The organism is Amycolatopsis sp. NPDC051373 (assembly GCF_040689465.1).
GTDB lineage: Bacteria > Actinomycetota > Actinomycetes > Mycobacteriales > Pseudonocardiaceae > Amycolatopsis.
This window is the reverse complement of sequence record NZ_JBFBAE010000004.1, coordinates 225,808-339,567: the sequence shown is the minus strand read 5'-3', so window position 1 is coordinate 339,567 and position 113,760 is coordinate 225,808. Positions and strand designations below refer to the sequence as shown.

Genomic DNA, 113,760 nt, shown 5'->3' with positions numbered 1-113,760 from the left:
CCGGCGAAGAGCATCACCTTCTCGCCGGAGTCGAGCAGGCGCGCCAGCTCCTCGATCGTCGCGGCCGGCGGCACGACGGGCGACGGCGTGACGAGCTGGACCTTTTCCGCACCCGGCTTCGCGGGCTTGCGGTCGGCGATGTCGCCCGGGATGGTCAGCACCGACACGCCGCTCTTGCCGACGGCCGTCTGCATCGCGATCCGCAACATCCGCGGCATCTGCTCCGGCTGGGACACGAGCTCGCTGTAGTAGCTGCACTCGGTGAACAACTGCTCCGGGTGCGTCTCCTGGAAGAACCCCGTGCCGATCTGCGCCGACGGGATGTGCGACGCGATCGCCAGCACCGGCGCGCCGCTGCGGTGGGCGTCGAAAAGCCCGTTGATCAGGTGCAGGTTGCCCGGGCCGCAACTGCCCGCGCACACGGCGAGCTTTCCCGTCACCTGGGCTTCGGCCGCGGCCGCGAACGCCGCCGCTTCTTCGTGGCGCACGTGGACCCACTCGATGCCGTCGGTGCGGCGCACCGCGTCGACGATCGGGTTCAGGCTGTCGCCGACGATGCCGTAGATCCGTTCAACACCGGCATCGCGCAGGGTCCGCACGAGCTGTTCGGCCACAGTGGCCATGAGCCACGCTCCTCTCTCGGAAAACCTGCCTCCAGCATGTGCTGCCTGCCGGTATGCGTCCAATGCCTCTTTCTCCTCGATTCCATGCCGTGGCAGTATGGATGGCATGGATCTGCACGTGCTGCGACTCTTCCGGGAGGTGGCCCGCGGGGCGACGGTGACCGACACGGCGGCCCGCGCGCGGCTCACCCAGCCCGCGCTTTCCCGTGCGCTGCACCGGATCGAGCGCGAGGCCGGCGCCGCCCTGTTCCAGCGTTCGGGCCGCGCGCTGCGGCTCACGCCCGCGGGCCACGCCTTCGCGACCCACGTCGACGCGATCCTGGAGCGCTACGACGAGGGTCTGCGCGCCGTCGCCGAAGCCGTCGATCCCGAGTCCGGCGTGATTCCGCTGGCGTTCCTGCACACGTTCGGCACCTGGCTCGTGCCGCCGGTGGTGAGCAGCTACCGCGCCGCGCACCCCAGGGCACGGTTCGAGCTGCGTCAGCACGGCGAGGAAGGCCTGGCGCGCGAACTGCTCGACGGCACGGCGGACCTCGTGCTCACCAGCGGCGACCCGGGTGACCCGCTGATCCACTGGGTCCGGCTGCTGGAGGAACCGCTGCTGCTGGCCGTGCCGCCGAAACACCGCCTCGCACGCCGCAAGCAGGCCCGCCTGGCCGACGTCGCCGAGGAGTCGTTCATCCTGCTGCGCCGGGGATACGCGCTGCGCGAGACCACCGAACAGCTGTGCGCGCAGGCCGGGTTCACGCCGCGCGTCGGGTTCGAGGGCGAGGAGGTGGAGACCCTGCGCGGGCTCGTCGCGGCGGGGCTCGGCGTGTCCCTGCTGCCGCTCCCCCACACCGCGACCTTCCCGCCCGCGGCGACCGCGCCGACGACCCCGCACCTGCGCGTCACGGACGTACCCGCGGCAAGAGACATCGGTCTGGCCCAGCTCGCCGGACGGGTGCTCCCGCCGGCGAGCGAGACGTTCCGCAAGCACGTGCTCGCCACGGCGCCACGCGCGTTGCCGACCTGAACGCGTTGCCGAGCAAGAAAAATCCCCGGCACCACGCGGGTGCCGGGGTTCTCCGGAAAGGTCAGCTCACGGCTTGCGGCCGACGACACCCGCGACGCACTTCGCCGAGTCGCTGAGCGGGGTGAGCCGCGGGCCGTCCGGCCACCACTCGTCGCAGACGGACATGCCGGGGCCGCTGGTCGCGTTGGGCGGCAGCAGTTCCAGGCCCGGCAGCATCCCTTCGATCTCCGCGCGTGTTCGGAAGCGGCCGGCGCCGAGCGGGCCGGACACGAGGATCTCCTCGATCCGCTTCGCGACGGCGGTCAGCTCCGGCACCTCGGGGTCGTAGAAGTGCGCGAGCGCCACGAACGAACCCGGTGCGAGGGCGTCGATGTACTGGCGCATCACCTCGACAGCGCCGTCGCCCTCGAAGTGGTGGATGGTGCCGATGTGCAGGAGGCCCAGCGGCTGCGAGAAGTCGATGTACTCGCGCACGGTCTTGTTCTCCAGCACCAGTTCCGGCCGGAAGATGTCGGCGTCGACCATGTGCGTGTACTCGTTCTCGGCCAGCAGCGCGCGGCCATGGGCGAGCACCACCGGGTCGTTGTCGACGTAGACCACGTGCGCGTCGCGGTGGGCGCGCTGCACGATCTGGTGGGTGTTCTCGGCGGTCGGCAGGCCGGAACCGCAGTCGAGGAACTGGCGGATGCCCGTCTGGTTGGCCAGCATCCGCAGCGCGCGGTTGTGGAAACCGCGGTTGCCGCGCGCGATGTGCACGGCCTCGGGGACGGCCTTGCTGATCTTATCCATGACCGCGCGGTCGACCTCATAGTAATGGTTGCCGCCGAGGAAGCCGTCGTAGATCCGCGCGATGCTCGGCCGGTTCGGGTCGACCCCCACGGGAACCTGGCTGGGCGACAGCGTGGACGGCGGAGCGCTGGGCATGGGCACCTCGCAAGGCGGCTCGGGGGCGGCTTTGACCCACTCAGAGTAGTACCTTGACCCCCTCCGGTTACGTGAGGTCGTCCGTTCAGCTGCACGTCGGGCGCGGAAATCGGTGCTACCTGCGCCTTCCGCGCCCGTCAGCCGCGGTGGCGGCTCGGTGGCTGCTGGTGGCGGCTGCTCCAGTCCTGGAGGTACGAGCTCACGGCCGAGCTCCAGAGGTCCCCCGACGTCGTGCCTGCCGACGTCCCGTGCGGCGCGCTCGGGTGCTCGCCGGCCGGCTGCCGCGAGGACTTCTGCCCCTCGGTGGTGCGCACGGTGGTGTGGTCCACCTGGTCGGTCGCCGTCGGCAGCGTCGGGCTCGCCGTCATGGTGGTGACCGCCGGCGGCGCCGACGAGGGCTTCGACGGCGCGACCGGCACTTCCGCGGGCCGACCGGCCGAGCCGCTTTCCGGCGCGGGCCACAGCGCCCACGTGCCGAGCCCGGCCAGCGCGACGACCACCGCGCCGGCGATCACCACGTACCGCGTATTGCGCCGGTTCGCCACGGGCGGCGAGGTCTGCGTCCGTTCGGCTTCGTGCTCGGGCCCCGCGGCGGAGAACATCGCGTCGAGCCCCAGCGGCAGCTCGCCGACGATCGACTGCGGTTTCGTGACCGGGCCCTCGCCCGAGGTGCGCGGCGCGGTGGCGGGCTCGGGGTACAGCCCGCTCGGATCGGGCTCGGGCTTCGGCCGCTTGACCAGCGGTGGCCGCTCGCCGTCGATGCGCGGCATCGGCGCCGTCTCCGACAGGCTCACCAGCTTCGCGACCGAGTCGAGCTCATCGCGACCTGCGCCGGGCCCCGTGCCTGCCATCCAGACCTCCAGACCGCCGGGGCCGCGAGCCCGCGGCACGACCGGCGGCAAGATCTTATGAACCTCCGCCCGATCGGGTAAACCCGCCCCCACTTGCTCACCCAGGGTGACGGAATTTCACGGGTGACCCACGGCCCCACGCACCGGCATGGGCCGGCTGAAGTACACCTCGACACCGTCCGTGCCCTGGATCTGGAAGCAGTACTTGCGCACCGGGTCCACCGGCACCTTCATCGTCAGCACGCGCTTCGCGAGCACCACGTGGTTCAGCTCGCCTTCACCCGACACGACCACCGCGAAGTCCAGCTCACGCGAGCTGGTCCAGGTCGGCGCGATCTCGTCGCCCAGGTCCTGCGGCGGCGCCAGGTCGACCCGCGCCCCGTCTTCACCGGCACCGCCGCCCGTGCTGCGCTGCGGCGACCTGGAGCTGGACCCGGCGCGGTTGGAAGCCCGGCGCGGCGGGGTGCGGCTGAGCCTCACCCGCACGCAGTTCGCGCTCCTGGAACTGCTGCTCTCGCGCCAGGGCACGCCGGTCAGCCACACCGACCTGCTCGACCACGGCTGGGACGCGATGGTCCACCCGGACTCCACCGTGCTGCCCGGGCAGATCAGCCGGCTGCGCGGCAAGCTGGGCGACCCGCCGCTGATCCACGCCGTGCCCGGGGTCGGCTACGTGCTGGCCCCCGGCTGATCCGGAACCGTCCACAGTGGAGTCCCCCGATCGTCGGGGACCCCTCCCGGAAGGGCCGGCCTAGTCTGCGCCCACCGGGGGAAGGGAGTCGGAGATGCGGGTTCGGTCGGCGGTCGTGCTGGGAGCGGTCGTGCTGGCCGCGGCCGGGTGCACCACGGGCGGGCACGCGCTGCCCGCGCCGTTGCCCCCGGTGCCCGCCGCCGCCCGGGCGCTCGTGGCGTGGTCGCAGACGGTGTGCACGAGCGTGCAGGCGCTGCAGGGCCTGCAGGCCGGGATCGACGAGGTGAACCACACCGCGGCCGACCCGTCGCAGGCCGACTTCCTCGCCTCGGAGATCAGCTCCTACGTCAGCGGCATCACGGGGCGGATCGGCCAGGCCGGGTCGGGACTGAAGTCCATGCCGCCGTCGGGCGTCAAGGCCGCGGACGCCTTCGTCACGCAGCTGCGCAAGTCACTCGACGACGTGACCAAGAAGGCGCCCCCGGAGACCACCGCGCAGCCGACGCTGGCGCAGGCCCGCGAGCTCGCCACCGCCGTCGCCGCGCTGAAGCCGGCGGCCGCCGACCTGACGACGGCAGTGCGCGGCGACGCGAAGCTCAACGCGTCGTACAACGTCGCGTCCGCCTGCGCGCCCCTGCGGCAGTTCGGTCCCGTGGACGACGCCGCGCCGACGCGCCCGCTCGTGGCGTGGGCGGACACGATGTGCGGCGCGGTCACCGCCACCGCGGCTCTGAAGGCGCAGAAAATCGAAGACCTCGTCATCACCGATCCGCGTTACGCCCGCCTCAGCGGCTTCGACCTGAGCAGCTTCATCTCTTCGGCCGGCTCCGGCGTCGCCCAGCTGGTCGAGACGCTGGGCACCGTCACACCCTCGGGCATCCCCGCGGCGGACAAGTACCACGACAGCCTGCTCGCCTCGCTGCGCGCGGTGGTACCGAAACTGCCGTCGAGCGATTCTCGGATGCCCGACCTGGACTTCCAGCCCGTCGAGCAGCTGAAACCACAGGCGCAGCAGATCATCGGGGTGCTGGCGACGATCGCCCTGCCCACGCCCGACCTGCCCACGATCGCGGCCGCGAACCCGGTGCTGGCCCACTCTCACGACGTCGCCCCGCAGTGCCGCCCGCTCGGCTCACCGCCCCCGACGCTGCCGCCCGCCGCCAACGGCACCGATCTGGGCGCGTGCGCCGGCGGCAAGTGCCAGGTCCTCGTGACCGGCCAGGCCGACATCACCGCGAGCGGCATGACGTTCACCGCGTCCGTCACCTCGAGCGGCGTCCGCATTCTCCAGGCCTCCGGCGAGATGAGCTTCGGTGTCGGTGGCAGCGGATCCTTCGGCACGGCGGGCCACATGGTGACCGTCCGCCTCTCCGGTGTCCTCGACGGCAAGGCAGTGCTGGACATCTCCACGGGGTGATCAGCGCCGGAGGGTGAGCTCGAACTCGCGGAAGCCGTGCCGGTGGTAGAACGCGAGGGCGTCGGTGTTGGCGGCATAGGCGGTTACCTCGAATCGGTCCGCACCGTTGTTTCTCGCCCATTCGTCGAATCGCTCGACGAGCGCGGTGCCCATCCCGGTTCGGCGTTTCTCAGCGGCGACTCGCATGCTTTCGAGAATCGCCGTGACGGCACCGGGGCGCAACGAGTCGTGCCGCCGGAGCCGGCCGACGAGGTGCCCGGCGACGCCGTGTTCTCCCTGTGCGACAAGGCAAAGCGCGTCCTCGTCGGTCAGCAGCGCGGTGTAGTAGGCGGAGCCTTCGCGCCGCGGCCAGGCGAGGTCCATCCGGTCGTCGTGGCGGCCGCCGTCCTCGCGGAACAACGCGTCCACCGAGGACACGAGCGCCGGAATCAGTTCCGCGGATACCGCGGTGACGATGTGGTCCATTCAGGAAACGGTAACGATGTCGATTAATCATGTAAATATCGAATGTGTAGTGACCTCAACCGGCGAGCTGGAAACGCACGCCGAGGCGACCGCCGAGACGTGCCGGCGGACCTGAGCGCTTCGCGGGCTCTTCCCGGGCCACCGACACCCTGGAGGATCCCGCCATGGCCCCGTTCCCGCCGCTCGAACCGTATGCGCACGGCCTGCTCGACGTCGGCGACGGCAACCGGATCTACTGGGAGACCAGCGGCAACCCCGACGGCAAACCGGTGGTGTGCGTGCACGGCGGCCCCGGCGCGGGCGGGACACGCAACAGCCGTAAGGGGTTCGACCCGGAGAAGTTCCGCATCATCCTGTTCGACCAGCGCGGCTGCGGCGAAAGCGTACCGAACATCGCGGACCCGGCGGTGAGCCTGGAGCACAACACCACCCATCACCTGATCGCCGACATGGAACGCCTGCGTGAGCACCTCGGCGTCGAGAAATGGATGCTGTACGGCGGCTCCTGGGGCGCGACGCTCATGCTCGCCTACGCCGAGCGCCACCCCGAACGCGTTTCGGATCTGGTTCTGATCGCCGCCTTCACCAGCACTCCCGACGAGGTCGACTGGCTCTACCGCGGCCTCGGGCGGCTGCTGCCCCGCGAGTGGGAGGCCTTTCGCGCCGGCGCACCCGAGGCCGAACGCGACGGTGATCTGCTCGCCGCGTACTCCCGTTTGCTCGCTTCGCCCGACCGAGCGGCGCAGCTGAAGGCCGCGCGCGACTGGTGCGCCTGGGAAGACGCCGTGATCGCGCACGAGATCAAGGGCAAACCCGGCCAGTACAGCGATCGCCCGGAGGAAGAGCTCATCACGCTCGCCCGCATGTGCGCGCACTACTACGGCCACCACGCGTGGCTGGAAGCCGGCGAGATCCTGGGGAACGTCCACCGCCTCCACGACATCCCCGCCGTGTTCGTCCAGGGCCGGCTCGACCTGAGTGTGCCGCTGCGGGCGGCGTGGAACCCTCGTGCAGGCCTGGCCGTCCGCCGACCTCGTGGTGATCGACGACTCCGGCCACACCGGCAGCCCCGCCATGGGGGAGGCGGTCACGAAGGCGATCGCCGGCTTCGAACCCGCGTGAGTCAGGCGCGGTCGAACGTCACGTCCAGCCGGTACGGACTACCCAGGCTGAGCCCGACCTGCCGCCGGATCTCCGCACCCGGGGCGAGGCTGAACCGTGTGGTCCGGGCCAGCAGCTCCTCGAACGCCACCGCCAGCTGAATACGCGCGAAGTGCAGGCCCAGGCAACGGTGGATGCCGAAGCCGAACGACACGTGCGGCACGTTCGGACGGTCGAATACCAGCTCGTCGGGCCGCTCGAACCGCGCCGGATCGCGGTTGGCCGCGGCGAAGAACACGGCGACGCGCTCCCCCGCCTTCACCGGCGTGTCCCCGATCTCGGTGTCCTGGGTGGCCGTGCGCGCCATGAACGCGACGGTGGTCTCGAGCCGCAGGAACTCCTCCAGCTCCCGCTGCCAGCCGCCGGGATCGCGCAGGATCGGCTCGACGTCGTCGCGGGTAGCCAGGTGATAGGCGATGTTCGCGATCACCCCGCGCGTGGTGTCGAGGCCGCCGAGGAACAGCGTGGTCACCATGCCGAGCCGTTCCTCGAGGGTGAGCGCCCGGCCGTCGATCGTCGCGGTGACGAGGGCGCGCAGCACGCCGGCCTCGCCGTCGTCCGGCTTCGCTTCGGCTTCGGCCAGGGCCTCCATCGCCAGGCCCGCGAGTGTCTGGAACGCCTCGGGACTGCTGGTCACCGCGGCCTCCTTGGCGGCCGCCACCCCGCGGTCCACGAGGTCGCGGTTGTCCGTCGCGAAGACGATCCGTGCGAGCGAGCCGGCGCTGAACGGGATCGCGAAGTCGCCCACGATATCGCACGCGCCGCGGTCCACAAAGGACTCGATCGCCGTGCGCGCGAGCTCACGCAGCTGCGGCTCGTACCGCGCGAGAACGGCGCGGGTGAAGAACGGGTTGAGGATCCGCCGGTACTCACGGTGGCCGGGCGGGTCCGTGTCGATCGGGATCACCCGCACCGGCACGCCGCGGATCGCGGGCTGCGCCGAGCTGAACAGCTCCGGCGCGGCGCAGACCGCCCGCACGTCCTCGTACCGGGTGAGCAGGTGGTAGCCGCCGTCGGCGTCGGTGTGCGGGACGGGACAACCACTTCTGGCGGCCGCGGCCGCCGCCAGCAGGTTCTCGCGCTGGTCTTCGGCGTACAGGTCGACGTTCGCCAGGATCTCCTCGACCGACTTGGCCACGTGTCCTCCCCACTCCGAGGACTCACCACCGTAGGGGCGCGCGGGGCACGCGGCATCGGCCGCACGGGCGGAAAACGTCGCGCGTTCGGGTCACCGGACCCGTCACGGACGCCGGTCGGGCCGATCGGCCAGCAGCGGCCGAGTGGGGTCCCACACCGTGCCCTCGGCGTGGTCGCGGCGCCGGCGCGCGATGCCCGACAACGCTTCCAGCACCACCCGGTTCGCGAGGAAGGACGTGATGTCCGCGTGGTCGTAGGGCGGCGACACCTCGACCACGTCGACGCCCACCACCGGCAGCTCGTACGCGATGCGCCGCACGGAATCCAGCAGCTGCCGGGCGGTGAGCCCACCCGGCTCGGGCGTGCCCGTGCCCGGCGCGTGGCCGGGGTCGCACACGTCGATGTCCACCGAGAGGAACACGCCGTCGCACTCGTCGGTGGCGATCCCGAACGCCTCGGTGAGGCACTGTTCGAGCCCCCGCGCGACGATCTCGGTCATCTCGTAGGACCGCATGCCCTGCGCGGCCATCCAGTCGAGCGTCTCCTGGCCGGGCCAGTAGCCGCGCAGGCCGAGCTGCAGGAACCGGTCGCCGCGCACCGCACCCGACTCGATCAGCCGGCGCATCGGCTGGCCGTGGCCCACGAGCGAGCCGAACGCGATGTCGCCGGTGTCGGCGTGCGCGTCGAAGTGCACCATCGACACCCGCCCCTGGCCGAGGTGCTGCGCCACCCCGGCCGCGTCCGGCCACGCGATCGTGTGGTCCCCGCCGAGCACCAGCGGGATCGCGCCCGTGGCAGTAACCGCGTACACCGCTTCCTGCAGCGAGCGCACCGAACGTTCGGCGTCGCCCGAGTACATCTCGACATCGCCGGCGTCGAAGACCTTCAGGTCCCGCAACGCGTCCACCCGCAGGGCGAGCGACGGGCGCGAACCGTCGGCCGGGAGATAACAGCTCTGCCGGATGTACTGCGGGCCGAACCGGGTGCCCGCGCGGTGCGAGGTGCCGCCGTCGAACGGCGCGCCGAGGATCACGACGTCGGCGCCCGCGTAGGTGGCGGGATCGGCCCAATCGCAGCGCGCTACGCCGAGGAAGGTGAGGTCCGGGCCGAACTGGGTGCCGTAACGAGCCATGACGTCCTCCTTGCGGGCCAACCTACCGCCGTGGTGTCCCGGTTTTGCCCCGATTCGCCTCCGCTCGAACCCCCGCGAAGCTCGGTTCGGCGCTGCTCAGCTCGCGAAGTCGACGGACCGGCCGAGCTCGGCCCAGCGCTCGTCCTCCGCCATCAGCTTCGTCATCCCGGCCCGCACCATGGTCACGGCGTCGCTGCCGAGCACCAGGTGCAGCGGCGGCTCGGCCATCTCCACGACCTGGAGAAACACCCGCGCGACCGCGGCCGGGTCGATCGGCTCGATGCCCCGCTTGCTCCGCAGGTGCTCGATCAGCGGGCCCATCGTGGGCTCGTACTCCGGCTTGTAGGGCCGGACCTCCATCGACGGTCCGGACCAGTCCGTGCGCATCAGGCCCGGCTCGGCCATGGTGACCTTGATCCCCAGGCCCGATACCTCGTCGTTGAGCACACCGGAGAAGCCCTCCGTCGCGAACTTCGCGCTCTGGTAAGCGGAAATGCCGGGCGCGGTCCCCCGGCCGCCGATCGACGTGACCTGGATGAAGTGCCCCGAGTGCTGCGCCAGGAACACCGGCAGCGCCGCCTTGGTCACGTGCACAGTCCCGAAGAACACCGCCTCGACCTGCGCGCGGAAGTCGGCCAGGTCGACCTCCTCGACCGAGGCCAGGTTGGCGTAGCCCGCGTTGTTCACCACCACGTCGAGCCGCCCGAACCGCTCCACGGCCGCCGCGACGGCCGCCTCGGCCTGCGCCGGGTCGGTCACGTCCAGGGGGTGACGCAGCAGGTGATCGCCGTAACGCTCGTCGAGGTCCTTCAGGGAGTCGACGTTGCGCGCCGTCGCCACGACGTCGTTGCCTGCCGCCAGCACCTCTTCCACCACCGCCCGGCCCAGACCGCGCGAACCACCCGTGACCAGCCACACCTTGCTCATCGTTCGATCCCTCTCGCCTCGAGCGGGGAGGCTCCCCGCATCTCCAAGTTAGCGCAACGTCGTTCTCTTAACAACACAACGGCGTTGCGGTAACCTGTGCGAGTGGTCACCTCCGACTTCCAGCGGGCGCGGCGCCCCGAGCACAAAGAGCAGCGGCGCGAGGCGATCCTCGCCGCGGCACGGCTGCTCGCGACCCGCGACGGCGTGCGGGCCGTGACACTCGGGGACATCGCCGGCGAAGTCGGCGTGCACAAGTCCGCACTGCTGCGCTACTTCGAGACCCGCGAAGAGATCTACCTGCACCTCACCGCTGAGGGCTGGCGTGATTGGGCAGCCGGGCTGCACGCGGCACTGGACGAGACCACCGGCGCGTCGCCGGCCGAGGTCGCCGGCGTCATCGCGCGCACGCTCGACGAACGACCGCTCTTCTGCGACCTCCTCGCCCACGCGGCGCTCACCCTCGAACGGCACGTGTCGCTCGAGTCGGTGCGCGCGTTCAAGCTCTCCGCACTGGACGCCGTCAAGGACATCGCCGCCCTCCTGACCCGGACACTTCCGGGGCTGGGTGCGGCGGGCGGACGCCACGTCGTCGGCGCCGTGACGTCACTGGCCGCCTCGTTCTGGCAGATCTCGCACCCGCCCGAGACGCTCGCGCAGCTCTACCGGGAGGACCCGCGGCTGGGCCACGGCGTCGTCGAGTTCACGCCGCGGCTGCGCCACCTCACCGAAGCCGTCCTCACCGGCCTGATCTCGTCAGCGCACGACGCGTAGCCACAGGTTCGTCGCGAGCGGTGCTTCGGTCTGCGACTTCCGTTCGAGGCGCACCGGATCGCCGCCGGGCCGGTCGAACAGCCGCACCCCGTCGCCCAGCAGCACGGGCAAAACCGACACGAGGACCTCGTCGAGCAGCCCCGCATCGAGGCACGCCCGCGCGACGGTGGCGCCGAGGACGTTCACGTACTTCTGCCCCGCGGCCGCCTTCGCCAGCTCGACACCGCGGCGCAGGTCGTCGACGAACGTCACGTCGGGCGCCGGCTCGGCGGGCCGGTGCGTCAGGACGAACTGCGGCCCTTCCCAGGCGCCGCCGAAGGCCTTGCCCTCGGCTTCAGTGTCGCGGTACGGATCGTCGCCGCCATACGTGCGGCGCCCGACGAGCAGCGCGCCGATGTCCGCCACCAGCCGGTCGATCTCGGGGTTGGGGCCGAAGAACTCCTTCACCCACTGCATGTCACCGCCCGGCCCCGCGATGAACCCGTCGAGCGACATCGCCGCCGAGTAGAGCAGCTTGCCCATTCCACACCTCCGTGGTCGTTTCCCGTACCGACCGGCGCGGGCACGGAAACTCATCGGTGCACTTTCCTATAGGATCGTGCACTGTCCCTGCCGAGTCAGCGAGGAGGACCGCGTGGCTGTGGTCGTGAAGGCCGAGGCGTTTCTCGTCGATCTCGAGGTGGAGCAGGAGCGCACCGACGCCGTGCAGGCGTTCCTCAAGCAGGAGACGGTGTTCGTCGAGCTGACCACCGCCGACGGCGGCACCGGGCTCGGCTACTCCTACACGATCGGCACCGGCGGCACGGCCGTGCTCGCGCTGCTTTGCGACCACCTGCTGCCCCGGCTGATCGGCCAGGACTCGCGCCGGATCGAGGCGGTCTGGCACGACCTGTTCGCCTCGACGCGGGCCACCACCGTCGGCGCGATCACGTCGCTGGCCCTCGCGGCGGTGGACACGGCGTTGTGGGACCTGAAGTGCCGGCGCGCGGACGAGCCGCTGTGGCGGGTCGCCGGCGGGTTCGCCCCACGCGTGCCGCTCTACGACACCGAAGGCGGCTGGCTGCACCTGAGCACCGACGAACTCGTCGCGGGCGCCCGGAAATCCGCGGCCGCGGGGTGGGGCGGGGTGAAGGTGAAGGTCGGCAAGCCCACCGCCCACGAGGACCTCGAGCGGCTCAGGGCCGTGCGCGAGGCCGTCGGGCCGCGGTTCGACCTGATGGTGGACGCCAACCAGTCCCTCACCGCGGCGGAGGCGATCCGGCGGACGAAGGCGTTCGAGGCGGTGGACCTGCTCTGGTTCGAGGAGCCCCTGCCCGCCGACGACGTCGCCGGTCACGCCCGGTTGGCCGCGGCCACGCCGATCCCCGTCGCCGTCGGGGAGTCCCTTTACTCCGTGGCGCAGTTCCGCGACTACCTCCACCGTGGTGCGGCCTCGATCGTGCAGGTCGACGTCGCGCGCGTCGGCGGGATCACGCCGTGGCTCAAGGTCGCGCACCTGGCGGAGGCGTTCAACGTCCAGGTGTGCCCGCACTTCCTGATGGAGCTGCACGTCAGCCTGACCGCCGCGATTCCCCACGGCCGCTACGTCGAGCACATCCCGCAGCTGCGCGCCATCACGACGGGCGAGATGACGATCTCCGACGGGCACGCCGTCGCCCCGGAGACGCCGGGCCTGGGCATCCCGTGGAACCGCGACGCGATGGACGATCGCCGGGTGGCCTGACCAACGCGAGGAGACCGGCCGCGGGGACCAGCGCCAGCGCCAGTGCGGCGGTGGCGCCCCCACCGTCCGCCACTCGTCCGGCGATGGAGGCCGCGAGAGCAGAACCGGCTGCGCCGGCGGAGTTGTTCCAGGTGAACGCCTGGGTGAGCGCTGCGGGGTGCACGGACTTCTCGGTCTCGACGTTCAGCAGGACGAGTGCGGGCGGGATCGCCGCCTCGGTGAGGGCGAGGGCGGCGGCGAGCCAGAGTGCGTTGGGGGCGAGGGGAAGCAACACCGATGCACCGGTGAGGTAGGCGCTGGTTCTGAGGAGCCGGCGCCGGGCGGGGGTGCGGTGGTGGCGCAGTCCGTAGATCCAGCCGGACAGCAGCCCACTGACGCCGGCCACGGCGACGATCGGTGCGGCCGGGGCGCCGTGATCGAGGGCGAAGGCGCTCACCGAGACCTGCGTGGTGCCGAAGTACATGCCGAGGGCCAGATTCATCAGGGCGATCCGGGCGAAGGCCGGGCGAAGCAGGGTTTGTCCTGTGTGGAGGGTCTTCGCGGGCTTGGGTGCCGTGCGGTGCCGGCCGGCCAGCACCGCTCCCCCGCCGAGAATCAGGCTCGCCGCGACGGCGGTGGCCAACGTCTCGTCACCGGCCGCGCCGAACGAGGTGACCAGCACCGGCCCGAGGAGGAACGCGGTGGCGTTGGCCAGCGACTCCAGTGAGAAGGCGGTGGGCAGCTCTTCGGTCCGCTCTCGCAACAGGTACGCCCACCGTGCCCCGGAGAGCGCACCGAGCTGCGGCACGACCGCACCGGCACAACTCGCGGCTACGACCTCCGCCGCCACGCTGGAGGACCCCAGCACCACGGCGATCGCGCCGCCGTGCACGACGAGACAGCACGGCAGCACGCGCGTCTGCCCGAGCGCGTCGACGAGCCGGGCGACCTGCGGCCCCCACAACGCCTCGGCAAGAGCGAACCCGCCCCCGGCGAGCCCGGCCGTGCCGTACGACCCGGTGCGCGCATGCACCAGCCGCACCAGGCCGAGCCCCGTCATGGCAATCCCCACGCGCCCCACCGCGGCTGCCACGAAGAACGCAGCCGCACCCCGCGTGCACAACAGCGACCGATAACGACCGGCGCCCGACATCGACATTCCTTCACGCCACCCGACGGGGCGAACCACGATCGCCACGCGACCCGAGGCCCTCGTCGCCGGGGGAAGGTAAGGCCCGAACCAATGCGGGCCCGGGCGACTCCCACGAACCTAGCAGCGCACGACCGGTCGCCGGCTACCGAAATCCGGTGCGGTCAGGCGGCTCCCCCTGCCGGGCCCGACGCGAAGCGCGCCATGAGCAATCTCGCGCCCGTCGCCTGAGGACCGGTCGCGCCGCCGGGCGCGAACGGTCGAGACGGCTGAGCACCACGACTGGGTCGCGGCGACCTCGCTTCAGGCGAACGCCAGCCGGCCGGCGACCCGGCCGGCGCGGTCAGACCCGGCCGCGCTGCTTGAGCAACCGCCGCCCCGCCGAGCGCGAGCGGCCGGTGCTCGTGGCGGTGGCCTGGGCCGCGCGGCCGTCGTGCGAAGCGAATCAGTGCCCGTGCACAACCCCGATCAGTCCTCTTCGGACCGGCCGGGCCCGCCGTCGTAGGCGCTGTGCAGCCGGACCCGCGAACGGTCCAGGTGCGTCCGCATCGCGGCCGCCGCGGAGGGGCCGTCGTGCAAGGCGATCGCCTCGACGATGGCAGCGTGTTCGCGCGTCGTCTCGGCGGCGATGCCCACTCGGAAGTACAGGCGGTAGCCGTGGGTGTGGGTGTGGAGGCGGGCGAGGGCGTCGGCGATGAGAGGGTTGCCCGAGGCCTCCGCGATGACGCGGTGGAGGCGCGCGTCGAGGACGGCGAAGTCGCGATAGGCGTGGTAGTCCTCGCCGGCGGGGTGGGCGGACATGGCCGCGCAGGCGGAGCGCAGGGAAGACACCTCGGCCTTCGAGGCGGCGCCCGCTGCGAGGCGGGCGGCCTCGGGCTCCAGGAGGACACGAACGTCGAAGAGGTGGTCCAGCTCGGTCTCGTCGAGGACGGGCGCGACGACGTAGCCGGCGTTGGGCCGGGTCGCGACGAGGCCGTCGGACTCGAGTTTGGTGAGGGCCTCGCGCACGGGGGTCGGCGAGACGTCGAGGCGGCGGGCGATGCCGTCGATCGACAGGCGGCTGCCGGGAGCGACGTCGAGATCCATGAGCATCGCCTTGAGTGCCTCGTACACGCTGTCGCGCAGGATGGTGCGCGGCGGCAGCGTCAGCCTCGGGTGCTCGGGCAGGTCCACCGCAGGGTTCTTCCGTCGCGCCACCCGGAAAGCGTAGTCCCCCGCGAAGCCTCAGCGGCGCGCCAGTCGGCGGTTCACGGCGGTGTGGCAGCCGAGGCACGCGGGCACGGCCCGCACGTCGGTGCCGGACACCAGCGCGACCGTGGCACCCGGCACGGCGAGCTCGTCGCACACCGAATGGTGGTGTCCCAGTACCGAACACACGCACCGGCACAGCTGGACGGTCTGCCTCGTTTCCGCGGCCATCGGAGCCCTCCTCCCGGAAATCCCCAGTAGGAGAGTGATAGCGCCTCCGCCGCCCGAAGGGCGCCAGCGGTCTCAGAGGAAGGTCGCGAAGGGCACGGTTCGTGCGCGGATGTCAGTTTTCCCGGGTCGGCACGGGGGCCGATACGGGGGCCGGCACCGGCGGCAACCCGGCCCGGATCTGCCGGTAGAGCCGCGGCCCCGGCGACGCGAGTGCCGGAGACGGACGCAGCTCCATCGGGCCGGTGGCCGTCAGATCGCGCAGCACCAGGTACAGGTGGCTCAACGCCAGCAGCACTGGATCCTTCGCCCGGTCCCCCGGAGCCGCCGGCGTGTACGCGAACAACGCCACGTCGGCGCTCGCCAGCGGACCGCGCACCGCCGTGGCAGGCTCGCCCACCGGCGTCGCGGCCAGTTCCTCGACGGCCGCCGCCAGCGCGGTGCACGCCGCGACCGGGCCTTCCGGGTGTGCGCTGTACGCGCCTTCCGGCCAGCGGACGGCGACGCTGAGCGCGCGGCCGTGCGTGGCCAGCGCCGCGTAGAGCGCGAGCCGGTGCCGCAGCTTCGGCGAGTCCGTGCCGCCCAGGATGGGCCGGGTCAGCGGCCGCGCGACGAGCGCGAGCTGGTAGCGGCGGTGGTCCAAGGCGCGCGCGAGGGCGTCGAAATCGGGCTGCGGGTCCACGGCCTTGCCGTGCTCCAGCCGCTCGGCCGCGGCCTTGAGGATGTCGCCCAGGGCCGTCAGCAGGTTGTTCCGTGCGTTGCGCACGGTGTCCCGGGTGGACAGTGGGATCACCAGCACCGCGACGACCAGCCCCGCCACAGCGCCGGCCGCGGTCTCCTCGAGTCTCAGTACGAGCAGCCCCGCGGAGAACTCGTTGAGCACGCTGTAGAGCTGCCCGACCATGATCGTGACGAAGAAGATCATGTACGCGTACGAGATCTGGATCAGGTAGAACCCGAAGAACATCGCGCCGCAGATCGTCACCAGCACGGCGGCGGTGTTGCCCGCGGTCAGCTCCGCGAACCCGACCGACGCGAGCAACCCCACCAGCGTGCCGAGCACACGGTTGAAGCCCTTGATGAACGTCTCGGTGCGCGTGGCCGTGCCGGTGAACATGAAGAACGCCGCCAGCACCGCCCAGTAGTACCGCGCGTCGGACAGTTCCTTGCCGATGAGGATCGCGAGCCCGCCCGCGACCGCGCTCTGCACCGCCTGCCGCGTGATGAAGTCCAACCGTGCCAAGGGGTTCCACTTCGACTGCCGAGCCGGCACGTCGCCCGCCGCGGCGGGCGAGCCGGGCAGGTTGCCGAACGCGAGCCCGACGGCCGGCGCGAAGTCGTCCTCCGGTTCGGCCTCGATCTCCTCGGGCTTCGGCGCGGCGTCGAACACCGCCACGACCTCCAGGGCTGCCGCCGCGAAGTGCCGTGCGGGCCACCAACCGCCCGCGGCACCGCCGGCGCCCTCGGCGTGGCCCGCGAGCCGGTAGGCGACCTCGCTCGCGCCGCGGTCGTCGCGGCGGGCCAGGCGGTCGGCCACCTCGGCGGCGAGCACGGTAAGGCCCGAACCGCTGCGCACCAACGAGTCGGCGGCCGTGGCGAGCTCGTCGAGCAAGTGGTGCGCGTCGACCATCTGACGTCGCAGCGAAGCCGCCGAACGCCCGCGCGGCACCGCGCCCGGCTGAGCCGACCAGCCCTCGACCATCAGCGCTGTGTCGGCGAGGCGCGCCTGCCGCCGTTGCAGGCGGCGGCGCAACCGCGCCTCCTCCTTGGGCTCGCGGTTGGCGAGCAGGTCGGCGCACGCGCGCGCCACCGCCCGGCCACGCGCGTCGAACGCGCGCAACACGCGGCGCAGCGTTTTCGTCGTGTTGGTGCGGAAGACGGTCAGGAAGAGCAGCAGCAGCCACACCGTCGCCACGACCACCGCGAGCAGCAGGCCCGGGAGCGTCGCGAACGTCGCGTGAAGGAACGCCGCGAAGAAGTAGCCCATCCAGCCCATGAAGCCGTAGAAGAAGAAGGGCCCGCCGAACTTGCGGACGTACACCGACGTGAACATCACGAGCACGAACACGACGAGCATCAGGGTGCCGTTGTCACCGACGAGCACGCCAAGCGTCATGCCCGTGCCGAGCGCGACCGGGAAAAACGCCGCCGTGCGGGTCTTGACCCACGCTCCGCCGTCGCCCAGCGCCATCGAGCCCATCATCCCGACGACCGCGCCGAGCAGCATCGAGGTGAGCGTGCCCATCGCGTCGGCACCCGTGAGCTTCGCCACGAGGTACTCGACTCCCAGGGCACTGGCCATGCCGATCGTCGCGGAACCGGCCGATCTCAACCGGTTGAGACCCGGATCCGAAGCGACGACCCTGTCCCGGAACTCCCTGGCCGTGGGCAGCACAAAACCCGCCTTCCCGTGCGTTCGGAGTGATCACCGGTATGATACCGATAAATACCGGTGTCATACAGGGGTTTGGAGTCCGAGTGATCGAACCGACTTTCGCAGCCTCGAAGCTCGCGGATCGGCTCGCCGAGACCGGCGACACACTCGACGTGCTCGAACTGGCCACGGCGGTGCTCGTGCGCAACTTCGAACTGCTGCGTCGGCGCACCGACGCCTACGCCGAACTGGACCAAGCGGAGTACCTGCTGCTGCGCACTTTGGACGAACTGGGCTCGGCGGACGTCGGAACGCTCGCCGGGGCACTCGGTCTAGACCCGTCCACCGTCGGCAGGCAAGGTTCGGTGCTGCTCGGCAAAGGGCTCGTCGAGCGCAGCCCGTCGGCGGCCGACCGCCGGCGCAGCATCCTCACGCCGACCGAGGAGGGCCGTCACCGCATGCGCGTGACGCAGTCGCGCCGCCGCAACGCGTCCGCGGAGCTGCTCGGGGACTGGAGCGAAGAGGATCTGCGCTCGTTCGGCTCGCTGCTGAGCCGCTACAACAAGGCCGTCGCCCAGCGCTACCTGACAGCACCAGGCGACTGAGTACCCGACAACTGAGTGCCTTGCTCCCCCGAGGCGAGGTCCGCGTGGGTGTCGCGCAGGGTGCGCTTCACGATCTTCCCGCTCGGGTTCTTCGGCAACGCGTCGGTGAAGACCACGTATTTCGGGCACTTGTAGCCGGCCAGGTGCTCGCGCGCGTGGGCGAGCACGGCCTCGGCGGTCAGCTCCACGCCCTCGCGCGGGACGACGGCCGCCGTCACCGCCTCGATCCAGCGCGGGTGCGCGACGCCGAACACGGCGACCTCGGCGACGCCGTCCAGGCGGTAGAGGGCTTCCTCCACCTCGCGGCTCGCGACGTTCTCACCGCCGGTCTTGATCATGTCCTTCTTGCGGTCCACCACGGACAGGTAGCCCTCGTCGTCGAGCACGCCGAGGTCGCCGGAGTGGAACCAGCCGCCGGCGAACGCGGCGGCCGTCTTCTCCTCGTCCTCGTAGTAGCCGAGCGTCGCGTGCGGGCTGCGGTGCACGATCTCGCCGATCTCCCCCGGCGGCAGCGCGCGGCCGTCCTCGTCGACGATGCGTGTCTCGACGTTGAGCGAAGCCCGGCCCGCCGAACCGGCCTTCGGCAGCTGCTCGTGCGGGCGCAGGATCGTGGCCAGCGGCGCCATCTCGGTCTGGCCGTAGAAGTTCCAGAACTCGACGTCGGGCAGCCGCCGGGCCAGCTCGCGCAGAACCTCGACCGGCATCGCCGAAGCGCCGTAGTAACCCTTGCGCAGGCTGGACAGATCGGTGGTGTCGAACGCCGGGTGGCGCAGCAGCGAGATCCACACCGTCGGCGGCGCGAACAGCTTCGTGGCGCGCTCGCGCTCGACGGCCGCCAGCAGCGCGGCCGGGTCCGGGCCGGGCAGGATCACGCTGGTGGCGCCGAGATAGACGTCCACGGAGAAGAAGCAGTCGAGCTGCGCGCAGTGGTAGAGCGGCAGGGAGTGGACCTCGACGTCGTCCGCGCTCATGCCGCCGTCGATCACGCACGACACGTACTGCGCGATCAGCGAACGGCTCGAGAGCAGCACGCCCTTCGGCCGCGACTCGGTCCCGGAGGTGTACATCAGCCGCAGCGGGTCGTCGTCGGTGACGGCCACGCCGGGGTCGGTCTCGTCGCCCGGGCCGTCGATCCAGGCGTCCGCATCCTCCCAGTCCTCCCAGTCCTCGGCAGTGCCGCCGATCCGGCCACGCACCCCGTCGCCAAGGCCGGCGCGCTCCAGCGCCGCGGCGCCGGTGGCCAGCAGCGCGTCTTCCGTGATCAGCCCGGACACCCCGGCGTGGCCGAGGATGTAGGCGATCTCGTCGGCGCCGAGCATGAAGTTGACGGGCACGAGCACCACGCCGAGCCGGGCTGTCGCGAACGCCAGCACGACGTACTGCAGGCAGTTGTGGCTCAACAGCGCAAGCCGGTCGCCTTTGACGAGACCGCGCTCGGCGAGGCGGTGGGCGCAGCGGTTCACGGCCGCGTCGAACTCCGCGAAGCTCAGCCGCCGCTCGCCGTCGACAACGGCGAGCTTGCCCGGGTACCGCGCGGCCGTGCGCCGCAGCAGGTCACCGACGGAGTGCTGACGCGCGTGCTGGATCGCTTCGCCGGTTTCGGCGCTGAACGGGCTCGGCATGGTCCGGAGTTTCATCCACCGCCGCGCGGCGCGCAACCCTGGCGCGCGGCCGCGACCTGCCAGGCCGAGCGGCACTCGCGCGCCACCGGTTAAGCTCCGTCGGCGCACCTCGGGGGACGAAGAAGTGGACGAGACGGAAGCACCGACGCTCGACCGGCCGGACATCACCGGCCGGCTGCCCCGTTACCGGCTGCTGCGCCAGCTCGCCAAAACGAACATGAGCGAGGTCTTCGAGGCCTACGACCTCGTGGCGCAGCGGCCGGTCGCGCTCAAGGTCGTCGGGCCGGAGTTCATGGCGGAGCCGGGGTTCCGCCGGCGCTTCGAGCGTGAGACGAGCATCGCGCTGGCCCTGGACCACCCGCACATCGTCGCGTCCTACGACGCCGGGTTCTCCGCCGACGGGCACCTCGGGTACCTCGCGATGCAGTTCGTGCTCGGCACGAACCTCGCGCGGCTGATCCACCGCCGCGGCGCGCTGTCGTTCGAGCAGACGGTGGCGATCGGGCGCGGGGTCGGCGCGGCGCTGGACGCCGCGCACGCCCGCAACCTGGTGCACCGCGACGTGAAGCCGGGCAACATCCTGCTCGAAGACGCGACCGGTGGCGTGTACCTGTGCGATTTCGGTATCGCACGCAACCTCGACCTGACGCGGCTCACCGCGACCGGCGGGTTCCTCGGCACGATGAACTACGCAGCCCCGGAGCAACGCGAGGGCCGGCCGGTCGGAGCGGCTGCCGACGTGTACGCGCTGGCGTGCGTGCTCTACGAATGCCTCTCCGGCAGTCCCCCGCACCACCACGCCGACTTCGCGCACCCCGGCGTCGCCGCGCTGCGCCGGGCCCTCGACCGCGATCCGGCCAAGCGGCACCGCACGTGCGCGGAACTCGTCGACGACCTCGTGGCCACCACCGAGGCGGCCGAACGGGCCGGGCGCCGCAAGCGCCGATGGCAGGTGGTGGGCATCCCGGCCGCCGCGCTCGTGGTGGTGGCGGCGCTCGTACTGTGGTTCACCACCGGCGGTTCGCCGGGCACCGCGGACTCGACGCTGGCCCGCGTACCCACCGCTCTGCGCGACGGCTGCGCCGCGGCGAACCAGCCCGCGGCGGGCGCGACCGCCACGGTGACGTGCCACGACGCGTCCGGGCAGGCGGCGACCACGGCGGTCTACGCCACCCCGCAGCAGGTGACCGCCGCGTACGCCGAGGCCGTCACGCGTGCGGGCGTCGACGCGAACCAAGGCGACTGCGCCACCGCGACGGGCGGCGAGCACCGGTACCCCGCGACCGGACCCGCGCGCGGCCGCGTGCTGTGCCAGGACCGCGACGGCACGGCCACTGTGGTCTGGACCGACGAGAAGGCCCGCACCGTCACGCGGGCCGAAGCACCCGACGACGCCGCGCTGCGCAAGGCGTGGGCCGGCTGGACGGGCTGGGCGCCGGCCGCGTTCCCCACCGCGGACGAAAAGGCCGTGCTCCACGTCGCGGCCGGCTCCGCGTGCCGGCGCGCGGCACCCGCGGACCTCGACGCGTATGCCGGTGCCGTCGCGGGGATCACCTGCACACCGCAGGGCACGGGCGCGCGTCAGGTTTCGTACTTCCGGTTCGCCGGCGTAGCGGCGCTGCGCTCGGCGTTCACCGGTCTCGTCGGCGCGGCCAAGGCGCCCAGCGGGAGCGGGTGCCCGGGCGGCGCTTTCCTCGGCACGACGCGGTTCGACTGGCTCAGCGTGGACCTCGGACAGGTGCTGTGCCACCCGGGTCCCGAGGGCACGGTCGCGATGGACTGGAGCCTCGAGGCGTTCTCGATGATCGGCCACGTCACGGGTTCCTCGCCCGACGCCGTCGGCGGGTGGTGGGCGCAGTGGCACCTCGCGCCGCTGAGCCGGATCGTGAGCGAGGTGAACTCCCACGCCACGCCGGCGTTCCCGACCGACGCCGAGCGCGCGCTGCTGCAGCACGTGCCGCAGCAGTCGCGGCTCAACTGCGTGCGCCCGTCCGCGGATCAGAAGTGGCAGGACCTCGGTGCGGTGACCGCGGTCGCCGCTGTCGCGTGTGGACGGACGAGCGGCGCCGGGCTGGTGGTCTACTACCAGCTGCCCGACGCCGCGACGATGCGGCAGGTGTTCAACAGCACCGGCGACAGCGACGCCGCGTGCACGAGCCTGCCGAAGGACTTCTCGGGCGACCGGCCGTACTCCCGCGGCGGGCGCACGGGCCGGCTCTCCTGCGCGACCGAGGACCCCGGCGGCGAGCGCGTGCTCAAGTGGACGGACGACGCGACGACCATCGAGACGATCGCCCACCGCGGCAACGATCCGTTCGCGCTGATCGACTGGTGGACCCACGACGCCGGACCGGTGTGAGCGCGGGTCCTCAGCCCTGCACGGTCCCGCCGACGGACGCGCTGCCACTGATGTGCGAACCGGGCGAACCCGCGCTGCCCGCACCCGTGTGGATGCTCTCCTTGCCGTCGACGATCGAGAACATGTCGACGGTGCCCTTGGTGCCGCCCGCGTAGGAGATCTCGAGCGTCCACTGGTGCGGTTTGCCGTCGGCCGGCACGGTGAGCGACTGGCGCCACGGCAGGGTCACCGCGCCGGTCTGCTTCGTCTCGCCGTCGAGCGTGTACTTGATCTGCGTCAGCTTGCCCTCGCCCGTCGCGTTGAGCACGAGGGTGTGCGGCTCGCGGTCGGGCACCGATGTCGAGGGCGGAGCGACCGAAGAGGAAGAGGTGGGCGCGGACGCCGACGGCGCCGGTGCCACGGGGGCGGGGTCGCTCCCGCACGCGGAGAGAGCGGCGAGCAGAGCCGCGGCGGCCACGGGGCCGGCGGCCACCCGGGCAGTGGTGCGAAGATCCATGCGCGCACCGTACCGGCCTGCCACGGGACCGGTCCCCGATTCGAGAGGACCCGAGGTGACCTCGTTCCCCGCTGACGACCCCGCATCCGAGACACCAGGCGCCGTCGTGGTCCGCGGCCTGGCGGGCACGGCCGTCGTGCTGCCCGCCGAGTACGCCCGGCTGCCGTTCGGGCGCCGGCCCGGGCCGGACGGTGTCAAGGTGGGCGAGGACGACCCGCGCGTGAGCCGGGAGCACGGCGCGCTGACGTACCGGCGGGGCTGGTGGCTGCTGAGCAACTCCGGCCACACGCCGATCGAGTTCTCTCCCACGCGGCTGCTGCACTCCGACGACGAGCCCGAGCCGCTGCCCGCGGGCTTCACCACGCTGCTCGTGGTCGGCTCGGGCGGGCGCAAGCACCCGCTCGAGGTCCGCGTGAACGCGCCCGACCACAACCGGCCGATGCCCGTCACCGGCCCGACGCTGCCCGGCCGGCAGTGGGACCTCACCGCCGCCCAGCGGCTCGTGCTCACGGTGCTCGGCCAGCAGTACCTTCGGCGGGAGGTCCAGCCGCAGCCCATGAGCCGCGGCCACGTCGCCGAGATCATGGGCGCGCTGGAGCCGGACGGCGAGTGGGACGTGCGGAAGGTCGACCGCGTGATCGCGGCCGTGCGCGAGCGGCTCTCGGGTCAGGGCGTGCGCGGCCTCAAGCGCACGGAGGTGCCGGAGCCGATCGGGAACTCGCTCAACCACAACCTGCTGACGGAGCTGGCAATCACCACGAACTCGCTGACCCGCGCCGATCTGGACGTCCTGGACCGGCTCGACTGAGGCAGCACGACCCGGGCTTCCGGCTAGGAGTCCTTGGCGAAGACCCGCACCGCGACCGCCGTCGCCACGCCGACCACAGCGAGCACGATCCCGGTGATCAGCAGGCCGGACGCCGCCAGCGCCACGGCCGCCGCCGCGAACAACGCGAACTCCAGGATGAACCGCGTCGGCTCCGGTGCCCGCCGTGGTGCCTTGGGGGCCACGACGAGCGCCCAGATCGCCCCGGCCAGCACCGGCCACAGCACCCCGCCGACGACGTCCAGCAGCACACCCCCACCCAGCCGCGCCCCGGCGACCGCCAGGCCCGCCAGCAGGGCCAGCTCCGTGCAGAACCGCATGACGAGCACGAACCCGGGCAACCCCCGCAAGGCCGGACGAGTGGTGGTCATGCCCGGCAGCGTAGCGACCGGCCCCGGTCACCCGGCCGAGCTCCCCCGCCGATCAGCCGGCCAGTTTCGCCTCCAGCCACGCCACCACGCGCGCCCACGACGGGTTCGCCGGGTCGATCACCTCGAAGTGGCCGCCGCCCGTGACGTTTACCGTCTCCTGGGCGTACGGGCTGCGCGCCTGGGCCGCAGGGATGATCTCGTCCGCGTCGCCGTGCACGACCAGCAGGGGGACGCCCGTGTCGGCCGGGGTGGCGAGGGCGTAGCGGTCCGGGACGGTGGCCGGGGTGCCGCCGAGGAGGGCCGGGACCAGGCCGTCGCCGGCGAGTGCGGCGACGGCCGGCACGTACGCGGGATCCGCTTCGACGGGGGCGCCGGCCGGGGCCGGCAGATCAGGGTCGGCCAGTTCGCGGCCGAGGCGGGCGTGGGCCGCCCCGCGCAGGTCCAGGACGCCGGCGAGCGACACGACAGCGCCGGCCGTGACCTTCGGGTCTGCGCCCGGTGCGCCGGCGGGCAGGGCCGAGCGCCCGGCGGCCCAGGCGGAGAGCTGGCCGCCGGCGGAATGGCCGACGAGGACGACACGCGAGACGTCGAGCGCGGGGTCGAGGGTGGCGACGGCGTCCACCGCCGCGGCGAAGTCGGTGAACGTGCCCGGCCAGCCGCCGCCCGGTTCGCCCAGGCGGCGGTACTCGACGTTCCACACCGCGTATCCGCGTGCGAGGAGGTCGTCGGCGAGACGGGTCATCTGGCGGCGGTCGTACAGCGCCGTCCAGAACCCGCCGTGGGCGAGCACCACCACCGGGAACGGCCCGGCTCCCTCGGGCAGGTACAGCTCCCCCACCTGCGACGGCGAAGGCCCATAGGCAATGGTCCGGACCCTCGCGCCCGCCGGGTCGTCATAGCGCACGCCCCGTTCGGAGCGCACCAAAGTATCGAGCGTCGCGAAGAACGCGGCGATCTCCGGCTGGTTCGCACCCTTCGCGCGCGAGGCGTCCCAGGCCGTGTCGTCGGTCCACTCGACGAAGTCCAGCCAGGTGTCCTCCGACACCCGCACCAGGCGTGCCGACACGAACCCGCGCCGGTCCCGGCGGAAGGCCTCCACCATGCCGGGGCGGGCGTCCAGCATCGCCCGCGTCCGGTCGGAACGGACCGTGAAGGTCGTCAGCTCGATCACCGACATCGTCAGCTCCTCGGGTCGAATTAGTCACTAAAACTGACTAACTTGAACCCTGGCCACCGCGTTCCCGGAGGGCAACCCGCGCCGCGGATCACAGGCGCGCGCCACACCGTCCACTGTGGTCCCGCACACGACGGCACCGCGGACCACTACGATGCAGGCGAGCCGACAGGAGAGTGATCCGATGCCCGACGACGCCACCCCCGCCGACGGCGGCGATTCGCTCACCGAGCGGATCACCGGCCGCCTCGCCGGGATGTCGCGGGCCGAGCGCGCCGTCGCCGAGTACCTGCGCCACCACGCACGCGAGGCGATCTTCGCCACCGCCGAGCAGATCGGCTCGGCCACGGGCACGAGCGACGCCACCGTGGTCCGCACCGCCAAGACGCTCGGCTACAGCGGCCTGGCCGACATGCGCCAGCACCTCGCCCGGCAGGTGGTCACCGAGACCAGCCCGTCGATCGAGCTGCGCCACCGCCAGATCGGCGAGCCCACCGGCGAGCCCACGACCGTGCTCGCGCGCGTGTTCACCGAGGCGACGGAGCGGCTGGCCGAGACCTGGCGCCTCATTTCGGAGGAGGACTTCGAGAAGGCCGTGGACCTGCTGGCCGGCGCGCGCGAGGTGCTGGCCTTCGGCATCGGCCCGTCGAGTTTCCTCGCCGGGTACGTCGCGCTGCGCCTGGGCCGGATGGGCCGCCGCGCCCGTGCCAGCGGCGCCACCGGCTTCCGCCTCGCCGACGACCTGCTCGGCCTCGGCGAGGGCGACGTCGTGGTGCTGTTCCTGCCGAGCCGGCTGCTCGGCGACATCGAGGTGCTCCTCGACCGCACGCGTGAGGTCGGCGCCCACACGCTGCTGATCACCGACTCGCTCGCACCCGTCTTCGGCGACCGCGTGGCCGTGGCTCTGCAGGCCACGCACTCCCCCAGCAACTTCACCGGCGAGATGCTCAGCGCCGAGGTGCTGGCGGACGCGCTGCTGCTCGGGCTGGCCTCGCGCGACGAGGACCACGCCAACCAGACCTCGGAGCTGCTCACCACGTTGCGCTCGCGGCTGATCCAGGGCGACAGCCGCGACTACGTGCCGCGGCGCAAGTCGGGCCACCCCCGCAAGGGCTGACCGCGCGCCCGGATTGTCCGGGGTTCACGGCCGTCGCGAACGCATTTGTACGGCGCGTGTATCGGCTCGGGCGAACCTGGTTCCCACACCCACCGGGGATCAGGAGGACCGAGGATGAGAATCGCGAAACGCACACTGGGCCTGGTCGCGTTCGCCGCGGCGCTGACGCTGTCGGGCATCGCGCCGGCACTGGCCGCCGACGCCAACGGCACCGTGCACACCGACTCCGGCGCGCCGCTCACCGTGCGTTCGGCGCCCGGCACCGGCGCGAGCTCCGTCGGCACCATCGCCGACGGCACCGCCGTGGTCATCGACTGCCAGACCACCGGCGACACCGTGACCGGCAAGTACGGCACCAGCAACATCTGGGACCATGTCGCCGCCAAGGGCGGCTACATCACCGACACCTACGTCTACACCGGTTCCGACGGCCGCATCGCCCCGGACTGCACCGGCGTCCCGACGCCGCCGCAGAGCACCTGCTCCACCACCGGGCTCGGTGACGCGAAGACCTGCGCGCAGGCCGTGGCCTACGCCAAGACCCGCGTGCACACCAACAACGTCGCCTCCTACGACGGCTGGTGCGACCGCATCAACGCCCAGAACTACGGGTTCTCCGCCAGCGGTTCCGAGACCGCGTACGTGCACTGGACCCAGATCCCCGCGCAGTACAAGCACGCCGGCGACCAGAACGTGCCGGCCGGCGGGCTCGCCTTCTTCTCCAACGGCGGCGCGGGCCACACCATGATCTCGATCGGCGGCGGCCAGTTCCTGTCGAACGACATCCACGGCGCGGGCAGCTACACCCAGACCACGATCTCGGAGATCAAGAGCTCGTGGGGCCAGACCTACCTCGGCTGGTCGCAGCCGTGGTTCAAGGTCAACCACTGACCGGTCCGGTACTCGACGATCCGGCACCGCACGATCCAGCACCGCTCGGTCAACGGCCGAACGGTCGACCCTGATCCGCTCGGGGAGCGCACCACGGCCCCGCCCGGCACTCGCCGGGCGGGGCCCTTTCGTGTGTCAACCCCTTGAGCAGCACTCGTTTTCGCGGTGTCCCGGACAACGGGACGCGCCCAGCCGGATCTCGATCGCGGGCTTCCGTACGCTCGCGTGGGCGATGTCCACACTCGAGGTTGTCCGAACCTCACCGATTTCGCGCCGTCCACCCTCCATGCGGACCAGCCCGTACCACTGGACCGGGTCGCGCCCCGTCTCGCGGACAGTTTCTGTCCGCGTCCCTCGCCCCGGCGAGGTCTTCACGAACAACCGCCACGGCGAGACAAACCCTGCCCGGTAAAGGTTTTCCGGTGCGCCACCTGCACTTTTGCGCCGCGCGCCAGTAACCGGCCTGACACGCAGCGTCAGACTCCCCGTCGCGTTTACAACGTCTTGGCAACCGGCTTGACACCAGCTGTGGTCCGGACCACTCTCTCAACATTGGTCTACACCATTTGTCACTCGACCGGCCTGGGGGCCGGACACCGAAAGGACAGACAAGTGAAGCGCTGGCTCAAACTGGCGGCGGGTGCCGCCGCCCTCACCCTCGCGACAGCCGGGTGTGCCGGTTCGGGCGGCGGTGACACCGCGTCCGGCTCGGGTGGTTCGGACGGTGGCACGCTCACGGTCTGGCTGATGGACGGCTCCGCGCCGGACAGCCTCACGGGCGCCCTCAACAAGGAGTTCGAGGCGGCCCACGCCGGGGTCAAGGTCAACTACCAGATCCAGCCGTGGAACGGCATCCAGCAGAAGCTGACCACCGCGCTCGCGAGTGACACCCCGCCCGACGTGATCGAGGTCGGCAACACCCAGACCCCGGCGTTCGCCTCCGACGAGGTGCTCACCGACCTCTCCGCCGACGTCAACAGCTTCAACGGCGCGCAGTGGCTGACCGGGCTCAAGGCCTCGGGCGAATTCGAGGGCAAGACCTACGGCGTGCCGTTCTACGCCGCCAACCGCGAGGTCCTCTACCGCAAGGACATGTTCGCCCAAGCCGGTATCACCGCACCGCCGACCTCGAACGCGGAGTGGCTCGACGACATCGCCAAGCTGAAGGCGAAGTTCGGCAGCGACAAGGACTTCCAGCCCCTCTACCTGCCGGGTCAGTACTGGTACACCCTGCTGTCGTTCATCTGGGACAACGGCGGCGACGTCGCCCAGGCCGACGGCAAGGGCTTCAAGTCGACGCTCGACTCGGCCGGCGCGAAGGCGGGTCTCGAGTTCTACAAGCAGCTCGTGGACGCCTCCGGCACCACCGCGCCGAAGGACAATGACGAGGCCACGCCGCAGCAGGCCGGCATCTACGGCGGCGGCAAGGTCGCGATGTTCATCGGCACGCCGGGCGAGGTCGCCACGGCCGCGAAGACCGACCCGAGCATCACCGACAAGACCGGCGCGTTCCCGATCCCGAGCAAGACCGCCGGCCAGACGGCCCCGGTGTTCCTCGGCGGCTCGAACCTGGTGATCCCGCTCAACAGCAAGCACGCGGACCTCGCCAAGGAGTACCTGAAGCTGCTCACCAGCACCAAGTACATGAGCCAGATGGCCGCCGCCGGCTACGTGCCGGGCACCTCGACCGACACCAGCGCGCTGGACAAGGACCCGCTCGGCGGCGTGATGGCGAAGGCCTCGAAGAACGGCCGCGCGGTGCCCACCAGCCCGAAGTGGGGCGAGGTCGAGTCGGGCCAGAATCCGCTGAAGGACATGCTGACGGCGTACCTGACCGGGAAGAAGTCGATCGACCAGGCCACGGCTGACGCCAACGCCGCCCTCGACAAGATCATCGGCGGATGACCGCCACCAAAGACGTGCCGATGCCGGCGGGGGCCACCCCGCCGGCATCGGCGCGCGTCACTCCCGCGAAACCGCGGCGCCGGGGTGGGTTCGGCGAGCGGGCCACGCCCTACCTGCTGCTCCTGCCCGCCCTCGTCGCCGTGCTGGTGCTGCTCGGCTGGCCGACGATCCAGATGCTCGGCATCAGCCTGCGCAAGCTCGACCTGCACGAGCTGGTGACCGGCAAGGCCGTATGGGTCGGGTTCGACAACTACACCGAGGAGCTGACCGACCCGGACTTCTGGGCGGTCGCCGTCCGGACCGTCGTGTTCACCGCCCTGCTGGTGGCCGCCACGCTGCTGGTCGCGCTGGTCATCGCGGTGCTCATGCGCCACCTCAACCCGGTAGTCCGGATCCTCCTGCAGATCTCGCTCGTGCTCGCCTGGGCCGTGCCGGTGATCGCGACGACCACGGTATTCCAGTGGATCTTCGACCAGCAGTACGGGATCCTGAACAAGACGCTGGACCGCCTGGGGTTCCACTCGTTCATCGGCTACTCGTGGTTCTCCACCGGGGTGAGCACGATGACCGTCGTCGGGCTGCTGGTGCTGTGGCAGGCCGCGCCGTTCGTGGCATTCACGCTCTACGCGGGCCTGATCGGCGTGCCGCGCGAGCAGTACGAAGCCGCCGGCATCGACGGCGCCGGGCCGTGGCAGACGTTCCGCGCGGTCAGCTGGCCCGCGATCCGCCCGATCCTGACGATGGTCACGTTCCTGTCGGTGCTGTGGGACTTCAACATGTTCGGTCAGATCTGGGCCATCCGCCAGGGCGGGCCCGACGGCGCGAGCACGACGCTCGCGATCCTGCAGTACCTCAAGGGCATCGCGGGCAGCCATTTCGGCTCGGCCGCGGCCATCGCCACGATCATGCTGGTGATCCTGCTGCTGGTCACCGCGCGCTACGTGCAGTTGCTGGTGCGCTCGAAGGACGGTGAGCTCGCGTGAAGAAGTCGCTGACCCAGCGGATCACACTGTCGGTGGTCGGCGTGCTCATCGCGCTGGCGTTCTTCTTCCCGACGTACTGGATGTTCACCACGTCGCTGAAGACCCCGGGCGAGGTGCTCTCGCCGAAGTACGACCTGTTCCCCTCGTCTGCGACGCTGCAGAACTTCGTCTCCGCGCTCACCAAGCCCGGGTTCGTGACGTACCTGAGCAACAGCCTCATCGTCACCCTCGGCGCCGTGATCGCGGCCCTGGTGGTCGGCGTGCTGGCGGCGATCCCGCTCGCGCGGTTCCGCTTTCGCGGGCGCAAGGGGTTCCTGTTGCTGATCCTCGTCGCGCAGCTGGCACCGCTCTCGGCGCTGTTCATCCCGATGTACCTGCTGATGCGTGACATCGGGCTGCTCGACACGTTGCCTTCGCTGCTGCTGGTGTACTTCGCGACGTCGCTGCCCTTCACCGTCTGGATGCTCTACGGCTTCATCAACGGCATTCCGTACGACCTCGAAGAGTCGGCGATGATCGACGGCTGCAGCCGCGCGGGCGCGTTCCGCCGCGTGACGCTGCCGCTGCTCGGGCCCGGGCTGGTGACCACGTCGGTGTTCAGCTTCATCACCGCGTGGAACGAGTTCCTGTTCGCGCTGGTGTTCATCCACGACCCGAACAAGCAGACGCTGCCGGTGTGGCTCTCGTCGTTCAGGACCGCGTTCTCGGTCGACTGGGGTGCGATCATGGCGGCGTCGGCGGTGTACGCGGTGCCGGCGCTGATCTTCTTCCTGATCGTGCAACGCAAGCTGGTGTCCGGCCTGACCGCCGGCGCGGTGAAGGGGTGAGCGATGACTGATCCTCGGGATTGGGCGGAAGCGGTGCTCCTGCCCGGTTTCGCGGGCACGACGGCGCCGGAATGGTTGCGGCGGCGCCTGGGCGAGGGCCTCGGCGGTGTGATCCTGTTCGGGCGCAACGTGGTCGACGACGAGCAGGTGGCGGCGTTGACCACGGCGCTGCGGGCCGAACGCGACGACGTGGTGGTCGGCATCGACGAGGAGGGCGGCGACGTCACCCGCCTCGACGTGAACACCGGCTCGTTCGTGCCCGGCCCGCTCGCGCTGGGCGCGGCCGACGACCCGGAGCTCACCACGGCGGTCGCGGCGGCGCTCGGCGAGCGGCTGGCCGCGTGCGGCGTGACGGTGAACCTGGCGCCGTGCGCGGACCTCACGCTCGCGGCGCAGGACCCGATCATCGGGGTGCGCGCGTTCGGGTCGGACCCGGCGAAGGCGTCGCCGCACGTCGCGGCATTCGTGACGGGACTGCAGAAGTACGGCGTGGCCGCGTGTGCGAAGCATTTCCCCGGCCACGGTGCGGCGACGGAGGATTCGCACGTTTCGCTGCCTGTGCTGCCGCGGACGCCTCAGGAACTGCGGGAGATCGAGCTCGTGCCGTTCGCCGCGGCGATCTCGGCGGGTGTGCGGTCGATCATGTCGGGCCACCTCGTGGTGCGAGCGTGGGGCGACGAACCGGCGACTTTGAACCGGGTCGCGCTCACCGAGGTGCTGCGTGGTGAACTGGGCTTCGACGGCGCGGTGATCACGGACGCGCTGGAGATGGGCGCGGTCTCCGGCTCCTACGGCCGGCATGACGGGCTCGGCAGCGCGGCCGTCCGCGCGCTGGCCGCGGGCGCGGACGCGTTGTGCATCGGCGGGGCCGCGTTCGAGGCGGACACGTTGGACGCCATCACCTCGGCGATCGTGGCCGCGGTTTCGGACGGGACGCTGTCCGCGGAACGGCTCGCGGACGCGGCCGCCCGGACGGCGGCGCTGGGCACCTCGCCGACGCCCGCCGAGCTGCAGCCGGTCGACTACGCGCTGGGCCTCGCGGCGGCTCGCGCGGCCCTGCGGATCCAGGGCTCGCCGCGGCCGGCGGGTGCACCGCTGGTCGTCGACGTGACCACCGACCCGACGATCGCCGCCGGGCCGATGCCGTGGGGCCTGGGCCCGCATCTGACCTCGCTGGTGCCAGGAACTGTCGCGATGACCGTGTCCCCTGCCGACGCAGCTGCCGTGCGGGCCCGGGCTCGGGAGTTCGCGAGCGTGGTCGTGGTGACGCGCGAGGCACACCGGCATCCGGCGGTGCTCGCGTTCCTCGCGGAACTGTCCGATGTGGGCTACATCCGCGTCGAGACGGGTGTGCCCGGGCCGTCGACCACGGGGCCGCGGATCGACACGTTCAGCGGCTCGTACGTCAGCCTGCGCGCGGCCGCGGAGTACCTCGCCTGACCCCGGTCCGTGGGCACGGCCCCCCGACCCTCGCCCACGGACCGGCCTTCACATCCGGTTCGGATCGACGAGGATCTTCGGTCCCGCTCCCGGCGGGCGGCGTCCGGCGAAGACGTCGGCGACCTCGTGGAGGCCGACCGTCGCCGCGACGATCGGGCGCGGGTCGACATCCCCGTCGGCGTAGCGGTCGATGGCTGCCTCGAGCCCGGGCGACGCACTGAGGATCCCGACGGCCGTCACGTCCTTGAGGGCCAGCTGCCGAGTGTCGATCCCGCTCGGTTCTCCGGCGAGTCCGATGTAGACGATCCGGCCCGACGGCTCCACCAGCTCCAGCGCGGCCGCCGGGACGGCCGGGTCGCTGGTGGCGTCCACGACCGCGTCCACCGGCGGCGCGGGCGGCTCCGCGGCCGCGGAGAACCCCAGCTCACGCGCGAAGGCGATCGAGCCGGCCGTGGCGCCGATCAAGTGGACCTCGGCGCCGGCCGCACGCAGAAACATCGCCGTGAGCAGCCCGATCGTGCCCGGCCCGTAGACCGCGACGCGCATCCCGTCCTTCTCGCCCAACGCGGCTTGCGCCGCCCGCAGCGCGTTCCCGCCCGGCTCGACCAGCGCGCCCGCCGTCGCGTCGAGGTGCGGGGGCAACTCGTGCAGCGACGTCACCGGCACCGCGATCTTCTCCGCCAGCGCCCCGGCCCGCCCGCCGCGGATCCCGACCTCTTGCCGGTCCGCGCACACGTGCTGGTGGCCGTTGCGGCACCGCCGGCAGTGCCCGCACCCGAGCATCGTGTCGCCGACGACCCGCCGTCCCACCCACGCGGGATGCACGCCCTCACCCGTCTCGACCACGGTGCCGCACCATTCGTGCCCGATTCGCATCGGGTAGCGCGCCTGGCCGTCGCCGAGGTAGTGCATCTCGCCGGTGAAGAACTCGAAGTCCGTGCCGCACACCCCGGCGCGCTCCACGGCCACCACGACCTCGCCCATCACCGCGACCGGCTCCGGCACCTCGGCCACCCCGGCCTCGCCGGGCCCGGTGACGACGAAGGCCCTCACCGGTTCGGCCCAGCACGTCGACTCATGCGACCGATGCTAGTGCTCCGCGCCGGCACCGCGGGGCCTTCGAAGGGACGGAATCACTCCCCCGGAGGGAAGTCCGCCGAGCCGCTCACGGCCTCGGCCGCGCGTTCCGGCGAAGAACGAGACCCAAGGCCGACGGCAGCCGGCGCGGCGGTCAGTGCAGTCACTCCTCCGGAGGGAAGGCCACCAGCGGCCGGCGGGTTCGGCGGAAGACCGCGCCGCCAGCTCCACCGCACCGGTACCCAGCAGGAGGCGCCGGGCGAGCCGAGCGCGGCGCGTTACGGCACAGCGGATCGGGGCCCCCTGTGTCACTCGCCCGGAGGGAAGTCCGCCGAGCGGCTCACGTCCGCCCACTTCTCGGCCTCAGCCGCGCGTTCCGCCGAAGACCGTGCGGCCAGTTCCACCGCGCCGGCGCCCAGCAGGAGGCGCCGGGGCGGGTCGGCGTGGTCGACGACGTCGACGATGATCTTGGCGGCCCGGGCGGGGTCGCCGGGCCAGGTGGCGGAGTCGGTGCGGCGGCGGTTCATCGCGCCGACCGTCTCGTCGTAATCGGGGGTCACCGGGTCGACGCGCATGGACGCGCCGGCCCAGTCGGTGCGGAACGGGCCGGGCTCGATGATGAGGACCTTGACGCCAAAGGGCGCGACCTCGTTGGCCAGCACCTCGGAGAAGCCCTCGACCGCGAACTTCGCGGCTTGGTAAGCGCCCATGCCGGGCGAGCCGCCGACGCGGCCGCCGACCGACGAGAACTGCACGAGGTGCCCCGAGCGCTGGGCGCGCAGGATCGGCAGGGCGGCCTTGGTGACGTTGACGACGCCGTAGAAGTTCGCGTCCACTTGGGCGCGGAAGTCGTCGTCGGGCATTTCTTCGATGGGTGCGGAGTTGGCGTAGCCGGCGTTGTTCACCACGACGTCGAGCGAGCCGAACGCGTCCACCGCCGCCTGCACGGCCGCGCGGGCGGCCGCCGGGTCGGTGACGTCGAGGGCGAGGGCGCGCACGCGGTCGCCGTACCGGGCGACGAGGTCGTCGAGCTGTTCGGGCTTGCGAGCGGTCGCGACGAGCCGGTCGCCGTGGTCGAGGACTGCTTTCGCCAGCTCCCGCCCGAAGCCGCGGGAGCTGCCGGTGATGAGCCAGGCCTTGGACATGAGTGCCTTCCGGGAGTTCGTGCCTACCTCTCCATCAGACACCGATCCCGCAGCTTCGTCAACCAACCAGTTGGTTAGTTAGACCACTTCGCACCGCCGCCGTGATCCGCTCCGCCCGCGAGACGAGTTCGTCCACCCCCAGCGCCGGCACCGGACCCGTGCGGCTCTCGATCGCCACCCGCGCGATCACCACGGCCGAACGCACCGCCTCCGCCGCGGCCGCCACGTCGAGCGGCGCCGCGCCCTCGGCCAGCCGCCGTTCGGCCACGGCCAGCAAGGAGGCCGCCGAGGTGATCACATCCGAGGAAGGCCGCCAAGCGTCGAGGTCCGACGTCCGCACCGCGAACGCGTCCTGCTCGGCCAGCCGCAGCCCGTGCATCCAGCCACCGTCCGCGCCGTCGCCGGTGCGCGCCAACAGCGCCGCGGCCTGAGCCAACGCGAGCGCCGCGACGGTCCCGCCGACCGGTACCGCGGACCCCACCGGCGGCGTCGCCAACGACTTCAGGAACTCGCTCATGATCTGATCCCGCATGAAAACCCCTCTCAGCGCCGAATGCGTTCCATTCCCGGGTCGACCAGGGGCTCCGCGGCCACCGTCGCCGCGACCCGCCGCCCGAAGTACTCGATCTCCACTGCGTCGCCGATGCCGACGGTCCCCGGCAGCCACGCGTAGGCGATCGGCCGCCCGACCGTGTAGCCGTAGGCCGCGCTGGTCACGTAACCCGAAGCAGCGCCGGCAACGAACACCGGTTCCTTGCCCAGCACCACCGTCCGCCCGTCGTCCACGGTCAGGCACCGCAACCGCCGCGCGGCCGTCTCCTCCGAACGGCCCTCGATCGCCTCCCGCCCCGCGAACGGACCTTTCGCCGGGCGAACGGCGAACCCGACCCCGGCCTCGTACGGATCGTGCTCGGTGGTCATGTCCGTGCCCCACAGCCGGTAGCCCTTCTCCAGCCGCAAGCTGTTGAACGCCGCCCGCCCGGCCGCGATCACGCCGAGTTTCCGTCCCGCCGCCCACAACGCGTCCCACAGCCGCAGGCCGTTGTCCGCCGACGTGTAGATCTCCCAGCCGAGCTCGCCCACATAGGACAGTCGCATCGCCGTCACCGGCACCCCCGCGATCCGCGCCGAGCGCGCCCGGAAGTACTTGAGCCCCGCGTGCGAGAAGTCCTCCGCCGACAACGGCTGCACCAGGTCACGCGCGAGCGGTCCCCACACGCCGATGCAGCAGGTACCCCCGGTGATGTCCCGGACCCGCACCCCGTCGGGCACCAGCGCGTTCAGGTACGCGACATCGATGTTCCCGTTGATCCCGACCTGGAACACAGAAGGCTCCAGCCGCGCCACCGTGACATCACTGCGCACGCCACCGGCATCGTCGAGCATGAGCGTATAGGTCACCGAACCCACGGACTTGTCGAGCTGGTTCGTCGTCAGCCCCTGCAGGAACTCCAGCGCACCCGGCCCGCTCACCTCCACGCGCTTGAGCGGCGTCATGTCGTAGAGCGCCACCCCGTTGCGCGTGTGCCACGCCTCCGCCGCCACGATCGACGAGTGGAACTGCCCCGCCCACGCGTCGCGCGCCGGCGGTAGGTACTCATGCGGCAGGCGTTTCACCAGCGGGGCGTTGGCCTCGAACCAGTGCGGCCGTTCCCAGCCGCCCGCCTCCAGGAACACCGCGCCCAGCTCGCGCTGCCGGACGTTGAACGGGCTCACCCGCAGGTCGCGCGGCGAAAGCTTGGGCTGTAACGGGTGCAGCACGTCGTAGATCTCCACGAAGTTCTGCTGCGACGTCTCGCTCACGTACTCCGGCGCGAGCTGCACCTCCTCGAACCGGTGCACGTCCACCTCGTGCAGATCGGTCTCCGAACGACCGTGCACGAGCAACTCCGCCACGGCCTTCGCGATGCCGGCCGAATGGGTCACCCACACCGCCTCGGCGATCCAGAACCCGCGCACGTGCTCCGACTCCCCGACCAGCGACCCACCGTCGGGAGTGAAGGAGAAGATGCCGTTGAACCCCTCCTCGACCTTCGTCCGGCCGAGCGCGGGCAGCAGCAGTTTGCTCTCCTCCCACGAAGGGGCGAAGTCCTCGTCGGTGAACGGCAGCATCGAGGGCATCGACGACTCCGTCACCTCGCCGTCCACGCCGGTGGGTTCGACGGGCATCGGCCGATGGGCGTACGAGCCGATGCCGAGGCGGTCCGTGTGCTCGCGGAAGTACAGGTCCTGGTCCTGGTGGCGCAGGATCGGCAGGCTCGCCTCGCTCGTCTCCGTGTTACGCCCCACCAGCTCCGCGACCTGACCCGTCTTCGCGTACTGGTGCGCGAGCGGCAGCAGCGGCACGGACATTCCCGCCAGCGCACCGAGTTCGCGCCCCCAGAACCCGGCGCACGAGACCACGAGGTCCGCACGGAACTCACCCTGGTCCGTCTCGACGCCGGTCACCCGGCCGCCGGCCTGCTTCAGCCCGGTCACCTTCGTCGAACCCACGAACCGCGCGCCCCGCGATTCGGCGCGGCGGGCCAGCGCGACGACCGCGCGCGACGCCTTCGCCAGCCCGTCGGTCGGCACGTACAGCGCGCCGTGGATCCGCGAGCCGTCGAGCAGTGGCCAGCGCCGCACGCACTCGTCGACGTCGATGAGATGCGCCTCGACGCCCCACGACGTGGCCCAGCCGTGCTTGCGGTGCAGGTCCTGCCACCGCGCGGGCGTGCTCGCCACCTCCATGCCGCCGACCTGGTTGAAGCACGGCAGTCCGTCGACCTCCAGGCCGCTGAACTTCTCGACGGTATAGCGCGCGAACTCGGTCATCGTCTTCGACGGGTTGGTCTGGAACACGAGACCGGGTGCGTGCGAGGTGGAGCCGCCGGTCAGTGGCAGCGGCCCCTGGTCCAGCACGGTGACGTCGGTCCAGCCGCGGGCGGTGAGCTCGTCGGCAAGGTTGGCGCCCACGATTCCGGCGCCGATGATCACGACTCGGGTCATGAGAAGAACACTCCTTACCGGAAGACGACGGTGCTGTTGCCGTTGAGCAGGACGCGGCGTTCGCTGTGCCAGCGGACCGCTCGCGACAGCGCGAGCGCCTCGGCGTCACGTCCGACGGTGACGAGTTCCCGCGGTGAGTACGTGTGGTCCACGCGCTGCACTTCCTGCTCGATGATCGGGCCCTCGTCGAGGTCGGGCGTCACGTAGTGCGCGGTCGCGCCCACGTACTTCACGCCCCGGTCGTAGGCCTGGTGGTAGGGCTTCGCGCCCTTGAACCCCGGCAGGAACGAGTGGTGGATGTTGATCGCGCGGCCCGCGAGCTTGCCGCACAGCTCGTCCGAGAGCACCTGCATGTACCGGGCGAGCACGACCAGGTCGATTTCGTGTTCCCACAGCAGGTCCAGCAGCCGCTGCTCGGCTCCGGCCTTCGTCGCGGGAGTCAGCGGCACGTGCTCGAACGGCACCCCGGCGGCCTCGACCATCGGGCGCAGATCCTCGTGGTTCGACACCACCAGCGCGATCTGGGCGCCCAGGCTGCCGGCGCGCCAGCGGAAGAGCAGGTCGTTGAGGCAGTGCCCGAACTTCGACACCATCACCAGCACCCGCGGCGCCGTACCGTCGGCGAACTCGAACTCCATGCCGAAGTCACCGGCCACCGGCACGAACGCCCTCCGGAGATCGTCCACAGTGGCCGGCACGGAACAGGTGAAGCAGGTGCGCAGGAACAGCGAGCCGCGCACGTCGTCGTCGAACTGCTGGTGCTCGACGATGTCGCACCCGCGCTCCATCAGGAACGTGGTGACGGCGTGGACGATGCCCGCGCGTTCGGGGCACTTGAGCGTCAGCGTGAAGGCCAAGGCCCCTCCTCGGTGTACTCGGTGGCGGCGTCGGCCAGCCACGCGGCGAAGTAGGGCGCGAAGGACTGGCGCACGAGCACGGTGAACTCGCCGGCCTCTCGGACCAGCAGCCCGATTCCGGTGCGGGCCAACAACGTCTGCACGCAGGTCCCGGGCGGCGACACGGCCGGGTCCAGGTCGATCGCGCAGCCGTGCGCGAGCACGTCGCGCACCGCCGGCCCGGCCAGCCGGACGGTGGTGCGCTGCGCCGACGTGTCGGTCACCGCGCCCACCGCGATCGCCGGCCGCAGATCCGTCTCGGTCACCGCGCCGGGTTCGGCGAGGACCAGGTACTCGTCCGGGCCCAGCCACAGCACGTCCACGGCACCGAACGGCCCGCGGCCGGAGGTGAAGGTGCACGGCTGGGCCGGCAACGGTACACCGAGCAGCTCCCCCACCTCATCATGGCCTTCGCGCACCCGCACGGTGAGCTGCGTCAGGAACGGCCGTTCCTCCGCGACCACGGCGGGCGCGAGGGCGGCCAGCGCGGCCGCGTGGGCCGCGAGCGGGGCGCGGCGCATCAGATCAACCGTCACGGCGGGTCCCCTCCTTGTCGAACAGCACGGATTCCGTCACGGTCACCGGCACCACGGCGTCGCCCACCGGCACGTACAGCGTCTGGCCGACGCGTTCCCGTCCGGACCGCACGAGCGCGAGGGCGAACGTGCGGCCCAGCGCGGCGCTGCGGTAGCTGGACGTGACGTGGCCGAGCATGCGCACCGGCGGCTCGGGCACGTGGTCGGTCTCGATCAGCTGCGAGCCCTCCGGCAACAGCACGGCCGGGTCCTGCGGCAGCAGGCCGACGAGCTGCTTGCGGTCGGGCCGCAGGTTCTCCGCACGCGTGAAGGATCGCTTGCCGAGGAAGTCGGGCTTCTTCTTCGACACGGCCCAGCTCATGCCGAGGTCCTGCGGGGTCACCGTCGCGTCGGTCTCCTGGCCGATGATCGGGTAGCCCTTCTCGGCGCGCAGCACGTGCATGGTTTCCGTGCCGTACGGCGTGATCCCGTCCTCGGCGCCGGCCGCCAGCAGCGCTTCCCACAGCGTGATCCCGTACCACGAGGGCACGTTGATCTCGTACGCCAGCTCACCGGAGAAGCTGATCCGGCAGACGCGGGCGTCGATCCCGGCGACCACCGCGTCCTGCCAGGTCATGAACCCGAAGGCGTCATTCGACACGTCGAGCCCGGGCGCCACCTTCGCGAGCACCGCGCGGGAGCGCGGGCCGACGAGCGGGATCGTGGCCCAGTGCTCGGTCACCGACGTGGCGAACACGCGCAGGTCCGGCCACTCCGTCTGCAGCCACTCCTCCATCCACTCCAGCACCATCGCCGCGTTGCCGGTCGTCGTGGTGACGAGGAACCGGTCCTCGGCCACGCGGATCACGGTGCCGTCGTCGATGACCATGCCGTCGACGCCGCACATCACGCCGTAGCGGATGCGGCCGACCTTGAGTGAGCTCATCAGGTTCGTGTAGAGCAGGTCGAGGAACGCCGCGGCGTCCGGGCCCTGCACGTCGATCTTGCCGAGCGTGGAGCCGTCCATCAGCGCGACGCCGGTACGAGCGGCGCGGCATTCACGCAGCACGGCCGTTTCCAGGTCCTCCCCGGCCCGCGGGTAGTACCACGGCCGCTTCCACTGGCCGACGTTCTCGAACTCCGCGCCGTGCTCGACATGCCACGGGTGCAGTGCCGTCACCCGCACCGGGTCGTGCAGGTCGCCGCGGTTGCGGCCGGCCAGCGCGGCGAACGACACGGAGGTGTAGGGCGGGCGGAACGTCGTCGGCCGCTGCCCGGCCAGATCTCGCCCGAGCGCCTCGGCGGTGATGCCCGCGGCGAGCAGCCCGGATGTCTTGCCCTGGTCGTGCGCGGTGCCGATGGTCGTGTAGCGCTTTACGTGCTCCAGCGACCGCAGACCGGCGCCGGTCGCGCGCAGGACGTCGGACACCGTGGCGTCGCGCTGCAGGTCGACGAACCGGGTGTCCACTTCGGACTCCGCCGCCGGCACCTGCCACAGCACCTTCGCCTCCGGCAGGCCTGCCCCCGCCGCGCTGCCGACCACAAGCACAGCCGGCAGGTCACCGTCCGGGACGTACGCGCCGAGCTCGGGTGCGTAGCGCAGAGTGCCGCGAGCCTGGCTGAACAGGTGCACGGCCGGGTTCCAGCCGCCGGACACGAGCAGCAGGTCGCAGGCGAAGCGATCCCCTTGCGTGGCCCCGAGTTCCGCGACGACCGCCGACGTGATGCGGTCACCCCCCGAGGTGCCGACGACCCCGTGCCCGGTCCGGATTTCGATCCCCCGCGCCGCGGCGTCTTCCCCCAAGTGAGCGGGCACGGTGTCCCGCGCGTCGGCGATCACCGCGATCTCCGCACCGGCGTCGGCGAGGTCGAAAGCCGCCGCGTAGGCGCTGTCGTTGGTGGTGAACACGACCGCGCGCCGCCCGGCGAGCACGCCGTAGCGGTTCAGGTACGTCCGCGCCGCGCCGGCGAGCATGATGCCGGGCCGGTCGTTGTCCGGGAACACCACGGGCCGCTCGTGCGCGCCGGTCGCGAGCACGATCCGCGTCGCGCGGATCCGCCACACACGTTGGCGCGAGATCCGCTCGGGGGCCGCGTTTTCACCGCGTCGTTCCAGCGCCAGCACGAACCCGTCGTCGTACACGCCGAACGCCGTGGTGCGGGAGAGGAACCGGACGCCGTCCGGGAGCTCGCCGCTCGGTTCGGGCTGGTCGTCGACCAGGAGCACTCGTCCGGAGGCGCCGGCCGCGGCGGCCAGCCCGGCCGGCCCGGCGCCGACGACCAGGACGTCGCAGTGGACGTGCTTGGCGTCGTAGCGCGCCGGGTCGGGCTCGGCGGCGAGCTTGCCCTGACCGGGCAGGCCGCGGGCGACCAGGCCGTCGTACAACTCGACTGTGGTCGCGCTGAGCATCGGCTCCGGGAACGGCGCTTCGATCTGCACGAGCGCGGTCGCGTCCTCGACGCCGGCCGCGAGGATGCCGCGCGGACGCCCGTACTTGATGCTTGTGGCCACCTGGTGCACGCCGTTCGCGAGCAGGGCCGACGCGAGGGTGTCGCCGCGGAAGCCGGTCAGCTCCCGGCCGTCGAAGGTGAACTTCAGCGGGGCGGCGCGGTCGACGACGCCGCGGTCGGGCAATCGGGTCACGGGATCACCGGCCTGGGCTCGTCGAGGCGGTAGACCGCCAGGAGGTCGTGGGTGCGGGTGTCGCGCACGGCGTTGAACCACCGGCGGCAGCCCGCGGAATGAGTCCATCGCTCGGGCAGCGGGCCGCTGGGGTTGGCGCGGAAGAACACGAACTTCGCCCAGTCCTCGTCGGACAGTGCGGCCGGGTCCTGTGGATAGGCGACGTGCGCCTGACCGCCGTAGTGGAACTCGGTCTCCTCGCGGGGACCGCACCACGGGCACGGGATGAGTTGCACGGGAGCTCCTAGTGGGCGACGGCGGCGGCGCCGTGCTCGTCGACGAGGGCGCCGGTGGTGAACCGGTCGAGGGTGAACGGCTCGGCGTACCGGTGCGGCTTGCCCTTCGCCACGGTGTGGGCGAAGCAGTCGCCGACGCCGGGTGTGGCCTTGAACCCGCCGGTGCCCCAGCCGCAGTTGACGAAGAGGTTCTCCACGGGGGTGAGACCGACGATCGGCGACGCGTCGGGCGTGACGTCCACGATCCCGGCCCACGTGCGCAGCAGGTGCGCCCGCGCGAACACCGGGAACAGCTCCAGCGCGGCGGCCATCTGGTCCTCGATGATGTGGAACGCGCCGCGCTGGCCGTAGCCCACGTAGGAGTCGATGCCGGCGCCCATCACGAGCTCGCCCTTGTGCGCCTGGGACACGTACACGTGCACGGCGTTCGACATGACCACGGTCGGATGCACCGGTTCGAGCAGCTCCGACACGAGCGCCTGCAACGGGTGCGACACCAGCGGCAGGTCGAACCCCGCCATCTTCGCGACCACCGACGAGTGCCCGGCGGCGCACAACGCGACCTTGCCGGCGGCGATCCGGCCCCTCGTCGTGTCGACCGCGGTCACGCGGCCGGCCGTGGTCTCGATGCCGGTGACCTCGCAGTCCTGGATGAGGTCGACGCCCAGCGCGGCGGCCGCGCGGGCGAAACCCCACGCCACGTAGTCGTGCTTCGCGATCCCCGCGCGCGGCTGGTAGGTGGCGCCCAGCACCGGGTACCGCACGTCGGGCGAGGTGTTGACGATCGGGCAGATCTCCTTGACCCCGGCCGCGTCGACCCACTCGGCGTCGATGCCGTTGAGCTTGTTGGCTTCGACGCGGCGGACGCTGTCGCGCACGTCCTGCAGGCTGTGCGCGAGGTTGAGCACGCCGCGCTGGCTGAACAGGATCGGGTAGCCGAGGTCCTCCTCCAGGCCTTCCCACAGCTTCAGCGAGTGCTCGTAGATGCCGGAGCTCTCGTCCCACAGGTAATTGGACCGGATGATGGTGGTGTTGCGGGCCATGTTGCCGCCCGCGAGCCAGCCTTTCTCCAGCACGGCGACGTTGGTGATGCCGTGGACCTTCGCGAGGTAGTAGGCGGTGGCGAGGCCGTGGCCCCCGCCGCCGACCACGACGACGTCGTAAGACCGCTTCGGTTCCGGGTTGTCCCAGAGGAAGTCCGGGTGTTCGGGCAGGTCGGCGCCGGGGGCCGTCGGGTTCACTGCGGGGCCTCCAAGTCCGGGTAGAGCGGGAATCTCGCGGTGAGAGCGGCCACGCGGGTGCGCAGCTTCTCCGCGACGGTTTCGTCGAAACCGGGCAGCAACGCCGCGGCCACGATGTCCGCGACCTCCCGGAACTCGTCGTCGCCGAAGCCGCGCGTCGCCAGCGCCGGGGTGCCGATGCGAATGCCCGAGGTGACCATCGGCGGACGCGGGTCGAACGGCACCGCGTTGCGGTTCACCGTGATCCCCACCGAGTGCAGGCGGTCCTCGGCCTGCTTTCCGTCCAACACGGAATCGCGCAGGTCGGCCAGCACCAGGTGCACGTCGGTGCCGCCGGTCAGCACGGAGATGCCGGCCGCCGTGGTGTCCTCGGCCAGCAGCCGTTCCGCGAGCAGCTTCGCGCCGCGCAACGTGCGGGCCTGGCGTTCGGCGAACTGCGGTTCGGCGGCCATCTTGAACGCCACCGCCTTCGCCGCGATCACGTGCTCCAGCGGGCCGCCCTGCTGGCCGGGGAACACCGCGGAGTTCACCTTCTTGGACAGCTCCGGGTCGTTCGTCAGCACCACACCGCCGCGCGGGCCACCGAGGGTCTTGTGCGTGGTGGTGGTCGTGACGTGCGCGTGAGGCACCGGCGACGGGTGCAGCCCGGCGGCCACGAGGCCGGCGAAGTGGGCCATGTCGACCATCAGGTACGCGCCCACCTCGTCGGCGATCTCGCGGAACCGCGCGAAGTCCAGCTGCCGCGGGTAGGCCGACCAGCCGGCGATGATCAGCTTCGGCCGGTGCTCCCGCGCGAGCCGCGCGACCTCGGCCAGGTCCACGCGGAAGTCCTTTTCGGACACCTCGTAGGCCGAGACTTCGTAGAGCAGGCCGGAGAAGTTGATCCGCATGCCGTGCGTGAGGTGCCCGCCGTGCGCGAGCGCGAGGCCGAGAATGCGGTCGCCGGGCTTGAGCAGCGCGGCCATGGCGGCGGCGTTGGCCTGCGCACCGGAATGCGGCTGGACGTTCGCGAAGCGGGCGCCGAAGAGCTCCTTGACGCGCTCGCGCGCCAGGTTCTCCAGCACGTCCACGTGCTCGCACCCGCCGTAGTAGCGCCGGCCGGGGTAGCCCTCGGCGTACTTGTTGGTGAGCACCGAGCCCTGGGCCTGCAGCACCGCCGTGGGCGCGAAGTTCTCGCTGGCGATCATCTCCAGCGTCGAGGCCTGGCGACGCAGCTCGGCGCCGATCGCGGCGGCCACGTCCGGGTCGAAGTCCTGCAGGGAGCGGCCGAGCACGGCGCCCGCTCCCCCGATCGTCGCGGTCATTCCTGCCTGCTTCCGTCCGCTGAACCCAGAACTGGCTGGTCGACTTCTGATATATCAATCTTCGATGTAGGGTAGGCGGGGTGAGCACCCAGGTCAACAGCCCGATCCCGGTCAGCGGCCCGTCACTCGCGGAACAGGCCTACCTGTTCATCCGCGACCGCCTCGTCATGCTCGACATCAAACCGGGCGACCCGATCAACGAAGACTGGCTCGGCAGCACGCTCGGCATGGGCCGCACGCCCGTGCGCGAGGCGCTCAAACGCCTCGAGACCGAGCACCTCGTGGTCGCCTACCCGCGCCGCGGCACGTTCGCCACCGACGTCAACATTTCCGACCTCGCGCACATCTCCGAGGTGCGCCGCACCCTGGAGCCGATGGCGACGGCGGCCGCGGCCGAGCGCGCGTCGGACGCCGACCGCGCCGGTCTCACGGTGCTGCGCGAGCAACTCGACGCGGCGAACCCGGCCGACAACACCGAGCTGCTGCGCACCGACCTCGAACTGCACCGCGCGATCTACGGCTGCGTGCACAATCCGTTCCTCGAGGACACCCTCATCCACTACGACAACCTCGCCACCCGCATCTGGTGTGTGTTCCTGCCGCGCCTGCGCGGCATGGCCGGACACGTGAACGAGCACCTGCCGCTGCTCACGGCGATCATCGAGGGCGACGCGAAGAAGGCCGCCGACCTCACGCTCGATCACGTGACCGGGTTCGAGCAGGCGATCCGCGCGCTGATCTAACCTTCGGTCCGCGCGCGGACCCAGTCGTGGAACGCGCCGATGTGGTGCTCGCTCGGCACGAGCACCCCGCCGCGGGCGTACGAGCGCGAGTCCATCGCGAGCTGGCACCGTTCGCACGCCTCGAAGTCCTGCAGGTTCACGCGGTGGAACAGCTCCACCGAGCGGTCGAGGTCCGCCCCGGACTCCACCACCTCGGGCAGGTAGAGCCAGTCGCACACCACGAGCGTGCGATCGGGGGCGAGCGGGAACATCCGGTGCAGGATCACGTGGTCCGGCACGAGGTTCACGAACACCTGCGGCCGGATGGTGATCGCGTAGTAGCGGCGGTCCTGGTGCTCCCCCACGCCCGGCAGCCGCGTGACGCCGGCGCTGCCGTCGACGGTGAACCCGGCGATCTGTTCGCCGAACTCCGCGCCGTGGCCCACGTAGTACTGCGCGGCGTACCCGCCGGCGAACTCCGGCAGCACCTCGGTCAGCTCCGGGTGGATCGTCGCGCAGTGGTAGCACTCCATGAAGTTCTCGATGATCTGCTTCCAGTTGGCCTGCACGTCGTACTCGATGCGCCGGCCGAGCGCAAGCCCGTCGAGCCCGTACGCCTCGATCTCCCCCGGCCCGCCGAGCCGGTCCGAGACGTCGGCCATCACCGTGGCCTCGAACGACGGCGGTTCCTCGGTCAGGCACACCCACGCGTAACCGAGCCACTCGCGCACGGCCAGTTTCGTGAGTCCGTACTCGGTGCGGTCGACGTCGGGCATGCCGGTGAGGTTCGGCGCGGCGATGAGCTTGCCGTCGAGGCCGTAGGTCCACGCGTGGTACATGCACTGGAACGCCCGCTTCACCTGCCCTCGCGCGTCGGTGCACAGGCGCGCGCCGCGGTGGCGGCACACGTTGAGGAACGCGTTCACCTTCCCGTCGCGGCCGCGGGCGACGAGCACGCTCTCGCGGCCGATCTGCACGGTCTCGAACGCCCCCGCGGTCGGCAGGTCGGCGGTGCGCACCGCGCAGAACCAGTCCGTCTCGAAGATCCGCTCCTGCTCACGGGCGAAGATCTCCGGGTCGGTGTAGTGGCGGCCGGACAGCGTCGGCAGGAGGCTCTGCGGGAGGTCGGTGGTGGTCACCGGCGGTGCTCCTCTCGGGGCGGGACGGTCGGTGCGGGCCGGAACGATGCGGGAGGTGCCGGGCGCGAAAACGGCAGAAGTCACGGGAGAGGCACCGCCGGCGTTGATGTTGCGCAGGACGCGCTGGGTTGCTCTCTCCGGAACACAATGCGGGCGCTCGACCGGCGCTGTCAAGGACGGGATTTTCGCATCACCCGATTACCGGACGCCGCCGCGAACCTGGTGCGCGGAAGCGGTTTCGGCTTCACCGCAACGAAAGCCCGTCAGGCCGACGGGCCCTCGATGGCACGACGGAAGAGCGCTTCGATCTCCGGCCGGGTCGGCGGCGGGTCGGCCAGCGCCGCCTGCATGAGCAGGCCGCAGAACAACCCGGCGAGCAGCCGGCCGGTGAGCGGGTCGGTGCGGGTGGAGAAGAACTTGATCAGGGCGTCGTCCCACGCGGCGCTCGCCGGACGCAGCCGCGGCCGGTGCAGGGCGGCGACGTAGAGGTCGTACTCGACGACCGTGTGCGGGTAGAGCTCGTGGATGTAGCCCATCACCAGATCGGCCAGCGCCGCGGCGAAATCGGCCTCCGGATCGAGCGCGCGCTCCCATTCCTGAAGCTCGCGCACGTTGTTCGCGGCGGCCTCGTGCAGCGCCACCTCGAGCAGGTCGTCGAGCGTCGCGAAGTGGTAGGTCGTGGAACCGAGCGGCACCCCGGCCGCCGCCGCGACCGCGCGGTGGGTCAGCCCGTCGATGCCGCGTTCGGCCACGACCTCGATCGCCGCCTTCGCGATCCGGGCCCGCCGCTCGGGGTCGTTGGGGCCGCGCAGCTTCCTGCGCCCGGCGGTGTCACGCGTCGTCATCGCCGCCAAGCTCCTTCACTCACCGGTCTCGTCGGGCACCGCTGATCGTCGCACGGCCTCGCGCGAACGTCCGGTGTCGGCGCTGAGAACTCGTTGTGGACATGTGTACACGCTTAGCGTACAAATGTACGCACTCGAAGTGCCGCGCGTCACACCCCGCGTGGCAAAAAGCTCCGCGAGCTGCTTGGGAAGGCCTGATGAAGGACCTCCACATCGACGGAATCTGGACCGAAGCCGCGGACGAGGCGCGCTCGGAAGTGCTCAACCCCGCCACCGGCGAAGTGCTGGCCACCGTGGCCGTGGCGGGTCCCGCCGAGGTCGGCGCCGCCGTGACCGCGGCCCGCCGGGCGTTCGACGCCGGGCCCTGGCGAAGAACGACCGCGGCCGACCGCGCGGACCTGCTCACCCGCATCGCCGCGCTGCTGCAGCGCGACCGCGAGGACCTGGCCCGAACCGAAACGCTCGACACCGGCAAGACACTGGCCGAGGGCCGCATCGACATCGACGACGTCACCGCGGTGTTCCGCTACTACGCCGCCCTGGCCGCGCACGACGCCGGGCGCGTGGTGGACACCGGCGACCCGCGCGCGATCAGCCGGATCACGCACGAACCGGTGGGTGCCTGCGCGCTCATCGCACCGTGGAACTACCCGCTGCTGCAGATGTCGTGGAAACTCGCCCCGGCGCTGGCCGCGGGCAACACCACCGTGCTCAAGCCGAGTGAGGTCACGCCGCTGTCCACGATCCGGCTCGTCGCGCTCGCCGAAGAAGCGGGCGTGCCGCCCGGGGTGGTGAACCTGCTGCTCGGCCCGGGTGCGGTCGGCGCGGCCCTGGCGGAGCACGCCGGCGTCGACCTCGTGTCCTTCACCGGCGGGCTCGCCACAGGCGAGAAGATCATGGCCGCGGCCGCGCGCGGCGTCCGGCGCGTGGCCCTCGAACTGGGCGGCAAGAACCCCAACGTGGTGTTCGACGACGCCGATTTCGAGACCGCGCTCGACTACGCACTGGCCGCCGCGTTCGTCCACTCCGGACAGGTCTGCTCGGCCGGCGCGCGGCTGATCGTGCAGGACGGCGTGCACGACCGCTTCGTCGCCGAGCTCGCCGCACGGGCCGACCGGATCCGCGTCGGCGACGGGCTCGACCCCGCCAGTGAGGCGGGCCCGCTCGTGTCCGAACCGCACCGCGCGAAGGTCGAGGGCTACATCGCCGGGGCGATCAAGGCGGGTGCGAAGCTGCGCGCGGGCGGCGGCCGGCCCGACGATCCCGCGTTGCAGCGGGGATTCTTCTTGCGCCCCACCGTGTTTTCGGACTGCACTCGCGACATGGCCGTGGTGCGGGAGGAGGTCTTCGGTCCGGTGGTCACCGTGGAGCGGTTCACCGACGAGGCCGAGGCGATCACGCTCGCGAACGACACCGACTACGGGCTCGCTGGTGCCGTGTGGACTTCGGACGCCGGGCGGGCGCAACGCGTGGCCGGGGCTCTGCGCCACGGCACCGTGTGGATCAACGACTACCACCCCTACCTCCCGCAGGCGGAGTGGGGCGGGTTCGGCCGGTCGGGCATCGGCCGTGAGCTCGGCCCTTCGGGGCTGGCGGAGTACCGCGAAGCCAAGCACGTCTACCACAACATCGACCCCGTACCGCAGCGCTGGTTCAAAGGCTGATCCGCTCGCCACCCCCTTGACCCCCTCCCCACCACCTCTGAGGACGACGAACCATGACCACACGATCCAAGCCGGCGGGCGGGGGGTCCGCCGGGGACCACTCCGACAGCTCCGAGCTCGCCAAGTTCGGGTACCGGCAGGAACTCGAGCGCTCGCTCGGCTCCTTCTCCAGCTTCGCCGCCGGCTTCAGCTACATCTCGATCATGACCGGCGTGTTCCAGCTGTTCTTCTTCGGCTTCGGCTCGGGCGGCCCAGCCTTCATCTGGACCTGGCCGCTCGTGTTCATCGGCCAGCTGGCCGTGGCGCTGTGCTTCGCCGAGTTGGCCGGGCAGTTCCCGCTCGCCGGTTCGGTGTATCAGTGGGCCAAGCAGATCGCGAAACCCGCGACGTCGTGGCTCGCGGGCTGGATCATGATCATCGGTGCGATCGTGACGGCCGCGGCCGTCGCCGTGGCCTACCAGATCATCCTGCCGCAGGTCTCCACCGCGTTCCAGATCGTCGGCAGCGATTCCGACGCCGGCCTCACCTCCACGCCCGGCGGCGCGCAGAACGCGATCATCCTCGCGCTCGTGCTCGTGGTGTTCGCGACGATCGTGAACATCATCGGCGTGAAGCTGATGGCGAAGATCAACAACTTCGGCGTGGCCGTGGAGCTCGGCGCGAGCGTCCTGCTGATCATCGCCCTGGCCGTGCACATCAAGCGCGGCCCGGGGCTGGTGTTCGACACCCACGGCACCGGCGACGGCCAGTCGCTCGGGTACCTCGGCGCGTTCCTGGTCGCGTCGCTGATGAGCGCGTATGTGTTCTACGGCTTCGACACCGCGGGCTCGCTCGCGGAGGAGACCACGCTGCCGCGCAAGCACGCGCCACGAGCGATCATCCGCGCGATCACGGCCGCGTTCATCGTGGGCGGGCTGATGATGCTGGTCGGCATGATGGCCGTCGGCGACCTGAACGCCGAGGAGCTCTCCACGTCCGGGATGCCGTACCTGCTCAAGAGCACGCTCGGCACCGGCCTCGGCGACGCGTTCCTGATCTGCTCGGCCATCGCGATCACGGTGTGCTGCCTGGCCGTGCAGACCGCCGCGATCCGCATGACCTTCGCGATGGCCCGCGACGGGCGGCTGCCGTTCAGCAAGGCGCTGGCGAAGGTGTCGCCGCGCTCGAAGACGCCGGTGCTGCCGGCGCTGATCACCGGCGGGCTCACCGTGGTGGTGCTGCTGATCAACCTCGGCAACCAGCGCGCGTTCTTCGTGCTCACCTCTACGGCGATCATCCTGTTCTACATCCCCTACCTGATGGTCACTGGCCCGATGCTGGTGCGCCGCCTGCGCGGGCAGTGGCCGCGCCCCGAGCACGGCCCGTACTTCAAGCTCGGCCGCTGGGGCACGCTCGTGAACTTCGTCGCGGTGCTCTACGGCGGGGGCATGACGATCAACCTGATCTGGCCGCGGGCCGAGGTCTACGGCGACGACCACTGGTACTTCCAGTGGGGTGCCGTGCTCATCACCGCGTTGATCGTGCTCGTCGGCGGGGTTCTGCTGTGGGTCCGCCGTCGGCACTGGGCCGCCGCGCACACGAGCCCCGAGCACCAGCCGGACACCCCGGCGCCCGGTTCCGTGACCGGCTGAGAGAAGGAGGAGACATGAGTACCGAGACCTACGACTTCGTCATCGTCGGCGGCGGGTCCGCGGGCTGCGCGCTCGCCAACCGCCTCTCCGCCGACCCCGCGACGAAGGTGCTGGTCCTCGAAGCCGGCCGTGAAGACGCGAAGTGGGACGTGTTCATCCACATGCCCGCCGCGCTGACGTTCCCCATCGGCAGCAAGTACTACGACTGGGGCTACCGCAGCGAACCCGAGCCGCACATGAACCGGCGGCGGATCTACCACGCGCGCGGCAAGGTGCTCGGCGGTTCCAGCAGCATCAACGGGATGATCTTCCAGCGCGGCAACCCGCTCGACTACGAGCGCTGGGCGGGCGACCCCGGCATGTCCGAGTGGGACTACGCCCACTGCCTGCCGTACTTCCGCCGCATGGAGAACTGCCTCGCCGACGCGCCCGACGGGCCGTGGCGCGGCCACGACGGCCCGCTCGAGCTGGAACGCGGCCCGGCGACCAACCCGTTGTTCGAGGCCTTCTTCGACGCCGCGGTGCAAGCGGGCTACCCGCGCACCGACGACGTGAACGGCTACCGGCAGGAGGGTTTCGCCGCCTTCGACCGCAACGTCCGCAAGGGACGGCGGCTCTCGGCCGCCCGCGCGTACCTGCACCCGGTGCTGCACCGGAAGAACCTCACCGTGAAGACCCACGCGTTCGTGTCGCAGATCCTCTTCGACGGCACCCGCGCGATCGGCGTCGAGTACGCGCAGGGCCGCGGCGCGCCCGGGGAGGTGTACGGCAAGGAGATCATCCTGTGCGGCGGCGCGATCAACACACCGCAATTGCTGCAGCTCTCCGGCGTCGGCAACGCGGCTGAGCTGGAGAAGCTGGGCATCGACGTGGTCCGCGACCTGCCGGGCGTCGGCGAGAACCTGCAGGACCACCTCGAGGTCTACATCCAGTACGCCTGCAAGCAGCCGGTGTCGATGCAGCCTTCGCTCGCGAAGTGGAAGCGGCCGTGGATCGGCGCGCAGTGGCTGTTCCTGCGCTCGGGACCCGCGGCCACCAACCACTTCGAGGGCGGCGGCTTCGTCCGCGGCAACGACGAGGTGGCCTACCCGAACCTGATGTTCCACTTCCTGCCCATCGCCATCCGCTACGACGGATCGGTGCCGGCGGGCGGGCACGGCTACCAGGTGCACGTCGGGCCGATGTACGCCGACACCCGCGGAACGGTGAAGATCACCTCCACCGATCCGCGCGAGCACCCGGCGCTGCGGTTCAACTACCTGTCCACGGAGAACGACCGCCGCGAGTGGGTGGAGGCCGTGCGGGTGGCGCGCAAGATCCTCAACCAAAGCGCGCTCGCCCCGTTCAACGGCGGCGAGATCTCGCCCGGGCCGGCCGTGGAGACCGACGAGGAGATCCTCGACTGGGTCGCCAAGGACGCCGAGACCGCGCTGCATCCTTCGTGCACCGCGAAGATGGGCGTGGACGAGCTGTCAGTGGTGGACCCGGGCAGCATGCGCGTGCACGGCACCGAGGGCCTGCGGGTGGTCGACGCGTCGGTGCTGCCCTACATCCCCAACGGCAACATCTACGCGCCGGTGATGATGACCGCCGAGAAATCCGCGGACCTGATCCTCGGCAACACTCCGCTCGCGCCGATCAAGCAGCCCTTCTACCGTCACAGTCCCGCCTGACCGTCGGCCTGCCGGACCCGTGCGCCCACGCGGCGCACGGGTCCGCGGCGTGCCCGGGAACGGGCCACAAAATCCGCCCCGATCGGACCCCGGACACCCCTTGACGGCGCCCCGCCCGCGCACTCAGACTTGTTGCGTATCGCGTTCTGCGTTCCCCCATACGCAACACGGTGCCATGACTAGCACGGCCCCTCACAAGCACACACCCCAGCTCCTCCCGGAGGCCCAGATGCTGCGCGCGTGCACAGTGGACGAACTGCCCCCCGGCGAATCCGTCCGGATCGCGGGGCCCGAGCCGATCGCGGTGTTCAACGCCGACGGCGAGCTCTACGCGATCGGCGACACGTGCAGCCACCAGGACGCGTCCCTGGCCGACGGCTGGCTCGAAGACTGCTTCGTCGAATGCCCGCTGCACGCGGCGCTGTTCGACCTGCGGACGGGGATGCCGTCGTGCCTGCCCGCGAAGGAGCCGGTGCGCACGTACGAGGTGCTCGTCGAAGGTGGCGTGATCTACGTGCAAGCGGAGCGCGCCGAGGATGCCGCGTGAAAAGCATCGCGATCGTCGGCGCTTCGCTCGCCGGGGCGCGAGCCGCGCAGGAGCTGCGCGCGCAGGGGTTCGACGGCCGAGTGGTGCTCGTCGGGGCCGAACCGCACCTGCCTTACGACCGGCCGCCGCTGTCGAAGGCCTTCCTCGCCGGCACCGCGGAGCGCGAGTCGCTGGACCTGCTCGACGCCGACGACACGGCATCGCTGGAGCTGCGGCTGGGCACCCGGGCGGAACGGCTCGACGCCTCCGTCGGGCGGCTCGTGCTCTCCGACGGCGGTGACCTGGCGGTGGACGGCGTCGTCCTCGCCACAGGCGGGCGCGCGCGGACACTGCCCGGCACGGAGGGCGTTGCCGGGCTCCACGTGCTGCGGACGCTGGACGACGCGCTGGCCCTGCGCGCGGAGCTGGTGCCGGGCGCGCGGGTGGTGATCGTGGGCGCCGGGTTCATCGGGGCAGAGGTCGCGTCGACCTGCCGCTCGCTCGGCCTCGACGTCACCGTGCTCGAGGCGCTGGCCACGCCGCTCGAACGCGTGCTGGGGCCACAGCTGGCCGAGGTGTGCTCGCGGCTGCATGATCGCCACGGCACGATCCTGCGCTGCGGCGCCGCCGTCGACGAGCTCGTGACCGCAGGCGGGCGGGTGACCGGCGTCCGGCTCGTGGGCGGTGAGGAACTGCCGGCCGACGTGGTCGTCGTCGGGATCGGCATGGTGCCCGCGACCGAGTGGCTGGCCGGTTCGGGCCTCGAGGTGGGCAACGGCGTGCACGTCTCGAGCGGGCTCGTCACCGCGCTGCCCAACGTGGTCGCGGCCGGCGACGTCGCGGCCTACCCGTCGGAGAAAAGCGGACGGCGACACCGCCACGAGCACTGGACCAACGCGAGCGAGCAAGCCGGTGTCGCCGTCGCGAACCTGCTCGCCGGCACCACCACCCGGCACTACGCGCCGAGCGGCTACGTCTGGTCGGACCAGTACGAAGGCACTCTGCAGCTGGCCGGGCACCCCGAGCCCGGCGACGAGGTCGTGTTCACCGACGGCGGCCCCGACGACCCCGCGTTCGTGGCGACCTACCAGCGCAACGGAGTGACGGTCGGGGTCTTCGCACTCAACAGTGCCAAGCAGTTCACCCGGTTGCGGCGCCAGGCCTTGCGGCGGCCCGCCCCCGTGGCCTGAACTGCGGGGATGGAACGCCGCCAGCTTCAGTACTTCCTCGCCATCGTCGACCACGGCGGCTTCACCAACGCGGCCCGGCGGCTGCACGTCGCGCAGCCGTCGCTCTCCCACGCCGTGCGCACGCTGGAAAAGGAGCTCGGCGGGCTGCTGTTCCACCGTCTGCCCCACGGCGCCACGCTGACGCCGGCCGGCACGGCGCTCGTCGCCCCGGCCCGGCAGATCCTGCGCGACCTGCGCACGGCCGACGCGTCCGTGCGCGAGGTCCTCGGTCTCGGCGGCGGGACGCTGGACCTCGCGTCGCAGACCACGCTCGCCGTCGACCCGCTCGCGAAGCTGCTCGGCCGGTTCCGCGCGGCGCACCCCCGGGTCCTCGTGCGCGTGCGGGCGCCGGAGACGGGCTCGGACGTCGTGAACCGCGTCCGAAATGGACAGAGCGAGGTCGGGCTCGTCGAGTCCGGTGCCGAAACGCCGGGGCTCGCCGGGCTCGACCTCGCCGAGCAGGAGGTGTTCGCCGTGCTGCCCGCGGACTCGCCGGTGCGCGACGTGCTGCCGGTGACCGAGCTCGCCGCGCTGGACCTGGTCACCACCCCGCCGGGCACGGCGACGCGGTGGATCGTCGAGGAAGCCCTGCGCGGCACGGCCGAGCCCCGCGTCGTCGTGGAGACCGAGCACCGCGCGATGATCGTGCCCCTCGTGCTGGCCGGGGCCGGTGCGGCGCTGCTGCCCCGCGCGATGGCCGAGGACGCCCGCCGCCAGGGCGCGATCACCGTGCCACTGGACCCGCCGTTGCTGCGACGTGGCCGGATGGTCTGGCGCGCCGGGCCGCTGTCCCCCGCGGCCGAACGGTTCCTGGTCCTGGCCGGCGGGACGCCATAAAGATCACCTCTGGGCCCGATCGGATTCTGGTCTGGGCCATCCCCGGCCGGAGCCTGGCCGCCGAGGGCGTGGCGCTGTGAAGCTCGTTGGCGTCCACTTCGGAAGGAGCCCTTCATGTCCGCGTTCCCCGCCGGGCGTCACGTCCTGCCGCGCCCGGACGTCCCTGTGCCCGCGCCGGCGGCACTCGACGTGCGCGAGCAGCGCGGCCAGGGAACGCCGATCGGGCCCGTGCCCCCGCCGGAGGGCGCACCGAACGTCGTGGTGGTGCTGGCCGATGATCTGGGCTTCGGCACGTCGAGCGCGTTCGGCGGCCCGTGCGCCATGCCGACAGCCGACCGGCTCGCGGCCGGCGGGCTGCGCTACACGCGCTTCCACGTCACCGCGCTGTGCTCACCGACCCGCCAGGCGCTGCTGACCGGGCGCAACCACCACTCCGTAGGCATGGGCGGCACCACGGAAATGGCGACCTCCGCGCCGGGTTATCACGGCTTTCGCCCGCGCAGTGCCGCCACGCTCGCGCAGATCCTGCACGGCAACGGGTACAGCACCGCCGCGTTCGGCAAGTGGCACCAGACGCCGCCGCGCGAGATCAGCGCGGTCGGCCCCTTCGACCGGTGGCCGACCGGCGAGGGGTTCGACACCTTCTACGGCTTCCTGGGCGCGGAGATGAACCACTGGTACCCGTTGCTGTACCAGGGAACCACGCCGGTCGAACCCGACCGGCGGCCGGAGGAGGGCTACCACCTGACCGAGGACCTCGTCGACCACGCCGTCGACTGGGTGCGCACGCAGCACACGCTCACGCCGGACCGCCCGTTCTTCACCTACCTCGCCCTCGGCGCCGCCCACGCGCCGCTGCACGTCGGCCGCGAATGGCGCGAGCGGAACCGCGGCCGGTTCGACCACGGCTGGGACCGGCAGCGGGAGCTGACGCTGGCGCGGCAGAAGGAGCTCGGCGTGGTGCCCGGGGACACCGAACTCGCGCCGTGGGCCGAAGGCGTGCCGCGCTGGGACGAGCTCGACGACACCCGCCGACGGCTGGCCGCGCGGTTCATGGAGACGTTCGCGGGGTTTGTCGAACACGCCGACACGCAGGTGGGCCGGTTCGTCTCCGCACTCGACGAGCTGGGCGAACTCGACAACACACTGTTCCTCTACCTGCTCGGCGACAACGGCGCGTCGGGCGAAGGCGGCGTCGAGGGCACCCTCGTGGAACACCGGCTGGGCCACGGACTCGTCGACGACCCGGAGGAGATGATCCGCCACCTCGACGAGATCGGGGACCCCAGCACCTACCCGATCGCGCCGGCCGGCTGGGCGCTCGCGCTGAACACGCCGTACCAGTGGACGAAACAGGTCGCCTCGCACCTCGGTGGCACCCGCGACGGGCTGATCCTGCACTGGCCCGCGGGCGGCGCCGAAGCCGGCGGGCTGCGCCACCAGTACGGCCACGTGATCGACGTGCTGCCCACGATCCTCGACTGCGCGGGCATTCCCGCGCCCCACAGCGTGGACGGCGTGCAGCAGCAGCCGATCGAAGGCGTGAGCCTGCGCGAGACGATCACCGACGCGGCCGCGCCCGAGCGCCACCACACGCAGTACTACGAGATGTGCGGCAACCGCGGGATCTACCACGAGGGCTGGACCGCGGTGACGCGCCACGGTGTGCCGTGGGAGATGGTGGCGACGAAGCGGCGGCCGTTCTCCGACGACGTCTGGGAGCTCTACGACCTCACCCGCGATCCGAGCCAGGCCCGCGACCTCGCCGCCGACCACCCCGCGAAACTGCGGGAGCTGCAGGACCTTTTCCTCGTGGAGGCGGCGAAACACCAGGTCTTCCCGCTCGACGACCGCGTCACCGAACGCGAGAACCCGGTGCTGGCGGGGCGGCTCGACCTGCTGGGCGCGCGGACGTCGGTGACCTACCGCGGCGGGATGCGGCGCTTCACCGAGGAGACCACGCCGAACGTCAAGAACCGCTCCCACGTTGTCACGGCGGACCTCGACCTGCCCGCCACGCCCGCGTCCGGCGTCGTCATCGCGCAGGGCGGCCGTTTCGGTGGCTGGACGCTGTACTTCGCCGACGGCCGCCCGGTCTACGTCTACAACTACTTCGGCCTCGAGCACTTCACCGCGGCGGCGACCGACCCGCTCGCCCCGGGCCGGCACGAGCTGCGCCTCGAATTCACCTACGACGGCGGCGGGCCCGGCCTCGGCGGCGAAGCCGTGCTCACCTCCGACGGCGAGAAGCTCGCGGCGGCCCGCGTCGAGCGGACGATCGCGTACTACTTCTCGTTCGACGAGACGCTCGACGTGGGCGTCGACCTCGGCACGCCGGTGTCCGACGCCTACGCCGCCGGGACCAATGCGTTCACAGGGCTCGTGCACACGGTCCGGATCGACCTCGGTCCGGCCGCCGAAGTGGCGGAATCCGACGGTGGCCTGCAGCGACGGATCATGGGCGCCCAGTGACCACCCCGGATGATCAGCACTCTGACCAGCCGTTAACCTAGCTGCCTAGTCAATTGGGGTAACGGATACAGGGGTAACGGACACGGTGTTCGAGTTCCGGTTCGAGAGTGGTTCGGGTGTGCCGCCGTACCTGCAGCTGGTGCGGCAGGTCGAGCACGCCGTGCGGCTCGGTGAGCTCAAGCGGGGCGACCGGCTGCCGACGGTCAAGGAGGTCGCGCGCCGGCTCGTGATCAACCCGAACACCGTGCAGAAGGCGTATCGCGAACTGGACCACCGCGACATCGTGCGCGGCCGGCCCGGGATGGGCACGTTCGTCGCGCGCGACGACCCGGCGGGCGTGTCGCCCGAACGGCAGGCACAGCTGCGCGCCGGGTTGGAGCGGTGGATCAACGAGGCCCGCGGGTCGGGCCTGACCGTCGCCGACGTCGAGGCCCTCGTTTCGTCCGTGCTCCTGCGCATCGGAAAACATTCCGGGAAGGAGAACGAGTGAGCACAGCGGCGATCGCGACCCATGCCCTGGGCCGGCGCTACGGTCGTGCCTGGGGGCTTCGGGATTGCACACTCGAAATCGGCGAGGGTCGCGTGGTCGGCCTCGTCGGACCCAATGGTGCGGGGAAGTCGACCCTGCTGAACCTCCTGGCCGGGCTCCTGCGGCCCTCGGCCGGGGATCTGGAGCTGTTCGGCCGCCTGGTGAAGCCGGGACAGCCGACCGACGGCGTCGCGTACCTCGACCAGCGGCATTCGCTCTATGAGTCGTTCCGAGTGCGCGAGATGCTCGAAGCCGCGCGCCGGCTCAACCGGCGCTGGGACCACCGCGTGGCGCTCGACCGCGTGCGTGAGCTGGGCATTCCGCTGCAACGCCGCGTCGGCGAGCTCTCCGGGGGCCAGCGGGCACAGGTGGCGCTGAGCGTCGCCCTCGCGCGGCGACCGGAGCTGTTGGTGCTCGACGAGCCCGTCGCGAGTCTCGACCCGCTCGCCCGCCGCGACCTCATGGGCAGCCTGATGGCGGCGAAGGCCGACCACGACTGCACGGTGGTGCTGTCCTCGCACGTCGTGTCCGAGCTGGAGCGGCTGTGCGACCACCTCGTGGTGCTCGACCACGGCCGGGTGGTGCTGTCCGGCGACGTCGACGACCTCATGGCGGAGCACGTGCGGCTCACCGGGCCGGCGTCCACTGTGGACGAGGTCCGAAGCCTCCCGCTGTCGTGCGAACGCCGGGGCGACGCGGCCACGATGCTCCTGCGCGGTCCACGGCCGGAGCTTCCGCCGGGCTGGCACGCCGAGCCGGTTTCACTGGAAGATCTCGTGCTGCACCACCTCGCAGCCGGGCGGCCGAAGGAGGTCGCAGCGTGATCTGGGTTTCCTGGCGGCAGGACCGGGCGCGGCTGCTGGGCCTCGCCGCCCTGTTCGTCGTACTGGCCGCGGGCTACGTGGCCATGGGTGCCGACATGCGAGGCTCGCTGTCCACAGTGGACCTGCCCGACTGCTTCGCCGGCGCACCGGACCCGCGGTGCGGTGACTGGCCGGCGCTGATCGCCTTCGTGCACAACTACGCGCAGCTGCTGCTGACGCTCCTGCCCGCCGCGCTCGGCATGTTCCTCGGCGCGCCCGTCGTGGCGGCGGAGTTGGAACACCACACGTTCCGGTTCACCTGGACGCAGTCGGTGACCCGCGGCCGGTGGCTGGGCTCGAAGGTGCTGCTCGGCGGCGCGTTCTCCGTGGCGTACGGGCTGGTGTTCGCCGCCGCGTACGCGTGGTGGTTCGCCCCCGCCATCCAGCGCGAAGGCCGGTTCCCGACCTTCGACTTCGGGCTCGTCTCGTTCCCCGCGACCTGCCTGTTCGGGTTCGCGCTCGGACTCGCTGGCGGCGCGGTACTCCGGCAGACGCTCGCCGGCGCGGCTGTGGCGCTCGTGGGCTTCCTGCCGGTGATCGTGGTCGTGAAGAACCTCGTGCGCCCGCGGTTGTTCTCCCCCGTGCTCACAGAACAGACCCACGTCGGTGACCTCACGGTCGGCACGCAGGTGTTCCGCGACGGCGCCGGCGTGATCCACGGCTACGACGAAACCCTGGCCCTGGCCGGGATCCCGCGGCCCCCGATCCCGGGGATGGAGCCGGTCGACCGGCTGGCCTCGGCCGGGTTCACCCGGCTGTACCCCGTGCAGCCGGCCGGGCGGTTCTGGACGTTGCAGTTGTGCGAGGCGGGTCTGTTCGTGCTGCTGGCCGCGCTGTGCGTGGCAGGGGCGTTCTGGTGGGTCCGCCGGCGCTTGGCCTGAGCACCACGTGCGGCGCGGCGGAGCGGGTCAGCACCTGGGCGTCGGCGAAGCCCGGGGGCACCCGCCCCGCGCGCAGTTCCTCCCGCACGACGCGGGCCCTGGCGACGTGGCGCGCGAACGAGCGGCTCCGCACGATCCGGGCCCGGCGCCGCTGGCCGGCCAGTGCCTCCTCGGCAGTCGCGTCCAGCCACAGCAACCGCGCCGGACGCCTGGTGCTCCGGGCCACCAGGCCGAGCCACCGCCGGGTCGAGGCGCGGGTCGCGGGCTCGTGCACGACCAGCGGCCCGCGACGCAGCGCCGCGAACAGCACGATCCGCGCGCGGTGGCACACGTGCACCACCGGCCGGTAGAGCCGGTACGGCACAGCGGTGGGCAACACGGCTCCGAGGCGGCCGCGGACCTGGTCCGAATCGAGCACGCGCAAGGAGCCGGCGGCTTGGCGCAGCAGGGTCGTCTTTCCCGCTCCGGGCAGTCCCGCCACCACGAGCAGGTCGCTGCTCCCGAGCTCGATCACCGTGCGCTCCATGCCCTGACAACGGGCGACAAAAGGTAATGGTTCCTTTACCTTTCCTCAGGTGCGAGTGACCCGGTGCGCGCCGCTCCCCTTCAGCCACCGCGCCACGGCCTTGCCGGCTTCCCAGAGGATCAACAGCGCAACCGCCGGCACCAGCGCCCAGAAGAACTGCGTCAGCGTGAGGTCCGTGGTGCCCAGCAGCTTGTGGAAGGCGTCCATCTTGATGACCAGCACCGCGAGCACGAACTCGCCCAGCATCGCCCAGTTCATCTGCTTGCTGTCGAACGTGGCGATCGTGAGTGCGGTCCCCGTCTCGCTGCGGCATTCGACCGCCGCCACGATCAGGCAGAGGGCGAAGGCCGTGAACGCAATCGTGGTGGCGACCTCGGCGCTGCCGTAGTACGCCTGGCCCAGCGAAAGCAGCAGGAGCAGTCCGACGGTCACGGCCAGCCCGGAGAGCCCGACGGTGATGAACACCGGGCGGGTGAGCACGGACTCGCCGCGCGGCCGCGGCTTCAGCCCCATGAGCCCCGGTGTTTCGCGGTCGAAGCCGAGGGCGAACCCGAAGGGCGCGTTAACCACGAAGTGGATCCACAGGACCTGCGCTGGCGTGAACGGCTCCCCGGCGGCGATGTTGAACAGACTGGCGCCCAGGAACGTCAGCACGAACACGACCAGCAGCACCAGGACGAAGCGGATGTACTTCGTGAGGTTGTCGTAGATCTTGCGGCCCTGCTCGACGGCGAACACGATCGTCGCGAAGTTGTCGTCCGACAGGATCATCCGGCTGGCGTTCTTCGCGACGTCGGTGCCGCTGCCCATCGCGATCCCGAGGTCCGCCGCCTTGATGGCCGGCGCGTCGTTCACACCGTCGCCGGTCATGGCGACGACGTCGCCCTTCTTCTTGAGCGTGTCGGCCAGGATCACCTTGTGTTCCGGGGAAACGCGCCCCACGATGCCGATGTCGTCGATGCGGGAAAGCCGTTCGGCCTCGGTCAGGTCCGCGAACTCCGAGCCCAGCACGGCGTCACCCGGGATGCCGAGCTGCTTCGCGATCGCCGCGCCCGTGGTGACGTCGTCGCCGGTCACCATGCGCACCCGGATGTGGGCCGCCTGTGCACTGGCCACCGCGGCTTTGGACTGCTCACGCGGCGGGTCGACCATCGCGACCAGGCTCATCACCTGCAGGCGGGTCACGTAGGACAGCAAGTCGCCTTCGGCGTCGAACGCCGCCGGGTCGAGGTCGCACTGGGCGGCGGCCATCACGCGTCGGCCCTGCGCTTCCATGCTCTTCATGCGGTCGCGAGCCCGCCGGTTCACTCCGTCGTCCCAGGGCACGGACTCGCCGCCCGACAAGGCGGTCGCGGCGCGGTCCAGCACCGCGGGCGCGGCGCCTTTCACGAAGCAGCGCACCACCTCCCGGCCCGATTCGTCGGTCGTCGGGTGGAAGGTGGCCATCAGCGTGTACGACGGGTCGAAGGGCAAGGTCGCCGTGCGCGGCAGCTTCTCCCGCGTCGCGTCGACGTCAAGGCCGGCCTTGGCGCCGAGCACGAGCAGGGCACCCTCCGTGGGATCGCCGACGACCTTGCCGTCGACGATCTTCGCGTCGCTGGCGACCAGGTAGGGCAGGATCGCGCTCTCGATACCGCCGCCGAACCGGCGGCGTGGTGCACCTTGCCCTCGAGGCTGTACCCGATGCCGCTCACGGTGTAGCGGTCGGTGTGGTTCACCACCTCGACGGCGGTCATCTGGTTCATCGTCAGCGTGCCGGTCTTGTCCGAGTTGATCGCGGAGGTGAACCCGAGGGTCTCGACCGAAGGGAGGTCCTTGACGATCGCGTTGCGCTTGGCCAGGTCCACGCTGCCGAGCGAGAGGATCACCTGGCTCACCGTGGGCAGCGCCTCGGGGATGGCCGCGATCGCCAGCGAGATCGCGCTCACGAACAGGACGTCCCACGACAGATCACGGGCGCGGCCCAGCACGAACATCACGACCATGGTGATCCCGGCCGCCGCGGCGATCCACAGCGTGAGCGTGTTGAGCTGCTTCGTCAGCGGTGACTCTCGCGCGTCGTGGCCGACAGCATCCCGGAGATCTTGCCCAGCTCCGTGTCCTGGCCGGTGCCGGTCACGATGACGGTCGCGCTGCCGTGCGTGACCGGGCAGTTCATGAACGCCATGTTCGACTGGTCGCCGGGGCCGAGCTTGCCGGCGGGCAACGCGGCCGCGTCCTTCACCGCCGGTGTGCTTTCCCCCGTCAGCGACGACTCATCGATCTGCAACGCGTTGGCCACGACGATGCGGCAGTCGGCGGGGACCTGGTCACCCGCCGTGATCAGCACGACGTCGCCGACCACGATCTCTTCGGCCGGCACCGCTTCTTCGACCCCGTCGCGACGCACCCGCGCGGTCGCCTTCATCATCGACTTCAGCGCGTTCATCGCGCTCTCGGCCTTGCCCTCCTGGCGCAGGCCCGCGACCGCATTGCCCACCGTGAGCACCAGCAGCAGCGTGGCCGTGCCCCACTGCTTGATCACCAGCGACACCACGGCGGCCGCGACCAGGATGAGCTGCATGTAGCTGCGGTACTGGTCGAGGAACCGCAGCCAGGACGCTTTCGGCTTCTCCTCGGGCAGCGCGTTCGGACCGTTCACGCTGAGCCGCTCCGCCGCCGTCGCCGAGGAGAGCCCGAACTCCAGGTCGACGCCGAACGCCGAGGCCACGTCGCCGGGGGTGCGTGAGTACCAGTTGTGCTCTTTCGCCGGCGCGTGCTCCTGTGCGACCATCTCCGCCCTCCGATCGCCGTGAGCCGAAACCGCGGCCGTCAGTGCTTCTTTTTCTTCTTCTTGTCCCGTTTCTTCTCGGCGGCCGCCGCGTACGGGTCGGCCGGCGCGCCGGCGGGTGCTTCGCTTTCCAGCTCCGCCCGCGCGACGAGGAGATCGTCGCGCCGCTCGTCGCTCACCGTGGGGTATTGGGGATCGATGTCGATCAGGGTGTGCGCCAGCACGGCGGCCGCGCACGTGCGGGCGAACCACTTGCGGTCGGCCGGGATCACGTACCACGGGGCCCATGCCGTGCTGGTCGCCGAGAGCACCTTGGAGAACGCGCGCTGGTAGTCGTCCCAGAACCGGCGTTCGCGAGCGTCGGCCGCGGAGAACTTCCAGTTGCGGTCGGGCCGGTCGATCCGCCTGAGGAACCGCGCGCGCTGCTCTTCCTTCGACAGGTTGAGGAACATCTTCACGATTTTGAACCCGTTGTCGGTCAGGTAGCGTTCCCAGTCGTTGATCTCCCGGAACCGGCGCGCCCACACGTGCCCGCGTCGCGCCGACGCGGGCAGCTGCTGGTGGTCCAGGTGCTCCGGGTGCACCCGCACCACGAGCACCTCCTCGTAGTGCGACCGGTTGAAGATCCCGATGTCCCCGCGCGCGGGAAGCCGGCGCGCGTAGCGCCACAGGTAGTCGTGGTCCAGCTCTTCGGACGAGGGCACCTTGAACCCGCTCACCCGCACGCCCTGCGGATTCACGCCGCTCATCACGTGCCGGATCGTGCCGTCCTTGCCCCCGGCGTCCAGTGCCTGCAGGCACACCAGCACGCCGTAGGTGTTCTGGGCGGCCAGGCGCCGCTGGTAGTCCGCCAGCAGGGCGACTCCCGCCGCGAGCAGCTCGCGGCCGTCCTTCTTGCGCAGCACGTCGCCTCGGTAGGCCGGGTCGAAGTCCCGGGAGAGGCGGACCTTCGACCCCGGCTCGACGCGCAGAGGCCTGATGAACTCCGCGATCCGCTCGGCCCGCTTATCGCCCGCCATGGTTCAGTCCTCTTCGCACCGACCAGGGTCCCTTCCCCCGGCGACGCCTGAACCTTTCAACGACCGCGGGTTTCCCCATCACCTGCTGAGGGCGAGATATCCCGCCGGCCCGCACACCGCCCACCTCAGCAGCCGTGCGGGCGCGGGCGCCGGCGGATCCGTGCGGTCGGCGGTCCCGCGGTGGAGCCCTTCGACGCGCGCGGCCTCACCCGTTTCGGGTGAGGCGCGTGGCGTGAACCCGGTTTCACGGCACGGTTCCCGTCCGGAAGTCCACAGTGGAACGCCGGATGCGGTCAGTCCCCCACGCCGAGGTCGCGCAGGATCTGGCCGGCCACGTGGTCCGTGCGGGCGCCCGGCACCGGGTACTCCGCGAGCGTGGCCCACAGCGAGCGGCGGCCGCGGACGTAGACCAGCACACCCGACCCGGCGCGGGTGATCTCCGCGAGCGAATCGCGCACGGCCTGCGCGCACCCGCAGTGCCGGGCGCCGAAGGCGTCGCCGGCCGGGCACTCCACGTGGACGCGCACACCGAGCCGCGCTCCGGTTCGCCGTGCACGAGGGCGACGTGCTCGCCACCGTCGATCAGGTCGCGGTACCCGAGCGCCCGGAAACCGCCGTGCGCCAAGGGAAGCCGGGCGTCCGCGGCACGTTCGACGAGGCGTTCGCGCGCCTGCCGGTACGCCGCCACCTCGGTGACCGTCACCCACGGCAGCCCGTCGGCCGCGGCGTCGAGCTCCACGAACGCCGCGGCGGGTTCGCAGCCCGCGATCCGGGCCAGGTCCACGGCTGCCTCGGCCAAGCCGGGGCGTTCGAGCACGCCGAGCTCACGCGTGCGGGTGGGGAACACGGGTCCGGGCACGCGGAAGTCCTCTCGCCGCGTCGCGGGATCGGCCAGCGCGCGCAGAGTGCGCGCCGGTGACCCGTGCCCCACCCCGACGTGGACGTCGGAGCCCGGCACCATCGCCGGGATCCGCAACCGGTCGAGCCGCGCGCCGGGCAGCGCGCAGCCGACCGGCCCGCCGTGGGCGGCCAGGAACCGCGCCGTCTCGCCGGTCACGAGCTCGGCGGCGGCGACCAGCGCCGCCCCCGCCTCGCCCGCGACCAGCACGACCTCACCCCGGGCCAGCGCCGTGGCGGCGTTCGTGACACCGCCGGCCGCGACCACCTCCCGGGCCGGTGACAGCGTCACGCGGCACTCCACAACCGCGCGAACCCGCACACCTGCCGGCCCACCGTGGCCAGCTGGTCGCCGACCTTCGCGTCGGCGATCCCGCCCGCCGTGTCGAACGGCCTGGTCGCCGAGTTCACCACAACCCCCAGCGGTGTCGGCCAGCCGCGCAGGGCGTGGACCGTCGAGCGCAGCGACGTCAGCGTGGTGACCCCGGCCTGCCAGCCGCCCGTCGCGACGACGCAGCCCACGGCTTTGCCGTCGAGGTAGGGCACCGGGTCGTCGGCGAGTTCCTGCAGGTGGTCGAGCGCGTTCTTCAGCAGCCCGGAGATCCCGCCGTGGTAGCCGGGCACGGACAGCACAAGGGCGTCGGCCCGCCGGACGGCTTCGAGCAGCCGCACGGCCTCGTCGGTCAGCGGCGCCACGCCCGGGTCGTACATCGGCAGGGTCAGCTCCGTGGCCGTGATCAGCTCGGTCTCGGCTCCCTCGGCCGCGGCCGCCGCGAGCGCGTGCCGCAGCGCACGCTCCGACGTCGAACCCGGCCGCAGCGTGCCGCCGATCCCCAGCACGCGCACAGGGTCTCCCCCGATACTCGGCAATGCGGTCATGATCGGCTCCTTCAGCCGGCCGGGACGAGCGACGGGGCGGGCAGGCCCAGGCTCTCGCGCAGGGTGTCGTGCTCGTAGTCGGTGTGGAACAGGCCGCGCCGCTGCAGCTGCGGCACCAGCATCTCGACGGCGTCGTGCACACCCGAGGGCAGCATGTCGACCATGAGCGTGAAGCCGTCGGCCGCGCCGGCGAGCAGGCGTTCCTGCATCCGGTCGGCGACCTGCTCCGCGGTGCCGACGACCTGGTGGTGGCCGCCGCCGTAGCTGCCGATGAGCTCGCGGACGGTCAGGTCCTCCTTCACCGCGAGGCTCACGATGCTGCGGCGGAACCCGATCGAGCCGGTGAACTCCTCGTCGGGGCCGAGCAGGTGGGCCGGGAACTTCTCGTCGAGCTTGAGCACCTCGACCGGCAGGCCGACGCGCTTGGAGAGCTTCTTGATGTTCGCGGTGACGCCGAAGACCGCGTCCATCAGCTGCTTGCGCTCCTGCGCGTCCTGCTCCGTTGCGCCGAGGACCACGGACATGCCGGGCAGGATCTTGATGCTGTCGGAGTGACGGCCGTACCCGGCGGCGCGGCGGCGCATGTCGTCGCGGAAGGCGACGGCGTCTTCGAGCACGTGCTGGGCGGTGAACACCACGTCGGCGTACTTGGCGGCTTGGTCGCGATCTTGTCGGTGGTCCCGGCCATCAGCGAAAGCACGGTGACGGTATCGAGCGCACCGCACGGGCGCTCGGTGCCGACCTCCTGGTTGGTCATCTGCGCGGCGAGGAAGATCGCGTGCAGCTTGCCGGCCTCGGCGGTGCGGGCGATGTCCTTGTACAGCGCGGGGGTCAGGTGGTCACCGGCGTCGCCTTCGCGCGCCACCCACGCGCCGGTGTGCATGCCGAGGCCGTGCATCAGCGCGGCCGTCAGGATCATGGAGGGGGTGCACTGGGGGGTCTCCTTGGCGTCGTCGGGGATCAGGGCCACGATCGACGCTAGGTTCGCGCCGCGGCCACGACCAGCGGCGTTCTGTGACTCGATCCCTTAGCGCGGCTAACACCTCCCCGTCTCCCCGGGCGGCGCGAGGTCCTCCCGGGTGGTGCCTTCGGCCACCGTGACGTCGCCGAACCAGCCGCTGCCGGGCTCGCCGGGCGGGCGGTCGAAGGCGGTGACGTAAGGCTTGAGGTCGAGGATCGGCGTGCCGTCGAGCAGGTCGACGCCCGCGAAACGCACCGTGTGCCCGGAGACCTCGACGAGCCGCACGAGGCTCAGCCCGATCGGGTTCGGCCGCCGTGGCCCGCGCATCGCGAAGATGCCCATGCGCCGTTGCTCGCGACGCAGCAGGTACGGCACCTGGGTGAGGCTGGTCAGGGGCCGGTCCGGGCGGTCGAGCCAGCTCAGCAGCCAGGCGTAATCGAAGCCGGCCAGCCCGTCGAGGCCTTCGACGTACTCCTCGGCGAGCCCGAGCACGCCTTCCTCACCGCGGTTGGCGCCGACCTGCACCGGGGTGCGTTCGAGTTCCGTGCGGGCGGTGCGGACGTACCGATGACGGGCAGCGGACACTCCATTCAGGACCGATCCACTGTGGACAGTTTGGCGAGGGTGTCGATCAGCGCGGGCCACGCCGGGCCGTCTGCCACGATCACATCCAGGTGGTCGGCGCCGGGCACCAGCACCAGTTCCGCGCCGATCGCGGCGGCGTAGTCGCTCGAAAGCTTCGTGGGCAAGGCGGAGTCGAGCTCGCCATGGAAGAGGACGACGGGCCCGGGCGGCGCGCCCAGCGCGGCGGGATCGACCTCGGCGTAGCGCTCCGGCACGTCGTCCGGGCCACCGCCCAGCAGGGTGCCGACCGGACCTTCGGGGTCGCGGCGGTGGGCGTCGGCGAGCGCGGCCACCGGAGCGAGCGCGACGACCGCGGGCGCGCCGGGCCGGTGCGCGGCCCACAGCGCTAGCGTGCCGCCGGCCGAGTGGCCCAGCACCACCACCCGCGCCGGGTCGACGCGGCCCGGCACCGCGGCCTCGATCAGGCCCGGGAGCGTGTCCACGGCGAGGCCCGTGCCGGTGAAGGTCTCGGGCCAACCGCCACCGCCACCGGGGCGCCGGTACTCCACGTTGGCCACCGCGAACCCGTAGTGCGGCAACGCCCGGGCCAGCGGTTCGACGTATCCGCGGTCGACGTCGAGGCGCCAGGAACCGCCGTGCAGCACGAGAACGAGAGGAGCGGGGGCGGTGGTGGCGGGGAGAAACACGTCGGCGAGCTGGTCGGGCTCGGGCCCGTACCGCACGGAAAGATCCATACCGGCCAGCCTAGCGAGATTCCGGCTCCAGCTTCGCCAGTTTCGGAACCAGCACGAGCGAAGCGAGCACCAGGCAGCCACCCACCAGGATCGGCGTGCGGACCCCCGCCGCGGTGCCGAGGACGCCGCCCAGGGCCGCACCGAGCGGGATGCCACCCCAGCCGATCAGGCGGTAGGCGCTGCTCACTCGGCCGCGCAGCTCGCGCGGGACCAGGCGCTGGCGCACCGACACGGCCTGCACGTTCCAGAGGATCATGCCGAAACTGCCCAGCGCGTACATTCCGGCCACAAGCACCACGGACGTCGCGAACGATGCCGCCAGGAGCGCGGCGCCGATGGCCGTGATGGCGAGACCGATGCGCGCACCGAGCGGCAACCGGCGCTTCAGGGGCCCCGCGACGAACGACCCCAATACGCCACCGGCGGCGCCCGACGCGAGAACCAGGCCGTAGGCGAACTCCGGCGCGTGCAACGTCTGCACGACGAGCAGCACCAGCACCGACGTCGCCAGCTGTACCGCCAATGCGGCCAGCCCGAGCTCGATCGCGAGCAGCCGCAGCCCGTGGTGACCCCAGAGCCAGCGCACGCCTTCGGCGATGTCCGCGCGCATCGAACGGCCGGATTTGGCCGGCACAGCGGGCCGCGCCCGGACGAACCACATCAGCAGAGCCGCCAGCGCGAACGACGCCGCGTCCACCATCAGCGGCGCCCCGGCCGAAGCCGCGAACAACGCCGCCCCCAGCGGCGGCCCGACGAACTGCAACCCGACCGCCTGACTGCCCTGCAGACGGCCGTTCGCCGCATCCAGCCGCGCCGGCGCCACGATGTCGGGCAGCATCGCCGTGGACGCGTTGTCGAAAACCGTCTCGGCACACCCCAGCACGAACGCCAGCGCCACCAGCACCCCGACCGGTGGCGTCGCGAGGAAAACCCACACCGCGGCCGCCACCACGACGACGGCCCGGACCGCGTCCGTGCGCCACATCAGCGTCCGGCGGTCGTGGCGATCGGCCAGCGCGCCGCCGAACAACGAGAACACCAGCCACGGCAGCGCCCCAGCCGCCGCGACCGCGCTCACGGCGCCCGCCGTCGGCGACACCGCCACCGCGAGCAGCGGCAGCACCGCCATCCGCACGCCGTCGCCCACCACGGACACCGACGCGGCCGCCCAGACGCGTGCGAAGTCCGGGCCCAGCCGTTCCCCCTGCCCCACCGTCACTCGGCCATCCTGCCAGCACGGGGGTCCAGACCACCACGACCGCGCGGAGTGGAAACCTCCCCACCCCGCGGCTGTCCTACTTCACCACTGTCCTACTTCACAACCTGGACCACGTCACCCGGGTGGAGTGCGTTGTAGAACGCCACCGCGTCGGCGTGGGAGAGGTGGACGCAGCCGTGCGACTGCACCTTCAGGCTGCCCTGGTGGAACGCCACGCCGGTGGTCGTGAAGAAGACCGAGTACGGCATGGGCCCGTTGAACTGCTTGCTGTAGTGGTCGATGTCCTTGTACTGCACGTGGAACGTGCCGGCCGGTGTCGGGTACGCGGGTTTGCCCACCGTGATGGGCACGCCGCCGCGGACGACGTTTCCGTTGTCCGTCAGCCAGGCCGTGCCGGTGTGCAGCTGCACGCAGGCTTTCGCCTGGGTGCTGCACGGCGCGGTGGCCGCGTTCGCGCTGTCGGCGAAGCCGATCGTGGCCGCGACCGCCGCCGCGCCCGCCAAGGCTGCCGTGATCCTCCACTTCATCGTTCTGCCTCCCGTCGGTCTCTGGAAGAATTCCCCGGCCGGCGAGTTTCCAACCAGAAGGATCACAGCGTGCGCCACGACAACGGCGGCAACGTCAACGCGGCCGTGGCGAGACGGCGGGCGGTCGAGGTGAACAACCCGGCACACGCGGAGTCGACCCACTCATCCACTGTGGACACACCCGATGACCGGTACTCCAGCGCCTGCAGGAGCATTTCCAGCTTGTCGGCGTCCTTGGCGCAACGCGCCTCAGCGGACTCCCGCGTCTCGTACTCGTCGACGGCCTCGCGTACCACCGCACGCGCACGCGACGGCAACGCCGCTGTCTGGTCCGCCGTGATCGCCCGCGGGTCCGGCTTCACCAGGTAGGGTCCGGCCGAATGCGGCAGATCACCCGTACGGGTCTCCTGCGTGTCGTGCCACAGCGCCAGAAACGCCGCGCGCTCCGGTGACGCGCCTTCCTCGGCGGCCAGCAACGCCGCGAGCTGAGCCGCCCGCAAGCTGTGCTCGGCCACGGACTCGGGATCACGCACACCGGCCTGCCACCAGCCCGTCCGGCGGACGCGCTTGAGCACCCCGAGTTCGTAACCGAAGGCGGCCAGCGCGGTCGGCTCGTCAGCCATGTCTGTACTCCCCGGGTCGGTGATCTCCTGCGCTCAGCCTAGGCGGCCTCGGCCTCGAAGCATCGACGCCGTCAGGTTCCCGAAGGGTTGCGCGGCCCCCGAGGTCGATCCGATGGCCTGTACTCGGTCAGGAAGCCGCTGCGCTGCTCATTCCTTGACCGCGCCCATCGTGAAACCGGCGACGAACCGGTCCAGGAACCAGGTGAACACCAGCGCGATCGGCACGGCCACCAGCACGGTGGCGCCCTGCAACGACTGCCAGAAGAACACGTCACCGCGCACCAGCTGCGTCGGCACCCCGATGCTCACCGACATCTGGTCCGTCGGGGCGACGAAGGCGAGCGCGTAGATGAACTCGCTCGCGGTCAGGGTGAAGGCGAACACGACCACCGCGATGATGCCGGGGTACGCCAGCGGCAGGACGGCCCGCACGAACGCACCCACCCGGCTGTAGCCGTCGACCATGGCCTGTTCCTCGATGTCCTTCGGGATGTTCTTCAGGAATCCCATCAGCAGCCAGACCGAGACCGGGATGGTGATGGTCGGGTAGATCAGGACCAGCGACCACGTCGAGTCCTGGAGCCCGACGGCCACCACGAGCCGCGACAGCGCGAGAAACAGCAGGCTGGGCGGCACGAGGTAAACGAGGAAGATGCCGATCGCCATGGGCCCGGACCACGGTCGGTCCAGCCGCGCCAGCGCGTAGGCGGCGGGCAGGCCGAGCGCGAGCGTGATCAGCACGACCAGGATCCCGACGAGCAGGGTGTTGGCCACGAAGGTCAGGAACTCGGTGTCGGTGAACAGGTAGCCGACGTGGTCCGCGGTGGGCGGCCGGTTGAACACGAACGGGTTGTTCTGCGGGTTGTACAAATCGCGATTCTGCTTGAACGCCGTGATCAGGCTCCACAGGAAGGGCGCCGCGCAGATCAGCGCCGCCACGATCGCTGTCAGGTACAGGCCCACCCGGGCGAGCACGTGGCGCCTGGCGTATCGCTGCCGCAGCCGGCCGGCTTCCTCGGCGGTGGTCATCGCACCTCGATCCGGCGCACCGCGCGCAGGATGAGCACCGCCGCGGCGAGCAACAGCGGGAACAGGAACAGCGCGATGACGGCGCCCTGAGCGACGTCGCCGCCGTCGATGCCGCGGTAGAAAGCCCAGCTGGCGAGCACCTGCGTGGCGTCGTTCGGGCCGCCGCGGGTGAGCACCCGCACCACGGCCATGTCGGTGAACGTGAAGATCGCGCCGAACAGCGCGGCGACCGCCGCCACCGGGAGGACCAGCGGGATGGTGATCTCGAACATCCGGCGCCAGTACCCGGCTCCGTCGACCCGCGCAGCCTCGTCGATGTCCTTGGGAATGGCCATCAGCCCGGCCATCATGATCACCGCGGCGAGCGGGGTCAGCCGCCAGACGTGGACCGCGATCACCGAGGCCATCGACAGGCCAGGCTGGCCGAGCCAGTACATGTTCTCGACCGGACCGAGCGCGCCGAACTGCCGCAGCATCCAGTCGATCGGCGAGTAGATGGAATCCAGCAGCCAGAGCCACGAGATCGAAGACAGGGCCACGGGCGTCGTCCACGCCAGCAGGACCAGGAAGCGGACCAGCCACTTGCCGCGGAAGTCCGCGATGAGGATGTTGGCGAGCACCTTGCCCAGCACCACGATCAGGACCATCGAGATGAGGGTGAACACAAATGTGTTGCCCAAGGCCCGCCAGAACACGGGGTCTTGGAACACCCTCGTGAAGTTGCGGAAGCCGACGAAATCGTAGGACGGGTCCCCTGCCGTCACGTCCGAGAACGCGAACGCGATGGCGAGCACGAACGGAACGCCGACCAGCGCGACAATGTAGACGATGCTGGGCAGCAGGAAACCCCACGCCAGCAGGCTGTCGCGATCCGCCAGCCTGCGCCGCGCCGGCGCGGTCGCGGGAGTGGTGACCGTGTCGGTGGTGGTGGCCATCTCACCCACCGTCCAGGCGGACCGGCTCGGCGCGTTGTCCGCTGTCGGAGTCGAAGAACCGCAGGCGCGCACCGGGTACGGCGAACTCGTGTGTCTCGCCCGCCGCGATCGCGGTGTCCACTGTGGCCGGCAGCCGGGCGACCACCCTGGTGCGCTCGCCGATCCGCGACACCGTGCCGTACACGTGCCGGTCGCCGGAGAGGTATTCGAGCCGTTCCACGGCCAGCGGCATCGTGACACCCTCGCCGGCCGGGACGTTCTCGACCGGCAGCAGGTGCTCGGGGCGGAACCCGACCAGCAGCTCGGCGTGCGGGATCAGGTTCATCGGCGGGGACCCGATGAAGGTCGCCACGAACGTGTCGGCCGGGTCGTCGTAGACCTCCACCGGCGGCCCGGCCTGGTGGACCTGGCCCGCGTTGAGCACGGCGATCCGGTCGCCCAGCCCCATCGCCTCGGCCTGGTCGTGGGTCACGTAGATCGTCGTGGTTCCCACATCCTCCTGGAACCGCTTGAGCTCATCCCGTGCGCTGGCGCGCAGCTTCGCGTCCAAATTGGACAACGGCTCGTCGAGGAGGAACACCTGGGGGTCGCGCACCAGTGCCCGGGCGAGCGCCACCCGCTGCCGTTCGCCTCCCGAAAGCTGCCGAGGTTTGCGGTGCAGCAGTGGTTCGAGGCCCAGGAGCCCCGCCGCCCAGCGGGCCTTGCGCTCGCGTTCCTCCTTGGCCAAGCCCACAGCCCGGAGCGGGAACACGATGTTGGCCAGAACGCTCTTGTGCGGGTAGAGCGCATAACTCTGGAACACCATGGCGATCTGGCGCGCCCGGGGCGGCAGCCCGGTCACCACGTGCCCGCCGATCAGCACGTCGCCGCTGGTCGGCTGTTCCAGCCCGGCGATGGTGCGCAGCAGGGTCGTCTTGCCGCAGCCCGACGGGCCCAGCAGCACCAGGTACTCCCCTTCCGCGGCGGCCAGGCTGACCCGGTCGATGGCGGGCACCCGCCCGCCATCGAACCGCTTGACCAGGTCGCGAACCTCGACGACCGCCATCGCACTCAGCCGCCGACGAGCCCGGCAGCACGCCACTTGGTGAAGACGGCGTTGATCTGTCCCTCGGCCTCGGCGACTGATTGCTGCGGGGTGGCTTCGCCGCGTACCGCCCTGGCGAACATGTTGGGGATGACGAAGGTGCTGAACACCTCTCCGATGGCCGTGCTGGCCGGCCCCGGATGACCGATGTTGGCGCTCCACGGGACGGCGTCGGCCAGGAGCTTCAGCTTGTCCGGCGGCCGGGAGCCGAACGGGTCGTTCGCGAGCCAGTTCGGCAGCTCGGGGGTCAGCTTGGACCACGCCGAGAAGTCGTACAGCTTCGACTGGTAGGTCGCCGAGGCGAAATTGGCGGTGTAATGGAGGAGGAACTCCTTCGCCGCCGGCACCCCGGTGGCGTGCTGCGGGATGATCCAGTTGTACAGAACGTGCTGCGCGGCCAGCGCGGTCTCCGGTCCGCGCAGCGCCGGTACGAAGAACGTGTCGTCGGCGACGCTCGGGTTCGACCCGGCGGCGGTCCGCCAGGCGGAGATCGAGTTGACGATGTAGGACATCTTGCCGGCGACGAGGCCCTGGTTGTTGCTCGCGGCGTTCCAGGAGAAGACCTCGGGCGTCATCGCCTGCTGATAGAGCTTCGTCATGTACTCCACGGCAGCGATCGTTTCCGGCGAGTTGATCGTGACGCGCTCGTTCGCATCCTGCTCGGACGCGCCGAAGGACCACATCAGGGCCCGCAGCACCATGTTGGAGTCGATCTCCTGGGACATGCCGAGGCCGAGCGGGACGCCCTTGCTGTTCTTGATCTGCGCCGCGCCCGTGAGCAGCTCGTCCCACGTGGCGGGGCCGTTCGGCATGCCGACGGCCTCCCACAGTGACCTGCGGTAGTTGCCCGGGTCGGGAACCCAGCCCGGCGAGTACGCGTAGAACTTGCCCGTTGCGGGGTTGAGGCTGGACTTCTCGCACAGCGGGAGTTGCTGGCCCCAGCGCCCGGTCGCTTCGCTGACCAGGTCCCGCTGGTCGAGCACGCTGGGCTCGAACTGCGACAGGGTCGCGATGTACTGGATGAGGTCGTGGCCCTGTCCAGCCTGGATCTCGGCCGCGATCCGGGTGGGGATCTGCGCCTGGTCGATGTGGTCGACGGTCACGTTGACGCCGACCCGGGAACCCCAGTCCCGCGCGAACCGATCGAACCACACGTCATGGTTTGGCACGAAGTGGCTCCAGAGAAGGATTTTCAGGTCACCGGACAGCTTTGTGGACGGTTCGCTGAAGGTCTCCTGCGGGGCTTGACCGCCGGTGGTTCCCCCGGTGTCCTCCTCGGAGGCACAGGCGCCCAGTGCGACCGAGCCCAACGTGATGGCGGCCGCCGCGCGCAGAATGTCCCGCCTGCTGTGTTGCGAAGTGGGGAAGTCGCTCATCGCCGACTCCTCCCCATGTCGGGAAAGTGTGGCAAATGAGTTTAGTCCATGTCGGGCCGAGCGGCAGCTTGAGCACAGTGGCAGGGTGAATCGCCATGCGCCAAACGCGCTGCCGACTACCGGGCCGAACCCACCATCGCCGTGGCGGCGCAGCGTCAGGGGTTGAGCACGCGATCGGTGTAGAAGCGCGTGATGTGGTCGGCGACGAGCTCGGCCGCGCGATCCCCGTCGCCCGCCTCGATGGCGCGCAGGATCTCCTCGTGCTCGGTCACCAGGTCGGCCGCGACGGCTCGCCAGTCCGGCAGGCGCGCGAACGCCGCCGCCATCTCCGACTCGACGGCGCCCCGCAGGGCCTGCATGAGGTCGGTGGCCAGCGCGTTGCCCGAGATCCGGGCGATGGTCACGTGGAACTCGGTGTCCAGCGCGTTGAACTGCTGGTACTCCTGATCCGCCGCGCGCATGCCCTCGACCAGCTCCGCGAGCCGGGCCACGTCCTCGGGTGTGCGGGTCGAGGCCGCGCCACGGGCGGCGTTGCGTTCCAGCTGCACGCGCGTCTCGACCAGATCGGCCAGGCTGATCCGCGCGAGCGCGAGGTGCAGCCGCAGCAGGTTCGTCAGCGCCGGGGTCGACCGCGCGGTGACGACCGAACCCGCGTCGGCGCCCGAACCCGTGCGGGCCTCGATGATCCCCATGGCTTCGAGCGCGCGCAGGGCCTCGCGGACGCTGGTCCGGCTCACCCCCAGCGCGCTGACGAGCTCGCGTTCGCTGGGGAGCTTCTCGCCCGCACGTAGGCTGCCGTCGAGGATCTTCTCTTCGATCTGCGCCAGCACCTGTTCGTGCATCCGCACACGGCGCACCGGCTCCCAGGCCGCCTCGGTCGTCATGACCGGTTCCTCGGCGTCTTTTCCGCCATCTTTTCGGGTATCACGGTGGTCACGCTCCTCCTCGGGTTCGTGCGACCCGCTCAAGGATGGACGCGGCGAGAGGGTCTGCCTGCGAACCCCGCCGGGCGGGGTCCGATCACAGTGGCGCGACCGGCCCGGAATCTCACCGGAGTTCCTCTGCACCGCGTAGTGCTCACTCAAGGTAATCGGAGCTCGCAGCCAGTGTCAATATGACCTCTTTGTTGGTATGACCACACTTACTAATCCGACCAAAAGTAGGCCGACCCCCGGCCATCACGTAACCGTTGCTGCGAAGCTATTCGGCCGTGACTGTGGTCGGATCAGTAACCATCGGCACAGTCGGCACACGATCCGGCGTACCCGACTGAACGTTCGCGCTCCTCCGCGCGGAACGCGATCGCCAGGAGGACCTCCCCCAAACGGTCGAGCACCACCAGAGCGTCGGCCGGGGCTTCCCGCGCCGCCCGCCGCGACACCGCCCGCGCGAGCTTCAGCAGCCCGGCGGCCGCGCTCAGGCCGCCGAGCACCTCGAACCCGCGCGGCACCACCACGGGTCCGAGGTCCCGAGCCGCCCGCCACAGCCGGGGCAGCTCGGGGGCCGGTACGCCGGCGGCGAGCGCATCGGCCAGTTCGAGCAGTTCGTACTGGACGTCGAGCAGCACCGCCTCGTCGTCGGCCGGCAACGTGCACGTGGACACCGCCGCGCCGATCGCCGCGTTGGCCTCTTCGACGGCGTCGCGCGCGCTCACGGCACCATCCACGACAGCACCGGCGTGGACTGCAGGTACACCAGCACGCACATCAGCGGCACGAACACCGCCGACGCAGCGAGCACCCGCCGGAACAGCAGGCCCTCCTTACCCGCCAGTCCCACCGCGCTGGCGCCGATCGCCAGGTTCTGCGGACTGATCATCTTTCCGAGCACTCCGCCGCTGCTGTTCGCCGCCGCCATCAGCGTCGGTTGCAGCTGCGCGCCGTGCGCGGCCGCCACCTGCAGCGCCCCGAACAGCGAGTTCGACGACGTGTCCGAACCCGTCACCGCCGTGCCGAACCAGCCCAGCAGCGGCGAGAGCAGCGCGAACAGCCCGCCGGCGCCGGCGAGGAACAGCCCGAGCGTGGCGGTCTGGCCGGACATGTTCATCACGTACGCCAGCGCCAGCACCGCCATCACCGTGAGCCCGGCGGTGCGCAGCTGCACGATCGTCTGCCCATAGGCGCGGATCGCCCGCCGCAGCGGCACTTTCAGCAGGAACGCGGACACGACACCGGCGATGAACAGCACCGTGCCGCTGTCGGCGAGCCAGTCGAACTTGAACGACACCAGGCTCAGCGGCTTGCCCTCCGAGGTCGCGATGTGCAGGCCGGGCCAGCCGAACGTCTTGGTCGTCGTCGTCAGCGCCGCCGCGACCGCCGGGATCGCGGCGATGGAGAACAACACGATGATCGTCGCGTACGGCGCGAACGACCGCAGTTGCTCGATTCGCGAGTCGACCACCGTCCGCTCCCGCACGGCCGTCGCCGCGGCCAGCCCGCTGCCACCGGAAACCGGCGCGGGCCGCGCACCACCGTCATCCGGCGCGCGGTCCGGCGCGTCGGCCGGATTGGGCCGCCAGAACCGCAGCAGCACCAGCACGGCCGCGGCGGACACGAGCGAAGCCGCGATGTCCGTGAGCTGCACCGGGCCGAAGTTCGCCATCAGGTACTGGACCACGGCGAAGCTCACCCCGCACACGAGCGCGGCCGGCCACGCCTGCCGCAGCCCGCGTCGCCCGTCGAGCACGATCACGAGCACCAGCGGCACGATCAGCGCCAGGATCGGCACCTGCCGCCCGGTCATGGCGGCGAGGTCGTCGAGCGGCAGCCCGGTCACCTTCGCGAGTGTGATCACGGGCAGCGCCACGGCGCCGTACGCGACCGGCGCGGTGTTGGCGATCAGCGCGACCGTCGCCGCCTTCAGCGGTTTCAGCCCCACGGCCACCAGCATCACCGAGCAGATCGCCACCGGTGCGCCGAAGCCGGCGAGCGCCTCCAGCAGAGCACCGAACGAGAACGCGATGATCACGCCCTGCACCCGCTGGTCGTCGCTGATCTTCGCGAAGGTGCGCCGCAGCACGTCGAAGTGCCCGGATACCTTCGTCATCTGGTAGATCCACAAGGAGTTCAGCACGATCCACAGCGCGGGGAACAGGCCGAACGCCGCGCCTTCGAGCGCGGAATCGAGGGCGGGGCCGGCAGGCATGCCGTAGACCACGATGGCGACCACGATCGACAGCACGAGTGCGATCACCGAGGCCAGCCAGGCGCGGACGCGGAACACGCCCAGCAGCACGAACAACACCAGCAGGGGCAGGGCGGACACAAGGGCGGACCAGCCGAGGCTGCCGCCCAGTGGCGCGGGAACCTGTGTGTACACAGGTCACCTCCGGGACTCTCGTCGTTGAGAGGGGGTGAGGGGGGTGAGAGGGGATGGGGACTGGAGCTGGGCTCCCTCAGAACACCGGCGTTTCGGTGTAGGAGCCGAAGACATCACGCAGCGCGCCGGTGATCTCTCCCATGGACAGGTGTGCCTTCACGGCCTCGATCGTGGCGGGCATGAGGTTCGCCGCCGGGTCGGCCGCCACGGCGAGCAGGTGCTCCATCGCCGCCTTCGCCCGGTCCGGGTCCCGGTCGGCCCGCACCTGCTTGAGGCGTGAGAGCTGCCGGGCGTCGGACTCCGGGTCGAGTTTGTGGGTCTCGATCTTCTCGCCATCGCCCTCGTCGACGTAGGAGTTCACGCCGATCACGGGCCGGTCGCCGCTGGCCTTGCGGCGCGCGTAGTCGTAGGCGGTGTCGGAGATCTCGCGCTGGAAGAAGCCCTGTTCGATCGCGGCCACCACGCCGCCGAGCTCCTCGATCTTCGTGAAGTAGTCGTGGATGCCCTGTTCGAGGCGATCGGTCAGGTTCTCCACGTAGTACGAGCCGCCGAGCGGGTCGATCACGTTCGGCACGCCGGTTTCGTGGGCGATGATCTGCTGCGTGCGCAGCGCGACCTTCATCGCCTGCTCGCTCGGGATCGTGTAGGCCTCGTCGAGACCGTTGGTGTGCAAGGACTGCGCGCCACCGAGCACGGCTGAGAGGGCCTGCAGCGCGGTGCGGATGATGTTGTTGAGCGGCTGGGGTTTCGTGAGCGTGGCCGCCGCCGTCTGCGCGTGGAAGCGCAGCCGCATCGATTGCGGGTTCTTGGCGCCGAAGGTCTCCTTCATCATCTTCGCGTAGAACCGCCGTACCGCGCGGAACTTCGCGACTTCTTCGAAGAGGTCCGCCTGGCTGACGAAGAAGAACGACAGCCGTGAGGCGAACTGGTCCACGTCGACCCCGGTGGCGACAACGTCCTCCACGTAGGCCTTCGTGATGGCCATCGTGAACGCGATCTCCTGCAACGCGTTCGCCCCGGCCTCGCTGATGTGGTAGCCGGAGATGTTGACGGGGTTGTAGCGCGCCATGTGCTCGCTGGCGTAGACCACCGTGTCGCGCACGATCCGCATGCTCGGCCGGACCGGGAACACCCACTCCTTCTGCGCGACGTACTCCTTGAGGATGTCGTTCTGGATCGTCCCCGAGAGCTTGTTCAGGTCGTAGCCGCGCTGTTCGGCCACGGCCACGTACATCGCGAGCAGGATCCACGCCGACGGGTTGATCGTCATCGACACGCTGATCTTCTCGAGGTCGATGCCGTCGAACAGCGCCTCCATGTCGGGCAGCGTGTCGATCGCGACGCCCTCGCGGCCGACCTCGCCGAGGCTCATCGGGTCGTCGCTGTCCAGGCCCATGAGTGTCGGCATGTCGAAGTCGACGGACAGGCCGGTCTGGCCCTGGGCGATGAGGTACTGGAAGCGCTTGTTCGTCTCCTCGGCCTGGCCGAAGCCCGCGATCTGGCGCATGGTCCAGGTGCGGCCGCGGTACATCGTCGGGTACGGCCCGCGCGTGTACGGGTAGCGGCCGGGCAGGCCGATGTCGTGCCAGTCGTCCGGCAGGTCGGCGGGGGTGTAGACGCGCTGCACCGCCATTCCGCTGCCGGAGCGGTAGACCTCGCGCGATTCGGGCTGGCGGTCGACGAACGCCGCGAGCTCGTCACCCTCCCAGCCGGCGAGCTCACGCGTCACCGCCTCGACGAGCGCTTCGGTCGTCAGTGCTGAGCCGGCCGGGGCCGGGTCGTGCTCGTTCACCACAGTTCCTCCTCGTCAGTCGTGTCGGCCCCCGGCCGCCCGACCAGGCGGCGAGCCGCGGAAAGCGGGTCCTCCCGGCGCGCGGTCACGTCGTCCACCGCAAGGTCGAACGCGGGGACGCCGGGGCGCAGGCCGTCGAGCACGAGCTGTTCGGCGACCCACCGGATGCGGGTCGCGCTGTTGCGGCGGGCGCGGCGCTCGCGTTCGCCGTGCTCGGTCATCCACGCCAGGTGCGCGGCGAACCGCTCGGCGAGTTCGGGCACGCCGTCGCCGGTGGCGGCCACGGTCTGCTGGATCGGCACGTTCCACTGGTGTGGCTTGCGATGCGAAAGCCGCAGCATGTCGCGCAGCTCCGCCACGGTCTTGGCGGCGCCTTCGCGGTCGGACTTGTTCACCACGTGCACGTCGGCGATCTCGAGCAGGCCCGCCTTGATCGCCTGCACGTCGTCGCCCATGCCCGGCACGCTCACCACGGCCACGGTCTGGGCCGCGCTGATCACGTCCACTTCGGCCTGCCCGACGCCGACGGTCTCGAGCACCACCACGTCCTTGCCGGCGGCGTCGAGCACGGTGATCGCGTCGAGCGTCGCGCGGGAGAGCCCGCCGAGCGCCCCCCGGGTGGCGACGGAGCGGATGAACACCCCCTCGTCCCCCGCGAGGCCGGTCATCCGGATGCGGTCGCCGAGGATCGCGCCGCCGCTGAACACGCTGGACGGGTCGACCGCCAGCACGCCCACCGTCTTGCCCTGCTTGCGGTAGAACTCGGTCAGCGACTTGACCAGCGTGCTCTTGCCGCTGCCCGGTGGCCCCGTGAGGCCCAGGACGTGGGCGTTGCCCGCCTTGCCGTGCAGCTCGGCGAGCGCCTCGTCGACACCGGCGGTACGCCGTTCCACGAACGTGAGCATCCGTGCGATGGCCGGGTGCTCCCCTGCGAGCACCCGCCCGACCACGTCGCCCGGCGTCTTCACGACCCACTTCCGAGGCGGCGCAGCAGGTCGCGGTCGTCGATCACCCGCCGCGCCTTGAACTCGGTGCGGTCGAACGTCTTGTACTCCACAGGGACGACGTGCGCGCCGACGCCGAGCGCGCGGCGCAGCTTGTCCTCGATCGCGCGGGCCCAGCCGCCCAGAGTGGACTCCGCGACACCGCGATGCTCCACCTGCACGGCGAGGGTGTCCATCGTGGACTTGCGGCTGATCACGATGCGGTGCTCGCCGCCGTAGCCCTCGGCGGCCATCACCACGTCGTCGATCGCGCTCGGGTACACGTTCTCGCCGCGCACAGTGAACATGTCGTCGATGCGCCCGTAGATGCCCTGCGGCAGGAAGGGGTACGTGCGGCCGCGGTCGGCCGAGGGCGCTTCCCAGCGCGTCAGATCGTTGGACAGCAGCCGGATCATCGGCTGGCTGGTGCGCTCCAGCGTGGTGTAGACGGGCGTGCCCTCACGGCCGTAGTCCACGCGGTGGTGGTCCACGGGGTCGCACACCTCGGTGTAGACGAGGTCCTGCCAGGCGAACACACCCGGCTCGTGGTTCGCGGCACCCAGGTGCATCCACGGGCTGACCTCGGCCATGCTGCCCGAGTCGTAGACCTCGGCGCCGAAAGCCGCCTCGATGCGGCCGCGGATCGTCGGCACGCTCGCGCCGGGCTCGCCGGAGAAGAACAGCTTGCGCAGCCCCAGATCCGCCGGGTCCACGCCCTCGTCGGCGGCGACCTCGGCCAGGTGCAGCGCGTAGGACGGCGTCCCGTAGAACACGGTGACGCCCATCTGCTTCATCCACATCACCGTGCGGGCCGTCTGCCCGGGTGTACCGGCGCCGAACGGGAACACGCGGGCGCCGAGGCGCTCCGCACCGATGTAGGCGCCCCACGAACCCCAGTAGAGGCTCAACGGCGAGGCGACCAGCACCGTGTCGTGCTCGCGGATGCCCATCCCCCACATCACGCGGGCGTGGGCGTTGGCGACGCTGCGCCAGTCGCGCTCGCCGATGCCGAACGCGGTCGGGCGGCCGGTGGTACCCGACGTGCCGTTCACGTGTTTGACCTCGCCCGGGTCCACGGCGAGGTAGCTGCCGAACGGCTCATGGGCGGCCTGGTCGGCGCGCAGCTCTTCCTTGCGCACCACGGGAACCTTCTCGAAGTCCGACAGGTCGCGGATCGCCGACGGGTGGATCCCCGCCTCCTCCCACTTGCGCCGGTAGAACGGCGCGTGGTCCCACGCGTAGGCCATCACCTCACGGATGCGGGCGAGGATCGCTTCGTCCCGCTCCCCGGCCGGCATGGTCTCGCGGCGCGGGAACCAGTGCGCCTGCCCGGCCGGCGGCCGGTAGGTCTCGTCGTAGCGCGGCGGCCAAGTCCACTGTTCCATCAGGCCTCCTCCGTCACACCGGCCAGCGCGCGGATCCGCTCGACGATCGTCTCCGGGGTCGTGTCCTGGCCGAGCACCTCGGCGACGCCCATCTTCTTGAGCGCCTCCTCGTCCTCGTCCGGCATCACGCCGCCGGCGACGATCGCGAACCCGGGCCGGTCGGGCATCGCGTCGATCAGCTCGAAGATGCGGGTGAAGATCGGCATGTGCGCGCCGGAGAGCAGGCTGACGCCGAGCACGTCGACGTCCTCCTGGACCGCCGCTTCCAGCACCTGCTCGGGGCTGCGGTGCAGGCCGGTGTAGATCACCTCCATGCCCGCGTCGCGCAGGGTCCGCGCGACGACCTTGACGCCCCGGTCGTGGCCGTCCAGCCCGATCTTGGCCAGCATCACCCGGATCGGTTCGCCGCCGCTCTCACCCACCGTGTCCACACCTCGTTCCACGACCTGAACTGCATCGGGTCTTTCCTTGTATGTGGTCTGACCATAGAAGTGGGCGTATGAAATGTGCAACCCTGGGCTCGAGCACCACCCGGCCGCAGGAAGGCGAAGGTGTCCGACTTGATCGACGTGAGCACCGTTTTGGCCCGCAGACAAGGGGCGGTCGGCAGGCTGACCGTGAACCGGCCCGAGGCGCTGAACGCCCTGGACCTGGACATGATCCGGGCGATGCTGACCGCCCTCGACGAGTGGGAGTCCGACCCTGCCGTGGCCACGGTGGTGCTCGACGGCGCGGGCGATCGGGCGTTCTGCGCGGGCGGCGACATCGGCGTGGTGCACTCGTCGGCCGTCGGCGATCCGGCGGTCGCCCGGACATTGTGGCGCGAGGAGTACCGGCTCGACGCCCGCCTCGCGCGCTACCCGAAACCCGTCGTCGCGCTCATGGACGGCATCACGATGGGCGGCGGGATCGGGATCGGCGCGCACGCGGCGGCCCGGGTGGTCACCGAACGCTCGGTGCTCGCGATGCCGGAGGTCGCGATCGGCCTCGCCCCCGACGTCGGCGGGGCACTGCTACTCGCCCGCGCGCCCGGTGAGCTCGGCACGCACCTCGCGCTGACGGCGGGTCGCGTGGGCCCGGGCGATGCGGTCCACTGTGGACTCGCGGACCACCACGTGCCCGCCGGCCGGCTGGCCGCGCTCGTCGACGACCTCGCCACCGGCGCCGTACCCGAGGTGACCGTGGCGAAGTACGCCGAGGATCCCGGCCCAGCGCCGCTCGCGGCCGCGCGGTGCTGGATCGACCACGCGTACCGCGGCGCGACCACCGTCGAAGACGTGCGGTACCGCCTCGAGGCGATCGACGAGCCGGAGCCGGGCGAGGCCGTCGCCGCGATCACCGCGGCCGCCCCGACGGCGCTCAAGGTGACGCTGCGAGCGGTGCGCCAGGCCAGTGGGATGACCTCGATCGAGGAATGCCTGCGCCAGGACTTCCGCCTGTGCAGCCGGTTCCTCGAACACCCCGACCTGGCCGAGGGCATCCGGGCGGCGATCCTCGACAAGGACCGCTCACCTCGCTGGCGCCCGGGCACGCTCGCGGAGGTCGACGACGCGGCCGTCGAGGCGTTCTTCGCACCGCTTACCGACGAGCTGGACCTGACGGAGCAGTCCACATTGTGGTCTGACCACCGCTGACCTAGGCTCGGACCAGCCGGAAATCCGACAACGCGGTCGAGGAGGCGGTCCGATCGATGGGCCAACCGGACAACGTGCGGTACCTCGGGTCACCCGGCCAGGCGCTGGCGGGGATCCAGGACTGGATCCTCACCGCGCGGCTGGGCGCGGGCGACCCGCTGCCCGCCGAACGTGACCTGGCCCGGGCGCTCGGCGTCGGGCCCGCGCACGTGCGCGACGGAGTCCGCGCCTTGGAGGCGGCGGGCGTGCTCGAACCGGCGGCCACGGGCACCGCGGCCGCGGTCGTGGCCGGCGAGCCGAGCGGCGCGTTGCACAAGCTGCTCCGGCTGCACCTCTCGCTGTCGCGGTTCGCCACCGGTGACCTCATGTCCATCCGGCTCGAGCTGGAACGCTCGTCAGCGGCGCGCGCGGCACGCGGCGCGGCTCCGGAGGACCTCGAACAGCTGCGGGAGGTCACCGCCGAAATGGGCCGCCCCGGAGTGACCCGCGTGCGGTTCCGCGAGCTCGACTCCGGCTTCCACCTCGGCCTCGCCCGCGCCGCGCACAACGATCTCGCCGCCGTACTGCTCGCCTCGCTCGGAGACGCCGTGGGCGACGAGATGACGGCCGGGTACGCCCGGACGGCCGACTGGCCCGCCACGGCGCGGCAGCTCGCGACCGAGCACACGTGGATCCTCGACGCGATCGAAACCGGCGACCCGGATCGCGCGTCGGCCGAGGTGACGCGGCACATCGCCGGCTTCTACGGCCTGCGCGCCGGCTGAGCGGTTCCCCGGAACCCCTTGCGGGGCATAGGGTCTCCCCCAGGTTTCACGGATGAGCAGTTCACCGTCGAGCACTGGAGGACGCATGTCGTTGCTGGCCGAGCTGAGCGCGGCGATCACCGGGGGTGGCATCGAGGTCGTGGACCTCACCGCTCCCCTGACCTCGAGCACCCCGATCCTGCAGCTGCCCGAGCCGTTCGCGAACACGATCCCGTTCCGGCTCGAAGAGATCAGCCGCTACGACGAGCGCGGCCCGCGCTGGTACTGGAACGACATCCACACCGGCGAGCACACCGGCACCCACTTCGACGCGCCGGTGCACTGGCTGTCCGGAAAGGACGGTCTCGACGTCTCGCAGGCGCCGCTGAGCACGCTCGTCGCGCCGGCGGTGGTGCTCGACGCGTCGGCGAAAGCCGAGGGCAACCCCGACTTCCTGCTGTCCATCGACGACGTGCGTGAGTGGGAGTCCGAGCACGGCGCGCTGCCCGCGGGCGCCTGGCTGCTCTACCGCAGCGGCTGGGACGTGCACTCCAGCGACCAGGACGAGTTCCTCAACGCCGACGAGTCCGGCTCGCACACCCCCGGCGTCTCGCCGGAGTGCGCCAAGTGGCTCGCCGAGGAGACGCCGATCGCGGGGCTGGGCGTGGAGACCGTCGGCACCGACGCCGGTCAGGCGCCCGGGCTCGACCCGGCCTTCCCGTGCCACGAACTGCTGCTCGGCGCAGGCAAGTTCGGCCTGACGCAGCTGCGCAACCTGGCGAACCTGCCCGCCACCGGCGCGATGCTGGTGATCAGCCCGCTGCCGATCGTCGGCGGTTCGGGCAGCCCGGCCCGGGTGTTCGCGCTCGTCGAGCGTGGCGCGTGAAGGTCGCGGAACTCGTCGGGCGCACGCTCGCCGACCTCGGCGCGGGCATGGCCTTCGGCGTGGTCGGCAGCGGCAACTTCGAGGTGACCAACGCGCTGCGGGCGGCGGGCGTGCGCTTCGTCGCCGCGCGGCACGAAGGCGGCGCGGCGAGCATGGCCGACGCGTACGCGCGGATGAGCGGCCAGGTCTCCGTGCTGAGCCTGCACCAGGGCTGCGGCCTGACCAACGCGATCACCGGCATCACGGAGGCCGCGAAGAGTCGCACGCCGATGGTCGTGGTCACCGCCGACGCCGCCGCGGCGGCCGTGCTGTCGAACTTCAAGATCGACCAGGACGCGCTCGGCATCGCCGTGGGCGCGGTCGCCGACCGCGTGCATTCGGCGGAGTCCGCCTTCGCCGACACGATCCGCGCGTTCCGCACCGCGCGGCAGGCAAACCGGACCGTCGTGTTCAGCCTGCCGATCGACCTGCAGCAGCACGAGGCCCCGACGCCCGGCGAAGTGCCCGAGGTGCCCGGTCCCGCGCCGATCCGGCCGGAGACCGCGGTGTCCGGCGAGCTGGCGGAACTGCTGTCCGAGGCGCGGCGCCCGGTGTTCATCGCCGGGCGCGGCGCCCGTGGCCAGGCCACCGCGCTGCGGGCGCTGGCCGACGTCACCGGTGCGCTGCTGGCGACCTCGGCCGTGGCCAACGGCCTCTTCCACGACGACCCGTGGGCGCTCGGGATCAGCGGCGGCTTCTCGTCACCGCTCACCGCCGAGCTGATCGCGGACGCGGACCTGGTCGTGGGCTGGGGCTGCGCGCTGAACATGTGGACCACGCGCCACGGCAAGCTACTCGGGCCGCGGGCGCGGCTCGTGCAGGTGGACCGCGAGCAGGCCGCGCTCGGCGCGCACCGGCCGATCGACCTCGGTGTGGTCGGCGACGTCGCGGCCACGGCCGTCGACGTGCTGGAGCTGCTGGAAGCGCGCGGGCACAGGGCCGAGGGCTACCGCAGCCCCGAGGTCGCGGCACGCCTGGCGGCCGAGGTGCGCTGGAACGACGTGGCGCACCTCGACAACTCCGGCGACGGCCGCATCGACGCGCGCACGCTCAGCGCCCGCCTCGACGAGCTGCTGCCCGCCTGGCGCGTGGTGTCGATCGACTCCGGCAACTTCATGGGGTACCCGAGCGCGTACCTGTCCGTGCCGGACGAGAACGGGTTCTGCTTCACGCAGGCCTACCAGTGCGTCGGGCTCGGGCTGGGCACGGCGATCGGCGCGGCCCTCGCGCGCCCGGACCGGCTGCCCGTGCTCGGCGCCGGCGACGGCGGGTTCCACATGGCGATCTCCGAGCTGGAGACGGCGGTGCGGCTGCGGCTGCCGCTGGTGGTGATCGTCTACAACGACGCCGCGTACGGCGCGGAGGTCCACCACTTCGGCGACGCCGACCTCGACACGGTGCTTTTCCCCGACACCGACCTCGCGGCGATCGCCCGCGGGTTCGGCTGCACCGGCGTCACCGTGCGCACGGCTGGCGACCTGGCCGCGGTGACGAAGTGGCTCAACGGTCCTCGCGAAGCGCCGCTGGTGATCGACGCGAAGGTCTCCGACGACGGTGGCTCGTGGTGGCTCGCGGAAGCGTTCGGGCACTGAGGTCTTCGGGGCACTGAGACTTTCGGCCCTGTGTCAGTGTTTGCTGCCCGCTCGCGCCGCGATTCGTGTCATCAGCGGGCGGGGCAGCAGCTTCGCCAGCACCGCCGCGGTCTTGTACCGGACATCCGGGACGCTCACCGCCGCGCGCCGGCGGAAGTCGCGGATCGCGGCGGCGACGAGGGTCTCCCCGTCCAGCCACAACGAGTCCGGGATGCCGCCGGTGTCCATTCCGGACCGTTCGTGAAACTCCGTGCGCACCCAGCCGGGGCACAGCGCCATCACGTGCACACCGCTGCCGCGCACCTGTTCGCGCACGCTGTCACTGAAGACGACGACCCACGACTTCGACGCGCTGTAGGTGCCGCGCGAGAAGAACGCCGCCACCGAGGCCACGTTGATCACTCCGCCGCGCCGGCGGGCGAGCATCCCGGGCAACGCCGCCTTCGTGATCCGCAGCACGGCCTCGCAGTGCACCCGCAGCATGTCGAGCTCGGCGGAAACCTCGGTCTCGAGGAAATCGGCCTGCTGCCCGAACCCGGCGTTGTTCACGACCAGGTCCACGGTGGCCACGCGCTGCTCCACACGCGTGATCCCGGCGTCCGTCGCCAGGTCCGCCACGAGGACCTCGACCGGCACGCCGTGGTCGGCCCGCAGCGAGCGCGCGAACTGCTCGAGCCGGGCCGCGTCCCGGGCGACGAGCACGACCCCGAACCCGTCGGCGGCGAGGCGGCGGACGAACGCGGCGCCGATTCCGGCGGTCGCACCGGTGACAAGAGCTTCGGGCATGCGCAGCAGTCTAGGCCGCGCACTCACCAGGTCATCGGGAGCCGGGCGATCGACCCGCCCACCTGGTCGCCGAGTTCCGTGCCCAGCATGGGGATCTCGGTGAACGGGACGGCCAGGCGCAAGTCCGGCATCCGCCGCAGCAAAGCGGCGTACGCGGCGCGCAGCTCGACCCGCGCGAACGGCGCGCCGATGCAGTGCGACATGCCGTAGCTGAACGCCGGGTGCGGGGTTGCGGCGGCGCCCGACATCGAAGCGTTCGGGGTCGGTGAACACAAGGTCGTCGAAGCCCGTCGAGTAGTGGTCGCACAGCACGAAGTCACCCGCTCGGATCACCTCGTCCGCCACGGCGATGTCCTCGGCCGCGTATCGCGGCACGCAGGATTCGGTGACCCGGCCGACGCGCAGCACCTCTTCCACGAGCGTATCGAGCAGGCGCGGGTCGGCGAGCACGCGGTCGCGCTGGCCGGCATGCCCGGCGAGCAGCGCGATGCCTGCGCTGAGGTTGCTCGGCGTGACGAGGAACGAGAAGCTCGCGAGCGCGAGCAGGCCCGACCATCGATGTCGTCCGGATCACCTCGCACAGCGTGGACGCGAGGTCGTCGCCCGGCCTGCTTCGCTTGCGCCGCGCGACCTCGCGCAGGTACGCCTACAGCTCGTCCAGCGCCGCCGTCGCCGCGTGCTCGGCGTCGACCTCGCCGGCGCTGAGGAGCAAGGCGAGGAAACCGTCCGAATCGGGCACGCCGACGAGGTCGCACAGGATCCGGAACGACAGCGGCAGCGAGAATTCGTTGTCAGACCGGCCGGTGGCCCGGCCGCGAGCACGACGTCGATCTGCTCGTCGACCAACGCCGCGACGCGATCGGCCAGCCGTTGCATCTTCCGGCCGGTGAAGTGGGGTACGAGGGCGCCCCGGATGTCGCCGTGGCGTTCGCGTGCCGCGGCCGGCTCGGCGTCGGACACCGCCAGGTCGGCCATCGGCGTGCGCACGTACCGCGGCCGGGCGGCCGGATCGGGGTGCGTCTTGCTCAGCCGCGGGTCGAGCAGCAGCTGCCTGAGCTCCGCGAGCCGGGTGACGAGCCAGGCTTCGTCACCCGCCTGCGTCCGCACGCGGGTCACCGGACCGGTGTCACGCACGGCGCGCAGTACCGGATCCAGCTCGCCCAGCACCAGGTTCCCGCATCTCAGCACGGGTGTGTCCACCGCCGGCTCCCTCCGGTCAAGATCACCTCACGCTAGCGGGCGCGACTGCGGGAAACCCCAGTGATCCCGCGGCGCGGGATGACACCCCGATCGTGATCGGTGGCGCTGCGGCGGGGGCGAGCGGGAAGTCGGTAGCCTGGCCCCGTGGTCGACCCCATCCCCCGCGGTTCCGCTGAGAGTGACCCCGAACGTCCTGATCAGGACGGTGAGGGCGAGTCGTCCGGTTCGGACGGTCGCGGACGCAAGGCGCGCAAGAAACGTCCGTTCTGGCAGGAACTGCCGATCCTGATTGTGATCGCCCTCGTGCTCACGATCCTGATACAGCAGTTCGTGGCGAAGGTCTTCATGATCCCGTCCGAGTCCATGGAGACCACGCTGCACGGCTGCACGGGGTGCTTCGGCGACCGCGTGGTCGTCGACCGGGTCACCTACGACTTCACCGACCCGTCGCCGGGTGACGTGATCGTGTTCCGCGGACCGGGTCCGTGGACAGAACACGAGATCGCGCCGCAGGAGCCGAGCAACATCTTCGCGAAGGGACTGCGCGAGCTCGGCTCGCTCGTCGGCTTCGCGCCGCCGAACGAGCAGGACTTCGTCAAGCGCGTGATCGCCGTAGGCGGGCAGACGGTGCAGTGCTGCGACCCGCAGGGCCGGGTGATCGTGGACGGCAAGGCGCTCGACGAGCCCTACATCCACTGGATCGACCCGAACGACCCGGCGCAGAAGTCGTTCGCCCCGGTCACCGTGCCGCAGGGCAGCCTGTGGGTGATGGGCGACAACCGCAACGACTCGTGCGACTCCACCTGCCAGGGCGGGGGCGGTGTCAACGGCACGGTGCCGGTCGACGACGTCATCGGCAAGGCGCGCTTCATCGTCCTGCCACCCTCGCGCTGGGGCGGGGTGAGCGACTTCGACGCGCAGGACTCGGCAACCCCGGTGGCGCTCGGCGCGCCGGCGTGGCAGCAGGGCCTGCCGCTCGGCGTGGGCGTGGCGCTGTCGGTGCCGACGCTGTTCGTCGGCCGGCGCACGCGGGACGCACTGCGCAAGCGACGCCGCGGCTGATCGCGTTCCGCCAGGAGAGTTCACGCGGGTCCCGTTAAGGTCACCCGACGTGGACAGCGTGCGCGAACCCTACGACCGCGAAGCCGCCGAGCAGTGGTTCCGGCGGCGCGGCCTGCCGTCGGTGGTGCGCGGCCGCCCGGCGCACCTGCTGGTGCGGATCGTGCCCGCCGAGGTGTTCGTGGTGCTCGGGTTGCTGTTCACCACGGCCACGTCAGTTCTCGACGGTGGCAGCGACGAGGAGTTCGCGCGCCGGATGGACCAGACCTGGTTCGCGCTGCTCTACCTCGTCGTGCTCCTCGCGTACGTCGTGGTGCCCTCGGCCGGCGCGTGGCTCGCCGCGCGCTGGGTCCGGCGGCGGGTACCGGCGCGGCGGGGCACGCCCGTCGCGCTCGGGGTGGCCGCGGTATTCCTGGTGCTCAACCCGATCGTCGACGCCGCGGCGCCGCCGCACGACTCGCTGCCGGTCGGGGTGCTGGAACAGCTCGGGTCGCTGGTGGTACTGCTCGTCGCGGCGTTCTTCGGCGGCGGGTCGATCCTCGGCTGGGCCCTGCGGGCCGCGTTCCGCCAGCTCGGCCGCCTCGGTGACCTCACCTCCCGCGCGTTGCCGCTGCTCCTGCTGTTCACCGTGTTCGGCTTTTTCACCACCGAGATCTGGCAGGTCACCGCCGACCTCACGCGGCACCAGATCTGGCTCGTCGTCGGGCTTTTCTCGGTGGTGGCGGTGCTGTTCCTCGTGGCCACGCTGTCGGACGAGGTCCGGTCGCTGACGAAGGCGGAGAAGCCCGCGGAACCGGACACGCTGGACGGGACCCCGTTCGCGTCGTGCACCGATCCCGCGCCGGAGCGGGTGGCGCTGACCAGACTGGAGCGGGCGAACATGGTGCTCGTCCTGCTGCTCACGCAGATCCTGCAGACGCTCGTGCTGTCGGTGCTCACGTTCGTGTTCTTCGTGGCGTTCGGCGTGATCACGGTCCGCGCGCCGGTGATCAAGTCGTGGGTCGGGCACGATCCGACGCCGGGCACGCTGTTCGGCATCCAGGTGCCGATCGCCAACGAACTGCTGCAGGTGTCGTTGTTCATCGCCGCGTTCTCGGCGCTGTACTTCGCGGCCGGCGCGGTCACGGACTCGACGTACCGCAGCTCGTTCTTCGAGCCGCTGGTGCGGCACCTGGGCACGAGCCTCACGGCCCGCGACCACTACCTCGCGCGCTTGCCCGTGCGCGGCTGAGCCCGCAGCCCTTCCACCACGAGGTGCAGCAGGCGGTCCGGCAGCTCCGGGTCGTCCGGGGCTTCGTCGGCTGCCTGGCCGATGGCATCGGCGAGGCGCAGGAGGTCGGCGATCGTCGCGTCCTTCTGGGCCTCCCCGGCCTTTTGCGCGCGGGCGAGCAGCGTTTTCCCGGTCTGTTCAACGGGAATCCGCGACGCCGCGAGTGTCGCGTTCGGACGGTCTCGGCCCGTCGCCGCCGCGATGGCCTGCCACGCGCGGTGGCGGTCGACCACGGCCCTCAGCCAGGCACCGAGGGCACCGAACGCGTCGCCGGCGCGCGCCAGCTCCCGGCCGAGGTCGAGCAGCGCGTCCACCTCACCCTGGAACACCGCATCGAGCAGGTCTTCGCGGCGCGGGAAGTGGCGGTAGAGCGTGCCGATCCCGACGCCGGCCCGGCGCGCGATCTCCTCGAGCGACGCGCCCGTGCCGTGCGCGAGGAACGCCGCCCCGGCCTCGGCGACGAGCCGCTCGCGGTTGCGGCGGGCGTCGGCCCGCAGCGGGCGGGTCACGCGGCTTTGAGGTGGTGGCTGAGGTCCCCGGCCAGCGCCACGTGCGGGCGCCGTTCGACGAAGCGCCACGCGCCGTGCGAGCGTTCGAAGCGGTCGTCGTAGTGGCCCGACGCGATGGGCTGCAGCGGCAGCCCGGGCGCGGCCTGCAGCGCGGTCCAGTAGCTGTGGGCAGTGGCTGCGCCGGCGGCCTCGTCGACGTGGACGCGCACGTTGCTGGTCAGGTGGCGGGTGCACGGGGTGCCGTCTGGGTAGAGCACGAGCGTGTCGTGGAAGTACCGCTCGACGGCTTCGCGCCCCGTCGCCGGCTCGCCGCCGGCGAAGGTGCCGTGGGCGAACAGCTCGCCGACCGCGGCGAAGTTCCCGGAGTCGACGTGCGCGGCGTAGCTGAAGATCAGGTTCTCGATGGCCTCGCGTGCGGACATGATCGCTCCTTGTACTCAAGAGGAGGGGTGCCTCCGCTCCACTATACGGAGGCACCCCTCCCCTTCGCCAGTGCGGTGTCCCGGTCACGGAAAACCGTTGGCGCACTGCGGAAATTCACGACACCGGGGCTGCTCGGAGCGTGGTAGGTTCGCCGCGGATCCGGCGCCGCCGCGATCCCACGACGGACTTCCCGGGGGCTTCACATGTCCATCGTCATTCCCAGCTTCGACGACTCCGTGATCGTGCGGTCCGGCGACGCCGAGGTCATCGGCCGCGCACCCACCACCGTCAAGCTGCTCGCCGACAGCAGCTCCACGGGCGGCGCCCTGTCGACCATCCAGGTCGAGCTCAAGGGCGGCGCCAACGGCGCGGCGCCCCACCACCACGCCGGCTCGGCCGAGCTGTTCTACGTCCTCGGCGGCACCGTCCAGGTCCTCTCGGGCGACACCGTCGTCACCGCCGACCGCGGCGACCTCGTCGTCGTACCGCCCAATCTGACCCACGCCTTCGCGGCCGCACCGGGCGAAGACGCCGAGCTGCTCATCGTCATCGCGCCGGGCGTCGAGCGCTTCGAGTACTTCCGCCACCTCGAGCGCATCGCATACGGCAAAGCGGCCCCCGAAAGCCTCCTGGAAGTCCAGGAAATCTACGACACGTACTTCAGCGCGAGCGCGGCTTGGGAAGCGGCGCGGACGGTCTGATCCGCTACCTCGGCAGGGCGTCGTCCTCCGTGTCGTACGCGTTCATCGGCAGGGAAGCCTCACCGCCGAAGTAGTGGTCGTCGCGGCGCGGGAACCAGAAGACGGTGGCCCCCAAGGCCTCGACGCGCCGCGTGTCGGCGCCGACCATCAGGCCGTCGACCGACGCGGTGATGCGGGTGGCAGGCCCGAGGTAGTAGCCGTACACGGGCACGTCCCGGCCCGGGCGGCCCGCGGTGAGCGCGTGGAAGCCGGGTGCGTTCGAGCGGGAGCCGCTCGCCAGTTCGGCAGTGACGCCGCCGGCGGTGCGGTGGCCGAGCACGAGCTGGTACGGCGAACTGTCGGGCTGGGGCGGCGTGGCTTCGAAGAACAGCACGACCTCGCCTTCCGGGTCCACGATCTTGGTGCCCACCACCTCGCCGACCGGCGCCGCGGCGTGTTGTTCGAGCTGGGCCGCCGTCACGGCCAGCGTCGTCACCGCGGGCGAATCGGGCGTCCGCAGCAGTTGCGTGCCCACGACGACGCCGACCAGCACGACCACCGTCGCGGCGGCGGCCGACAGCCGGCGCACGCGACGACGCCGGCGGCCCCTGCGCATCACGTTCGCCAAGTCCACGGCCGTGAACTCCACGGCGGGCGGTTCCGCCAGCACCCCGCGCAGCTCTTCGAGATCCGTCACGACGCCTGCCCCGCCGCGCACGAGTGCCGCTCGGCGGCCGTGACGCGCATCTTCGCCAGCGCACGCGAGTTGGTGCTCTTCACGGTGCCCAGCGACACCTTCAGCTCGGCCGCGACGTCGGCCTCCGACAGGTCCCAGAAGTGCCGCAGCACCACGATCGCGCGCTCCCGCGGGCTCAGCGGCGCCAGCGCCCGCATGAGCCACTCCTGGTCGGCGACGCCGACGGTGAAGTCGCGTTCGACGGCGCGTTCGGGCACCTCCTCGGTGGCCTGCTCGCGGTACGGGCGGCGCCAGCGGTCGATCACGTGGTTGGCCAGCACCTTGCGCGCGTAGGCGAACGGGTCCTGCTTGCGGATCCGCGGCCAGGACGTGTACGTGCGCACCAGGGCGGTCTGGACGTCGTCCTCCGCCTGGTGCCGGTCGCCGGTCAGCAGGTAGGCGGCGTGCAGCAGCCGCGGCGAGACCGCGTGGACGAAGTCCGCGAACTCACTGTCACCTCGGGCCATGCCGGTCCTCGCGCGCGTACATGACCGGTCAGACGAGCGGGGCCGCGAAAAGGTTGAGTCCATTTTCGTCGGGGCCGGGTGCTACAACAGACCCGGCGTCCCCGACCGGAAGGTGCTCGATGCAGCGCGCGGACACGATCGACCAGGCCCTGGAGCGGTTCGACTCCGGCGAGCTCTTCGCCGAGCTCGCCCGCCGCGTGGCGCACCGGACCGAGAGCAACCTCTCCGCCGGGCACCCGCGGCTGCGCGCGTACCTCACCGACGAGCTCGCCCCGGCCCTGGAAGCCCTGGGCTGCCGCACCCGCGTGGCCGAGAACCCGGTGGCGCCCGAGTGCCCGTTGCTGGTGGCGACCCGCCACGAGTCCGCCGACCGGCCCACGGTGCTGCTCTACGGCCACGGCGATGTCGTCAACGGCGAAGCACCCCGCTGGCGCGAAGGCCTCGACCCGTGGACGCTGATCGCCGAAGGCGAGCGCTGGTACGGCCGCGGGTCGGCCGACAACAAGGGCCAGCACACGCTGAACCTCTTCGCCCTGCGCGAGGTGCTGCGGGCCCGCGGGCAGCTCGGGTTCAACCTCGTCGTGCTGATCGAAACCGGTGAGGAACGCGGCTCCCCCGGCCTCGTCGAGGTGTGCGGGCAGCTGCGCGACGAGCTGCGCGCCGACGTCCTGATCGCGTCCGACGGGCCCCGCGTGCGCGCCGACCTGCCGACACTGTTCCTCGGCTCGCGCGGCGTCACGCAGTTCACGCTCACCGCGGACCTGCGCCCGCGCGACCACCACTCCGGCAACTGGGGTGGCGTGCTCCGCAACGCGGCCACCACGCTGGCCGCCGCGATCACGTCCCTTGTGGATGGACGGGGCCGGATTCTGGTGCCGGGACTGCGTCCCCCGGTGATCCCGGCGTCCGTGCGCGACGCATTGGCCACGGTGCCGGTCGGCGGCGGAGCGGACGACCCGGCCGTCGACGAGGGCTGGGGCGAGCCGGAGCTCACGCCCGCGGAACGGCTGTTCGGCTGGAACACCGTGGAGGTACTGGCGTTCCTCGCCGGCACGCCCTCGTCACCGGTCAACGCCATCCCGGGCCGCGCGGAGGCGACGCTGCAACTGCGGTCCGTCGTGGGCACAGACCTCGCCGGCCTCGAGCCGGCGCTGCGGAAGCACTTGGCGGAGCACGGTTTCCCGATGGTCGACGTCGCCGTGACCGAGAGCCGGCCGCCGACGCGCACGGATCCCGATCACCCCTGGGTGCGCTGGGCCGCCGACTCCGTCGCCCGCACCACGGGCAGCGCGCCCGTGCTCCTGCCCAACCTCGGCGGCACGATCCCCAACGACGCGTTCGCCGAAATCCTGGGCCTGCCGACGATCTGGCTCCCCCACTCGTACCCGGCCTGCGCCCAGCACGCGCCCGACGAGCACCTGCTCGCTCCCCTGGCGCGCGAAGCCGTCGCGATCATGACCGGCCTGTTCTGGGATCTGGGCGAAAAGGACACGGCACCGGGACCGGCGTGATCACCGGACTCCGCCGAGCGCGGCACACAGCTGTGACCTGCGACGTTCACCCAGCGAATCCGGATGCATGAGGCGTGCGGACACGCACATCGACCTCCCGCCGCGAACCGGCGGAAGGTCGATGGCATGATGCCCCAACCGGTCCCGCCCGCGGAGGGCGGCAGTGAGCCGACGAGGAAGGTGAGGCTTGAGCACGCGCACCACCCAGGTGGACGATCTCCGACTGGTGGCTCAGCCCAGTGCGGTTCCGTGCACCGAGCTGTTCGTCCGCCTGATCCTGTCGGACTGGTCGCTCCTGCCGATGCTGGAACAGGTCACCGCCACCACGTCGCGGCTCGTCGGCGACATCGTGGACCAGAGCAATGCCGCCGCCCCCGCGTTCATCACCGTGCGCCTGCAGCTGCGCGGCGAGGTGCTCGTGGTCGAGATCGAGGACGACCTCGTCGGCCCGAACCCGCCGCGCACCGCGCCCGGCGATCGGATCGGCGTGGAGCCAATGCGCAACGGCCGCCTCACCTGGTGCGAGATGCCGCTGCCCGGCGGCATCACGGCGGGCCAGGTCCGCCTGCCGCGCCGCCAGGAACGCCGCACCCTCGTGGACGAACCCGTGTCGGGCGCGCCGGTCGCCGCGGACCCGGAAGTGCTGGAACGGCTGCTCAACCGGCTCAGCGGCTGGTCCGGCTGAGCCCGCCGTCCACAGTGGACCGCGGTCAGGCGGCGCGCTCGCTCCACGCGCGCTCGAGCGCCTGCGCGAACACCTCGGTGGCCTGACCACCCGCGACGCCGATGCGCCGGTCCAGTACGAAGAACGGCACCCCGGTCGCGCCGAGCTGCGCCGCTTCCCGCTCCTCCGCCCGCACCGCGTCGGCGTAGGCCGCCGGATCGGCCAGCACCCGGCTCGCGTCTTCGCGGTCCAGACCGGCTTCCACCGCCACGTCGAGCAGCGTGTCCCCGGTGAACAGCGGACGCGCCTCGGCGAAGTTGGCCGTGAACAACGCGTCCACCATCTGGCGCTCCAGCCCGCGCTCCCGCGCGAGGTGCATCAGCCGGTGGGCGTCGAAGGTGTTGCCGATCTCCCGGTCGGACCGGTACCCGAGCCCGACCTCGGCGACGAGCCCGGCGAGGCGCTCCTCCATCTCCACCGCCTGTGGCCCGTACCTCGCGGTCAGCATTTCCTGCAACGGCTCCACCGTGTCGCGCGACGGGTCCAGCTCGAACGACCGGAACGTCACCTCCACCTCGTCCCGGTGTTCGAACCCCTCCAGCGCCGCTTCGAACCGCGCCTTCCCGAGGTAGCACCACGGGCAGATGACATCGCTCCAGATTTCCACGTGCATGTCCCCAGCCTAAGGACCGCGGGGGTGATCCAGAAGTACGCACTCCCAGGTAACCGACCCCTTCCTGCGCGACGACGAAGCCGGGCCCGGCGGGTGTGGGACGACTCACCGCGCGCGGACCCACGCAGGGTGGCCACCCTGACCACCCGACCGTGGACCCAAGCCGGGAGTTTGCCTAGTTCCCGCCCGTTTCAATCGGAGGTGTGGAGCGACCTGGGACGAAGACCGAAGCCCGGCGGGACGACGCCGGGTCCGCCTCCGAGTCACGGCCGCGCACGGTGTGGGAGCGGACGGGCGGGCTCGTGTCGTCGCTGCCGTCGCTGGTGTTCGTGGTGGTGAACTCCTTCACGGGGCTCGCCCCGGGGAAGGACCGCACGGGCTGGCTCGCCTTCACCAAGATCGCCATGGGCAACCCGCTCACCGGCCTCGCGTTCGGCGCCGCCGCGTGGGCGATCCACTACGCGAGCAAGCGCGAGAAGCTCCTCGCCGACGCGTAGGGCCGCCGAATCCGGCAAAGCGAGAATTTTTTCCCTTCGTGGTGTCGAATGGCGTCGAGCCGGTTCGTGGGCTGAGTGAGGGACCGGCGAACGGACCGGTCGCCCGAGCGAAGGAGCCGCCATGAAGCAGTACCTGCTCGCCGTCCAGCTCGACGAGAGCAAGCCGGAGCCCGAAGAGGACTTCGAGGCGATGCTGGCCCGGACCGGTCAGGTCACCGAGGACATGAAGTCCGCCGGGGCCTGGGTGTTCGTCGGAGGCCTGCGGCCCTCGCACGCGTCCACGGTCGTGCGGCCCGGCGACGGCACGGTCACGATCACCGACGGCCCGTTCGCCGAGACCAAGGAACAGCTCGGCGGGTTCTGGGTGGTCCAGTGCGATGACCTCGACCAGGCGCTGGCGTGGGCCGAGAAGTGCTCGCTGGCCTGCGGGCAGCCGATCGAGGTGCGCCCGTTCGACGACCTCTCGCAGCGCTGAGGCGCCGATGGACCTCGACAGCGTCTACCGGACCGAGTACGGCCCCTGCGTGGCCACGCTGACGCGCCTGCTCGGCGACATCGGGCTCGCCGAGGAGGCCGTGCAGGAGGCGTTCGCGGTGGCGGTCACCAAGTGGGCCGACGGGCTCCCGCCCAACCCCGGCGGGTGGATCGTGACCACGGCCCGCAACCGCGCCATCGACCGCCTGCGCCGCGAGTCCACGCGCGAGGCGCGCCACGCGCAGGCATTGCTGCTGAACCAGCCCGACGAGCCGCAGGAGGTGGGACCCGTGCGCGACGACCAGCTGCGCCTGATCTTCACCTGCTGCCACCCGGCGCTGTCGCCGCTCGCGCAGACCGCGCTCACCCTGCGGCTGCTCGGTGGGCTGGAGGTGCCGGAGATCGCGCGCGCCTACCTCGTGCCGGAGGCGACCGTCGCCCAGCGGATCGTGCGCGCGAAGAAGAAGATCCGCGACGCGGGCATCCCCTACCGGGTGCCCGGCGCGGCCGACCTGCCCGACCGGCTGCCGCCCGTGCTCACCGTGCTCTACCTGGTGTTCAACGAGGGCTACACGTCGACGTCGGGCGACCTGCTGCGGACGGACCTGTGCGCCGACGCCGTCCGCCTGGCGCGGGCGCTCGCCGAGCTGATGCCGGACGAGCCGGAGGTGCTCGGGCTGCTGGCGCTGCTCCTGCTCACCGAAGCCCGTCGGCCCGCGCGCATCGGGCCCTCGGGTGAGCTGGTGGTGCTCGCGGAGCAGGACCGGTCGCTGTGGAACCGCGAGCTGATCGCCGAGGGCCACGACCTGGTGCGCCGCTGCCTGCGCCGGGGACAGCCTGGTCCGTACCAGCTGCAGGCCGCCATCAACGCCGTGCACACGGACGGGCCGGCCACCGACTGGACGCAGGTCCTGGCGCTCTACGACCAGCTCCTGCAGCATTCTCCGACCCCCGTCGTCGCGCTCAACCGGGCGGTCGCCGTCGCCGAGGTGCACGGTCCGGCGGCGGCGCTGGCCGCGGTGGACGAGCTGGACCTGCCGGGGTACCACCTGCTGCCGGCGACCCGCGCCGACCTGCTCACCCGGCTGGGCCGGACCGCGGAAGCCGTCGCCGCCTACGACGAGGCGATCAGCCTGGCCGGCAACCACACCGAACGCGCCTTCCTGCGAACGCGCCGGGCTCGCCTGGCCGAGGCTTAAGGCGCCGCGACGGGTTCCCGCGCGCCCGTGCGTTCGGCGCCGACGCCCGCGGCCACCACGAACAGCACTCCCGCGGCCGCGGCCAGGTCGGGCACTTGGTGGAGCACGAGCAGCCCGATCGTCATCGCGATGGCGGGTTCGAGGCTCATGAGCGTGCCGAAGGCCGACGCCGTGAGCCGCCGCAGCGCGAGCATCTCGAAGCTGAACGGCACCGCCGGCAGCAGGATCGCGAGTCCCAGCCCCGCGAGCAGCAGCTCCCACGACAGGTGCCCGAACACCGCCGGCCCCTGCACCAGGGTGGCCACGATCGCCGCCACCGGCATGGACACCGCGAGTCCGCGCACGCCGGACACCTCGTCGCCGACGTGCTGTGTCAGCAGGATGTAAGTCGCCCAGCAGACCGCCGACGCGAGGGCGTAGCCGACGCCGACCAGGTCCGCCCCGCCCTCCCAGGGCTCGGTCAGGAGCAGCACGCCGACGGCGGCGAGCACGGGCCACAGGCGTTTGCCGCCGCGCCCGCGCGTGATCGCGACCGTGAGCGGGCCGAGGAACTCCAGCGCGCTCGCGGTGCCCAGCGGCAGCCGCGCGACGGCGGCCATGAACAGCATCGTCATGCCGGCGGTGACGACGCCCAGCACCACGCACGCGAGCAGCGTCGAGCGGCTGAACGAGGACGGGCGCGGGCGGACCAGCATGAGCAGCAGCACTCCGGCCCAGGCGAGCCGCAGCCACGCGGCGCCCTCGGGCCCGACGCGGTCGAACAGGCCGACGGACAGCGCCAGGCCGAGCTGCACGCAGAGCATCGCGGCGACGGCAAGCGCCGCCCCGGTGCGGGTGGAGGAGGAGAGCACGCGTCCAGGAGAACCGATGCCCACCGTTCGTGTCCACATGCCGATCGTGGACGTACTGTCCGGAACTCCTGGACAATGTCGCCATGGACACCCGCAGGCTGCAGTTCCTCCTCGAGCTGTCGCGGCTCGGCTCGATGCGCGCCGTCGCGGATGTGCTCGACACCACCACGTCCACGGTGTCCCAGCAGATCGCCGCGCTGGCTCGGGAGACGGGCGCGCCGCTGCTCGAACCGGACGGCCGCCGCGTCCGCCTGACCCCGGCCGGGCAGCGGCTGGCCGAGCACGCCGTGACGATCCTGGCCGCCGTGGAGGCCGCGCGGGCGGACCTCGACCCGCACGCGGAGCCGGCGGGCACCGTGCGGGTGGCGGGGTTCGCCACGGCGATCCGGCGTGCGCTGCTGCCGGCGGCCGGCCGGCTGGCGGGGACGCATCCACGGGTGCGGCTGGTGATCAGCGAGTACGAACCTGCCGAAGCCATGACCCAGCTGCTGGCCGACGACGTCGACCTGGCGCTGATCTACGACTACGACCTCGCGCGCGCGACCACCGACCGGTCGCTCGACGTCCGTCCTCTGTGGACGGCCGCGTGGGGGCTGGGCGTGCCGGCGACGGACGCGGGCCGGGTGGCCGGCGAAGGCACGCTGGCCGTGTTCGAGGCGTTTCGCGACCACGACTGGATCGGCAACTCCCGCAACCGCGCCGACGAGGACGTGGTGCGCACGCTGGCGTCGATGGCCGGGTTCACCCCGCGCGTCACGCACCTGGCCGACAGCCTCGATCTCGTGGAGGACCTGATCGTCGCGGGGCCCGGCGTCGGGCTGCTGCCGGTCGCGCGCCCGACGCGGCCGGAGGTGGCGCTGCTGCCGCTGACCGGTCCGGACGTGCGGCTGCGCTCGTTCACGGCCACCCGGCGCGGGCGTGACGCGTGGCCGCCGCTCGCGCTCGTGCTCGGCTTGCTGCGGCGCGGTTACGATGGCGAACCATGACCACGGAAAAGGCGATCCTCGCGGAGGGGTGCTTCTGGGGCATGGAGGAGCTGTTCCGCCACCAGCCCGGCGTCGTGTCCACGCGCGTCGGCTACAGCGGCGGCGACACACCCAACGCCACCTACCGCAACCACGGCACCCACGCCGAGGCTATGGAGGTCCTCTACGACCCCTCCCAGACGGACTTCCGCAACCTGCTCGAGTTCTTCTTCCAGGTCCACGACCCGACCACGAAGAACCGCCAGGGCAACGACATCGGCCTGAGCTACCGCTCCGCGATCTACTTCACCAACGACGAGCAGAAGAAGGTCGCCGAAGACACCATCGCCGACGTCGAGGCCTCCGGCCTCTGGCCCGGCAAGGTCGTCACCGAGGTCACCCCGGCCGGCGACTTCTGGGAAGCCGAGCCCGAACACCAGAACTACCTGCAGACCTACCCGAACGGCTACACGTGTCACTTCCCGCGGCCGGGCTGGAAGCTGCCCAAGCGCGCCTGAGCGAGCTCGGCGTCGCGGAAGGCGGCGGGCGAGAGCTGCCACCACACCACCGCGGCGCCGGCCAGCTGGATCAACGCGCTCATCACCCACACCGCGCGCAGACTCACGTGCGCGGCGACGAACCCGCCCGCGAGCGCGCCGAGCGGTGTCAGTCCCCACGCGAGCGCGCGGTGGCTGGTGAGCACGCGGCCCAGCAGCGGCGACGGCGTGAAGCGCTGGCGTGAGGACTGGGAGCAGACGTTCCACACGAGCGTGGTGGCCGTGAGGAACACGAGCACCAGCCCTACGACCGGCGGCCACGGCGGCACCAAAGCGATGGCGAGCTGCGCCACCACCGCGCAGCTCTGCGCCAGCCGCATCGACCACGAGTAACCCAGCCGCCGCACCACCCAGTCCACCACGAACGACGACGCGACCCAGCCGACGGCCAGGCACGCGAGCAGCCCGCCGTAGCCGACGGGACCGAGGTGCAGCACCTGCGTCGCGAAGAGCACCAGCATCGCGTTGCCCGCGCTCGCCGCGAACGACCCCAGCGCGACGGTGATCGTGATCGACCGCAGCAGCGGCGTGCGCACCAGGTACCGCAGCCCTTCGCCGATGTCGCGCAACGGATGCGCCGGCGACTTCACCGGCGGCGGCGACGGAATCCCGCGTACCAAGGCGAACGCCACGACCGCCGCCGCCGCGGCGCCCCACGCCGGAATCCCCGCCCCGATCCCCAGCAGCACGCCCGTCGCCGGCGGGACGACGAACTGCACCAGCCCCCGGTCGATCACCTGCAGGCGCGCGTTCGCCGCCGCCAGCCGGTCGGGCCCCACGACGTCCGGCACGAGCGCGCCGCTGGCCCCGTCGCCGAACACCTGCGCCGTGGTGACCACGAACGCCACCACCGCCACCACGGGCAGGCTCAGTTCATGCAGCGATCCGGCGACGGCGAGCGCCACGACGGCCGCGATGAGCACGGCGTACGCCCCCGCCAGCACCGACGTCCGCCGCACCCGGTCGATCACCACGCCCGCGAACAACGACAACAGCAACCACGGCGCCTGCCCAGCCACCGTCACCAGCGAGATCTCCCGCGGATCCGTCGTGATCGACACGGCCAGCAGCGGAATCGCCGAGAGCACCAGCCCTTCCCCCGCCGACCCGAACACCGCGACCAGCTGCAACCGCCCCCACGACCCCATACCGGCGATTCTGGTGGCGGGGTCAAGTGATTTTCTTGCCGGCTAAGCCTTTCCGACGGCGAGGAGGTGCGCACTGGCGTCGATCAGGTGCGGATCCCGCTCGACCAAACGGGCGCACCGCAGCGCCGAATCCAGATGCTCGTCCCGGATGGCCGCGCCCGCCACGTCGAGCGCGGCCCAGGCGGGGCCTTCCACGCCGAACACCTCGACGTCGCGGCCGCCGGCGGTCTGGACCTCGACCCCCAACTCCGCGGCGGTGTGGAAGTGCGCGGGGACGAATCCGACGTGCCCGTCGTAGTTTCCGGTGCCGATGACCTCGCCGACGGCGCCGGCCATCCGCGCGTCGAGGCGACCGGTCGTGCTCACCTCCAGCAGCGACAGGTACCGGCTGATCGCCGCGGCGAACAAGACCCCGCCAGGACGGAGCACTCGCAGCGCTTCGGCCAGCGCCAGCGCGCGGTCCCCGACCTCGACGAGGTGGTACAGCGGCCCGAAAAGCAGGACAACGTCGGCGCTCGCGTCCGGCCACGTGAGCGCCCGCGCGTCGCCGAGTTCGGCCGAGACGCCGGGAATCCCGGCCGCGACCTCGACGTGCCGGGGCACGGGGTCGACGACGTGCACGGAGTGACCGTCGGCGGCGAGCCAGCGCGCGTGCACGCCGGTCCCGCCGCCGACGTCGAGCACCCGCTGTGCCGTCCGGGTCAGCGCCCGGCGGACCAGTTCCCGCGTCCGCAGGAACTCCAGCTTCCCGTGCGCCGAGCGGGTCAGCCGGGTGTCTTCGTCGGTGCCGCTGCCGTAGAACTCGGTGACGTTCGCCGTCATGACACCCGAGGACGATCGCGGCCAACGCCGCGCCGCAACCGAGAATCCGGCGCCGCCGCCGGTCAGCTTCCGAACGCCCAGGCCACCATCAGCGGGAACTCCGCAGCCCAGAACGGGCCGCCGTGATCGCCGACCCGCTGCGTCAGCACGACGTCCGCGCCGGCATCGCGCAGCGCGTCCGCCCACCGAGTCGCGTTCCTCGCGAAGAACGGCTCCAGCGTGCCCGCGACCAGGTAGACGCGCGGTAGCGGGCTCGGCATCGCGGCGGGCGGGCGGTAGCCGGCGCCCGGAGAAGCGGAAAAGACCGCACCGTAGACGTCCGGATGCCGAAGGCCCATTGCCAGCGAGAGCTCGCCACTCGCCGACACACCGCACACCGCCGTGCGTTCGGCGGGCTATGCGACGCCGAAGCGCGACCGCACCCATCGGCGGACGTCCCCGGCGAAGAACCGCTCATGCGCGGCGAACCGGTCCTGGTCGAACGACGGCGAGTACTCCTGGATGCGCACCGTCTCGTCCTCGTCGGCGCTCCGGTGGGCGCCGACGATCATCGTGGACGGCCCGCCGGCGGCTTCCAGGTGGCCGCCCCACCGCGAGATCAGCTGACCATCACCGGCGAACACGATCGCCTCGGGCGGATCCGGCGGCACGTACACCGTGACCCGCCGTCCACCGTCGTACTCGAAGATCTCGGTGACCACTTCACCCGCCACCCGACCGGCCCGCGCCGGTTCCGGCGCTGCCGCAGGATCGTTGCCGCCCGCAGCCGCTCGATCGTCCATGCCCCACACCTCGATCTTCAGCCCTCGCCGGCCGGTCGACAGCACTCTGCAACGTAGTCCTGAACCCCCGCGAGATTCATCCGGCGAGGACATCGTGACCGAGCCGACCGTGCGGCGGGCGAATCCGGCTCAGCCCACCGGCGACGGCGCCGTCGTGACCCAGCCGCCGTCGACGGTGAGTGTCTGGCCGGTGATGTACGACGACGCTGGGGAAGCGAAGAACAACACGGCAGCAGCGACATCGTCCGGCTCGCCGACCCGGCCCAGCGGCACCGTCTCCAGGTACTTGGCCCGGGCCGAGTCGTCGTCGACGATCCAGGCGCCGAGCGTGGTGCGGACAGCGCCGGGGCTGACGGCGTTGAAGCGGACGCCGAGGGAGCCCCACTCGGCGGCCAGCGCACGGGTGGCGGCTTCGGCGCCGGCACGGAGTCCACTGTAGACGGACAAGCCGGGCAGGCCCTGGTGGGCGGCGCCCGACGACAAGGTGACGACACTGCCACCACCGCGCGCGGCCATGCCGGCGGCGGCGAGGCCGGACAGCACGATCGGGGCGCGCAGGTACACCGCCCAAGCCTCGTCGACGTCGGCGAGCCGTAGCCGGTCGGCGAAGCCCGCGCCTGTGCCGCTGCCTGCGTTGTTGACGAGGACGTCGACAGGGCCCGCCGCGGCGAGGATCTCGGCTGGGGCGTCCGGGCGCGCCAGGTCGGCGGCGACCACGTCGGCGTCACCCGGGAGCTCGCGCGCCACCGCGGCCAGGGTCTCCGCGAACCGGCCGACCAGCACCACCCGCGCGCCGGCCTCCGACAGCACCCGGCTCACGGCGGCGCCGATCCCGCGGCTCGCTCCGGTGACGAGGGCGGTCCTGCCGGTCAGGTCGAACAGTTCGGTGATCTTCATACGACCCACGCTAGAACCGCCGAGCCGGACGAGTGTTACCTTCAGATCCGCAATCGTTGTCCGATCGTCCAGGAGCACCCCATGGATCCCGTGGAGGACGTGCTCACCGCGATGCGGATCGAGCAGTCGCGGTACGTGCGGATCGAGGCCGGCGCGCCTTGGGGCATCGCCTTCCACTCGCCCGAGACCACCCGCCTCGTGCTGATCGCCTCCGGTTCGTGCGTCCTCACGGGCGACGCCGTGGGCGAACCGCGCCGGCTCGCGGCGGGCGACTGCTTCGTCGTCCGCGCCGGCGCGCGGTTCACGCTAGAGGACGAGCCCGGCCGCGACCTCGCCGAGTGCGAATCCCTGTTCACCGACCCGGAACGCACCGTCGCGACGCACGGCGGGAACGGTGAACGCACCGACATCGTGTCCGGCCGGTTCTCCTTCGACGCCACCGCGGCCGAGCCGCTGTTCGCGATGCTGCCCCCGCTGTTCCCGCTCGACCTGCGCGGCGAGGCCGGGGAGCAGCTGCACGCGACGTTCGACCTGCTCGCCCGCGAGGAGGCCGCCGCGGGCCTCGGCTCCCGGCTCGTGACCAGCCGGCTCGCGGACGTGCTGTTCGTCCAGGCCGTCCGCGCGTTCTGCGAAACCGGAGGCGGCGACCTCGGCTGGCTCGCCGCTCAGCGCGACCCCCGCCTCGCGGCCGCCATGCGCGCGTTGCACGCCGACCTCGCGCACCCGTGGACGGTCGAAACACTGGCCCGCGAGGCCGGCCTTTCGCGCTCGGCGTTCGCGGCCGCCTTCCGGGCCGTGGTCGGCGAGACCCCGCTGGGCTACCTCACGTCGTGGCGGCTGCACCAGGCCAAGCGACTCCTTCGCGAGACCGACCTCAGCGTCGCGCAGATCGCCGCTCGGGTGGGCTACGAATCCAACGCCGCGCTCACCCGCGTGTTCAGCCGCCGCGAAGGAACGACGCCCGGGGCGTGGCGGCGCCGGTGACCGGTCGCCCGCATGGGAAACCGGTCACCCGCGAGCTCACTGCACGGCCAGCTCCAGCGCCTCCCGCTCGACCGCTGCCTTCACCTTGTCACTGTCGACGGCGAGGTTCACGGCCCAGTAGAACACCGCCAGGCTGAACACGATCACCACCAGCAGGTCGATCCACTCGGGCAGGGCGCTGATGTTGCCCGACTCGCCGTAGCGGCCGAAGTAGCCGATGAGCACGTGGCCGGCGAGCCACGGCACGATCCACTGCGCGGCCTTCCAGTCGATCGGGATGCGTTCCAGCTTGGGGCTCGTCACACGCGCGATGAGGAACAGGCCGAAGCCGATCACCACGGCGATCATGATCTTCCACGTGGTGTCGAAGCCGCTCCAGTAGATGATCAGATTCGCGGCGACGAACCCCGCGGGCGCCAGCACCTTCGGCATCGGCGCGCGGTACGGGCGCGGGCGGTCCGGGTCGCGCCTGCGCAGCGCGATCATCGAGACCGGGGCGAACGCGTACATCAGCGCGGTGGCCGAGGTGATCACGCTGACCAGCGACTGCCAGCTCGGGAACGGCAGGAACGCGATCTCGCCGACCACGAACGACAGACCGATCGACCACACCGGCACCCCGCGCACGTTGAGCTTGCCCAGACCCTTCGGCAGCGTGCGCTCGTGGCCCATCGCGTACGACAGGCGCGCCGACGTGCCGAGGTAGAGCATGCCCGTGCCGGCCGGGGAGACGAAGGCGTCGGCGTAGAGCACGTACGACAGCCAGCCGGCGCCGGCGAGGGTCGCCAGCGTGGCGTACGGGCCGAAGGAGCCTTGCGCGATCGGGTTGTCCCAGCCCTTGAGCAGCGCGGCCGGGTCGAGCGCGCCGATGAACGCGACCTCCAGCAGCAAGTAGACGATCGTGCCGATGACCATCGCGACGATGATCGCGCGCGACAGGTCCTTCTGCGGGTCGCGCCTCGCCGCCCACCTGCACGGCCTGTTCGAAGCCCTGCAGCGCGAACACCACGCCGACCGGCAGCGCGGCGAAGATGCCGTGGGCGCCGTGCGGCGCGAAGCCGCCGCCCGCGGTGAAGTTGCCCGGGTGGAACCGCAGCGACAGCAGCACGACCACGGTCAGCACCGGCACCGCGGTCTTCCAGATCACCGTCGCCGAATTGCTTTCCGACAGCAATTTCACGCCGACGAGGTTGATCATGGTGAAGATCGCCATCAGCAGCGTCGCCCAGCCGAATCCGCTCGCGGTGAGCGTCCCCGAAGGACTCAGCAGATTCAGGTGTTCCTTGATCCAGGTGACGTTGTCGAGGTATTCGAGACTCGCCTCGACCTCCACCGGCGCGAGCGCCACCGCCTGCAGCCACGCCACCCAGCCGCCGACGAACCCGCCGAGCACCCCGTACGCGAGCGCGGGGTACCGGGCCGTGCCGCCGGCGACCGGGTAGGCCGCGCCGAGTTCCGCGTGGACCAGGGCGAGCGTCGCCATGATTACCGCGGTGAGCACCCACGAAACGAGCGATGCGGGACCCGCCACCTTCGCCGCCTTGAGCGCGCCGAGCAGCCACCCTGAGCCGATGATCGAGCCGAGCGAAACGAACATCAGGCCGTAGAAACCGACCGATCTGCGCATTTTCGGCGAAGTGCCCGCAGATGCGATTTTCTGGGCGGGTTCAACCATGAATGAGTCTCGATCCGAATTTTCGGGAACTTTGTCCGAATGATTCGCGCCAGTACCTGTTTTCAGGGTTTCCGACAAGCCTCCGAATGCTTTTCTGACGCGATCACAACGCGTGATTCTGGCGCGGGCGGCGACAGAGTGGAACCTTGGCCCCGTTACAAATTAGTTTCGGTCCAGGAAACCGGACCCGACGGAGTGTTCCAGACCACACCGGAACCGGAACAATCCCGGCGCCGTCGAGGTTGATCCACGGCAAGACCCGGAGCCAGGAGGAACTGCCGTGCCGATCACCTCGGAACCGTTGCGCAAGCTGGGTTTCCTCACGATCGGGCTGTTCGACGAGGCCGATCCCGCCGCCGGCCACGAGTCGACGCTGCAGGTCATCCAGCTCGGCGAGGAGCTCGGTTTCGACAGCGCGTGGGTGCGCCACCGGCACCTGCAGTTCGGCATCTCGTCGCCCGTCGCGGTTCTGGCCGCCGCCACGCAACGCACGAGCCGCATCGAGCTGGGCACCGCCGTGATCCCTCTGGGCTGGGAAAATCCGCTGCGCCTCGCCGAAGACCTCGCCACGGTCGACGTCCTCTCCGGCGGGCGCCTCAACCCCGGCCTGAGCGTCGGCGAGCCGCGCCACTACGACCACCTCGCGCCCGCGCTGTACCCCGACACCGCGTCGGCCGAGGACTTCAGCTACCAGCGCGTGGAACGCCTCCTGGGCTTCATCCGTGGCGAGAAAGCCACGGACTTCAGCGGCACCGAGGGCATCGAGGAGTACTCGCCCCGCGTCCAGCCGCACTCCCCCGGCCTCGCCGACCGCCTCTGGTACGGCGGCGGCAGCACCCGCTCCGCCCGCTGGGCCGGCGAGCACCGCATGAACTACCTGGCCAGCAGCGTCGTGCGCGCCGAGGACCCCGACGCCACGGAGATCGACTTCGCGGCCATCCAGGCCGCCCAGATCCGCGAGTTCCGCGCCCACCACCCCCTCGGGGCCGACGCCCGCGTGTCACAGGGTCTGGTCGTCATCCCGACCGACAGCGCGAGCCCCGAGCAGCGCGCGAAGTACGAGGCGTACGCCGCTTCCCGCCTGCCCCGCGTCGGCAAGGCCCACGGCCCGGCCCGCATGACCTTCGCGGAAGACCTGGTGGGCACGTCGGCTTCCATCGCCGAACGGCTCTACGCGGATGCCGCGTTCCGGGAGGTGTCGGAGGTCGCGTTCGCGCTGCCCTTCACCTTCGAGCACGCCGACTACGTGCAGATCCTCACGGACATCGCCACCCGGCTGGGCCCTGAGCTGGGCTAGAAACCGGCCGCCTGATCTTCGGCGCGAGCTCCCTCACGGGGGTGAGTTGCGGCCGGGACAACCCCGCGCGAGACGATCCGCGACTCACCGTGCGCTATGCTTCGTCGCGCACCGTGCGGGCGCTGCTGGTGTCGCCCACCCGGCAACCCGGGCGACGGAACCACCGAACAGCACGAACGACTGATCGCACCCTCGTGGGTGTCTGAAGAACCATGGCTGGATCCCTCCTCGCCGAGCCGGGCGGTGACGAAGGAAGGACTCTGCCGTGACTGCTTCAGTCTCTGAGCTCGCGTCGGTGCGCCGGCGGTTCACCGGTGAGACGCGCCAAGAAGCCCACAAGGCGATCAGCGCCGACCTCGCGATCACCGAAGCCGCGCGGGAAAAGGCGATTCTCGCAGCGCATTCACTGCACCAACGGGTGCTTGAGACTTCGCTCTTGCTTGCCGTCAGGTATTCGGCGCACCGGACCGCAGGGCACCGAGTGTTCAAAAAGGTCAGTCCGCGCTGCGATGCCCTCGTGGTCAGCCTTGCCGACGATGCCGCGACCCGATTCTTCCGCGCGCTGCTGGCGCCTCTCGAACCGAACGAAGGCCGCGACGGCATTCCGGGCCTGCGCTTCACCTTCACCCAGAACAACCTTGAGCTGCGCCTGCTCGATGTGGACGGCAGGGTCACTCCCTGCCGTGTTGTGGTCCGCGGCATCAAAGAGGACGACTGGACCCGAATCTGGGGCGCTATCCGGCACACGGCGTACGGCGGAAAGTGCGTGGACCCGCGCCTCGAGTGTTCGCCGCAGCTGAGCTCGGGCGAACGGCACGGTTACGATTTCCACTGGCAGCACTGCGGTCCGGTCGCGCTCGGCAGCGCCATGCTGCGCCGCATCGGGCTGGTCGCGAACGCTGCCGCGATCGACGTCTGGAGCAGTTTGGGCGGGACTGCGCTCCACCTCGAAACGGAGCAGGGTCCTTCGGTGTTCTCGCTGGTCGAAGATCTCTGCGACCCCGTGGCCGGAATCCTCGGGGAAGGCGTCGTTCTCGATGGGACACGAGGACCGGTCAAGCCTTCGGCGACATTCGCGCGGATCGTCGACCGGAGCCCGACTCCGGACAGGTTCGTCGGCCGGCTGCGAGACCAGGGCGAGCCCCCTGCGCTCGCTCTGCGCACCGTCGGCCGACCGAGTGCGGCGGCGAACCGGTGACCACCGTTCCCCGCGGGACCGACCGCCTCACCTTCCTCCAGTTGCTCGACCGGGTCCTCACCTCCGACGATCGCACTCGGCGTGCGCGGGATCTGGTCCGGACCGTTGCCCTTTCCGCGACGGGGCTGCTCGCGGCCCTCGCAGTGCTTGCGGTCAGCCTCGATTCCACCGGGTTCGTGCGCGTCGCGACCGCCGTCGTCGCGTTGCTGGGTGCGGCGGTCGGAAGCGCCGTTGCCGTAGTGCGGCGTCAGCGGCGGAAGACGACGGCTTCCCAAGGCCGTAGCCGCGCCCCCACCGAAGCGGGGCCCGGGTAGTTGCCCATGAGCAGCGACGCGTCGGACCAACCATCCACAGCGGACGAAGGCACGTCGAGCGGTGAACCCGACCAGTTGGCCGGCACCAGCAACCCGTGGTCACCGTCCACCCGGGTGAAGGCGAACAACGTGGGGTAATGAGGTTCCAGCAGCGAGTACCGGCCCGAGACCACCAGCGGCTCCGAGTAGCGCAAAGCTATCAACCGGCGGTAGTGCGAAAACACCGAAGCCGGATCGTCCACTTGGGACTCGACGTTGATCGTCACGTGGTTCGGGTTCACCCGAAGCCAAGGCGTACCCGAAGTGAAGCCGGCCTCTGACGAGGCGTCCCACTGCATCGGGGTGCGGGCGTTGTCGCGGGAGCGCGAGCGAAGGGCCGCTAGAACCGCAGCGGGAGACTGACCCAACGGACCCGTCGCCTCGAAGTAGTGGTTGCGGGACTGGATGTCGGCCATGCGCGAGCGCGTCCGCTCGGCCACGGAGCGCCTCGGCTACCAGCCGAACCAGTCCGGCCGCACGCTGCGCCGCGGCGCGACCGGCACGGTCGCGCTCGTGATGCAGACCGACACCGCGCGCACCGCGATGGGCGAGACGTTCTACTTCAGCGTCTGCGACGGCCTGCAGCAGGAGCTCGCAAAACGCTCGATGGACCTGGTGCTGCTGCCGGTCGGGCCGGCCAAGGACCCCTACCGGTACCTGGTCAACGCCGTCGACCGGCACATCGCCGACGCGTACGTCATCTCCAACACCCACCGCGTCGACCGGCGGGTGGAGCTGCTCACCGAGCGGGGCGGGCCGTTCGTGGCGCTCGGCCGCAGCGGACCCGAGGGCCACGCGTGGCTCGACCTGGACTTCGAGGGCGTCGCGGCGGAGACGGTGGAGCGGCTCGTGGCCGCAGGGCGCATGCGGATCGCGCTGGCCTACGACGACGGAGACGTCAACAGCACCTGGGAGTACGCCCGCGGCTGCCGGCAGGCGCTGGCCTCGCACGGGTTCGAGCCCGCCGCCGAGATACGCCTGCCCGACACGCCCGAGGGCGGCGGGCTGCTCGCCGAACGCCTGCCGGCGATGACGCCGGCGCCGACGGCGCTGATGCTGGCGCAGGAGACACTCGCGCTCGGGCTCTACCGCCGCTTCGCCGAGGCCGGTGTGCGGCCGGGCACGGACCTGGCCGTGGTGGGGTTCCGCAAGAACCCGGTGTGCGACTACCTCATGCCGTCGCTGACCACGTTCGCGGTCTCACTGGAGGCGTACGGGCGCGGCTCGGCGAGATCGTGCTCGCCCGCGTCGCGTCGGCGAAGGACCCGGTGCAGGAGGTCTGGCCGATGACGATCTCCCCCGGCGACAGCGACACCGCTCCCCCGCGTGTCGCCGAACGGCTGGGCTGAGCCGGGCCGTCCACTTCGGACGGCCCGGTTCCCCGGCTCGGTCGGCTCGCGTTCACTCAGCCCAGTAGAGCCGCATCGCGTTCTCCACCAACAGCTTCTGCCGCGCTTCGGCGCTCGGCGCGATGCGGGGCACGAAGTCGACCAGCGTGCCGTCGTCGGGCATGTGGCTCTTCATGTTGGGGTGCGGCCAGTCCGTGCCCCACAGGACGCGGTCCGGGAACTCTTCCACTAGCGCGCGGCCGAAGGGCACCACGTCGTCATACGGCGGGCCGGCCACCGTGAGGCGTTCCGGGCCGGTGACCTTCACGTGGAAGTTCGCGTGCTCGCGCAGCAGCGTGCGGAAGCGGCCGAACTCCGGGCCGTCGACGGGTTTCGTCACGTCCGGGCGGCCCATGTGGTCCACCAGGACCGTGGTCGGCAGCGAGGTGAACAGGTCCCACTTCTCGGCGAGGTCCGCGGCCTCGAAGTAGATCACGATGTGCCAGCCCAGCGGCGCGATCCGCGCGACCAGGTCGTGGTAGTACGCGTCGGGTTTCGGGTCCACGAGCCGGCGGACGAAGTTCAGCCGGATACCGCGCACGCCGGCCGCGTGCAGCCGGGCGAGCTCCTCGTCGGACTCGGTGCCGCGGATCGTCGCGATGCCGCGTGAGCGCTCGCCCGCCGCGTCGAGCGCGTCGACCAGAGCGCTGTTGTCGGCGCCGTGGCAGGTCGCCTGCACGATCACCTGGCGCTCGATGCCCAGGAAATCGCGCAGGGCGAACAGCTGCTCCTTGCCGGCGTCGGTCGGCGTGTACTTGCGTTCCGGTGCGTACGGAAACTTGTCGCCCGGGCCGAACACGTGCGTGTGCACATCGACGGTGCCCGGCGGGAGCACGAAGGCCGGCTTCGACGGTTCGGGGTCGTAGGAGAGCCAGCCGGGGTCGGCCGTGAACGCGCTCACACGCCCCTCGCCTTCAGCGCCTGGTCCAGGCGCGGGTAGACGCGGCGCACGTTGCCCTCGTACACCTTCGTCTTGTCCTCATCGGACAGCCCGAGCGCGTCGACGTAGCGGCGGGTGTCGTCGAAGTGGTGCCCGGTGCGCGAGTCGATGCCCCGCACGGCCCCGACCATCTCCGAGCCGAACAGCACGTTGTCCACGTTGATCACGTCGAAGAGCAGGTTGATGCCCGGCTGGTGGTACACGCACGTGTCGAAGAAGACGTTCGGCAGCACCCCCTCGTCGGGCTCCGGGCGGCCGAGCATGTCGGCGAGCCCGCGGTAGCGACCCCAGTGGTAGGGCACCGCTCCGCCGCCGTGCGGGATCACGAAGCGCAGTGCCGGGAAGTCGGTGAACAGGTCCGACTGCAGGAACTGCATGAACGCCGTGGTGTCGGCGTTGAGGTAGTGCGCGCCCGTGGCGTGGAAGCTCGGGTTGTCCGAGGCCGACACGTGCACCATGGCCGGCACGTCGAGCTCCACCATGGCTTCGTAGAACGGGTACCAGCTCTTGTCCGTGAGCGGCGGCGCCGTCCAGTGCCCGCCGCTCGGGTCGGGGTTGAGGTTGCAGCCCACGAACCCGAGCTCCTCCACGCAGCGGCGCAGCTCGGCCACGGAGTGCTCCACCGGCACGCCCGGTGACTGCGGCAGCTGGCAGACGCCGACAAATTTTTCGGGGTAGAGCGTGGTCACGCGGTGGACGAGGTCGTTGCACACCCGCGCCCACTCGGTGCTCACGGCCTCGTCACCGATGT

The 113,760-nt window shown here is 71.3% G+C and carries 109 protein-coding genes and 6 pseudogenes (2 of these 115 cut by a window edge); 44 read left to right on the top strand and 71 right to left on the bottom strand.

Translation table 11 applies throughout. The annotated features are described in order from the left end of the window. Nucleotides 1-623: the start of a pyruvate dehydrogenase gene (locus tag AB0383_RS10035; protein WP_366186432.1), read on the bottom strand. It extends 1,111 nt beyond the left edge of the window; the window shows 623 of its 1,734 coding nt (coding positions 1-623); its start codon is at nt 621-623; its stop codon lies beyond the left edge, outside the window. A gap of 106 nt (nt 624-729) precedes the next feature. On the opposite strand from AB0383_RS10035, the gene AB0383_RS10030 reads away from it, so the two are divergent. Further along, nucleotides 730-1,638 carry a LysR family transcriptional regulator gene (locus tag AB0383_RS10030; protein WP_366186430.1) on the top strand — a complete coding sequence of 303 codons (909 nt, stop codon included), beginning with the start codon at nt 730-732 and terminating at the stop codon, nt 1,636-1,638. Between the two features lie 66 nt (nt 1,639-1,704). Here AB0383_RS10030 and AB0383_RS10025 read toward each other — a convergent pair whose 3' ends face one another. From AB0383_RS10025 to AB0383_RS10015, 3 genes are all read right to left on the bottom strand, one after another. Further along, nucleotides 1,705-2,562 carry an SAM-dependent methyltransferase gene (locus AB0383_RS10025; protein ID WP_366186428.1) on the bottom strand — a complete coding sequence of 286 codons (858 nt, stop codon included), beginning with the start codon at nt 2,560-2,562 and terminating at the stop codon, nt 1,705-1,707. 137 nt (nt 2,563-2,699) lie between these two features. Beyond that, complete coding sequence (locus AB0383_RS10020; protein WP_366186426.1) at nt 2,700-3,413, bottom strand: hypothetical protein; 714 nt, start codon at nt 3,411-3,413, stop codon at nt 2,700-2,702. 117 nt (nt 3,414-3,530) lie between these two features. Further along, on the bottom strand, nt 3,531-3,899 hold the full coding sequence (locus AB0383_RS10015; protein ID WP_366186424.1) for a hypothetical protein: 369 nt from the start codon (nt 3,897-3,899) through the stop codon (nt 3,531-3,533). On the opposite strand from AB0383_RS10015, the gene AB0383_RS10010 reads away from it, so the two are divergent. Further along, complete coding sequence (locus AB0383_RS10010; RefSeq protein ID WP_366186422.1) at nt 3,877-4,104, top strand: winged helix-turn-helix domain-containing protein; 228 nt, start codon at nt 3,877-3,879, stop codon at nt 4,102-4,104. The genes AB0383_RS10015 and AB0383_RS10010 overlap by 23 nt on opposite strands. Before the next feature lie 94 nt (nt 4,105-4,198). Beyond that, nucleotides 4,199-5,521: a hypothetical protein gene (locus AB0383_RS10005; RefSeq protein WP_366186420.1), complete on the top strand. Its 1,323-nt coding sequence runs from the start codon at nt 4,199-4,201 to the stop codon at nt 5,519-5,521. On the opposite strand, the gene AB0383_RS10000 is transcribed toward AB0383_RS10005, so the two are convergent. After that, a complete protein-coding gene (locus AB0383_RS10000; RefSeq protein WP_364177970.1) occupies nt 5,522-5,986 on the bottom strand; it encodes a GNAT family N-acetyltransferase in 465 nt (154 codons plus the stop codon). Between the two features lie 164 nt (nt 5,987-6,150). Between AB0383_RS10000 and pip the strand changes: the two genes are divergently transcribed. Beyond that, complete coding sequence (pip, locus tag AB0383_RS09995) at nt 6,151-7,248, top strand: prolyl aminopeptidase (RefSeq protein ID WP_366186417.1); 1,098 nt, start codon at nt 6,151-6,153, stop codon at nt 7,246-7,248. Nucleotides 7,249-7,271: 23 nt separating this feature from the next. On the opposite strand, the pseudogene AB0383_RS09990 reads toward pip, so the two are convergent. From AB0383_RS09990 to AB0383_RS09980, 3 genes and pseudogenes are all read right to left on the bottom strand, one after another. After that, nucleotides 7,272-7,454, bottom strand: a pseudogene (locus AB0383_RS09990) (cytochrome P450); the annotation flags it as partial. Nucleotides 7,455-8,387: 933 nt separating this feature from the next. Then, complete coding sequence (gene speB / locus AB0383_RS09985; protein WP_364177978.1) at nt 8,388-9,416, bottom strand: agmatinase; 1,029 nt, start codon at nt 9,414-9,416, stop codon at nt 8,388-8,390. 96 nt (nt 9,417-9,512) lie between these two features. Continuing rightward, entirely contained in the window at nt 9,513-10,343 is an 831-nt protein-coding gene (locus AB0383_RS09980) for an SDR family NAD(P)-dependent oxidoreductase (protein ID WP_364177981.1), read from the bottom strand. Nucleotides 10,344-10,445: 102 nt separating this feature from the next. On the opposite strand from AB0383_RS09980, the gene AB0383_RS09975 reads away from it, so the two are divergent. Continuing rightward, nucleotides 10,446-11,114: a TetR family transcriptional regulator gene (locus AB0383_RS09975; RefSeq protein WP_366186415.1), complete on the top strand. Its 669-nt coding sequence runs from the start codon at nt 10,446-10,448 to the stop codon at nt 11,112-11,114. Here AB0383_RS09975 and AB0383_RS09970 read toward each other — a convergent pair. Next, complete coding sequence (locus AB0383_RS09970; protein ID WP_364177986.1) at nt 11,097-11,636, bottom strand: dihydrofolate reductase family protein; 540 nt, start codon at nt 11,634-11,636, stop codon at nt 11,097-11,099. The two genes, AB0383_RS09975 and AB0383_RS09970, sit on opposite strands and share 18 nt — an antisense overlap. Nucleotides 11,637-11,748: 112 nt before the next feature. Between AB0383_RS09970 and AB0383_RS09965 the strand changes: the two genes are divergently transcribed. Continuing rightward, the gene (locus tag AB0383_RS09965) at nt 11,749-12,837 is read left to right on the top strand and encodes a mandelate racemase/muconate lactonizing enzyme family protein (protein ID WP_366186413.1); all 1,089 of its coding nucleotides are present in this window, start codon (nt 11,749-11,751) and stop codon (nt 12,835-12,837) included. Here AB0383_RS09965 and AB0383_RS09960 read toward each other — a convergent pair. The 4 genes from AB0383_RS09960 to AB0383_RS09945 all read right to left on the bottom strand — a co-directional run bounded on the left by AB0383_RS09960 (nt 12,728) and on the right by AB0383_RS09945 (nt 17,684). Continuing rightward, nucleotides 12,728-13,969: an MFS transporter gene (locus AB0383_RS09960; protein WP_366186411.1), complete on the bottom strand. Its 1,242-nt coding sequence runs from the start codon at nt 13,967-13,969 to the stop codon at nt 12,728-12,730. The genes AB0383_RS09965 and AB0383_RS09960 overlap by 110 nt on opposite strands. Nucleotides 13,970-14,434: 465 nt before the next feature. Further along, the gene (locus AB0383_RS09955; RefSeq protein WP_366186409.1) at nt 14,435-15,163 is read right to left on the bottom strand and encodes a GntR family transcriptional regulator; all 729 of its coding nucleotides are present in this window, start codon (nt 15,161-15,163) and stop codon (nt 14,435-14,437) included. 27 nt (nt 15,164-15,190) lie between these two features. After that, entirely contained in the window at nt 15,191-15,385 is a 195-nt protein-coding gene (locus AB0383_RS09950) for a hypothetical protein (protein ID WP_366186407.1), read from the bottom strand. A 112-nt stretch (nt 15,386-15,497) separates the two neighbouring features. Beyond that, nucleotides 15,498-17,684, bottom strand: coding sequence for an FUSC family protein (locus tag AB0383_RS09945; RefSeq protein ID WP_366186405.1), 2,187 nt, complete (start codon nt 17,682-17,684; stop codon nt 15,498-15,500). Nucleotides 17,685-17,860: 176 nt separating this feature from the next. Between AB0383_RS09945 and AB0383_RS09940 the strand changes: the two genes are divergently transcribed. Next, on the top strand, nt 17,861-18,361 hold the full coding sequence (locus AB0383_RS09940; RefSeq protein ID WP_364178003.1) for a MarR family transcriptional regulator: 501 nt from the start codon (nt 17,861-17,863) through the stop codon (nt 18,359-18,361). On the opposite strand, the gene AB0383_RS09935 is transcribed toward AB0383_RS09940, so the two are convergent. Further along, nucleotides 18,337-19,983, bottom strand: a complete 1,647-nt coding sequence (locus AB0383_RS09935; RefSeq protein WP_366186403.1) for an acyl-CoA synthetase — start codon at nt 19,981-19,983, stop codon at nt 18,337-18,339. The two genes, AB0383_RS09940 and AB0383_RS09935, sit on opposite strands and share 25 nt — an antisense overlap. 124 nt (nt 19,984-20,107) lie before the next feature. Here AB0383_RS09935 and AB0383_RS09930 point away from each other — a divergent pair, with 124 nt between their 5' ends. Next, entirely contained in the window at nt 20,108-22,342 is a 2,235-nt protein-coding gene (locus AB0383_RS09930) for a serine/threonine-protein kinase (protein WP_366186401.1), read from the top strand. A 10-nt stretch (nt 22,343-22,352) separates the two neighbouring features. Here the strand turns inward: AB0383_RS09930 and AB0383_RS09925 are convergent, their stop codons facing one another. Then, the gene (locus tag AB0383_RS09925; RefSeq protein WP_366186399.1) at nt 22,353-22,838 is read right to left on the bottom strand and encodes a hypothetical protein; all 486 of its coding nucleotides are present in this window, start codon (nt 22,836-22,838) and stop codon (nt 22,353-22,355) included. Between the two features lie 55 nt (nt 22,839-22,893). Between AB0383_RS09925 and AB0383_RS09920 the strand changes: the two genes are divergently transcribed. Continuing rightward, a complete protein-coding gene (locus tag AB0383_RS09920) occupies nt 22,894-23,646 on the top strand; it encodes an FHA domain-containing protein (RefSeq protein ID WP_364178015.1) in 753 nt (250 codons plus the stop codon). Between the two features lie 23 nt (nt 23,647-23,669). On the opposite strand, the gene AB0383_RS09915 is transcribed toward AB0383_RS09920, so the two are convergent. Both AB0383_RS09915 and AB0383_RS09910 read right to left on the bottom strand, forming a co-directional pair. After that, nucleotides 23,670-24,035 (bottom strand): YrdB family protein, encoded by a 366-nt coding sequence (locus AB0383_RS09915; protein ID WP_366186397.1) that lies wholly within the window; start codon nt 24,033-24,035, stop codon nt 23,670-23,672. Between the two features lie 52 nt (nt 24,036-24,087). After that, the gene (locus AB0383_RS09910) at nt 24,088-25,212 is read right to left on the bottom strand and encodes an alpha/beta fold hydrolase (protein WP_366186395.1); all 1,125 of its coding nucleotides are present in this window, start codon (nt 25,210-25,212) and stop codon (nt 24,088-24,090) included. 181 nt (nt 25,213-25,393) lie between these two features. Between AB0383_RS09910 and AB0383_RS09905 the strand changes: the two genes are divergently transcribed. From AB0383_RS09905 to AB0383_RS09880, 6 genes are all read left to right on the top strand, one after another. Then, nucleotides 25,394-26,326, top strand: coding sequence for a MurR/RpiR family transcriptional regulator (locus AB0383_RS09905; RefSeq protein ID WP_220240549.1), 933 nt, complete (start codon nt 25,394-25,396; stop codon nt 26,324-26,326). Between the two features lie 114 nt (nt 26,327-26,440). Further along, entirely contained in the window at nt 26,441-27,217 is a 777-nt protein-coding gene (locus AB0383_RS09900; RefSeq protein ID WP_220240548.1) for a hypothetical protein, read from the top strand. Nucleotides 27,218-27,829: 612 nt separating this feature from the next. Further along, on the top strand, nt 27,830-29,122 hold the full coding sequence (locus AB0383_RS09895; protein WP_354880127.1) for a sugar ABC transporter substrate-binding protein: 1,293 nt from the start codon (nt 27,830-27,832) through the stop codon (nt 29,120-29,122). Next, nucleotides 29,119-30,105 (top strand): sugar ABC transporter permease, encoded by a 987-nt coding sequence (locus tag AB0383_RS09890; RefSeq protein WP_364178026.1) that lies wholly within the window; start codon nt 29,119-29,121, stop codon nt 30,103-30,105. The genes AB0383_RS09895 and AB0383_RS09890 overlap by 4 nt, the downstream gene beginning before the upstream one ends. Further along, complete coding sequence (locus AB0383_RS09885; protein WP_366186392.1) at nt 30,102-30,932, top strand: carbohydrate ABC transporter permease; 831 nt, start codon at nt 30,102-30,104, stop codon at nt 30,930-30,932. Before AB0383_RS09890 ends, AB0383_RS09885 begins: the two co-directional genes overlap by 4 nt. Before the next feature lie 3 nt (nt 30,933-30,935). Continuing rightward, nucleotides 30,936-32,372, top strand: coding sequence for a glycoside hydrolase family 3 protein (locus AB0383_RS09880; protein WP_366186390.1), 1,437 nt, complete (start codon nt 30,936-30,938; stop codon nt 32,370-32,372). A gap of 48 nt (nt 32,373-32,420) precedes the next feature. Here the strand turns inward: AB0383_RS09880 and AB0383_RS09875 are convergent, their stop codons facing one another. The 10 genes from AB0383_RS09875 to glyA all read right to left on the bottom strand — a co-directional run bounded on the left by AB0383_RS09875 (nt 32,421) and on the right by glyA (nt 44,457). Further along, nucleotides 32,421-33,425 carry an alcohol dehydrogenase catalytic domain-containing protein gene (locus AB0383_RS09875; protein ID WP_366186388.1) on the bottom strand — a complete coding sequence of 335 codons (1,005 nt, stop codon included), beginning with the start codon at nt 33,423-33,425 and terminating at the stop codon, nt 32,421-32,423. 332 nt (nt 33,426-33,757) lie between these two features. Next, nucleotides 33,758-34,594 carry an oxidoreductase gene (locus AB0383_RS09870; RefSeq protein WP_366186384.1) on the bottom strand — a complete coding sequence of 279 codons (837 nt, stop codon included), beginning with the start codon at nt 34,592-34,594 and terminating at the stop codon, nt 33,758-33,760. A 58-nt stretch (nt 34,595-34,652) separates the two neighbouring features. Then, the gene (locus AB0383_RS09865; RefSeq protein ID WP_366186382.1) at nt 34,653-35,126 is read right to left on the bottom strand and encodes a hypothetical protein; all 474 of its coding nucleotides are present in this window, start codon (nt 35,124-35,126) and stop codon (nt 34,653-34,655) included. Nucleotides 35,127-35,137: 11 nt separating this feature from the next. Further along, entirely contained in the window at nt 35,138-37,582 is a 2,445-nt protein-coding gene (locus AB0383_RS09860; RefSeq protein ID WP_366186380.1) for an FAD-dependent oxidoreductase, read from the bottom strand. Between the two features lie 14 nt (nt 37,583-37,596). Next, on the bottom strand, nt 37,597-38,439 hold the full coding sequence (gene purU / locus AB0383_RS09855; RefSeq protein ID WP_364178046.1) for a formyltetrahydrofolate deformylase: 843 nt from the start codon (nt 38,437-38,439) through the stop codon (nt 37,597-37,599). After that, entirely contained in the window at nt 38,424-38,999 is a 576-nt protein-coding gene (locus AB0383_RS09850) for a sarcosine oxidase subunit gamma family protein (protein ID WP_364178328.1), read from the bottom strand. Before AB0383_RS09850 ends, purU begins: the two co-directional genes overlap by 16 nt. Nucleotides 39,000-39,003: 4 nt before the next feature. Further along, nucleotides 39,004-41,637 (bottom strand): 2Fe-2S iron-sulfur cluster-binding protein, encoded by a 2,634-nt coding sequence (locus AB0383_RS09845; protein WP_366186378.1) that lies wholly within the window; start codon nt 41,635-41,637, stop codon nt 39,004-39,006. Beyond that, nucleotides 41,634-41,912 carry a sarcosine oxidase subunit delta gene (locus tag AB0383_RS09840; protein ID WP_220240537.1) on the bottom strand — a complete coding sequence of 93 codons (279 nt, stop codon included), beginning with the start codon at nt 41,910-41,912 and terminating at the stop codon, nt 41,634-41,636. Before AB0383_RS09840 ends, AB0383_RS09845 begins: the two co-directional genes overlap by 4 nt. Nucleotides 41,913-41,920: 8 nt before the next feature. Continuing rightward, complete coding sequence (locus tag AB0383_RS09835; RefSeq protein ID WP_366186376.1) at nt 41,921-43,153, bottom strand: sarcosine oxidase subunit beta family protein; 1,233 nt, start codon at nt 43,151-43,153, stop codon at nt 41,921-41,923. Further along, on the bottom strand, nt 43,150-44,457 hold the full coding sequence (glyA, locus tag AB0383_RS09830; protein ID WP_366186374.1) for a serine hydroxymethyltransferase: 1,308 nt from the start codon (nt 44,455-44,457) through the stop codon (nt 43,150-43,152). Before glyA ends, AB0383_RS09835 begins: the two co-directional genes overlap by 4 nt. Before the next feature lie 80 nt (nt 44,458-44,537). Between glyA and AB0383_RS09825 the strand changes: the two genes are divergently transcribed. Then, nucleotides 44,538-45,200, top strand: coding sequence for a GntR family transcriptional regulator (locus AB0383_RS09825; protein ID WP_360599030.1), 663 nt, complete (start codon nt 44,538-44,540; stop codon nt 45,198-45,200). Here the strand turns inward: AB0383_RS09825 and AB0383_RS09820 are convergent. Then, nucleotides 45,197-46,318, bottom strand: coding sequence for an aromatic ring-hydroxylating dioxygenase subunit alpha (locus tag AB0383_RS09820; RefSeq protein ID WP_366186371.1), 1,122 nt, complete (start codon nt 46,316-46,318; stop codon nt 45,197-45,199). The two genes, AB0383_RS09825 and AB0383_RS09820, sit on opposite strands and share 4 nt — an antisense overlap. Nucleotides 46,319-46,581: 263 nt before the next feature. Further along, nucleotides 46,582-47,163 carry a TetR family transcriptional regulator gene (locus tag AB0383_RS09815; protein WP_364178064.1) on the bottom strand — a complete coding sequence of 194 codons (582 nt, stop codon included), beginning with the start codon at nt 47,161-47,163 and terminating at the stop codon, nt 46,582-46,584. Between the two features lie 197 nt (nt 47,164-47,360). On the opposite strand from AB0383_RS09815, the gene AB0383_RS09810 reads away from it, so the two are divergent. The 10 genes from AB0383_RS09810 to AB0383_RS09765 all read left to right on the top strand — a co-directional run bounded on the left by AB0383_RS09810 (nt 47,361) and on the right by AB0383_RS09765 (nt 59,468). Then, nucleotides 47,361-48,827: an aldehyde dehydrogenase family protein gene (locus AB0383_RS09810; protein WP_366186369.1), complete on the top strand. Its 1,467-nt coding sequence runs from the start codon at nt 47,361-47,363 to the stop codon at nt 48,825-48,827. A 53-nt stretch (nt 48,828-48,880) separates the two neighbouring features. Continuing rightward, the gene (locus AB0383_RS09805; protein WP_366186367.1) at nt 48,881-50,458 is read left to right on the top strand and encodes an amino acid permease; all 1,578 of its coding nucleotides are present in this window, start codon (nt 48,881-48,883) and stop codon (nt 50,456-50,458) included. Between the two features lie 14 nt (nt 50,459-50,472). Continuing rightward, nucleotides 50,473-52,131, top strand: coding sequence for a choline dehydrogenase (betA, locus tag AB0383_RS09800; protein WP_364178074.1), 1,659 nt, complete (start codon nt 50,473-50,475; stop codon nt 52,129-52,131). 229 nt (nt 52,132-52,360) lie between these two features. Next, the gene (locus AB0383_RS09795; RefSeq protein ID WP_364178331.1) at nt 52,361-52,678 is read left to right on the top strand and encodes a bifunctional 3-phenylpropionate/cinnamic acid dioxygenase ferredoxin subunit; all 318 of its coding nucleotides are present in this window, start codon (nt 52,361-52,363) and stop codon (nt 52,676-52,678) included. Continuing rightward, on the top strand, nt 52,675-53,847 hold the full coding sequence (locus AB0383_RS09790; protein ID WP_366186365.1) for an FAD-dependent oxidoreductase: 1,173 nt from the start codon (nt 52,675-52,677) through the stop codon (nt 53,845-53,847). The genes AB0383_RS09795 and AB0383_RS09790 overlap by 4 nt, the downstream gene beginning before the upstream one ends. Before the next feature lie 9 nt (nt 53,848-53,856). Next, on the top strand, nt 53,857-54,723 hold the full coding sequence (locus tag AB0383_RS09785; protein ID WP_364178080.1) for a LysR family transcriptional regulator: 867 nt from the start codon (nt 53,857-53,859) through the stop codon (nt 54,721-54,723). A gap of 114 nt (nt 54,724-54,837) precedes the next feature. Beyond that, complete coding sequence (locus AB0383_RS09780) at nt 54,838-57,195, top strand: arylsulfatase (protein ID WP_366186363.1); 2,358 nt, start codon at nt 54,838-54,840, stop codon at nt 57,193-57,195. Nucleotides 57,196-57,280: 85 nt separating this feature from the next. Further along, nucleotides 57,281-57,685 (top strand): GntR family transcriptional regulator, encoded by a 405-nt coding sequence (locus AB0383_RS09775; protein WP_366186361.1) that lies wholly within the window; start codon nt 57,281-57,283, stop codon nt 57,683-57,685. Beyond that, entirely contained in the window at nt 57,682-58,548 is an 867-nt protein-coding gene (locus AB0383_RS09770) for an ABC transporter ATP-binding protein (protein WP_364178088.1), read from the top strand. The genes AB0383_RS09775 and AB0383_RS09770 overlap by 4 nt, the downstream gene beginning before the upstream one ends. After that, complete coding sequence (locus AB0383_RS09765) at nt 58,545-59,468, top strand: hypothetical protein (protein ID WP_366186359.1); 924 nt, start codon at nt 58,545-58,547, stop codon at nt 59,466-59,468. Before AB0383_RS09770 ends, AB0383_RS09765 begins: the two co-directional genes overlap by 4 nt. Nucleotides 59,469-59,571: 103 nt before the next feature. Here the strand turns inward: AB0383_RS09765 and AB0383_RS09760 are convergent. The 24 genes and pseudogenes from AB0383_RS09760 to AB0383_RS09645 form a co-directional block, all read right to left on the bottom strand. Then, a pseudogene (locus tag AB0383_RS09760) lies at nt 59,572-59,994 on the bottom strand (AAA family ATPase); the annotation flags it as partial. Between the two features lie 45 nt (nt 59,995-60,039). Then, the gene (locus AB0383_RS09755; RefSeq protein WP_366186357.1) at nt 60,040-61,533 is read right to left on the bottom strand and encodes an HAD-IC family P-type ATPase; all 1,494 of its coding nucleotides are present in this window, start codon (nt 61,531-61,533) and stop codon (nt 60,040-60,042) included. Further along, nucleotides 61,440-62,729: pseudogene (locus tag AB0383_RS09750) on the bottom strand (HAD-IC family P-type ATPase); the annotation flags it as partial. The gene AB0383_RS09755 and the pseudogene AB0383_RS09750, both read right to left, overlap by 94 nt. 76 nt (nt 62,730-62,805) lie before the next feature. Further along, the gene (locus tag AB0383_RS09745; RefSeq protein WP_364178097.1) at nt 62,806-63,783 is read right to left on the bottom strand and encodes a polyphosphate kinase 2 family protein; all 978 of its coding nucleotides are present in this window, start codon (nt 63,781-63,783) and stop codon (nt 62,806-62,808) included. A 293-nt stretch (nt 63,784-64,076) separates the two neighbouring features. Continuing rightward, the gene (locus tag AB0383_RS09740; protein ID WP_366186536.1) at nt 64,077-64,298 is read right to left on the bottom strand and encodes a hypothetical protein; all 222 of its coding nucleotides are present in this window, start codon (nt 64,296-64,298) and stop codon (nt 64,077-64,079) included. A 35-nt stretch (nt 64,299-64,333) separates the two neighbouring features. After that, nucleotides 64,334-64,948 (bottom strand): annotated as a pseudogene (locus tag AB0383_RS09735) (3,4-dihydroxy-2-butanone-4-phosphate synthase); the annotation flags it as partial. Nucleotides 64,949-64,968: 20 nt separating this feature from the next. Then, on the bottom strand, nt 64,969-65,559 hold the full coding sequence (locus tag AB0383_RS09730) for an NADPH-dependent FMN reductase (RefSeq protein ID WP_366186355.1): 591 nt from the start codon (nt 65,557-65,559) through the stop codon (nt 64,969-64,971). An 11-nt stretch (nt 65,560-65,570) separates the two neighbouring features. Then, the gene (locus AB0383_RS09725) at nt 65,571-66,176 is read right to left on the bottom strand and encodes a hypothetical protein (RefSeq protein WP_366186534.1); all 606 of its coding nucleotides are present in this window, start codon (nt 66,174-66,176) and stop codon (nt 65,571-65,573) included. Nucleotides 66,177-66,595: 419 nt separating this feature from the next. Beyond that, entirely contained in the window at nt 66,596-67,105 is a 510-nt protein-coding gene (gene tsaA, locus AB0383_RS09720; protein WP_366186353.1) for a tRNA (N6-threonylcarbamoyladenosine(37)-N6)-methyltransferase TrmO, read from the bottom strand. A 5-nt stretch (nt 67,106-67,110) separates the two neighbouring features. After that, nucleotides 67,111-67,839, bottom strand: a complete 729-nt coding sequence (locus tag AB0383_RS09715) for an alpha/beta hydrolase (RefSeq protein ID WP_366186351.1) — start codon at nt 67,837-67,839, stop codon at nt 67,111-67,113. A 10-nt stretch (nt 67,840-67,849) separates the two neighbouring features. Beyond that, nucleotides 67,850-69,058: an MFS transporter gene (locus tag AB0383_RS09710; protein WP_366186349.1), complete on the bottom strand. Its 1,209-nt coding sequence runs from the start codon at nt 69,056-69,058 to the stop codon at nt 67,850-67,852. 92 nt (nt 69,059-69,150) lie between these two features. Next, nucleotides 69,151-69,585, bottom strand: a complete 435-nt coding sequence (locus AB0383_RS09705) for a L,D-transpeptidase (RefSeq protein WP_366186347.1) — start codon at nt 69,583-69,585, stop codon at nt 69,151-69,153. A gap of 62 nt (nt 69,586-69,647) precedes the next feature. Beyond that, a complete protein-coding gene (locus AB0383_RS09700; RefSeq protein WP_364178120.1) occupies nt 69,648-70,208 on the bottom strand; it encodes an HD domain-containing protein in 561 nt (186 codons plus the stop codon). Between the two features lie 147 nt (nt 70,209-70,355). Continuing rightward, nucleotides 70,356-71,237, bottom strand: a complete 882-nt coding sequence (locus AB0383_RS09695; protein ID WP_364178123.1) for a carbohydrate ABC transporter permease — start codon at nt 71,235-71,237, stop codon at nt 70,356-70,358. Continuing rightward, nucleotides 71,234-72,172: a sugar ABC transporter permease gene (locus AB0383_RS09690; protein WP_364178126.1), complete on the bottom strand. Its 939-nt coding sequence runs from the start codon at nt 72,170-72,172 to the stop codon at nt 71,234-71,236. Before AB0383_RS09690 ends, AB0383_RS09695 begins: the two co-directional genes overlap by 4 nt. A 1-nt stretch (nt 72,173) precedes the next feature. Continuing rightward, nucleotides 72,174-73,217, bottom strand: coding sequence for an ABC transporter ATP-binding protein (locus AB0383_RS09685; RefSeq protein ID WP_364178129.1), 1,044 nt, complete (start codon nt 73,215-73,217; stop codon nt 72,174-72,176). A gap of 5 nt (nt 73,218-73,222) precedes the next feature. Then, entirely contained in the window at nt 73,223-74,632 is a 1,410-nt protein-coding gene (locus tag AB0383_RS09680; RefSeq protein WP_364178132.1) for an extracellular solute-binding protein, read from the bottom strand. Nucleotides 74,633-74,787: 155 nt separating this feature from the next. Then, nucleotides 74,788-75,516 carry a FadR/GntR family transcriptional regulator gene (locus tag AB0383_RS09675; RefSeq protein WP_364178135.1) on the bottom strand — a complete coding sequence of 243 codons (729 nt, stop codon included), beginning with the start codon at nt 75,514-75,516 and terminating at the stop codon, nt 74,788-74,790. Between the two features lie 341 nt (nt 75,517-75,857). Further along, nucleotides 75,858-76,286, bottom strand: coding sequence for a hypothetical protein (locus tag AB0383_RS09670; RefSeq protein WP_364178138.1), 429 nt, complete (start codon nt 76,284-76,286; stop codon nt 75,858-75,860). Then, nucleotides 76,283-77,950: an L-lactate permease gene (locus tag AB0383_RS09665; RefSeq protein WP_366186343.1), complete on the bottom strand. Its 1,668-nt coding sequence runs from the start codon at nt 77,948-77,950 to the stop codon at nt 76,283-76,285. Before AB0383_RS09665 ends, AB0383_RS09670 begins: the two co-directional genes overlap by 4 nt. 76 nt (nt 77,951-78,026) lie before the next feature. Beyond that, nucleotides 78,027-79,742, bottom strand: a complete 1,716-nt coding sequence (locus AB0383_RS09660; protein WP_366186341.1) for a methylmalonyl-CoA mutase family protein — start codon at nt 79,740-79,742, stop codon at nt 78,027-78,029. Then, nucleotides 79,739-80,710, bottom strand: coding sequence for a methylmalonyl Co-A mutase-associated GTPase MeaB (gene meaB / locus AB0383_RS09655; protein WP_366186339.1), 972 nt, complete (start codon nt 80,708-80,710; stop codon nt 79,739-79,741). The genes AB0383_RS09660 and meaB overlap by 4 nt, the downstream gene beginning before the upstream one ends. After that, nucleotides 80,707-82,110, bottom strand: a complete 1,404-nt coding sequence (locus AB0383_RS09650) for an AMP-binding protein (RefSeq protein WP_364178150.1) — start codon at nt 82,108-82,110, stop codon at nt 80,707-80,709. The genes meaB and AB0383_RS09650 overlap by 4 nt, the downstream gene beginning before the upstream one ends. Further along, on the bottom strand, nt 82,110-82,541 hold the full coding sequence (locus AB0383_RS09645; RefSeq protein WP_364178153.1) for a cobalamin B12-binding domain-containing protein: 432 nt from the start codon (nt 82,539-82,541) through the stop codon (nt 82,110-82,112). Before AB0383_RS09645 ends, AB0383_RS09650 begins: the two co-directional genes overlap by 1 nt. A gap of 120 nt (nt 82,542-82,661) precedes the next feature. On the opposite strand from AB0383_RS09645, the gene AB0383_RS09640 reads away from it, so the two are divergent. The 4 genes from AB0383_RS09640 (at nt 82,662) to AB0383_RS09625 (ending at nt 87,004) form a co-directional block, all read left to right on the top strand. After that, nucleotides 82,662-83,744, top strand: a complete 1,083-nt coding sequence (locus AB0383_RS09640) for a 3-hydroxyisobutyryl-CoA hydrolase (RefSeq protein WP_366186336.1) — start codon at nt 82,662-82,664, stop codon at nt 83,742-83,744. Between the two features lie 56 nt (nt 83,745-83,800). After that, nucleotides 83,801-84,508, top strand: coding sequence for an FCD domain-containing protein (locus tag AB0383_RS09635; protein WP_364178159.1), 708 nt, complete (start codon nt 83,801-83,803; stop codon nt 84,506-84,508). A gap of 85 nt (nt 84,509-84,593) precedes the next feature. Continuing rightward, nucleotides 84,594-85,373, top strand: a complete 780-nt coding sequence (locus AB0383_RS09630) for a cyclase family protein (protein WP_364178162.1) — start codon at nt 84,594-84,596, stop codon at nt 85,371-85,373. Continuing rightward, nucleotides 85,370-87,004 carry a thiamine pyrophosphate-binding protein gene (locus AB0383_RS09625; protein ID WP_366186333.1) on the top strand — a complete coding sequence of 545 codons (1,635 nt, stop codon included), beginning with the start codon at nt 85,370-85,372 and terminating at the stop codon, nt 87,002-87,004. The genes AB0383_RS09630 and AB0383_RS09625 overlap by 4 nt, the downstream gene beginning before the upstream one ends. 33 nt (nt 87,005-87,037) lie before the next feature. On the opposite strand, the gene AB0383_RS09620 is transcribed toward AB0383_RS09625, so the two are convergent. The 3 genes and pseudogenes from AB0383_RS09620 to AB0383_RS09610 all read right to left on the bottom strand — a co-directional run. Next, a complete protein-coding gene (locus AB0383_RS09620; protein WP_366186532.1) occupies nt 87,038-87,790 on the bottom strand; it encodes an SDR family oxidoreductase in 753 nt (250 codons plus the stop codon). Between the two features lie 23 nt (nt 87,791-87,813). Further along, nucleotides 87,814-88,038 carry a hypothetical protein gene (locus AB0383_RS09615; RefSeq protein ID WP_366186543.1) on the bottom strand — a complete coding sequence of 75 codons (225 nt, stop codon included), beginning with the start codon at nt 88,036-88,038 and terminating at the stop codon, nt 87,814-87,816. Nucleotides 88,039-88,087: 49 nt separating this feature from the next. Continuing rightward, a pseudogene (locus AB0383_RS09610) lies at nt 88,088-88,165 on the bottom strand (hypothetical protein); the annotation flags it as partial. Nucleotides 88,166-89,134: 969 nt separating this feature from the next. On the opposite strand from AB0383_RS09610, the gene lepB reads away from it, so the two are divergent. Together lepB and AB0383_RS09600 are read left to right on the top strand one after the other, a co-directional pair. Further along, on the top strand, nt 89,135-90,052 hold the full coding sequence (gene lepB, locus AB0383_RS09605) for a signal peptidase I (protein ID WP_366186331.1): 918 nt from the start codon (nt 89,135-89,137) through the stop codon (nt 90,050-90,052). Nucleotides 90,053-90,101: 49 nt separating this feature from the next. Continuing rightward, on the top strand, nt 90,102-91,280 hold the full coding sequence (locus tag AB0383_RS09600) for a hypothetical protein (RefSeq protein ID WP_366186329.1): 1,179 nt from the start codon (nt 90,102-90,104) through the stop codon (nt 91,278-91,280). Here AB0383_RS09600 and AB0383_RS09595 read toward each other — a convergent pair. Both AB0383_RS09595 and AB0383_RS09590 read right to left on the bottom strand, forming a co-directional pair. Next, nucleotides 91,250-91,828, bottom strand: a complete 579-nt coding sequence (locus AB0383_RS09595; protein WP_364178185.1) for a TetR/AcrR family transcriptional regulator — start codon at nt 91,826-91,828, stop codon at nt 91,250-91,252. The two genes, AB0383_RS09600 and AB0383_RS09595, sit on opposite strands and share 31 nt — an antisense overlap. Further along, a complete protein-coding gene (locus tag AB0383_RS09590) occupies nt 91,825-92,250 on the bottom strand; it encodes a nuclear transport factor 2 family protein (protein ID WP_366186327.1) in 426 nt (141 codons plus the stop codon). The genes AB0383_RS09595 and AB0383_RS09590 overlap by 4 nt, the downstream gene beginning before the upstream one ends. 204 nt (nt 92,251-92,454) lie before the next feature. On the opposite strand from AB0383_RS09590, the gene AB0383_RS09585 reads away from it, so the two are divergent. Further along, entirely contained in the window at nt 92,455-92,952 is a 498-nt protein-coding gene (locus tag AB0383_RS09585) for a cupin domain-containing protein (protein ID WP_366186325.1), read from the top strand. A gap of 4 nt (nt 92,953-92,956) precedes the next feature. Here the strand turns inward: AB0383_RS09585 and AB0383_RS09580 are convergent, their stop codons facing one another. Both AB0383_RS09580 and AB0383_RS09575 read right to left on the bottom strand, forming a co-directional pair. Then, nucleotides 92,957-93,628: a hypothetical protein gene (locus AB0383_RS09580; protein ID WP_364178191.1), complete on the bottom strand. Its 672-nt coding sequence runs from the start codon at nt 93,626-93,628 to the stop codon at nt 92,957-92,959. Then, a complete protein-coding gene (locus AB0383_RS09575; protein ID WP_366186322.1) occupies nt 93,625-94,134 on the bottom strand; it encodes a SigE family RNA polymerase sigma factor in 510 nt (169 codons plus the stop codon). The genes AB0383_RS09580 and AB0383_RS09575 overlap by 4 nt, the downstream gene beginning before the upstream one ends. 119 nt (nt 94,135-94,253) lie before the next feature. On the opposite strand from AB0383_RS09575, the gene AB0383_RS09570 reads away from it, so the two are divergent. Beyond that, nucleotides 94,254-95,645, top strand: a complete 1,392-nt coding sequence (locus tag AB0383_RS09570) for a M20 family metallopeptidase (RefSeq protein WP_366186320.1) — start codon at nt 94,254-94,256, stop codon at nt 95,643-95,645. 187 nt (nt 95,646-95,832) lie between these two features. Then, a complete protein-coding gene (locus AB0383_RS09565; protein WP_364178200.1) occupies nt 95,833-96,330 on the top strand; it encodes an ATP-binding protein in 498 nt (165 codons plus the stop codon). A gap of 25 nt (nt 96,331-96,355) precedes the next feature. On the opposite strand, the gene AB0383_RS09560 is transcribed toward AB0383_RS09565, so the two are convergent. Further along, nucleotides 96,356-96,982, bottom strand: a complete 627-nt coding sequence (locus AB0383_RS09560; RefSeq protein ID WP_364178203.1) for a DsbA family oxidoreductase — start codon at nt 96,980-96,982, stop codon at nt 96,356-96,358. A gap of 203 nt (nt 96,983-97,185) precedes the next feature. Here AB0383_RS09560 and AB0383_RS09555 point away from each other — a divergent pair, with 203 nt between their 5' ends. From AB0383_RS09555 to AB0383_RS09545, 3 genes are all read left to right on the top strand, one after another. Further along, complete coding sequence (locus AB0383_RS09555) at nt 97,186-97,479, top strand: hypothetical protein (protein ID WP_364178206.1); 294 nt, start codon at nt 97,186-97,188, stop codon at nt 97,477-97,479. A gap of 121 nt (nt 97,480-97,600) precedes the next feature. After that, nucleotides 97,601-97,954 carry a YciI family protein gene (locus AB0383_RS09550; protein WP_364178209.1) on the top strand — a complete coding sequence of 118 codons (354 nt, stop codon included), beginning with the start codon at nt 97,601-97,603 and terminating at the stop codon, nt 97,952-97,954. Between the two features lie 7 nt (nt 97,955-97,961). After that, nucleotides 97,962-99,152 carry an RNA polymerase sigma factor gene (locus AB0383_RS09545; protein WP_364178212.1) on the top strand — a complete coding sequence of 397 codons (1,191 nt, stop codon included), beginning with the start codon at nt 97,962-97,964 and terminating at the stop codon, nt 99,150-99,152. Here the strand turns inward: AB0383_RS09545 and AB0383_RS09540 are convergent. Further along, entirely contained in the window at nt 99,149-100,003 is an 855-nt protein-coding gene (locus tag AB0383_RS09540) for an EamA family transporter (protein WP_364178215.1), read from the bottom strand. The genes AB0383_RS09545 and AB0383_RS09540 overlap by 4 nt on opposite strands. A gap of 83 nt (nt 100,004-100,086) precedes the next feature. On the opposite strand from AB0383_RS09540, the gene AB0383_RS09535 reads away from it, so the two are divergent. Next, a complete protein-coding gene (locus AB0383_RS09535) occupies nt 100,087-100,989 on the top strand; it encodes a LysR family transcriptional regulator (protein ID WP_366186316.1) in 903 nt (300 codons plus the stop codon). Next, nucleotides 100,986-101,486: a peptide-methionine (S)-S-oxide reductase MsrA gene (gene msrA / locus AB0383_RS09530; RefSeq protein ID WP_366186314.1), complete on the top strand. Its 501-nt coding sequence runs from the start codon at nt 100,986-100,988 to the stop codon at nt 101,484-101,486. Before AB0383_RS09535 ends, msrA begins: the two co-directional genes overlap by 4 nt. Here msrA and AB0383_RS09525 read toward each other — a convergent pair. From AB0383_RS09525 to AB0383_RS09505, 5 genes are all read right to left on the bottom strand, one after another. After that, nucleotides 101,444-102,673, bottom strand: coding sequence for an MFS transporter (locus tag AB0383_RS09525; protein WP_366186312.1), 1,230 nt, complete (start codon nt 102,671-102,673; stop codon nt 101,444-101,446). The genes msrA and AB0383_RS09525 overlap by 43 nt on opposite strands. 42 nt (nt 102,674-102,715) lie before the next feature. Beyond that, the gene (locus AB0383_RS09520; protein WP_366186310.1) at nt 102,716-103,495 is read right to left on the bottom strand and encodes a class I SAM-dependent methyltransferase; all 780 of its coding nucleotides are present in this window, start codon (nt 103,493-103,495) and stop codon (nt 102,716-102,718) included. 62 nt (nt 103,496-103,557) lie between these two features. Next, complete coding sequence (locus AB0383_RS09515; RefSeq protein WP_366186308.1) at nt 103,558-103,872, bottom strand: hypothetical protein; 315 nt, start codon at nt 103,870-103,872, stop codon at nt 103,558-103,560. An 18-nt stretch (nt 103,873-103,890) separates the two neighbouring features. Further along, entirely contained in the window at nt 103,891-104,277 is a 387-nt protein-coding gene (locus AB0383_RS09510) for a hypothetical protein (RefSeq protein WP_366186306.1), read from the bottom strand. 129 nt (nt 104,278-104,406) lie between these two features. Beyond that, entirely contained in the window at nt 104,407-105,174 is a 768-nt protein-coding gene (locus AB0383_RS09505; protein WP_364178234.1) for an SDR family oxidoreductase, read from the bottom strand. Nucleotides 105,175-105,255: 81 nt separating this feature from the next. Here AB0383_RS09505 and AB0383_RS09500 point away from each other — a divergent pair, with 81 nt between their 5' ends. Next, nucleotides 105,256-106,158, top strand: coding sequence for an AraC family transcriptional regulator (locus AB0383_RS09500; RefSeq protein WP_364178237.1), 903 nt, complete (start codon nt 105,256-105,258; stop codon nt 106,156-106,158). 91 nt (nt 106,159-106,249) lie between these two features. On the opposite strand, the pseudogene AB0383_RS09495 reads toward AB0383_RS09500, so the two are convergent. Beyond that, nucleotides 106,250-107,755 (bottom strand): annotated as a pseudogene (locus AB0383_RS09495) (APC family permease); the annotation flags it as partial. 358 nt (nt 107,756-108,113) lie between these two features. On the opposite strand from AB0383_RS09495, the gene AB0383_RS09490 reads away from it, so the two are divergent. Together AB0383_RS09490 and AB0383_RS09485 are read left to right on the top strand one after the other, a co-directional pair. After that, the gene (locus AB0383_RS09490) at nt 108,114-109,130 is read left to right on the top strand and encodes an LLM class flavin-dependent oxidoreductase (protein WP_366186303.1); all 1,017 of its coding nucleotides are present in this window, start codon (nt 108,114-108,116) and stop codon (nt 109,128-109,130) included. 295 nt (nt 109,131-109,425) lie between these two features. Beyond that, the gene (locus tag AB0383_RS09485) at nt 109,426-110,328 is read left to right on the top strand and encodes a hypothetical protein (protein ID WP_364178245.1); all 903 of its coding nucleotides are present in this window, start codon (nt 109,426-109,428) and stop codon (nt 110,326-110,328) included. Between the two features lie 247 nt (nt 110,329-110,575). Here AB0383_RS09485 and AB0383_RS09480 read toward each other — a convergent pair whose 3' ends face one another. Next, entirely contained in the window at nt 110,576-111,097 is a 522-nt protein-coding gene (locus AB0383_RS09480; RefSeq protein ID WP_366186301.1) for a DUF3459 domain-containing protein, read from the bottom strand. Here AB0383_RS09480 and AB0383_RS09475 point away from each other — a divergent pair. Beyond that, nucleotides 111,096-111,971, top strand: coding sequence for a substrate-binding domain-containing protein (locus AB0383_RS09475; RefSeq protein WP_366186299.1), 876 nt, complete (start codon nt 111,096-111,098; stop codon nt 111,969-111,971). The genes AB0383_RS09480 and AB0383_RS09475 overlap by 2 nt on opposite strands. A 111-nt stretch (nt 111,972-112,082) precedes the next feature. Here the strand turns inward: AB0383_RS09475 and AB0383_RS09470 are convergent, their stop codons facing one another. Together AB0383_RS09470 and AB0383_RS09465 are read right to left on the bottom strand one after the other, a co-directional pair. After that, entirely contained in the window at nt 112,083-112,970 is an 888-nt protein-coding gene (locus tag AB0383_RS09470; RefSeq protein ID WP_366186297.1) for an amidohydrolase family protein, read from the bottom strand. After that, nucleotides 112,967-113,760, bottom strand: partial view of an amidohydrolase family protein gene (locus AB0383_RS09465; RefSeq protein WP_364178253.1) — the 3' portion only. Its footprint extends 223 nt past the window's final position; only the last 794 of its 1,017 coding nucleotides appear in the window; the start codon falls outside the window, past its right edge; the stop codon is at nt 112,967-112,969. The genes AB0383_RS09470 and AB0383_RS09465 overlap by 4 nt, the downstream gene beginning before the upstream one ends.

Coding starts and splice junctions, on each gene's coding strand:
- AB0383_RS09520 (WP_366186310.1), bottom strand. CDS start 103,495: ATGACGGCGAACGTCACCGAGTTCTACGGCAGCGGCACCGACGAAGAC.
- AB0383_RS10020 (WP_366186426.1), bottom strand. CDS start 3,413: ATGGCAGGCACGGGGCCCGGCGCAGGTCGCGATGAGCTCGACTCGGTC.
- AB0383_RS09700 (WP_364178120.1), bottom strand. CDS start 70,208: ATGGCTGACGAGCCGACCGCGCTGGCCGCCTTCGGTTACGAACTCGGG.
- AB0383_RS10030 (WP_366186430.1), top strand. CDS start 730: ATGGATCTGCACGTGCTGCGACTCTTCCGGGAGGTGGCCCGCGGGGCG.
- AB0383_RS09850 (WP_364178328.1), bottom strand. CDS start 38,999: ATGCGCCGCGCCCCGCTCGCGGCCCACGCGGCCGCGCTGGCCGCCCTC.
- glyA (WP_366186374.1), bottom strand. CDS start 44,457: ATGACCGCGACGATCGGGGGAGCGGGCGCCGTGCTCGGCCGCTCCCTG.
- pip (WP_366186417.1), top strand. CDS start 6,151: ATGGCCCCGTTCCCGCCGCTCGAACCGTATGCGCACGGCCTGCTCGAC.
- AB0383_RS09650 (WP_364178150.1), bottom strand. CDS start 82,110: ATGGAACAGTGGACTTGGCCGCCGCGCTACGACGAGACCTACCGGCCG.
- AB0383_RS09545 (WP_364178212.1), top strand. CDS start 97,962: ATGGACCTCGACAGCGTCTACCGGACCGAGTACGGCCCCTGCGTGGCC.
- AB0383_RS09505 (WP_364178234.1), bottom strand. CDS start 105,174: ATGAAGATCACCGAACTGTTCGACCTGACCGGCAGGACCGCCCTCGTC.
- AB0383_RS09785 (WP_364178080.1), top strand. CDS start 53,857: ATGGAACGCCGCCAGCTTCAGTACTTCCTCGCCATCGTCGACCACGGC.
- AB0383_RS09960 (WP_366186411.1), bottom strand. CDS start 13,969: ATGTCGGGCGCCGGTCGTTATCGGTCGCTGTTGTGCACGCGGGGTGCG.
- AB0383_RS09715 (WP_366186351.1), bottom strand. CDS start 67,839: ATGGATCTTTCCGTGCGGTACGGGCCCGAGCCCGACCAGCTCGCCGAC.
- AB0383_RS09795 (WP_364178331.1), top strand. CDS start 52,361: ATGCTGCGCGCGTGCACAGTGGACGAACTGCCCCCCGGCGAATCCGTC.
- msrA (WP_366186314.1), top strand. CDS start 100,986: ATGACCACGGAAAAGGCGATCCTCGCGGAGGGGTGCTTCTGGGGCATG.
- AB0383_RS09815 (WP_364178064.1), bottom strand. CDS start 47,163: ATGACGACGCGTGACACCGCCGGGCGCAGGAAGCTGCGCGGCCCCAAC.
- AB0383_RS09730 (WP_366186355.1), bottom strand. CDS start 65,559: ATGACCGCATTGCCGAGTATCGGGGGAGACCCTGTGCGCGTGCTGGGG.
- AB0383_RS09810 (WP_366186369.1), top strand. CDS start 47,361: ATGAAGGACCTCCACATCGACGGAATCTGGACCGAAGCCGCGGACGAG.
- AB0383_RS09890 (WP_364178026.1), top strand. CDS start 29,119: ATGACCGCCACCAAAGACGTGCCGATGCCGGCGGGGGCCACCCCGCCG.
- speB (WP_364177978.1), bottom strand. CDS start 9,416: ATGGCTCGTTACGGCACCCAGTTCGGCCCGGACCTCACCTTCCTCGGC.
- AB0383_RS09535 (WP_366186316.1), top strand. CDS start 100,087: ATGGACACCCGCAGGCTGCAGTTCCTCCTCGAGCTGTCGCGGCTCGGC.
- AB0383_RS09685 (WP_364178129.1), bottom strand. CDS start 73,217: ATGGCGGTCGTCGAGGTTCGCGACCTGGTCAAGCGGTTCGATGGCGGG.
- betA (WP_364178074.1), top strand. CDS start 50,473: ATGAGTACCGAGACCTACGACTTCGTCATCGTCGGCGGCGGGTCCGCG.
- AB0383_RS09970 (WP_364177986.1), bottom strand. CDS start 11,636: ATGGGCAAGCTGCTCTACTCGGCGGCGATGTCGCTCGACGGGTTCATC.
- AB0383_RS09900 (WP_220240548.1), top strand. CDS start 26,441: ATGAGAATCGCGAAACGCACACTGGGCCTGGTCGCGTTCGCCGCGGCG.
- AB0383_RS09525 (WP_366186312.1), bottom strand. CDS start 102,673: ATGGGGTCGTGGGGGCGGTTGCAGCTGGTCGCGGTGTTCGGGTCGGCG.
- AB0383_RS09560 (WP_364178203.1), bottom strand. CDS start 96,982: ATGCACGTGGAAATCTGGAGCGATGTCATCTGCCCGTGGTGCTACCTC.
- AB0383_RS09615 (WP_366186543.1), bottom strand. CDS start 88,038: ATGTCGGGCGCCGCCGCAACCCCGCACCCGGCGTTCAGCTACGGCATG.
- AB0383_RS09925 (WP_366186399.1), bottom strand. CDS start 22,838: ATGGATCTTCGCACCACTGCCCGGGTGGCCGCCGGCCCCGTGGCCGCC.
- AB0383_RS09980 (WP_364177981.1), bottom strand. CDS start 10,343: ATGAGCAAGGTGTGGCTGGTCACGGGTGGTTCGCGCGGTCTGGGCCGG.
- AB0383_RS10000 (WP_364177970.1), bottom strand. CDS start 5,986: ATGGACCACATCGTCACCGCGGTATCCGCGGAACTGATTCCGGCGCTC.
- AB0383_RS09705 (WP_366186347.1), bottom strand. CDS start 69,585: ATGAAGTGGAGGATCACGGCAGCCTTGGCGGGCGCGGCGGCGGTCGCG.
- AB0383_RS09915 (WP_366186397.1), bottom strand. CDS start 24,035: ATGACCACCACTCGTCCGGCCTTGCGGGGGTTGCCCGGGTTCGTGCTC.
- AB0383_RS09585 (WP_366186325.1), top strand. CDS start 92,455: ATGTCCATCGTCATTCCCAGCTTCGACGACTCCGTGATCGTGCGGTCC.
- AB0383_RS09780 (WP_366186363.1), top strand. CDS start 54,838: ATGTCCGCGTTCCCCGCCGGGCGTCACGTCCTGCCGCGCCCGGACGTC.
- AB0383_RS09635 (WP_364178159.1), top strand. CDS start 83,801: ATGGGCCAACCGGACAACGTGCGGTACCTCGGGTCACCCGGCCAGGCG.
- AB0383_RS09910 (WP_366186395.1), bottom strand. CDS start 25,212: ATGTCGGTGATCGAGCTGACGACCTTCACGGTCCGTTCCGACCGGACG.
- AB0383_RS09675 (WP_364178135.1), bottom strand. CDS start 75,516: ATGACGACCGAGGCGGCCTGGGAGCCGGTGCGCCGTGTGCGGATGCAC.
- AB0383_RS09500 (WP_364178237.1), top strand. CDS start 105,256: ATGGATCCCGTGGAGGACGTGCTCACCGCGATGCGGATCGAGCAGTCG.
- AB0383_RS10005 (WP_366186420.1), top strand. CDS start 4,199: ATGCGGGTTCGGTCGGCGGTCGTGCTGGGAGCGGTCGTGCTGGCCGCG.
- AB0383_RS09570 (WP_366186320.1), top strand. CDS start 94,254: ATGCAGCGCGCGGACACGATCGACCAGGCCCTGGAGCGGTTCGACTCC.
- AB0383_RS09690 (WP_364178126.1), bottom strand. CDS start 72,172: ATGGCCACCACCACCGACACGGTCACCACTCCCGCGACCGCGCCGGCG.
- AB0383_RS09805 (WP_366186367.1), top strand. CDS start 48,881: ATGACCACACGATCCAAGCCGGCGGGCGGGGGGTCCGCCGGGGACCAC.
- AB0383_RS09575 (WP_366186322.1), bottom strand. CDS start 94,134: ATGGCCCGAGGTGACAGTGAGTTCGCGGACTTCGTCCACGCGGTCTCG.
- AB0383_RS09905 (WP_220240549.1), top strand. CDS start 25,394: ATGCCCGACGACGCCACCCCCGCCGACGGCGGCGATTCGCTCACCGAG.
- AB0383_RS09880 (WP_366186390.1), top strand. CDS start 30,936: ATGACTGATCCTCGGGATTGGGCGGAAGCGGTGCTCCTGCCCGGTTTC.
- AB0383_RS09745 (WP_364178097.1), bottom strand. CDS start 63,783: ATGGCGGGCGATAAGCGGGCCGAGCGGATCGCGGAGTTCATCAGGCCT.
- AB0383_RS09620 (WP_366186532.1), bottom strand. CDS start 87,790: ATGCCCGAAGCTCTTGTCACCGGTGCGACCGCCGGAATCGGCGCCGCG.
- AB0383_RS09865 (WP_366186382.1), bottom strand. CDS start 35,126: ATGCGGGATCAGATCATGAGCGAGTTCCTGAAGTCGTTGGCGACGCCG.
- AB0383_RS09680 (WP_364178132.1), bottom strand. CDS start 74,632: ATGAGCGACTTCCCCACTTCGCAACACAGCAGGCGGGACATTCTGCGC.
- AB0383_RS09950 (WP_366186407.1), bottom strand. CDS start 15,385: ATGGCCGCGGAAACGAGGCAGACCGTCCAGCTGTGCCGGTGCGTGTGT.
- AB0383_RS09695 (WP_364178123.1), bottom strand. CDS start 71,237: ATGACCACCGCCGAGGAAGCCGGCCGGCTGCGGCAGCGATACGCCAGG.
- AB0383_RS09475 (WP_366186299.1), top strand. CDS start 111,096: ATGCGCGAGCGCGTCCGCTCGGCCACGGAGCGCCTCGGCTACCAGCCG.
- AB0383_RS09870 (WP_366186384.1), bottom strand. CDS start 34,594: ATGTCCAAGGCCTGGCTCATCACCGGCAGCTCCCGCGGCTTCGGGCGG.
- AB0383_RS09860 (WP_366186380.1), bottom strand. CDS start 37,582: ATGACCCGAGTCGTGATCATCGGCGCCGGAATCGTGGGCGCCAACCTT.
- AB0383_RS09590 (WP_366186327.1), bottom strand. CDS start 92,250: ATGTCCGCACGCGAGGCCATCGAGAACCTGATCTTCAGCTACGCCGCG.
- AB0383_RS09510 (WP_366186306.1), bottom strand. CDS start 104,277: ATGGACGATCGAGCGGCTGCGGGCGGCAACGATCCTGCGGCAGCGCCG.
- AB0383_RS09480 (WP_366186301.1), bottom strand. CDS start 111,097: ATGGCCGACATCCAGTCCCGCAACCACTACTTCGAGGCGACGGGTCCG.
- AB0383_RS09945 (WP_366186405.1), bottom strand. CDS start 17,684: ATGGCCAGTGCCCTGGGAGTCGAGTACCTCGTGGCGAAGCTCACGGGT.
- AB0383_RS09935 (WP_366186403.1), bottom strand. CDS start 19,983: ATGCCGAGCCCGTTCAGCGCCGAAACCGGCGAAGCGATCCAGCACGCG.
- AB0383_RS09550 (WP_364178209.1), top strand. CDS start 97,601: ATGAAGCAGTACCTGCTCGCCGTCCAGCTCGACGAGAGCAAGCCGGAG.
- AB0383_RS09630 (WP_364178162.1), top strand. CDS start 84,594: ATGTCGTTGCTGGCCGAGCTGAGCGCGGCGATCACCGGGGGTGGCATC.
- AB0383_RS10025 (WP_366186428.1), bottom strand. CDS start 2,562: ATGCCCAGCGCTCCGCCGTCCACGCTGTCGCCCAGCCAGGTTCCCGTG.